Origin of the sequence: Rhodococcus sp. T9N (genome assembly GCF_024436645.1) — a bacterium.
Classification (GTDB): Bacteria; Actinomycetota; Actinomycetes; order Mycobacteriales; family Mycobacteriaceae; genus Rhodococcus_F; species Rhodococcus_F qingshengii.
On sequence record NZ_JAMSKS010000001.1, the window covers coordinates 692,060 to 807,402 of the forward strand.

Sequence of the window (115,343 nt, forward strand, 5' to 3'; positions counted from 1 at the left end):
TACCGGTAAGCCCCGGACAAGGCGTGGAAGAGCCGCTGAAGGAATTCACGTGGACGGGCGTCGAGTTCGCGCTCCGCAACACCCGGTTCCTGAAAATAGTGAATGTGCAGAAAGTGCTTGCGCGCCAAGGCGGCGTAGATGGCCGAGGGCTTGGCCGGGAATCTGTCCGGCGCATAGGGAACCGCCAAGGAGACCAGTCCCGCAACGCGATCGGGGTGACGAAGCGCTGTCGTCCACGCGACCGGAGCGCCGAAATCGTGTCCGACGAACACCGCTTTGTCGATTCCGAGAGCGTCGAGTAGGTCGATCAGCCGGTTCGCGACGGCGTCGTTGGTGTAGTCCTCGATCGCGTCGGGGCGGGTAGTGCCGCCGTAACCGGGCATGTCGAGTGCAATCGACCGAAAACCCGCTTCCGCCAACGCTGCCGACTGATGGCGATAGCTGTATCCGAGGCCGGGAAAGCCGTGGCACATGACCACAGCTGTCCCGGAACCGGAATCGTCGATCTGCCAACAGAATCCGTCGACGTCGATCGTCTTGACCGTCATGTCAGGCGGTGATCATGTCTTCCTGGTTCCAGAATGCGCGCATCGACAGGATCTTTCCGTCGTCGTCGAAGGTCATGACGTCGATGGGTGCGATGGTCAGGGTCTGCTCGCCGAGCTTGGTGATCAGCGAGAAGTGGAATGCCGCCTCGTTTCCGGCGATGCGGAGGGTCTGAAGGTGAGCTTCCTGGTCGAAATTCTCGATCACGGAGTAGAACTCGAGAATGGACTCGCGGGTGGTGCGCACGTCGGTACCAACCGGGTCTTCGACCGTTGCACCCTCTGCGTACAGGGCCACAACCTGGGCAGCAGTGCCCGTCGCAACGGTCTCGATGTAGGCGTCGACGGTCTTGCGGATTACCTCTGCGGACGGTGCCATGGTCTACCCCTCGTAGTTAGAACAGGTTCTAATTCTGAGGATAACCTACGACTCTGTTCCACGGGTCAGCTTTCGAGCACCTTGCGCAGGCGAGCCTTCTTCCGGTTCTCCCGCACGATCCAGACGACATCGGTGTCGTCCGACGCCTCCAGGGAGACGAATGCCGGCAGGGCATTCTCCGGATCCGCCGCAACCGCGACACTCCAGCAGTATCCGAGCGCCTGCCGGAGAGTCCGTGTGTCGGCCTCGCGACGAGAATCAGCTGGTTGCGAGACGATCCACTCGGTAGCGTCTCGGCACACCTGAACGGCCAGCGCAGCGTTGGTCTTGTCCTTCAGCAACCGTGGCTCGCAGATCCCCGCAGCCGCTGCGCGCAGCGTCAATGGATGAGCGGAGCGTGACCACTGCTCGATGATCGCCCGCAATAATTGCGGATCCGTGTCGCCTATCGCCTGAACGGCCATCGCGGCAGCTTCACGTGCACGCCACGACGCACTGGTGGTTGCCTCCGTCAGACTGTTCAGAACAGCCTTGTCGCGTGAACGAACAAGGATGAATCCGAGCCCGACGATCCCACAGCAGCGGATGTATTCGTCCTCGGACTCCGCCGCCAGCAGGATGTCGTCGTCATCGGCGCCGCGCGCGAACTCGAGCATGAGCCCAAGGTTCGCGCGCGGGCCGGGCAATCCTGAACGCTCCGTCAGGTAACTCCACAGTTCGTCACCGTCCAGATCCGCGAACGTCATGGGAGTCCTTTCGTCGGTACGCCCAATCCTGTCAGTCCGGATCTACACGCGCAGCATTTCCGATCAGTGAGCCGGGAGGAGGGACGTCTCCTGCTGCACACCGTCTTCTGCGCCGATCTGGACGATGTTTCGCGGCAGGAACACGGCTGCGATCGCGCCGAGAACTGCTGCAGCAGCACCGATCAGGAACGCGATACGCATGCCCTCGTCGGTGTAGAAGACAGCGCCCTCCATCGCCATCGCGATGTGCGAGTTCAAGACCGTGAAGGCGATGACGGGAAGCACTGCGGGGAAGATGCTCTGGAAGACCGCAACCATGCTCGCCGTGGTTGCCTGCAACTGCGGCGGCACTGCCTCGATGAGCAGGTTCGGGATGGAGGCGTAGCCCATACCCATACCGACACCGAAGATTCCGGCAAAGATGATGAGCAGAGGCTTGTTGTCGTGAATGGTTGCCGTCAACGTGAATCCGACTGCCATGAGGATCATTCCGATGATCATCAGCAGACGGGGCCGGATGTTGCGCCCCACGAGGAAGCCCACGATCAAACCACCGACCACCACCATGCCGCCAAGCGGCGCCTGGAAGATCGCGAATCCCTCTGCCGTGACGCCGAATCCGTATCCCAGGCCGAGAACTGCTGGGGTCATCACCATCATCGGCAGCAGAATCGTGAAGACTCCCGACGCGCCGTAGCAGAACCCGGCACCGACGGCAGTGAGCATCACCGAACGCTTGCCGAAGTAGCGCAGGTCGATCAAGGGCTCGCGGATGGCTCGGGCAGAGGCAACCCAAGCCACCAACAGTGCGACGCCGCCGATCAGGTAGGCCAGTGTCGAACCGTTCTTCCAGCCCCAGGTCGGTCCGAAGCTGACGCCGATCAGAATTCCGGCGATGCCCGATCCGAGCAGTACCGCACCGATCAGGTCCAGCGAAGAGCGAAGTCGGACAGTCGATTCCGCCGTCGAAGCGAAGATCATGCCGCCGAGGAGAACCAGCCCGACGACAAAGAACCAGAAGATGCTCCGGAACCCGTGGTTGTCGATCAACCAACCGGAGACGAACGGCGCCGGAATCGCGATCAGACCCATACCGGAAGTCGCGATACTGACTGCCAGCGCAACAGTTTTCGGCGGGAAGACATCTCGAATGAGGGAGTAGCTCAGGAAGAGGCAGGGAACGAGCAGACCCGTCAATGACCGGCCCAGAATCAGGACGGCATAGCTCGGCGCAACCGCCGAAATGAAGGATCCGACCGCTGCGCCGGCGACCGCCAAGAGCAGGACTTTTCGCTTGCCGTACATGTCGGCGAGCTTTCCGAGCAGAGGAGACGCGACCGCCCCCAGCAGCAAGAACGACGTGAGCAGCCAAGCTCCCTGCGTCGTCTGATAATGCGTCGAGATGGCCGGCAGCGCAGTGGAAATCATCATGTAGCTCACCGCGAGCATCTCGAGAAGTAGAACGATCGACGCCAGAGAGAACACCAGTCGCGGAGTCCAACGCTCCGGTATCGATGTCGGTTCGGGCGCACTAGGAGACGAACCGGAGCTGTGGACGTGAGACGCCATGGCTGGAAGATCCTTTCGGGACACCTACAAATTCGATTGACCCCCTGTCGAATACCGCCGACGGGGGCCTTGCGGGGAAGTGCAGTGGAACGACAGCTACCGCTCTCGGCAACGTGTTACGTGCATCACAGCCCTCACATCGAACACGCGCTACCAAATGTTCCGTGGAGCGGGACATTCAGGACAACGACTGATTGGCATCACAAACTCGAACCTGGCCTTGGATTATGAGCAACGGCAACGATTTTCGGTTCGGACTTGAACGTGGAGCCATTCCCATCTTCGAAATACCGACCACCCCGTACTTGACGATCCCGCCTTTGAGGTTCCCCCCTCGGTGTCAACGTCGGGAATCATCCCCCAGAAACGACTGTGCGCCGTTTCGGTAGCGGTAACTACCAAAACGGCGCACAGGGGCCGAAGGCCCTACAGAACTATGTTGACCATCTTGCCCGGCACAACGATCACCTTGCGGGGTGCGTTGCCCTCGAGCAGAGCGACGATCTTCTCGTCGGCCAGCGCAATCTCTTCGACAGCCTTGCGATCGGCATCCGCCGGGACGCTGATGCGGCTACGAACCTTGCCGTTGACCTGGATCGGGTACTCGACGGTATCCTCGACGAGCCACTTCTCCTCGACTGCCGGGAAGGGTCCGTGCGCAAGGGATTCCGTGTGACCCAGACGCGACCACAGCTCTTCCGCGAGGTGCGGCGCCAGGGGAGCGAGCATCAGCACCAGCGGCTCGACAGCAGCACGCGGCGCACCTCCCGGGAACGCCTTGGTGAGGTGGTTGTTGTACTCGATCAGCTTCGCGGCGGCCGTGTTGTCGCGCAGCGCCGTGTAATCCTCGATGACACCGGAAATCGCCTTGTTGAGCGCACGCAAAGTCTCTTCACCAGGAGCTTCGTCGGTGACACGGGGCTTGCCGGTCTCTTCGTCGATGACGACGCGCCACACTCGCTGCAGGAATCGCGCAGCACCGACGACGTCCTTGGTAGCCCACGGACGCGAGGTGTCCAGCGGACCCATCGACATCTCGTACACACGCAGAGTGTCTGCACCGAACTCGGCGCAGATCTCGTCCGGCGCAACGGCATTCTTCAGGCTCTTGCCCATCTTGCCGTACTCGCGGTTGACCTCGGCGCCTTCGTAGAAGAACTTGCCGTCACGCTCGACGACCTCCTCTGCCGGCACGTAGACGCCGCGGGCGTCGGTGTACGCGAATGCCTGGATGTAGCCCTGGTTGTACAGGCGGCGGTACGGCTCGCTCGAGGACACGTAGCCCAGGTCGAACAGAACCTTGTGCCAGAAGCGCGAGTACAGCAGGTGCAGCACTGCGTGCTCGACGCCGCCGACGTACAGGTCGACTCCACCGGGATCGTTGGGGCCGTGCAGTTCCGGACGCGGGCCCGTCCAGTACGCCTCGTTCTGCGGGTCGCAGAAGGCGTCCTGGTTGGTGGGGTCGATGTAGCGCAGCTGGTACCACGAGCTACCTGCCCACTGCGGCATGACGTTGGTGTCGCGGTGGTAGGTCTGCAGACCGTCACCGAGATCGAGCTCGACGTTGACCCAGTCGGTCGCCTTGTTCAGCGGGGGAGAGGGCTCGGAGTTGGCGTCGTCCGGATCGAAGGACACGGGTGCGTAGTCCTCGACCTCCGGAAGCACCACGGGCAGAGCCGAATCCGGCAGAGCGTGTGCGTTGCCGTCCGCGTCGTAGACGATCGGGAAAGGCTCGCCCCAGTAACGCTGACGCGCGAAAAGCCAGTCGCGCAGCTTGTACTGGATGGTGCCCTTGCCCTGGCCGCTCTCCTCGAGGCGACTGATGACGGTCGCCTTGGCCTCGGCAACGTCCAGCCCGTCGAGGTAGTCGGAGTTCACCAGCGGGCCGTCACCGGAGTACGCAGCCTCCGAAACATTGCCACCGGCAATAACTTCGAGAATATCCAGACCGAACGCGTTCGCGAACTCCCAGTCACGGTGATCGTGTCCCGGAACTGCCATGATCGCACCGGTGCCGTAACCCGTCAGAACGTAGTCGGCGATGAAGATCGGAACCTTGTGTCCGTTGACCGGATTGACGGCGTAGGAACCGAGGAAGACGCCCGTCTTCTCCTTGTTTTCCTGGCGCTCCAGGTCGGTCTTGGCGGCAATCGACTTACGGTATGCAGCAACAGCTTCCGCCGGAGTCGTGGCACCGCCAGTCCAGCGCGCGTCGACACCTTCGGGCCACTCGTCCGCGACGAGCTTGTCCACCAAGTCGTGCTCAGGAGCCAGCGTCACGTAGGTGGCGCCGAACAGCGTGTCCGGACGGGTAGTGAACACATCGACGCCGTACTCGCCTGCAGCAAAGGTAACTTCGGCACCGTACGAGCGTCCGATCCAGTTGCGCTGCATGGCCTTGACCTTGTCCGGCCAATCCAGGTACTCGAGGTCGTCGACCAGGCGATCGGAGTACGCGGTGATGCGCATCATCCACTGCTGGAGATGCTTACGGAAGACTGGGAAGTTTCCGCGGTCACTACGACCGTCGGCGGTGACTTCCTCGTTGGCCAGGACGGTACCCAAACCGGGGCACCAGTTGACCATCGAATCCGACTGGTAGACAAGGCGGTACGAGTCCAGAACCTTGGCCTTCGCGGCCACGTCCAACGAAGCCCACTCGCGTCCGTCTTCCAGAGCGCGCTCACCGGAATCGAACTCGGCTTCCAACTCGGAGATACGACGCGCCTTGCCGGCTTCCTTGTCGTACCAGGCGCCATGGATCTGCAGGAAGATCCACTGCGTCCAGTGGTAGAAGTCGACATCCGTCGTCGCGAGACTACGACGCTCGTCGTGGCCCAGACCCAGGCGTCGCAGCTGGCGCTTCATGTTGGCGATGTTGGACTCGGTGGTGGTCCGTGGGTGGGTACCCGTCTGCACGGCGTACTGCTCGGCCGGGAGACCGAAGGCGTCGTAACCGAGGGTGTGCAGGACATTGCGGCCCTGCATGCGATGGAAGCGCGCGAAGACGTCCGTAGCGATGTATCCGAGCGGGTGACCGACGTGCAGGCCCGAACCCGAGGGGTACGGGAACATGTCCTGAACAAAGAGCTTGTCGGCGGGAACACCGTCGGGCGAGGAGAGCGGACCGACCGGATTAGGCGCGTTGAACGTGCCGTCCTCACTCCAGCGGTCCTGCCAGTGCTGCTCGATCTGGCCGGCGAGCTCCGCGGTGTAGCGGTGCTGCGGAGTTGCGTCGGCTGGTGAATCGGGGGACTGCGGAGACTCGGTCACTGTGGTCGCTATCTACTTGGCTGACGGAAATACCGATAACCAGGGTAGAGCCTGTGCGACCCGGGCATACCATCAACTCCACTCGCGCCTATCCTGTATGGGTGATCGTTGTCGCTGTGGTGCTATTCGTGCTCGCTGTCGCCGTCGGTGGAGTTGCTGTCGCCGGACTGATCGGCAAACTCCCGCGCAACCGCTGGGCCGGTGTCCGCACCGAGGATTCCCTGCGGAGCGAGGAGTCGTTCGCCCTCGCCAACAAGGTGGCCGGTCCGACCATGCTCGCGGCCGCTGGAATGTTGGTCATCGGCGGAGTCGCAGCACTGACCATCGGCGGAGTCTTCGGCATTGCCGTCGCGATCATCGCCGTCGTCGTCGCCGTCCTCACTGCCGGTTTCGGTGGCGGCATCGGCGCCCGCGCTGCCGCCGCACTCCCGCAGCAGAGCGGATGCGGTAACGACTGCAACTGCGGCGGACACTCCGAGCCTGTCGCCGAGCCGGTGGCGGAGACCCCCGAGGCCAAGGCGAACGCTGCCGCTTGCGGCACCGCTTCCTGCGGTGCCTGCGCGCTCAAGGATGCTTGCCAGCCGGCTCATTGATTCACGTGAAACATCGCGTGATCGACCCGGCCGGGGTCGTATTCGGGCTAGTGGTTCCGCTGCTGTGTGCGGTCTTCGGCTTCGTCCTGACAAAAATGTGGGAGCCTCGCCTCCCGGAGCAGATCGCGACTCACTGGACCACCACCTCGCCGGACGGATTCTCCACCCCGTCGGCCAACGCCTGGACCATTGCACTTCTGACGCTGCTCTTCGGTGGCGGCCTGAGTGCGATTGCTGCTCTTGCTCCCGCGATGCTGATGATGCGCCGATTCATGTTGGTTGTCGGGCTGAGCGTGGTCGGGCTCATCACGACAGTGAACTTCGCTTTGCTCTACACCCAACTCGATGTCACCGATCCATCCACGACGTCACTCCCGCTGTGGTCTATCGGTGTCGGCTTTGTCATCGGCGGGGTGCTGGGGTGGATCGGCGCCTCGTTCCTGCGTGACTACCGCGTCCGCACTCTTGCCACGATCGAACCCTCGGCCGGGTTGCCGCGAAGCCGCTGCGCTCTCCCCATCTCCGACGACGTCGGATTCAGCACCAAGGGGTCGGTGATCCTCACTGCGATCACTCTGGCGCCCGGAGTCGTCATGGCGTTGGCGATGCGGTCACTCTGGCCGTTGTTCATCTTCGGGGCACTCGGCCTGCTTGTCGTCAGCTTGGTTCGCTTCCGGGTGATCGTCGACGAACGGGAGATCCGGGTGATCAACATGGGGATGGCTGCGATGACCTACGACATAGACGAAGTTGTCGGAGCTGACATCGCGGAGATCAAACCGTTCGCGGACTTCGGCGGCTGGGGACTCAAGACCAAGGGTCGTCGCAACTACGGCGTCGTCACCCGCACCGGACCAGCGGTGGTCATCACGTTCGCTTGTGGCGACCGACTCACGATCACGACACCCGAAGCCGAAGACATCGCCGGGTCACTCAATCGATTGGCCGACGCCCGGACTCGCTAACCGCCGAGCCTGAACCGATCGCTTCCTGAGTCTTCTCGAGATACCCACACGCCGCAGCCCTGGCTTTGGTGACATCGCGTTCGGCGATGGCTTCGGCAACTCCCTGATGATGCGAAGACGTCAGCGACGGCGGATGCACCCCTTCGGTCACCTCGTAGGTGGCTCGAACTGTTTCGAGGATTCCGGCAAACAGATCTTTCAGCACGGGATTGTGGGCGGCATCGACAACGGCAATGTGAAACGCGAGATCGACGTCGACGAAGTTCTCCGCTGGGACATCACGCTTGGCGGCCAGTTCACGAAGTATCCGAACGTCGTCGTCGCTGCGACGCTCACACGCCAACCGGACCGCTTCCATCTCGAGCGCACGACGCACTTCGAAGACGTATTTCATCTCGTCGACGGACGCGTGTTTGCCGAGCAGTCCGCCGATGTCGGTCCGAGCGCGCACGAAGGTCCCTGATCCGCGACGGATCTCGAGAACTCCCGTCGAGGTCAATGTCTTGATCGCTTCGCGCACGGTGTTCCGGCCGACGCCGAGAACACTCATCAACTCCGGCTCGGTCGGAACACGATTGCCCACTGTCCAGACGCCGTCGGAGATCTGCGTGCGCATCCAGTCGAGGGATTGCTCGTACGCGGACTCTTTGCGAACAACGGTCATCAGCTCATCCTCACAGCATTAGCGGCGATCATTCCACTCACCTACGATACGTAGGACGACCCATGTATTTTCGCACTCTGTCTTCAGGAGGGGCTTCCCACGTCCGCCACAGCTGTCGCCACCGAAGAACGCACACGCCGCACCAATCGACACTTCTACGGCGTGGGCTACGTCCTCACCGTGATCCTCTTGGGCGCGAACATGCCCACCTCCGTCTACGGGCTCTACCGGACCGAGTTCGGATTCACGCCCACCATCCAGACGCTGATCTACGGCGTCTACGTCGCCGGCCTCGTTCCGGCATTGCTGTTCTTCGGACCGCTGTCCGACGCCCTCGGCCGACGCACCGTGCTCCTTACTGCACTCGCTCTGAGCGTCGTCGGCACGCTCGTTCTGGCATTTGCCGACGCGACGGTGTGGTTGTTCGTCGGCCGGATTGCCCAGGGAATCGCGGTGGGCGCGGCCAGTGCGGCGGGCAGCGCCGCATTGGTGGAGCAGGAACCGAAGTTCGATCACCGACGAGCAGCGCTCGTATCGACGGTGACGGGCGCGTTGGGCGGTGCGCTCGGACCACTCGTGTCCGGTGCAATCGCCCAGTACCTTCCACAACCGCTGCGGTTGCCGTATCTGATCTTCCTCGTCGCGTTCATCCCGGCACTGATCGTGTTGCTGCTACTTCCGCGGATCGGGGACGTCACACGCCCGAAGCGGTTCTTCCAAATGCCACATGTTCCCGCCACTGTTCGCGAGACTTTCTGGCTCAGCTCGCTCGCCGTCGCGCTGTCGTGGGGCGCGGTCGGGCTCTTCCAGTCGGTGGTCCCGTCGTGGATGACCAGCCTGCTGAACATCGACAACCTTCTGCTCGGCGGCGGGGCAGCCGCACTGGTGATGATCTGCTCGGTGGTCGCGCAACTCGGCGGAAGCCGCATGGACCCGCGCACGTCCGTCACCGTCGGTCTGGGAATCCTCGCTCTGGGAATGATCGGCCTCCTCGTGGTCGACCTCGTCCCGAGCCTGGCACTGCTTGGCGTCATCACCGTCGTGGTCGGCGCCGGGCACGGTCTGGCGTTTGCCGGCGGCATGAAGCGCGTCAACGCCGCCGCCCGGACCCACGCCCGCGAGAGCCACGGCGGAGTTCTGGCCGCGTTCTTCACCGTCAGCTACGCGGGACTGGCGATCCCGTCGATCATCGCGGGTATCGCCATCACCCTCCAGGGAATGCAGACGGCCATCATCGAGCTGTCGATCATCGGGACGCTGCTGTGCCTGGCGGTGATGGGCTTCAACCTTCGTGGGGCTCGAGAGCCCGCTGAAGCTCGCCGTTATCCTTAGCCAGGTGAAGTTTCTCAGTAGGTTCTACATCGACGGGTTCATCCTCGGCATCATCATCGCCGGCGTGCTCGGAAGTGTGTTCCCGGTATCGGGTACCGCGGAGAGCATTCTGAACTGGGCCACCAAGATCGCCATCGGCTTCTTGTTCCTGCTCTACGGCGCACGGCTCTCGCCGCAGGAAGCCTGGAAGGGCGTCAAGCACTGGCGACTGCACACCGTCGTCCTCGCCGCGACGTTCGTGCTGTTCCCACTGATCGGCCTAGCACTGCGATTCCTGTCGCCGACGCTGATCAGCGACGAACTCTACACCGGCATCCTCTACATGTGCCTGGTTCCGTCGACGGTTCAGTCTTCGATCGCGTTCACCTCGATCGCCAAGGGGAATGTCGCGGGCGCGATCGTCAGTGCGTCGTTCTCCAACCTGATCGGCGTCTTCGTCACACCGCTGCTGGTGGTTCTGCTGATGAACACCACCGGCCAGGCAACGGTCGACTTCTCGTCGATCCTCGACATCGTCGTGCAGTTGCTGATCCCGTTCATCGTCGGTCAGCTGATCCGCCCGCTGGTGATCGGATGGCTGCAGAAGTACGCCGAACCCACCAAGTACGTCGATCGCGGATCGATCCTCCTCGTTGTCTTCGCCGCCTTCAGCGAAAGCATGAAAGAGGGGATCTGGAGCACCATCACGATCTGGCAGATCGTGATCCTCACAATCGTGTGCTGCCTGATTCTCGCGCTGGTTCTCGGCGTGACCACTCTCGCGGGGCGCAAGCTCGGGTTCGATCTTCCCGATCAGATCGTCATCATCTTCTGCGGGTCGAAGAAGTCCTTGGCAACGGGCCTACCGATGGCGGCTGTACTGTTCGCGGGCCAGCCCGTCGGCCTGATCGTGTTGCCGCTGATGATCTTCCATCAGATCCAACTGATCGTCTGTGCTGCGATGGCGCAACGCTTCGCGAATCGGGATCCGGTCAGCGTCAGCTAGCGAGCAACTCGCCTCGGGTCGCGTCGACGCAGCCGCAACCGCCCTGCAGTTCAGCACAATCGATGGACAGCGCATGGCGGACCGATGCCAGGTCGAGGCAGTTCGCGCCGGTGCATTCGAGTGACCCGTCGGCATGCCGTAGCAAAGAATCGTGGCAGTGATCGACATCCGAAACACAATCCGCGCACTGGATCTGACGCTCAGCGAGCATTACTGCCACCTCTCTCGAAAACGATGACACAGGAATATCATCGACCTCCGACAAGTCAGTTTCGTTCCACCTCGATGGGGTGGCTGGCCAGCATCGCCACGGGTAGCGGCTGGCGTCGTAGCACCCGTGCCCAGACATCGACTCGGGGCGGCGTCAGCACATCCGACGGCAGCGAGCTGATCACCATCCAGTCTTCACGCTCGAGCTCCGAATCCAGCTGGCCCAGAGTCCAACCCGAGTACCCGGCAAAAATGCGGATCCCTTCGACCAGAGGAGCAATGACCTCCGGGTCCGAGTCCAGATCCACCATGACTACCTTGCCGTCCACCCGCCGCAGGCCGGCGACGCCGTCGATCCGCGCACCGTTGCGAGCGATGCCCAGGCAAAGCGCCGAGTCACGCTTGACTGGTCCACCGATGTACAGGGCCGAAGGATGCGCGGTCAGCGGTGACCACTGCGGCAACACGTTCTGCACGGCCGTCTCACTCGGCCGATTGACGACGACGCCCAGGCTCCCGGCGTCGTTGTGCTCGATCATGTAGATGACGGTGCGGCGAAATGCGGGTTCCGTGAGATCGGTCGACGACACCAACAAACTGCCCGGACGAACCTCCGGTTCTATCCAGGCCATTCGATCCTCGGGTTCTTCTGCGTGCGCCACAAGGACATCATCTCACCGACAACTGCGCGCGGAGGAACGAGACACAAGCGTGTTCAGGTCAGACCCGCCACATCGGCAAGTAGTGCCAAATGCCGCTCGAAAATCTCGCTCGCGTCGGTGAACGTATCGCTTCCGTACTGCCCGAACACCTCGAAGTTCACCGAACCGAACAGCGATACCCAGACGAGAGTTGCGCGCACCGCGGCATCCGGCGGCAGGTCGGTACCCAGTTCAATCCGCACTCCCTCGAGGTCCGCTGCCAACGTGTCACTCAGGCCCGGACCCTCTCGCACCGTCAGTGAACCCGCGCGATGGGCGGCGTCGATGATCCCGATCAGCCGGGTCACGACGAGGGTGCCGGGGCCGGTGGTCTGCTCGCCCGGAGCGTCGTAGCCGGGGACGGGGCTGCCGAACAACAGACCGTAGCGGGCCGGCTCCCGGATCGCCCAGCTCCGAACGGCGCGCCCGAGAGCAATGAACTGTCCGCGAAAATCCTCTGCTGCAACGGCATTCACGGCGGCGTCCACTTCCGCGCCCAGTTCCGTGTACCCGTCGACCACCAGCAAGGTCAGCAGTTCGTCCCGACTGGCGACATAGCGGTATACCGCTGAGGACACGACTCCCAGGTCACGCGCGACGGCCCGCAGAGACAAAGCGGCAGCGCCGACGGCAGCAAGATGCTCGCGTCCGATACGGGTGATGTCCTGCAGCGTCTGTTCGCGCGCCCGCTCACGGGGAGTTCCAACCATGAGTCCATCTTGCCCCATTCCCGAGAGCAGCATCAACAAAAGAGAGCACTGCTCTTGACAGCGCTCAGGTGCAGGTGCATTCTTGAAAACGAGAGCAGTGCTCTCAGTTCACTCGAAACAAGAAGGAGCACACCATGTCGAACCTCGAAATCGTCACCGGAGCAGGACCCGTCGGATCCGCCGTCGCACTACAGCTCGCCGAGCAGGGAATCAACGTCCGGCTCCTGACCAGGTCCGGCAGCGGGCCCGAGCACCCGCTGATCGACCGCCGACGCGTCGACGTCTCGGATTCCGAGGCCCTTCGCTCGGTCAGCGAGGGCGCCACGGCCATCTACCACTGCATCCACGCTGCTTACAACGCAGCCGATTGGGAGCGGGAACTCCCGGCGGCCGAGAAGGTTGTGCTCGACGCGGCCGCATCCATCGGTGCCGTCGTGGTCTTCCCCGAAAGCCTCTACGCCTACAACTCCGACACCCTGATGACCGAATCCGATCCACGCAACGCCACCGGTGGCAAGCGCGGCGTGCGCACCGCGCTGCTGCGTGCTCGCGAGGCCTCTGCAACACCCACCGTCAGCGTCGTGGCCTCGGACTTCTTCGGTCCCCGCGTCCGCACTGCCCACGCGGGCGAGCGCATGGTTCCGAAAGTCATGGTAGGTAAGAAGATTCGTGTCATCGGTTCCGCAGATCAGCCGCACTCCTTCACCTACATCCCCGATCTCGCAGCAGCGATGATCGCGGCGGCACACAACCCCGAACTTTGGAACTCCGTCCTCCACGCACCCACCGGCCCCGCGCTCACTCAGCGCAAGATCGCCGAGGCCTTCGCCCGCGCCGCCGGGGCATCCCCCGCCAAGGTGGGTGTACTCCCCGCCTGGGTGCTCGACGCCGCCGGCAAGATCAACACCGACAGCCGCGAACTCGCGGAGATGAACTACCAGTTCACCAAGCCGTTCGTCATGGACTCGAGCGCCAGCGAAGTGCTGCTCGGACTCTCGCCGACGCCGCTCGATCAGGCCGCCGAAGCGACCGTCGCGTGGTGGCGCGCGGAACAGGCTCGCACCGCTGCTGCCTGAATCTGGCGGTGGGCCGGGCATCACTCAGATCTGCGTGAGATAGCGTCGACTGAGAGCGACGATGGCCACGAAACACGCTGCAACGAAGATCATCCCGATGCGTGCCCCACCAACGGAGTTCGACGCACTCAGAGCGATGCCCAGGGCCGCGACGCCGATCGCCATGCCCGTTTGACGGGAGGTATTCAGTACCCCCGAGGCAAGTCCGGCGAACGATTTGTCGATCACTGCCATGGCCGCTCCATTGCAGCTGGGGCCGAACACACCACACCCGAGACCGACGAGGGCGGTCCCCGCCATCACCACAGGCCAGGTATCGCTGTCCCCGATCGCGGTGCACAGGAGCGCGCCGATCGCAGCAGTGGAAGCACCGACAGTCAGGAGCCAGCACATACCGCGACCTGCCCACACGCGATTGAGGACCAGCGTTCCGAACGTCCACAACACTGCAAACGGCAGAAAGAACAGTCCTGTCCGCAGCGCTGAAGAGCCCCAGTAGGACTGGATGAATATCGCGAGCATGAATTGCATGCCGTAGGCCCCGAATTGGAAGGCGAATCCGTTCGCTATGGATACAGAGAACGCCGGCTTACGGAAGATCGACAGCGGCAGAACCGGATGCCGGGTCCGGCCCTCGACGACGAAGAACCCGACGAGCGCTGCCACACATCCGAGTAGCAACGCCAGCGCCAACGGATCACCCCACCCGCGGGAGCCGCCTTCGATCAAACCGGCTACCAGGAGGGCAAGTCCGGCGATGCCGAGGACCTGCCCGGGAACGTCATAGGATTCCGCATCGCGCGTCGCGGTTTCACGGACATGCCGCCAGCACAGCCAGAGGGCTAGAACGCCGATGGGAACATTGACGAAGAAGATCGAGCGCCAACCGATGAACTCGGTGAGCAAGCCTCCTCCGATCGGTCCTGCGACCAATGCGATTCCGCCCGTTGCTCCCCAAATCGTGATTGCCTTGGCACGCGCGATCGGATCCGGATAGGTGCGTGCAATGATCGCCAGTGTCGTTGGAAGAAGCCCGGCAGCAGCGACACCCTGCAGGCAACGAAATGCCGCCAGCGATAGAAGGTTTGGGCTGACGGCGCACAACAGAGAAGCCGCCGTGAAGCCGCCCAACGACCACAGGAAGACACTGCGGGAACCGACTCGGTCCGCCAGAACTCCCGCTGTGAGCAACAGGCTGGCCAGAGGAACCGTGTAGATGTTCACCAACCATTGCAAAGCGGCAATGGAGCCACCGATGTCGCGTTCGATTGCCGGTAACGCGATGTTGAGAGCGCTCCCGTCCAACAGGATCATGAAGAATCCAAGACAAACCGCAGTGAGTGCCAGTGCCTGATCTCTCGAATCACCCAACAGCGCAGTATGTTTCGTGCCGCCGGAGACTGCGTCACCGACCGAGCTGTCAGCAGAGATGTTGCTCGTGCCCATAGGAGGCCCCCGTCTCCGGAATTTCTGTACCTGCAAGTACAACAGCTTTCACAGAGACTGTACATACCCATAGGTACAATGTCTGTATGGGTAGTGCGGAACGGCTGATCGCAAGCATGCAAGAACTGTTGTGGGAGCGTGGCTACTCCGGAACGAGCCCACGTGCCGTGCAGAAAATGGCTGACGTCGGGCAAGGCAGCATGTACCACCACTTCCAGGGGAAAGCGGACCTGGCGGTGGCCGCAGAGCATCTCATGGGGCGCGAACTACAAGCGCAAATCACCGAACGACTCAACTCCGGCGAGACGACCGTCGACAAGATCGCTGCCTTCCTCACGATCGACGAACACGTCCTCCGCGGGTGTCGGCTCGGGAGATTGGTCCAAGACTCCGAGGTCGCATCCAACGACGAGTTGCGAGCACCGATCCAGACCATGTTCGTGTGGATTCAACAGAACATCGCATCCACACTCGAAGACGGGCGCAGCAACGGTGAAATCCGTCCCGATGCGAACATCGAAGCTCTCGCCACCACCATTCTCGCAGTGCGGCAAGGTGCTTACGTCCTCGCTCGTGCTGCCCAATCCGAAGAACCGTTTCGAAAGGCGGCCGACGGGCTGATCGAAATGCTCACCCACGGGGTTTGCGTGTAAAAGTTCAACGATGCTCCAGTAGCCATGTCGCCGTTCTGCTCCAGTCAGCTCTTGACGCAAGAACGGAACGGGTGTTCACTTCTTCACATGGCCTATCGCCGCACTCCGGCAGTACAGGAAAGATTGGACGCCCAACGCGCCCGACTGCTCGAGGCCGCTACGACGGCAGTGGCAACCCACGGCTATGCGGGATGTTCCATCGCCGCGGTGGCCAAGAACGCCGGCGTCGGCACCGGGACGCTGTATCGACATTTCGACGGCAAGGGCGAATTGTTCGCCGAAGTGTTCCAATCAGTCTGCAGCCGTGAGGTATCCGCAGCTCGGGACGCCGGAGACAGCGCCCGACATCTGGAAGGCAACCACCGCTCCGCTGTATCAGCGTCGGTTCGGACCTTCGCCGAACGTGCCATGCGCGCACCGGTTCTCGCCTATGCACTGCTGGTGGAACCGGTAGATCCTCTCGTCGACGAACAGCGGTTGATGTTTCGCGAATCGTTCCGCGATTGCCTGGCCACCGCAATTCGCTCAGCAGTCGAATCCGGTGAGATACCGCCACAGGACGCCACTCTGACGGCAGCGTGCATCGTCGGGGCAATCGGCGAGGCCCTGATCCTTCCACTGCGCGGCGGCACCACCGATCCCGCTGCGATCGACGCCATTCTCGCCTTCACCCTTCGATCGTTAGGGAGCTTCGATGACACCCACGCATGAAGTCACCAATCAGGTTCCGCCCCTGATCGATTACGACGCAGCCGAATACGCGCCGCTTCTCGAGGCACTGCAACGTGAAGGAGCTTCGGACGCACTCGAGGAGGTTCATCAGGTTGGAATCCGCGCCGGAAGCGCGCAGGCCCAGGAGTGGGGCGATCTGGCCGAGGAGCACCCACCTGTCCTGAGAACCCACGACCGCTACGGCAACCGTATCGACGAGGTCCGCTACGACCCCGCCTATCACCAACTCATCAGCACCGCAGTGGAATTGGGACTGCACGGCGCTCCGTGGGTTGACCCGAATCCACACGCACACCTCGTCCGCGCCGCGAAGATGGCCGTGTGGGGTCAAACCGACGCCGGTCACGGCTGTCCCATCTCCATGACGTACGCCGTGATCCCCGCGCTGCGGCACAACGCGGATCTGGCCGCGCAGTACGAACCCTTCCTGACCACGCGGCACTACGATTCGGCGCTGAAAGCTCCCCTCACCAAACCCGGATTGATCGCCGGTATGTCGATGACGGAAAAACAGGGCGGTTCGGATGTTCGTGCCGGAACCACAAGGGCAGTGCCACAATCCGACGGCAGCTACCTGCTGACGGGCCACAAGTGGTTCACCTCCGCGCCGATGTCGGACGTGTTCCTCGTCCTCGCCCAGGCACCGGGTGGTCTGTCGTGCTTCTTCCTGCCTCGGGTCCTGCCGGACGGCTCGCTCAACAACATGTTCCTGCAGCGTCTGAAGGACAAGTTGGGCAATCATTCCAACGCGAGTAGTGAGGTTGAGTACCGCGACGCTCTCGCGTGGATGGTCGGCGAGGAAGGCCGGGGCGTGCGCACCATCATCGAGATGGTCAACATGACCCGGTTGGACTGCACGATCGGCACGGCCACCGGCATGCGCGTCGGCACCATGCAGGCAGTTCACCACGCGAATCATCGAAGTGCTTTCGGCGCCAACCTGATCGACCAACCCTTGATGCGAAACGTTCTGGCAGATCTGGCGGTGGAATCGGAAGCGTCGACCACCGTCGCGATGTGGCTGGCCGCTCTGACCGACCGCGCAACCGCAGGCGATGCCCACGCCAGCGCACTACGACGCATTTCGTTGGCCGTGAGTAAGTACTTCGTCTGCAAGCGCGGACCGATCCACGCTGCCGAGGCACTCGAGTGTCTGGGCGGAAACGGATACGTGGAGGAATCCCGGATGCCGCGCCTCTATCGCGAGGCTCCGCTGCTTTCGGTGTGGGAGGGTTCCGGCAACGTCGCGGCGCTCGACACACTGCGGGCGATGGCCAAGCAACCCGAAACACTGCAGGTGTTCTTCGACGAGCTGAAACGAGCCAGTGGAGTGGACGGCCACTTCGATCAGGCCGTGCGGGATCTCCAGGTGGCATTCGGCGATTTCGACGACATCGAATACCGGGCACGAAAGATCGTCGGCGACATGGCGCTCGCTCTGCAGGCCTCGCTGTTGCTCCGCTACGGGCACCCCGCGGTGGCCGACGCGTTCTGCGCGAGTCGGCTCGGAAACAGCTGGGGGAGTGTGTTCGGAACGCTGCCGAGGGGCGTCGACGTCGCGCCGATCCTCGAGCGGGCCACCGTCAAGATCGGCGCCTGACCCACCCACTACAGTTTCCGCTTATGAACCGAGCCTCGAACCGCCGCGAGGCCTGGCAGCGCGTACTGCACACCCTGCGTGAATCACCCGGCCTCGGAAGGCTGGCGCTCGTCCGCTTTTCCAGCCAGTTCGGCGACGGAATGTTCCAGGCCGCGCTCGGCGGCGCAATCCTCTTCAACCCGGAACGCGAAACCGATCCGGTGGCGATAGCGGCCGGCTTTGCCGTACTGCTCCTTCCTTATTCGGTGATCGGCCCCTTTGCCGGCGCTCTGCTGGATCGTTGGGACCGCCGCCTGGTGCTCCTGTGGGCGAGCGTGCTCCGCGGGCTCTTCATCCTGACCACTGCGGTGCTGCTGGTCGCCGGCGGCGGTGACACTCTGTTGTTGACCTGTGCGCTTGCTGCAATCGGAGTCAGTCGCTTCGTCGGGGCAGGCGTATCCGCAGCCCTGCCGAAGGTCGTCCGACAATCGTGGCTGGTGGCAACCAATTCCGTTCTCACAACGGCTGGTTCGGTGGTAGCCGCTCTTGGTGCTTCGGCAGCGGTGGCGATCATCGGCATGATCGGCGCGGGGGATCGAGCGTCAGGCGCCGCCGTGGCCATCGCAGCACTGGGATCGGTGATCGCGGCCCTCGCCGCGGCCAGGTTCACCGCCCGCTCACTTGGTCCGGTCGCCGACGAAGTGGTCCGCGCCAGTGCCGTCCGTTCGGTGACGGCCGGACTGCGCACCGGTGCAACCGCTGTCTGGGAGGCGCCCGGCGTCACCACGGCGATGATCGGAATCGGAGCGCACCGCATCTGCTTCGGCATCAACACCCTCATCATGGTGCTGGTCCTACGCGACACCTCGAACGGCTCCCAATTACCTGGAGGGATGGCCGGATTCGGCGTCGCCGTCGGCGCCACGGCAATCGGAATGCTGATCGCGGCATTGATCACACCGTTCCTCATCCCGCGGATCGGTCGCTCACGGACGATCACCTACGCCCTGGTGTGCGCGGTTCTCGTCCAGCTCGTCTTCGTGACCACGCTGACTCAGGGGTCGCTGCTGATCGCCGCTTTCCTGCTCGGCATCGCCGGCCAGTCCGTGAAACTCAGCGGCGACGCGGCCATGCAGATCGACATCGACGACGACCGTCGTGGTCAGGTATTCGCCCTGCAGGACACCGTGTTCAACGTCGCGTTCATCGGTGCGATCGCGGCAGCGTCGACGGTGATCGCACCCGACGGCAAGAGCGTCGGCCTGGCCGTTGCCGGTGCGGGTGTCTATGCCGCCGGATTGTCAGCGGTGCTGATCAACCGCAAGAAACGAGAAACTAGCCCTGCTGGGTAGCCCACCACTTCAGCAGTTCGGCCTCGGCCTCGTCACGCTCGAGCGGGCCGCGATCCAGACGTAGTTCCTTGAGGAACGTCCATGCCTTGCCCACCTGCGGGCCGGCCGGGATGTTCAGCAGCTCCATGATGGCGTTGCCGTCGAGGTCCGGACGCACCCGAGCGAGGTCTTCCTGCTCCGCGATACGCGCGATCCGCTCTTCGATGTCGTCGTACGTGGCCTGCAGCTGCGCGGCGCGACGCTTGTTGCGTGTGGTGCAGTCGGCCCGCACGAGCTTGTGCAAGCGGGGGAGCAGCTCGCCCGCGTCGGTGACGTACCGCCGCACCGCCGAGTCGGTCCACTGTCCCTTGCCGTAGCCGTGAAAACGCAAGTGCAGGAACACGAGCTGTGAGACGTCGTCGACCATCTGCTTCGAGAACTTCAGTGCCCGCATGCGCTTGCGCACCAGCTTGGCGCCGACCACCTCGTGGTGGTGGAAGCTGACCCCACCGCCAGGCTCGTTACGCTTGGTATCCGGCTTTCCGATGTCGTGAAGCAGTGCTGCCCAACGCAATACAAGGTCCGGATCGCCTTCTTCGAGATCGATCGCCTGCTGGAGCACCGTGAGGGAGTGCTGGTAGACGTCCTTGTGCTGGTGATGCTCGTCGATCTCGAGCTTCATCTGCGGAACCTCGGGCAGCACGTATGCAGCCAGTCCGGAGTCGACCATCATGTTGATGCCGTCCACCGGGTACATGCCCAGCATCAGTTTGTTCAGCTCCACCTGCACACGCTCGGCGGTGATTCGCTCGATCTGCGACGCCATCTCCTTGATGGCCTCGAAAACACGATTGTTCAACGTGAAACCAAGCTGCGAGACGAACCGGGCAGCACGCAGCATCCGCAGCGGATCGTCGTTGAACGAGTTTTCCGGCGCCGACGGCGTATCGAGCTCTCCGGCCAACAGCGCGTCCATGCCGTTCAGCGGATCGACAAACGTGTAGGAACCGTCCGCGCCGATCTTCATCGCCATCGCGTTGACGGTGAAATCGCGGCGCACCAGATCGTCGGCCAACGTCGTGCCGTACTCGACTATCGGATTACGAGAGACGCGATCGTAAGCGTCGGCCCGGAAGGTCGTGATCTCGATCTCCTGGCCGTGCTTGATGGCGCTGATGGTCCCGAACTCGATGCCCGTGTCCCACTGCTTGTCCACCCAGCCCTTGAGCAGAGCCTGAACCTTCTCCGGCCTGGCGTCCGTCGTGAAGTCCAGATCGCCACTGAAGCGGCCGAGGATCGCGTCGCGAACACTGCCACCCACCAGGAACAGCTCGTGACCGGCCGCAGCAAAACGCTCACCGAGCGGGTTCAACACGTCGGACAACGTGCCGAGCGTTGCAGTGGCGTCGGCAAGCAGTCGTAGGCGGCGATCAGCGTCGGAGGTAGGGACAGTCACGTGAAAGGAGCTTACTTAAGGTGCGCAAATAGCAGAACGCGCATACGAACGCGATAGACCGCTTTGCGCGGGTTACCGGGCAACGCTGCAACGCCAACTAGTATCGATGAGGTGTCTGGTGCCGAACGAACAAACAGGAGTCGCCGCAACCCGCGGCGTCGACCTGCCGTCGGCAACCCCGATAAACCTTTGATGCGAACCGTCCGTGAAACTTCTGCGGGCGGCTTGGTCGTCGACGGCTGGGGAGGACCCCCGGAACGCCTCTGCGCTGCACTGATCGGCCGAACCGACCGCCGCGGACGCCTGCTCTGGTCGCTACCGAAGGGCCATATCGAACAAGGTGAGACCGCTGAGCAGACCGCGATGCGTGAGGTCGAAGAAGAAACCGGTATCCAGGGAACCGTCCTGGCACCGCTGGGCAGCATCGACTACTGGTTCGTGACCGAAGGTCGACGCGTCCACAAGACCGTGCACCACTATCTCCTCCGCTTTCTCGGCGGTGAACTCTCCGACGAGGACATCGAGGTCACCGAAGTCGCTTGGGTGCCGCTGACGGAATTGCACTCGCGCCTCGCATACGCCGACGAGCGCAAACTCGCAGAACTCGCGTCCCAGATGATCGCCGAGATGCCGCGAACGGAAATACGGCAAGAACAGCGCCCGAAGGAACCGGACGCCGGATGAGAATGGCACTGCGGCGGGCCGGTGTGGCCGCTCTGGTGATGGCCGCTGTCGGTTTCGGGCCTGCAACGACGGCCGTCGCATGGGCAGCGCCGTCCAGCCAGCCCAGTGAGCGCGCCCCGGCGCGAAACACCAACGATGCCAAATTTCTGCAGCTGACCATCGACTCCACCGCACCGACCACGGTGACGACCACCAGCGACCGCAACGTCGTGGTCAAGGGGACGGTGAAGAACGTCGGTGACCGTCCCGTCGAGGACGTCGGAGTGAGGCTGCAACGCGCTCCCGCGATCGACTCCAGTTCGGACGTGCGCGCAGCACTCGACTTCGACCAGGCCGTTTTCGACACGGTCGGCGAATTCGACACCGTTGCCACCACCCTCGACACCGGCCAGTCCAAGCAGTTCACGCTCACCTTGCCGTTGCGGAGCACTACCGGGTTGTCTCTCGACATCACCGAACCGGGCGTCTACCCGATGCTCGTCAACGTGAACGGCACCCCGGAGTACGGCGGTGCCGCCCGACTCGACGACGCACGCTTCTTGCTCCCCGTCCTCGGTGTGCCGGCCGCAGCCGAATCGAACGCCACAGCCGGAACCCCCAGTTCGTCCGCCACGGCCGTCGTTCCCCCCGACACGTCCGCCCCGATCGGCGTCACGCTCATGTGGCCGCTGGCCGACGCGCCACGACTCGTCGGCGGAATACCCGGCGCGGTCAACGAGCCCGTACGCCTGATCGACGACGAACTCGCCACCGAACTTTCCGACGGCGGGCGCCTGGACGCGTTGGTCGATGCGGTGGAGAACGCCACCAAGCCCGAGAGCGACACCGATCGCCGCGTCACGGATGCGCTCTGTCTGGCAATCGACCCCGACCTTCTGATCACCGTCGAGAACATGACTCGCGGATACCTCGTGGCCGACAACTCGTCAGATCCCACCGGACCGTCGCACGAAGGCCGCGGCAGCGACGCCGCCAACCAGTGGCTCGGCCGGGTGAAGACCCTCGCGTCCTCGATGTGCACGACGGCGGTTCCGTTCGCCCAGGCCGATCTCGCCGCGGTCACCTCGGTGGCCAATCCGGAGTTGACGGCTACCGCGCTCACACGGCCGGCGGACATCGTCGACAACATCCTCGGCGTGACCTCACTGCGAGATTTCGTCTGGCCGGATTCGGGTGTCCTCGACTCGGCCACCGCAGAGGTGCTGAGCGTGAATCCCACCACAGCGATGGTGGCTGACACTTCCGTCGACTCGGCAGCTCCGCAGCTGTCGTCGCGGATAACCGGCTCACTCGACGCGCTTGCCTTCGACACCTCGGCGGCAGCGGCGCTGGCCGCCACCGGCTCGGAGCCGCAGGTCCCGTCGTACATCCCCGACGACACCGCGCCGACCATCGACATCGAATCGCGCAGCGCCCGGCGTCAGGACGCGCTGGGGGCGATGGCCTGGGCCGCGCTGACGCCGACGTCGCTGCCGCGCAATCAGATCTTCGCGCCGCCGCAACTGTGGACCGCCGACAGCAACGACGCCACGGCGGTGCTCTCGATGCTCGCGACCCTCATCCGGTCCGGGCTCGCCTCACCTCAGGCCCTGCCGGCACTGCTCGGCAGGCAACCGGGCGCGACGGACGCCGCCACTCTCGACTACCCGGACCGGGCTACCCAGGACGGTCCGCAAACGTCCGTCGTCGAGACCGCAACCACCCAACTTCCGCGTATCGACGGGCTCGAAGCTTCGCTCGTGGACGATCCGGCGGCTTCGCTCACCCCCCGGGGATTCACGGCGCCGCTCCGCGAAGATCTACTCCGTTCGATGACCTTGGCCGATCGCCGCAACGTCGACTCCGCTTCGGTCAATCGGGCGGAGCGCGCTGCGACCATCCGCGCCGACAACGTCACCGAAGCCGTCGACGGGATGTACCGGGCCGTCAGTGTGGTGTCGCCGGGCGGCGTCTACACCCTTGCGTCGGGGCAGAGTCCGCTCCTGCTGGTGGCGCGCAACGAGCTGCCCATCGCCATCAACGTCGACCTGCGTGTGGAAGCCCCACCCGAGATGCAGATCAGTGACATCGGTCCCAAACAGCTTCCGCCGCGAGGTAGCCGACAGTTGACTGTGCCCGCGGAAATGAACGATTCTCGCAAGCTGGAAGTCAACTTCTCGCTGACCACGACAGATGGCCGCCAATTGGGTACGCCGACCAGCGTGACCGTACGGTCGAATGCGTACGGTCGTCCCCTGGCCGCCGTGACGGCGACAGCGGGAGGGTTGCTGCTGTTCCTGGCAGGGCGACGGCTGTGGCATCGATTCAAGGGTCAGCCGGACCCAGCAGATGAAGGGTACGAACGCTCATGACCGGGAATCCACCCGAGGAGGGTCGCCGCTCGGCGATCACCCGCAAGAGTGCCACGACCCGCTCGCATCCTCGGATGCCACCGTGGGAGCGCGGTTACCCGATCCAGCCGGTCAACCCGGACGCACGTTTCGACGACGCACCCACCATGACCATCCCGGTGATCCGCGACTACCCCCGGTACCGCGAAGCCGAGATGGAATTCGCCGACCGGCAGACGACCACGTCGGACGAGTTCGACACCGACGCCCATGTCCAGGTCGGGGAACGCAAGGAGACGAACTCTCGACTCCTCGCGGCAACGGGTTCCATCGCGATCGCGACGCTGACGAGCCGCATCACGGGATTCGCCAAGCAGTTGATGATCCTGATGGTCCTCGGCCCCGCCATCGCCAGCTCGTTCACCGTCGCCAGCCAGATTCCGAACATGATCGCGGAACTGGTTCTGGGCGCCGTGCTGACCGCCATCGTCGTCCCCGTGCTGGTTCGCGCCGAGCGGGAGGACGCCGATCACGGCGAAGCGTTTGTCCGACGCCTCTTCACGGCGTCGCTCGTTCTACTCGGCATGGCCGCGCTGCTCGCGACCCTGGCAGCACCCGTACTCACCAAATACGTCTTCCTGTCCGAAGACGGCAAGGTCAGCACCGACCTGACCACGGCGCTGTCGTATCTACTTCTGCCGGCGATCCTGTTCTACGGGCTGTCGGCACTGTTCACAGCGTTTCTGAACACCAGGCAGATCTTCAAGCCCGGAGCCTGGGCTCCCGTACTCAACAACGTCGTCGTCCTCGTGGTGCTCGTGATCTACCGCCTGACTCCGGGCGAGATCTCGCTTGATCCGGTCTCGATGGGCGATGCAAAGCTGCTCACCCTCGGTATCGGCATCACCATCGGCGTCATCGTGCAGGCAGCCAGCCTGATCCCCGCGCTTCGCCGCGAGAAGATCTCGCTCAAGCCGCTGTGGGGTCTCGACGACCGCCTGCGCCAGTTCGGCGGCATGGCCGTCGCCATCGTCTTGTACGTCCTGATCAGCCAGATGGGCATGATCTTCGCGACCAAGATCTCCTCCCACGCCGACGAAGCCGGCCCTGCCATCTACAGCCAGGCCTGGTTGCTCCTGCAGCTCCCGTACGGCGTGCTCGGAGTGACGGTTCTGACGGCGATCATGCCGCGCCTGAGCCGCAACGCTGCTGCCGACGACACCCCGGCCGTCGTGGACGATCTGTCGGTCGCAACGCGTCTGACCATGATCACGCTGGTTCCGATCATCATGTTCCTGACCTTCATGGGTCCGCAGGTCGGTGAAGCGCTCTACGGTTACGGCCGCTTCGGACCCGAACAGGCCGAACGACTCGGCACCGCCGTGAGCTGGTCGGCATTCACGTTGATTCCGTACGCGCTGGTCCTGATCCAACTTCGAGTGTTCTACGCCCGCGAACAGGCCTGGACGCCGACGTGGATCGTTCTCGGCATCACTGCAGTGAAAATCGCTTTCTCGGCGCTCGCTCCGGTCTTCGCATCCAACAGCGATCAGGTCGTGATCCTGCTCGGTGCGGCCAACGGTCTCGGATACATCACCGGCGCCGTCATCGGCGGGTACCTCCTGCACCGCAGCCTCGGAAACCTGCAGATGGCCAACGTGGGCAAGACAGTCTGGTCCGTCGTACTCGCCTCGCTAGCCGGGTCGTTGACCATGCTCGCGGTCGACCGGGTCCTCGGATTCGATCAACTCACCGAGCGTTTCGGCGGACCCGGCTCGATGGTTCGCGTCGCCGTCGGCGGCATCCTGATGCTCGCGATCACCTTCACGATTCTCTACTTCAAGAAGGTTCCGGAAGTCCTGTCGGTAACGGTTGCGGTCTCCCGCAAGATTCGTTCACTGACAGGTCGCGCCGAACCGGACACACGTAACAACACCGACGACGACGTCACCGAGCTGATTCCTGCAATCAGAACGGAATCAAACGAGCAAGAACGACCGGGTGCGCTCCCGTACCCTGGTCATGGGCGTACAGGATCGCAACCCGCGCGTATTCGGGGACGGGCTATCGATGGAGAAGGAGCGAGGGTGAGCGACGACAACGTTTCCGGCAACAAGAGTGCCGGGACTTCTGCCGTGAAAGCGTCCGAACAGAAGTCAACGGCATCGTCGGGCACACCTGCATCCACGAGTTCCTCCGCATCTGCCGGCCAGAAGCCACAGCAGGGTCAGAAGCCACAGCAGGGTCAGAAGTCACAGCAGGGTCAGAAGTCACAGCAGCCCGCACAGCGACCGCAGCAGGGCCAAAGCCCGCAGGGTCAGAAGCCGCAGCCGCCGGTGCAGAAGGCCGCTCCGCCGGTACCTCCGGTCAGTGTGTCCAAGACACCTTCGGCGCCCGTGTCGAAGACACCTTCAGCACCTGTCTCGAAGACACCCGCGCCGAAGACGCCTGCTCCGGACAAGAAGGCACCCGAATCTCAGAAGACGGCTGCCGCTCAGACACCGCCCACTGCACCTCGCACACCTGCCGCCGGATCCGCATCACGACCGGCCCAGCGACCGATGCCCCGTGGACCGAAGCTCATCCCGGGCGCATCTGTCGCCGGCGGACGCTACCGTCTGCTCGCGCCGCACGGCGGAACCCGCGGACTGCAGTTCTGGGAAGCTCTCGACGTCAAGCTCGACCGTGAAGTAGCCCTGACGTTCGTCGACGCCGATCAGCGCGGTGACGACGACAGCCAGTCCGGACCGCAGGCAGTTCTCTCACGCACTCTGCGCCTGGGACGAATCAACTCGCCCGGTCTGGCTCGCGTCCTCGACGTCGTCCGCGGAAGCTCGGGCGGCATCGTCGTCGCCGAATGGACTCCCGGCCGTTCGCTGCGTGAGATGGCCGAGACGACGCCGTCGCCGATCGGTGCGGCCCGCGCCATTCGCGCCCTCGCGGCGGCTGCCGAAGCTGCTCACCGCACCGGCGGTGCGCTGTCCATCGACCACCCGGACCGCGTTCGCATCAGCATCAACGGTGACGCCGTACTGGCGTTCCCGGCGACGCTTGCAGACGCCGATTCCACCAGCGACGTCCGCGGTCTCGGCGCCATGCTGTACTCGCTCATCACGGCGCGCTGGCCGCTGGCCGAACCGTCCGCCGGTCCCGTCGGTGGTTTGCTTCCCGCCGGCCGCGGCGCCGACGGGAACATCGTCGAGCCTCGGGTCGTCCGTCCGGAGGTTCCGTTCGACATCTCGGCCGTTGCGGTTCGAGCGTTGCAGTCGGAGAGTGGAATCCGCACTGCTGCCACCGTGCAGCACATCCTCGATCAGGCGTCCGTCGTCAACGACAAGACGGAAATGATTCCGGCACTTCGTCTCGGCCACCGCGAACAGGGTGCGTCGGGTCATGCACTGAACGACCCCGAAGCCATCGAGGCCGAGAAGAAGAAGTCGACGCGGATGCTCGCGGCACTGACGGCGCTCGGTGTCTTCACCGTGATCGTCCTGATTCTCCTTGTGGTGTGGGTAGCGAGCTTCCTCTCGGGTGGCAGTAACGACACCCCGCTCAGCGAGCAGAGTTTCGGACTGACCACCGAAGCCACTGCGCCCGAGAACAATTCACCGGCGCCCGCACCGGCGGCAGCAACCGTTCCGGTAGCTTCCTCGGCCGTAACGGTGTTCTCACCCCAGGGAACGCCGGATCAGCCGGCAACAGCGAAGAACGCCATCGACGGCAATCCGGCCACCGCATGGTCGTCGGATTCGTACTTCCAGCCGTTCCCGTCGCTGAAGAACGGTGTCGGCCTGATGGTGACGCTTGCCGATGCCGCCAACCTGAAGAACGTTGCGATCACGTCTGATTCGCCGGGAACCGTCGTTGAAATCCGTTCTGCCCCTTCTGCGAATACTTCGCTGGATCAGACCAAGGAAATCGGATCGGGTGTCCTGAAGAACGGCGTGACCGACATTCCAGTCACTTCGGATGGCTCGGGTCAGTATGTCCTGGTTTGGATTACGCAGCTCAGCACCGAATCCGGACAAAACCAGACATCCATCTCGGAGATTGCATTCACTGCCGCAAAGTGATCGCCCTTGGCCCTTCTGAAACCTACCGACTGGGCTAATATCCGCCCGTGCACAGTTATCGGGGGGGCACCGGGGGCGGAGCCGGAAAATTCGAATCCAGAAGTTTCGAGAACAAGAATCTCGAGGCGACGGATTTCGAATTGTTGACTGCTCATGTCGAGGGCGATCGGCATGCGTTCCGTGAACTACTGACCAGGCATCAGGATCATCTATGGCACGTTGCCCGGCGTACGAGCTACTCGGACGAGGACGCGGCAGACGCACTCCAGGAGGGTCTGCTCTCCGCGCACCGCAAGGCAGCGAAGTTCCGCGGCGACGCGGCGGTGCGTAGTTGGCTCCACACCATCGTGGTCAATGCCTGCCTCGACCGGATCCGACGCAACAAATCACGGGCGGCGTTCTCTCTGTCTTCGGAGAACGCGGAGGAACCCCGCGATCACCGCGACTATGCGGCGACAGTGGACATGAGCCTGACCGTCGAACAGGCACTGGCATCGCTGCCGCCTGAGCAGCGTGCTGCCGTCGTCGCCGTCGATGTCGAGGGGTATCCGGTAGCCGAGGCCGCCGAGAGGTTGGGAGTGCCCGTAGGGACCGTGAAGAGTCGCTGCGCCCGCGCGCGCAAGCGTCTTGCCGCCCAGTTGGAGGACTTTCGCGAAGGCGGGAACCATTCGTGAACCGGCCGCGTCCTATCTTGTAAGGGTCCGCATCGACTGCCGAGGGAGGGTTCATGACAGATCCGTCTGTTCGCGTTCCGTCGCCTCCGTTTTCAGAAGACCTACTCGCAGATCTTCACGCCGGGGTTCTCGATTCCGAAACCAGTGCGGCTCTGTGGCCGGTGGTACGCGCAGATCCTGACGCCCATGCATTTGTCACCGCCCTTGACGGCGTCACGGCATCACTCGCGACACTGAACTCGAGCAAGGCTACTCACGAACGGATTCCGAATTCGCTTGCCGAGCGAATCAATTCGGCACTGGATCGACAGTCAGAACAGCTGGAGCCGCCAGCTGAGGCAGCTGTCGTGCCGTTCCGGCGGCGCCCACAAGCGTGGGTTCTCGGTGCCGCAGCAGCCGTGTTGGCGGCCTTCGTGATCGTTGTTATCGGAACCCGAGATTCCGAACCCGCCGAAAGTGTTGTCGCTCAACCGAGCACACCGGCGACGTCTGCTGTCGACGATCCGGATTCGGCGTCTCTGCTCTCACTCGTCGGATCCAAAAACCTTGGACCACTGGATGATCCATCCAAACTTGCCGGATGCCTACGCGCCAACGGCATCGACGAGGGCTGGCCTTTGCTCGGTTCCGGCGAGATTCGCATCGACGGGGCGCCGGCGATAGTCCTACTCTTCACGGGATCGCAGCCGCGTCAGATCACTGCACTGACTCTCGGCATCAACTGCAGCGACGGGAATCCGAATACGTTGTCGGTCAAGAACATCGGCTGACGTCGACGGTCAGCGCGGCGATGCCGCCGGGAGTAAGAGCTCGAGGATTCTTTCGCGTAGCGCATCTGTATCGTCCTCGACCGCTATCAGACTCGAAAACATCGCTGCCCCGGCCGCCAATACCAGCACGGCCTTGGCATCGAGCAGTGCCGATTCAGGATCTTCGGCGTTCTGAAGGAACAGTTGCGTACTCGGTCCACTGAACCCGCGCCACAATTCGTTGCGCAGGTCGTCGTGGTCGCGCAGGGCCGCCAGCAATCCTGGCGACGCGGCGCGAACCTCGGGACGGGAGAAGAGCTGAGCACTTCCCTCCACCACCCAACGGATCCAGCCGTCGCGATCGGTGCCCTCGAACGGTGTCAGGTCCGGTGTCGCCCCCAGGATCGACCCGAGAACAAGATGTGCCTTCGACGGCCATCGCCGCGACATCGAGGCTCGGCTGACCCCTGCCCGTGCCGCGATCGCCCGGAGACTGAGTTGATCCCAACCGACCTCGAGGAGCATCGCTCGGGTGACCTCGAGGACTGTGTCGTCGATGCGTGGGTCTCGTGGGCGACCTGATCCTGTGGCATTCATCGTGTCGAATTGTCGGACAGATTGGCAGTAGGCGCTATATCGTCGTAGTTACGAGTCCACTGGCATCGTAAAGATCAGGCCGCCGCAGGAAGTTGAAAATGACCACAGCGCCCACACCGTCGATATTCGAACCCGCACGTCTCGGCCCTCTGACCTTGCGCAACCGCATCGTCAAAGCTGCAACGTTCGAGGGCGTCATGCCCCGGGGAGCGGTCTCGGACGATCTGATCAACTTCCACGCCGAGGTGGCCCGCGGCGGGGCCGCGATGACCACTGTCGCCTATTGCGCCGTCTCACCAGGTGGACGAGTCCACCGCGACACCCTTGTCATGGACGAGCGCGCGCTGCCGGGACTACGCAGACTGACCGACGCCGTCCACGCCGAAGGCGCACTTGCTGCGGCGCAGATCGGCCACGCGGGACTGGTCGCCAACACGCTCTCCAACAAGACGAAGACTCTGGCGCCGTCGACCCGGCTGAGTCCGCCCGCGATGGGCCTCGTCAAGGGCGCGACACTCGCCGAACTCGACGGTGTCGTCTCCGACTTCGAACGGACCGCTCGCGTCGCCGTGGACGCAGGATTCGACGCCATCGAGGTCCATCTCGGCCACAACTACCTCCTCAGTTCGTTCATGAGCCCCAATCTGAACAAGCGCCACGATCGATACGGTGGCAGCGTCGCCAAGCGCGCCGAGTATCCGCGTCGAGTCGTCGAAGCGGTGCGACGGGCCGCTGGATCCAGCGTGGCGGTCACCGCGAAATTCAACATGTCCGATGGGGTGCCGAAAGGTCTGTGGCTCGACCAGAGCCTGCCGATCGCCCAGATCCTCGAAGCCGACGGCCATCTGGACGCGATGCAATTGACCGGTGGCAGTTCACTTCTCAACGGAATGTACTTCTTCCGCGGTGAGGTCCCACTGGCTGAGTTTGTCGCCTCCCAACCCAAACTCGTCGGGTACGGGCTGAAGTTCTACGGTCCCAAACTCTTTCCGACGTACCCGTTCGAGGAGGGCTTCTTCCTGCCCTTCGCCCGTCAGTTCCGACAGGCGCTGAGGATGCCACTGATCCTGCTCGGCGGCATCAACCGCGTCGACACCATCGAGCACGCACTGGATGAAGGATTCGAATTCGTCGCCATGGCGCGTGCGCTCCTCAGGGACCCACAACTGGTCAACAAATTTCAGGCCGAGAGCGTCGACGAGGGTCTGTGTATCCACTGCAACAAGTGCATGCCCACCATCTACACCGGCACGCGCTGTGTGGTTCGGGACGCGCTTGTGGTTCGGGAGGCACCGCGCCCCGCCCCGTGAGTCCCGCGCTGTGAGCTGCCGGCTGTGAGCCACTTTCCAGCGGAGTGCGGGAACAACACCCCTTATCCTGGTGTTGATCGGTACGGCTCTCCAAGAAGCGGAGGGTCTGCACTCACTATTGGAAGGCTCGCATGACCACCCAGCTGGAAAACACGCCCGCGGTCCATGACGTCATCATTGTCGGTTCCGGACCGGCCGGATACACCGCTGGTGTCTACACCGCGCGCGCTGAGCTCCAGCCCCTGCTCTTCGAGGGAACCCAGTTCGGTGGCGCCCTCATGACCACCACCGAGGTCGAGAACTTCCCCGGATTCCGCGAAGGAATCATGGGCCCCGACCTGATGGAACAGATGCGTGAGCAGGCACTTCGCTTCGATACCGACATCCGCACCGAGGACGTCGAAGAGATCGATCTCAGCGGCCCGATCAAGACGGTCGTCGCGAACGGCGAAACGTACGCCGCGCACGCGATCATCCTCGCCATGGGCGCGGCAGCCCGTTACCTCGGCATTCCCGGTGAAGAACGCCTCCTCGGCCGCGGTGTCAGCGCCTGCGCCACCTGCGACGGCTTCTTCTTCCGTGACCAGGACATCGTCGTGGTCGGCGGCGGCGACTCCGCGATGGAAGAGGCAACCTTCCTGACCCGCTTCGCTCGCTCGGTCACCCTGGTGCACCGCCGCGAGGAATTCCGCGCCTCACGGATCATGCTCGAGCGCGCCAAGGCCAACGAGAAGATCCGCTTCCTGACCAACGCGGAGCCCGTCGAGGTGCTCGGTGAGAACAGCGTCACCGGGCTCGTCGTTCGTGACACCGTCACGGGTGAGACCTCCACACTCGAGATCACCGGCATGTTCGTCGCCATCGGCCATGACCCGCGCAGTGAGCTCGTCAAGGGCCAGGTCGATCTCGACGACGCCGGATACGTGCGCGTCGCTCCCGGTTCCACCGCGACCTCCGTCGACGGCGTCTTCGCTGCCGGTGACCTGGTCGATCACACGTACCGCCAGGCGATCACCGCTGCCGGCACCGGATGCTCCGCAGCAATCGACGCCGAACGCTGGCTGGCCGACCGCGGCGACATCACCGCCAACACGCTCGACGCAGCCGGCCACACGGTCGACGTCGTCGGCGCTCCCTGATTCATCAAGCTGTCGAACCCAACCCTCGAGGAGTAACAGTGTCGAATACCGTCACCATCACCGACGATTCCTTCAAGCAGGACGTCCTGGGCAGCGACAAGCCCGTTCTGGTCGATTTCTGGGCAACCTGGTGCGGCCCGTGCAAGATGGTCGCCCCGGTACTCGAGGAGATCGCCGGTGAGAACAGCGAGAAGCTGACCGTCGCAAAGCTCGACATCGACGCCAACCCGGCGGCCGCCCGCGATTTCCAGGTCATGTCGATCCCGACGATGATCCTGTTCAAGGACGGCAAGCCGATCAAGACGATCGTCGGCGCCAAGGGCAAGGCCGCACTGCTCAAGGACCTCGCAGACGTTCTCTGACGGCTGGATGAGCATCGTGGATTCTCGCAATCCACAGAATTTCTGAGATAATCGATCGATGTGCCTGATCGGGTCTACGACCAGGCACATCGATCGAATTCGTTAACCGATCCGAGAGGCTTTCACGCATGCACAGACTCCGACACGGCGATCACGGCCCGGCCGTCGCCGAGATTCGGGGCACATTGACGAAGCTGGGATACCTCCATCACGGAACTTCCGGTATTCGACGTGAAAGCGCCGACGGTGCCCACTGGGTTGCACCCGACGCCATCTTCGATCATCAACTCGACAGCGCCGTTCGCGCCTTCCAGCAGCAGCGTGGGCTCCTTGTCGACGGCATCGTGGGCCCGGCCACCTATCGGTCACTTCGCGAGGCCTCGTACCGCCTGGGCGCCCGTACGTTGATTTACCAGCTTTCTGCGCCGCTGTACGGCGACGACGTCGCAGCTCTGCAGGCCAAACTGCAGGACCTCGGCTTCTACGCAGGTCGGGTCGACGGTTTCTTCGGCCCGCAGACCCACGAATCTCTCTCGTCTTTCCAGCGTGAAATCGGGATCGCCGCCGACGGTATCTGCGGACCGCAGACACTGCGTTCGCTGGAACTGCTGGGAACTCGCGTCACCGGCGGATCGCCGCACGCGATCAGCGAAGAGGAGCTGGTGAGGCGCAAGGGCCCACAGCTGGGCGGCAAGCGCATCGTCATCGATCCAGGCCTCGGTGGTCCGTCCACCGGCACCATCGTCAACGGCATCTCCGAAGCCGACATCCTGTGGGATCTGGCTATGCGCCTCGAGGGGCGGATGGCAGCAACCGGGATGGAAACCTTCCTCTCCCGCCCGCACAACGCCGATCCGAGCGAGGCCGAGCGCGCGCTGACGTCCAACGCATTCGACGCCGATCTGATGATCTCCCTGCGCTGCGACAGCAACTCGAGCCCGTCGGCGAACGGCGTCGCGAGCTTCCACTTCGGAAATTCGCACGGTTCGGTCTCGATGATCGGGCAGGTGTTGACCGGTTTCGTTCAGCGCGAGATTGTTGCGCGAACTCCGTTGCGGGACTGCAGAACTCACGGTCGAACGTGGGAGTTGTTGCGCCTGACCAACATGCCGACGGTACAGATCGATCTCGGCTACCTGTCCAACGCGTCCGACGTTGCGGTACTGACGAATCCGCGGATGCGTGACACCATCGCCGAAGCCATCTTGATCTCGGTCAAGCGGCTGTACCTACTGGGTCAGGACGATCAGCCGACCGGCACCTTCACCTTCGCCGAGCTTCTCGCAGAAGAACTTTCGGTAGCCGACCGCATTTCGTAGGTCCTGCGGTCGGCACCTGCTCACACTCTGGCGAGTTCGCTGATCTCCACCATTTCGAGAGCTGCGGCCTTCAATAGACGGTCGAGGGCTTCTTCGACGTCGACTTTCCATTCGTGATCTCGATTGAGTTCGAGACGAAGGCGCGGATAACGATGGTGCGGTGCCACGACCTCGAAACCGTAATCCTCGAGGAACTCGGCACTGATCATGCATTCCGCGGGTGAACATTCCAGAGCAGCCGTTGCACTGGCCACGTCGGAAGCTGGCCCCAAGTCGCCGCTACGGATACCGAATGCCTCGAGCGCACGAACTCCTCGTCGGACCAGATCTGTCACGACAGCGGCCAGCAGGCTCGGCCCTAGTTCTTCCTCTATGCCCGAGGGCTCGAGGCGAAGGCTTGTGAGAAGCACTGCGTCCGAGCTGACCGGGCTGGTGGGAAACAGTTGCGCGCGCGGGATCATGCGGGGAGGGGCGTACAACGCACTGCCGAGCGGCTTTCCGTCGCGGACGGCGACCTGTCCGCACGAACCCCACTCGAGCATGACCATCGACAGCCAGGCTTCCTTCTCGAATTCCTGATCACAGAATCCTCGGGCGTCATGAAGCGCGCCCGGGTCCATCTCCCAGAACACGCATCGGCGCGCATGGGCGGAAAGCTGATCGAGGCTGTCGAGTGTGAGAGAGGTGATGACGTGAGTCGACACTGACTAACTCACTCTCCGTAGGTCCCCGAAGCGGTTTTGATGCTCGCCCGCCGCTTTTCTCTTCTCCAGGATAGGCCAGCTACGACATGTCGGCAGTGGCACGAGAGTTGATCGCCCTAATGTATTGCTGTTCAACATCTTTCGTCCCGCTTCAAGATTTCGAGAAGCTCGGACCACCTAGATTTGTCACAGTGACGAAAATAGGTGGTGTGCCCGGTCATCATGATTACGTCACCAAACGGGCATCCGAGTTCTCTACTTGGATTTCTGTGCTTCCATCATTCCGACGATGCGTTGTAGGTCGTCGACCGAGCCGAATTCGACCACAATCTTTCCCTTCCGCTTGCCCAGACTGACAGTCACCCGAGTGTCGAACGAGTCCGACAACCGCTCGGCCACATCCTGCAGGCCCGGCATCACGATGGGCTTGCGCTTCTGTGGGGGAGCGATCTCATTATCCGCCCGGTTGGCCAGAGTGACTGCTTCCTCCGTCGCGCGAACAGACATTCCTTCCGCGACGATGCGCGCCGCCATGACCTCCTGAGCGTCGGCACCCGCCTCGAGGGACAGCAGCGCGCGAGCATGGCCGGCCGAAAGTACACCGGCCGCAACGCGACGCTGAACCGCCACCGGCAGCTTCAGCAGACGAATCATGTTGGTCACGACGGGACGCGAACGTCCGATCCGATTGGCCAATTCTTCGTGGGTGACTTCGAACTCCTCGAGCAGCTGCTGATACGCCGCTGCCTCTTCGAGGGGGTTCAGTTGCACTCGATGGATGTTCTCGAGGAGCGCGTCGCGCAGCATCGAGTCGTCATCTGTTTCACGAATGATCGCCGGAATCTTCTCCAGCCCGGCTTCCTGGCTCGCGCGCCAGCGACGCTCACCCATGACAAGTTGGTACTTGTCACCGTGACGACGGACCACGATCGGCTGCATCAAGCCGAACTCGCGGATCGAGTGAACCAACTCCGCGAGTGCTTCCTCGTCGAAAACGCTGCGAGGCTGCTTCGGGTTCGTCTCGATCAGGCTCGGTTCGATCTCGAGATAGACCGCGCCGGTCGGCTCGAGTTCGGTCTCCGGCTCAGCTTCCACCGGAGCCTTCGCAGCCGACGCCTTGGTGGCTTTCGGCGTTTTCGGGGCCGCTTTGGTCGGTGGGGGAGGGGAGGGGTTGCGCTTGTCGACGCCGATTACGACGTCCGCTGCAGCCGATCCCAGACCCGGCGCCGTGGCCGGCCCAGTGGGGATGAGAGCAGCCAAGCCGCGGCCCAATCCACCTTTGCGTGCTTGACTCATCTCACTGCTCCTGGGTCGTCGTGGTGGCAGAGCGGGCGGCAAGTTCACGGCCGGCGTCGAGGTAACTCATGGCGCCACGTGAACCCGGGTCGTAGTCGAGAACTGTCATCCCGTATCCGGGAGCCTCGGACACCTTCACGCTGCGCGGAATCACAGCGCGCAGAACGGCCTCACCGAAGTGCTTGCGTACTTCTTCGGCGACCTGGTCGGCCAGCTTGGTGCGCCCGTCGTACATCGTCAGAAGGACGGTGGAGACATGCAGATCCGGGTTGAGATGAGCCTGGACGAGTTCGATGTTGCGGAGCAACTGACCGACCCCCTCGAGGGCGTAGTACTCGCACTGGATCGGGATCAGAACTTCCTTGGCAGCGACCATCGCGTTGACGGTCAGCAGTCCCAGCGAGGGCGGGCAGTCGATGAGGACGAAGTCGACGTCAAGCTCTGCGAGCACCTTGTCGTTGAGCGCGCCTTTGAGTCGATTCTCGCGGGCAACCATGGAGACCAATTCGATCTCGGCGCCCGCCAGATCGATCGTTGCCGGGATGCAGAGAAGGCGCTCACTGTGCGGGCTGGTCTGGATCGCCTCCGGGGCCTTCACTTCGCCTATGAGCAGCTCGTAGCTCGACGGGGTGCCCGAGGTATGGACGACGCCCAGAGCGGTGCTGGCGTTGCCCTGAGGGTCCAAATCGACCACAAGGACAGTGAGCCCTTGAAGAGCGAGCGCCGACGCAAGGTTCACCGTGGTCGTCGTCTTGCCGACGCCACCCTTCTGGTTCGCGATGGTGATCACGCGGCGGAACGCCGGCTTCGGCAGCGTAACCGAATGGGGATGAAGCACTTGGCTCGCTCGATGCGCGGCCGCCCCGATGGGGGTCTCCTCCGAGGAGATCGCCGCGTAGGGGGCGGTGAAATTGTCGTCGTCGTTGACGATCTGATCCGCACCCGCACTCGTGTGCTGCTTCGGTGTTTCACGTGAAACGGCGGATTCAGATCGACCCGACATTGACTGCTCCTTCGATTGGGAATCGATCACTAGGTGCTCTCATCATCTGTACATTGCTCTCGATTGCATGCGTGTAAATCATCAACGCTGGCGGCGCTTCGGGAGACGTTCGGCCTTCACCACAACAGTGGGGGTGCGGAGAATCTTGGCTCCGCATTCGAGTATTTCCAACTTACCTGCGCCCAACTTGGTGAGCGCCGTACGGTCTCGCTCGATCTCCTCGGAGGCGCTCGAACCCTTGAGTGCCAACATCCGGCCGTGCTCGTGAATGAGTGGGAGGGACCAACGTGCGAGCTTCTCGAGAGGCGCCACAGCTCGCGAGGTGACTACATCCGCGCCGCCCGCTTCCTTCACAACACCCGATTCCTCGGCTCGCCCTCGGACAACCAATACGTCCAATCCGTTGGACTCGATGAACTCCGCGAGGTACACCGAGCGTCGAAGCAACGGTTCGACCAGAGTCACCTTCAAGTCCGGGCGGGCGATTGCGAGAGGGATACCGGGTAGGCCGGCGCCGCTTCCAACGTCCACAACCGACTCGCCTTCGGCAATCAACTCACCGATGACGGCGCAATTGAGAAGGTGACGCTCCCACAGTCGAGGGACTTCACGGGGACCAATGAGCCCGCGCTCGACACCATCCGTCGCCAGGGATTGGTAATACCGTTCCGCGATCTCATATCTGTCACCGAACACTGCGCGCGCAGTCTCTTGTTCGTCCCAGTCAACCGACGCCGCACCATTCTGTTCCACGTGAAACATCCTCCCGCGTAAACCGCGAAATCAACAATCAAGACCGAAATCATTATCCGCTCTGGAGCCGACATGTGTTCGCTTCTGCACACCGACTCGCTGTGAGTCTGCCGACTCGTTCATTCTTTGGGAAGTATTCGGCCCAAAATTCAAGCGGGGGAGGGGAGGGTTCACGTTCCACGTGAAACATTGCGCTGAAAATTCTTCCAATTCTGACGCGTTTCACGTGAAACATAGCCGGGCGATCGAATGCAGATAGGAGCGCAATTCTTAGTATCATCACAGTGACGAAACTGCCATGGGTAGTTACATGGATGGAATTCTGACCCAAAATGGGCAATTTTCAACGAAAAGTGGTTGCCGAAAATCGCTGTCGTAGGACTGCCGAGCGGACTCGGTCACTCTGACCCAGTCGGTTTCTGACGCGGACGTTCTTCTTCGATTCCAGTTCTTGGACGACATCCGAAGACGAAGATGACCGCAATGACTCAATCCCCACGAAGGCACCGCCAATTATTGTGGCCAACAGAGCAAGAGCCCGCGGCGCCTACGCCGATCAAACCATCCACATAATTAGCCGCCCACAGCGCTCCGTTGACCAGAGCCCTGACAGCAGCGAGCACGATGACGGCGAGAGCAGAACCCTCGCTAGTCCCGCCCATCTGATACGAAACCTCAACCCTCGGCGGTTCCACGTTGGTACCGAGGCACCACATCGACCCGGTTTCACGTGAAACGAAGGCCGACTATTTCGAGTCGAGGGAGAGGGGCATCTCGCAATACGGCAACCTGCCGCCCTTCGGTAAATCTCATGGCAAGCTCGGAATCCATGTCTCGCGGGCAAATAGCAGCCATGGACCATACCGCCAACTCGACGGATACTGACGTAAACGATGACGGGACCGAGGGGTCGATCAGCCAAGTTGTCTGCCGTGCCGGAACTGACCAAGCCAGCGTGGTCGAACCACGGATCGCTTGTGGTCTCGCCTCGAGGCGACCGGTTGGCAGCGATCACGACCTGACCGGGGCTCTCGGGTCTAGATGAGTAACCGTCAGGCAGTGCCGAATGAAATGTCAGCACCCGGTAAGGCCATACGCAGATCCGGTTCGACAACCGAGACGAGTTCAAACTCCACTGAAGGCGGTTCTGCTCTACAGAAGGCGGAAGAGTCCGGACGGCCCTCAATTGATGCATTCATCGCGTTTCTGACTCGCTTGTTAAAAAGGTCGCCGACGCACCTGGGAAGTTCCGTACGGCACGGCGGTGTTCATATCCCAAAAAGGCATCCAACGAGGTACCTCGACTTACTCCATAGTGCGGTGGAACCAGGCGATGGAGCGCAGTGGTTCTGAGGTCGAGAAGATACTAGGCGTGGTACAAATCGGGCATGAGATACGCAATTGTTGCCGCTGCCATATTGGCCTCGCTGGCTGCACCCGCTTTGGCCAGCGCCCAGGTCCCGTACCAACCGCCAGTGGTGGCGCTCGTTGGTGATGATTCATCGATCACCGCGACGATCACGAACCCGAATGACAGTGGCATCTGCACCCTGTCAATTTCGTCCTCACCGAGACCACCGGTGAACGATCCCAATGACCACACACGCACGGTCGAGCCTTTCACCGATGACGATGCCTCCTGGCCGCAGGCCGGGCAGTCGGTGGAACTAACGCGCGACGATCTCCAGCCGGGGGTTTACGACCTCACCGCCTGGTGCGGTAAGCCCGCGCAGGGAGGAGGTTGGGTGATGGGACAACTGTCGAATGGCGTGTCCTACGAGGTGCGGGTTGGATCGATGCCGGAACCTACAGGCTCCCTGGCGTTCGGGTCATAAAGACCACGAGATTGCGCCTACGAGCGAACCGGATGGGTATTTCCGATTTCCTTCATCCGCCTTCGCTTACCCGATCAAAACGAAGAAGCAATGACCCACCCATGAGGGAATCGCCGCCTAGGGACTGAGCCCCGACCATACAGAAAGAGCATGCGTAAGGCACTCAAGATCATCAATCCGAGAGGGATTCCGGAACGCTCGTGGGACATGTCGACAACGATAGGCACCTGACCTTCACCGTGGCGCCGGATTCGGTTTCACGTGAAACACTCTCGGACACAAAAGCGGGCCCCGGAAAATCCGGGGCCCGCATTCGATCAGGGGGGAGTGTCAGTCCTTGAGGACAACCACTCGACGAGACGGCTCAGCGCCTTCGCTCTCGCTGGAAACACCGGCGACCTTGGCGACGGCGTCGTGCACGATCTTGCGTTCGAACGGCGTCATCGGAGCAAGCTCTTCGCGTTCGCCGGTCTCGAGAACACGCTGTGCAGCTTCCGCACCGAGAGCACTGAGTGCCTCGCGCCGGCCCGCACGCCACCCGGCGATGTCGAGCATCAAGCGGCTGCGCTCTCCGGTCGACTGCTGAACTGCCAGACGAGTCAGCTCCTGGAGAGCATCCAGAACCTCACCCTTGCGTCCCACGAGCTTGGTCAGGTCGTCGCCGCCGTCGATGCTGACGATCGCCCGATCGCCCTCGACGTCAAGGTCGATGTCTCCGTCGAAATCGAGAACGTCGAGCAACTGCTCAAGGTAGTCGCCGGCGATCTCGCCCTCTTCGATCAGGTCGTCATCGGAATCGTCGATGTCTACATCCACATCGGTAACCGGCGCAGTGGTCTCGGTGCTCACGTCTGCGTTCTCTCCATCCACAACGATGTCAGCTTCACTGGACATTGGTCGTTCTCTTTCCTGGATCAGCGCCGTTTATTGCGCTTGGGGGAGTTGCCGCGGTTGCTCTGTGGCCGGTTCTGTTTCGGTTTCGACGTGGAACCACCACTGGAACCCGAGGGCTTCGGCTGTGGCTTCTTGAACGAAACTTCCGGGGCGTCACCGTCGTCGTCGGCTGAATCCGCGGTCTTCAGCGCAGCCGGAGATCCCTTCTTCTTGCTGGGATCGGGACGGGCACCGGGCTTGGGCGCATTGTCGTTGCGGCGAGTGATCGCTTCCTGCTTCTTGGCTTCTTCTTCCGCGTCGATCTTGCGGAAGACGAGGTGCTGCTGACCGTAGGTCCAGATGTTGTTCGACACCCAGTACAGGAGGATCGCGATCGGAAGGAACGGTCCACCGACCAGAACACCGAGCGGGAAGACGTACAGGGCGAGCTTGTTCATGATCGCGGACTGCGGGTTCGCGGCAGCTGCTTCGCTCTGACGGGCAACAGAAGCGCGTGAGTTGAAGTGCGTCGCGATGCTGGCGATGATCATCAGCGGAGCGGCCACGAGGATGATGTTCAGCCGTGACGGAAGCTCGGGAACGTTCTCGGTGACGTAGGCCTGAAGCTGCGCAACCGGCGTCGTGATCGCGGCCGAGATGGGCGCGCCGAACAGACGAGCATCCAGGAACGACTGGACGTCAGTGGCCGAGAAGACGTAGTTCGGGGTGTTGAGGTTGTCCTCGGCGCTCATGCCCAGCTGGCCCATGCCGGTGCCGGTGCGGTTGAACGAGCGCAGGACGTGGAACAGACCGATGAACACCGGAGCCTGAGCCAAGACCGGGAGACAGCCCATGATCGGGTTGAATCCGTGCTCCTTCTGGAGCTTCTGCATCTCGACGGCCTGGCGCTGACGGTCGCCCGAATACTTCTTCTGCAATGCCTTGATCTGTGGCTGCAGTTCCTGCATCTGACGCGTCGTGCGGACCTGCTTCACGAACGGCTTGTACAGAACCGCACGCAAGGTGAACACCAGGAACACCACGGAAAGCGCCCAGGCTATTCCGTTGTCCGGGCCGAGAATGAACCCGAAGACCTTGTGCCAGACCCACAGAATCGCGGATACCGGATAGTAGATGAAATTGAGCACGGCTCTAAGTACTCCTCTGTTCGTCCGTCGGACTGTGACACGCTGCGCGTGCTTCCGGACAGCTATGGCGGCTACCCGCATCACGGTCACGACGGGCAGGGACAGGGTCCCACCCTCCAGAATGCCAGGGGGCACACTTCGCCAACCGCACCACAGTCAAGAAAAGGCCTTTGATCGCCCCGTGAGTGCGCAGCGCTTCGACTGCGTATTCACTGCAGGTGGGGGTGAACCGGCAGGTCGGCATCCTCAAGGGCGACACATACGTCCGGTACAACTCGATACAGAAGATGAGAACAGTGGCGGGAGCGCGACGCACAGCCTTCAACACCGTGATGACACGGGAGGCTCTGGGAGTCTCGATCTGCTCAGAGAGCGGAGTACTCATGGCTCTTCACTTACCGACACCAATAGGTTCATTTTGGTCAGGCCCCCGCGCAACTGCTTGGCCAGTTCGGCTGAACTGGCGGTAGCTGCACCCGGAAGTGCGCGGATAACCACGTCCGTCTCCGGCGAAACCTGCCCGACGAAATCTGCACAGATATGACGAAGCCGGCGTGCGACTCGATGTCGAATCACCGCCGGCCCGACAGCCTTGCTCACGATCAGCCCGAAACGGGGACCGTGATTTGTTACTACCAGCGCCTCTACTTGCTCGCGATCGAACGCGTGCACGACAAGGTCGCGTCTTCCCATACGACGCCCGCGTCGCACCGCCACGGAGAAATCCGCGTGGCGACGCAACCGAGACGGCTCAGGCAACACCCCGAGCTCCTGAACTCGAAATCAGATCAGGCGGTGAGGGAATCGCGGCCCTTACGGCGACGCGCCGAAACGATTGCACGACCCGCACGGGTACGCATACGAAGACGGAAGCCGTGAACACGCGCGCGGCGGCGATTATTCGGCTGGAACGTCCGCTTGCCCTTGGCCACGGTCAACACTCCTCGAAGTTCATTGACGCCTCCCGGCGTCATTCAGTGATCGACGCCTTACGGCGCCTTTGGATCCAACAGGTACAGAACAATCAACTTCACTCGTTGTGGCTTGGAAGACCGATCCGACCTGACATATGTAGCCAGCACGAAGCGATCACCACCAGCGGGTGACCGTTCGAGGTTACTTACCACCGTTGCCAAGGTCAAACCAGCCCGATTCGGAGCCCTCCCGCGGCAACCACGGCGACACGCCGATACTTACATCATTCCGCAGATTCCATTCACAGTGTGCATACGGCCGTGACCTCGAGCGAGGCGGCAAGTGTGACCTTGGCAACAGTTCCGCTACGGACTGCAGGTGACCCGAAGGCAACCCGGACAGTTCCACCGGCGCATGCTCTCGACAAGGCCTCATCAGCACATACGGGCACGAGCGCCGGACGCGACCCCGAATCCCGAGTTTCCACATTCATCCACAGGGCTGTGAGTGTTGACGCATCCCCGACACCAAGTGGCGAACGCCTCGAGTTCCGACAAAGTTGCAGGTAGATCAATTTCTCGATCACTTTGACGAATTTGGTTGACGAAAAAACCGACTCAGTGCAGGTTTGTCCACATCTGTGGATAATTGTGTGGAAACACAGCCCAGGTGGCATATTCGTAGCCTGTTACGGGGTTCTCACCCCGGGTGGTAATCCACCGAATCATTCGACGCCGCAGCCATACGCTCGGCAGCTGCAGCACACCCACTGTCGGCGAAACACGGGAAGGAACCACGTGAACGACGATCCCAACGCGCTCGCACGGGTCTGGGTCGACGTGGTTGCAGAACTCACGAGTGATGACCCCGGAAGTAATCTTCCGGCTTTGAGCAGCAAGCAGAAGGCATTTGTCCGTCTGGTGAGGCCTCTCACACTTGCTCAGGGTTTTGCACTCCTCTCGGTTCCATCGCCATTTGCTCAAGAGACGATCGAGCGCGATCTACGCGAGCCGATCCTGCAGGCACTCGGACGCCACCTCGGCGGCCAGGTCGAGGGACTCGGTGTCCGCATCGCACTCGAAGACGATGCCGACGCACCCGCCGAACCGGTCGAGGAGCGCACGGGCAGCCGTCAGTTCGAGTCGGTCAACTCATCGGGCGCATACCGTCGGCGCAGATTCACCGAAGGCGACGGCGAACCTTCGGACTCCGAGACTGCCGAGACCGAAGAAGTCGACGACGACCGCGAAGCACTCGCGAGCGTTCACGAATCGTGGCCGTCGTACTTCACGAAGCCGCCCGCTACTCCTTCTGCTTCGGGGTCCGGCGCCAACAGCCTCAACGCGAAGTACACCTTCGACACTTTTGTGATCGGATCGTCCAACCGATTCGCTCATGCCGCTGCCGTCGCGATCGCGGAGGCGCCGGCGCGTGCCTACAACCCCTTGTTCATCTGGGGAGCTTCGGGCCTGGGCAAGACGCACCTTCTTCACGCCGCCGGCCACTACGCACAGCGACTGTTCCCCGGCATGCGGGTCAAGTACGTCTCGACCGAAGAATTCACCAACGACTTCATCAACAGTCTTCGTGACGACCGCAAGGTCGCGTTCAAGCGTCGCTACCGGGAAACGGATGTCCTGCTGGTCGACGACATCCAGTTCATCGAAGGCAAGGAAGGTATTCAGGAGGAGTTCTTCCATACCTTCAACACCTTGCACAACGCGAACAAGCAGATCGTCGTTTCCTCGGACCGTCCGCCCAAACAGTTGGCAACCCTCGAGGAGCGTCTGCGGACGCGCTTCGAATGGGGCCTGATCACCGACGTTCAGCCGCCTGAGCTCGAGACGCGTATCGCGATTCTGAGCAAGAAGGCGAGGATGGATCGCCTCGAGGTCCCGCACGACGTCCTCGAGTTGATCGCCAGCCGTATCGAGCGCAACATTCGTGAACTCGAGGGCGCGTTGATCCGCGTCACCGCTTTTGCCTCGCTCAACCGCCAGCCGTTGGATCTGACGTTGGCCGAGGTGGTCCTGCGCGATCTGATGCCCGATTCGTCGAGCCTCGAGATCAACGCGGCGACGATCATGGCGGTGACGGCCGAATACTTCAACATGTCGATCGACGACCTGTGTGGGCCGGGTAAGGCCCGGCCACTCGCTCAGGCCCGCCAGATCTCGATGTATTTGTGCCGTGAGCTCACTGATTTGTCCTTGCCGAAGATCGGTCAGACGTTCGGCCGTGACCACACGACGGTCATGTACGCCGACAAGAAGATCCGTAAGGAAATGACGGAACGCCGCAAGGTGTACGACCAGGTTCAGGAGTTGACCGCAAGGATCAAGCAGCGCTCCAAGCGTTGACCTGCACTTATTTCGATCGATGCCGCTCGAGGCAGAGGTTCCCTCGAGCGGCATCGGTGTATTCGAAGGGTTCCACGTGCGGTCCCCTCGAGGGCGGTTGTCCACCTCGAGGGACGACACGCCGGAGTCAGACACGCCGATGAGAACAAACTCTTCGTTTCTTGTGAAAAGTATTCACATCTGTGGATAAGTGTGTTGATAACTCCGAAAGTCTGTGGAGTTCTCGAGGAGGAATCCGAAAACTTTCAGAGAGTGCACAGAGGGGGTCGATTGGTCCTCGAGTCTGTCCTCGAGAAGTGCACAGGCCCTTGAGGGGACCTACCAGCGTCGACAACCGTTGCTCCACAGATTGCACAGGACTTATTACTACTACTGAGAATTTCCTAGGAAAAGCTCTTTGAAAATAGTTCTGGGGACAACTCCTGTTGAGAACCTCGCCTCAGGCTGCGCTCGCCGCGGCTTCGGCTTTCCACTTGCGCCCTCGAGGGCATACGGTGGGCATCGCTTGGTCTGTGTCAGACTTCAAGTGAGCTGATGCAGATCCGCAGCAGACGAACATGCCTACCGAGAGGAATAACCCGGCGATGGAGCTTGGAAGCCTGAAGTTTCGCGTTTCCCGGGAAGAGTTCGCTGATTCAGTAGCGTGGGTTGCTCGTAGCCTGCCCTCGAGGCCGCCCGTGCCGGTTCTCGGCGGAGTTCTTCTCGACGCAACCGAAGCCGGCCTCACCGTTTCCGGGTTCGACTACGAGGTATCCGCGCAGGTCCGCGTCTCGGCAGATGTCACAACTGCAGGTCAGGCACTCGTCTCCGGTCGCCTCCTCGCAGATATCACCAAGTCGCTTCCCAACAAGCCGGTCGATGTGACCCTCGAGGGCACTCGCGTGCTCATCTCCTGCGGAAGCGCCAAGTTCTCCCTGCCTACGATGCCGGTCGAGGACTACCCCCAGCTTCCGACGCTTCCGCAGCAGTCCGGGTCCATTCCCGTCGACCTGTTCTCCGAAGCCATCAGCCAGGTAGCCGTTGCAGCCGGCAAGGACGACACCCTTCCGATGCTCACGGGTATCCGTGTCGAGATCGAACAGAATTCGATCGTCCTCGCCGCTACCGACCGCTTCCGTCTCGCCGTGCGTGAACTCGAGTGGACTCCGGCCAATCCCGACGTCCAGGCTGCTGTTCTCATCCCGGCCAAGACTCTGTCCGAGTCCGCGAAAACGCTTGCCGGCAATGCAAATTCGCCGGTCGAGTTGGCTCTCGGTTCCGGTACGACCATCGGAAACGACGGACTCCTCGGCATCGTCAACGACGGACGCCGCACCACGACGCGCCTCCTCGACGCCGAGTTCCCGAAGTTCCGTCAGTTGCTGCCCGCTCAGCACACCGCGATGGCAACGGTCGAGGTCACGCCTCTCATCGAAGCCATCAAGCGTGTAGCACTCGTCGCCGAGCGTGGCGCACAGGTTCGCATGCAGTTCTCCGCTGACGGCCTGCTCCTCTCTGCGGGTGGCGACGACGCCGGCCGCGCGGAAGAGACGCTCAACGCGTCGTTCCAGGGCGAAGCACTCACCATTGCGTTCAACCCCGGTTACCTGATCGACGGGTTGAATTCGCTTCACAGCGAAAACGTTCTGTTCGGCTTCACCACTCCCAGCCGTCCGGCTGTTCTTCGCCCCGCGGCCGAGGAAGAGCCCACGGCAGACGAGTCCGGTAACTTCGCTGCGCCCTCGAGCGAGTACACGTACCTGCTGATGCCGGTTCGCCTTCCGGGCTGAGTGGAACCCCGCACTTCAGTTCGCGCCTGACCAGGGAGAACAGTATGAAGATCGGACTCGTAGGTCTCGGCAAGATGGGCTTCAACATGCGTGAGCGCTTGCGCGCGCATGGCCTCGAGGTGATCGGATACGACCCTCGACCGGAAGTCACCGACGTCGAGTCTCTTGCCGAACTCGCTGCTTCCCTCGAGGGACCTAGAGTCGTCTGGGTGATGGTTCCGGCCGGTGACATCACCCAGAGCACCATTGCCGAACTGGCGGATGCCCTCGAGGGCGGCGATCTGGTCATCGACGGTGGAAACTCTCGCTTCACCGACGACGCTGTCCATGCCGAGTTGTTGGGTGCCCGTGGGATCGGTTTCCTCGACTGCGGTGTCTCCGGTGGCATCTGGGGCCGTGAGAACGGCTACGGCCTGATGGTGGGCGGATCCGAGCCCGACGTGGCAAAGGCAATGCCGATCTTCGACGCCCTTCGCCCCGACGGCGACGCTGCAGACGGCTTTGTCCACGCCGGCCCCGTCGGTGCTGGTCATTACGCGAAGATGGTGCACAACGGCATCGAATACGGCCTGATGCAGGCCTATGCCGAGGGGTACGAGCTCCTCGAGGCGGAAAGCCTGATCGCGGACGTTCCCGGTGTTCTCCGAGCTTGGTCGAAGGGGACCGTCGTACGTTCGTGGTTGCTCGATCTGCTTGTCGACGCCCTCGAGGAAGATCCGGAGCTTGCGCAGATCACGGGCTATACCGAGGATTCCGGCGAGGGCCGCTGGACGGTCGAGGAAGCTATCAAGCACGCTGTGCCCGCTCCCGTCATCTCCGCTGCTCTGTTCGCGAGATTTGCTTCACGACAGGATGATTCACCGGCCATGAAGGCTGTGTCCGCCTTGCGCAATCAGTTCGGCGGTCACGCGGTCAAGAGCGCTTCGCCCAAGAATTCGGCTTCTGGAAGCTAAGTGTTCGTTCGTAGATTTTCGCTGCGGGACTTCCGATCCTGGGATTCGCTGACGCTTGACCTCACACCGGGAACAACCGTTTTCCTCGGTTCGAACGGGCACGGTAAAACCAACGTCCTCGAGTCACTCGGGTATCTGTCGACGCTGTCGTCTCATCGAGTGTCCACGGACGCACCGATGATCCGCAGCGGTTCCGCCAGTGCTTTTGCCGGTGCAACGGTGGTCAACAACGGACGCGAACTGACCATCGACGTCGAACTGATCGAGGGAAAGTCCAACCGCGCCAGGATAAATCAGTCTCCGACGCGTCGCCCACGCGAAGTGTTGGGGATTTTGCAGTCGGTGATGTTCGCGCCGGAAGATCTGTCGTTGGTTCGCGGAGATCCTGGCGATCGTCGACGCTATCTCGACGAGTTGTTGACGTCCCGGATACCCCGAATGGCTGCTGTCCGTGCGGATTACGACAAAGTTCTGCGTCAGCGCTCAGCCCTACTCAAAACTGCCGGTGCGGCTTTGCGTCGCGGTTCTCGTGGTGGCGAGTCCGACAACGTCCTCTCCACCCTCGAGGTGTGGGACGGGCATCTGGCCGCTCACGGCGCACAATTGTTGGCCGGGCGCCTCGAGTTGGTCCATGATCTGGCGCCGCATCTGGCGGAGTCGTATCGTTCCATCGCACCCGAATCTCGGCCGGCGTCGATTCGATACAAGAGCAGTCTGGGGTCCTCGTTGGATCCCGAATTCACCGACCCTGCAAGGATTTCCGGTATCGACGACGTTGCGTACCTCGAGGAGAGATTCCATCTCGAGTTGGCACAGATGAGGTCGAAGGAAATCGATCGCGGAGTGTGTCTGGTCGGTCCGCATCGGGACGATCTGGAGCTGATTCTCGGTGACAGCCCGGCGAAAGGCTTTGCAAGCCATGGTGAATCGTGGTCTTTTGCGCTTTCGCTGCGGCTGGCAGGTTTTGCCCTGTTGCGCGCCGACGGCAGCGACCCGGTCCTGATGCTCGACGATGTCTTCGCGGAATTGGACCGTCGTCGGCGTCGTGCGCTCGCCACCGTTGCAGCCACCGCCGAACAGGTGCTGATCACGGCCGCCGTTCCCGAGGATGTACCGGACGAACTCGAGGCGGCCAAGTTCGGCGTCGAAGCCTCCGATACCGGAGACGGTCGGATATCCCGGATAGTGCCCGTAGGCTCGGCAGATCAGGAGGTCGAGTTCGATGACTGAAGACAGCAGCGCTGCCCCGGAGCCCGAGCTCAAGGGGATCGATCTGGCGCGCCGTGCCCTCGAGGAGGCACGCGCGACAGCCAAAGCCAACGGTAAGGCCGTCGGGCAGGGGCGCTCGTCGCCCAAATACGGAAGCGGCCGCCCGCGTCGACGCAGCGGTTGGTCCGGCCCCGGCCCGGATGCGCGGGACCCTCAGCCGTTCGGTGCTCTCACCAGCGCTATCTCCAAATCGCGTGGGTGGTCCCCCAAGGTGTCCGAGGGCACGGTCCTCGGTCGGTGGCCGCAGGTCGTCGGAGAAGACATCTCCGCGCACGCCGAGCCGATTTCTCTGAAAGAAGGTGTTCTCAGCATCTCCGCCGAGTCGACGGCGTGGGCTACCCAGTTGCGCATGATGCAGTCCCAGATTCTGGCCAAGATCGCTGCTGCCGTCGGTGACGGCGTCGTGAAGACACTGCGGATCACCGGTCCGAGTGCGCCTAGCTGGCGCAAGGGAGAAAGGCATGTGAAAGGCCGCGGACCTCGCGATACGTACGGCTGAGGAAAACTCAACCAGGCCCTGGTTCTACCTATTACTTCGTGTTACAGTTAAAACTCGCTAGTGAGTGAACTGTGTCACAAGGCTGTCGTTCCCCACCGATCGGCAGGCATGAAGGAGTAGCTAGATGTCGCAGAAGATATCGACACCCGCTTCGTCGTTCGCCGAGCCGGATCACATCCTGTTGCAGGCTCGCAATGTCGAGTTCGACTGGTCCGATCTGCCCATGCACTGGATTCCGGGCGATCCGTTCAGCACACACGTTCTCAACGTGCTTCACCTTCTCCTCCCCGCCGGTGAGGAATGGTTTGTCGAGACCTTCAAGGAAGCTCTTCCTCTGATCGAGGACGAGAAACTCCGTGAGGACGTCGTCGGATTCATCGGCCAAGAGGCGATGCACTCCAACGCGCACTCGGGTGTCCTCGTCCATCTCAAGGAAAACGGCCTCGATCCGACGCCGTACACCCAGCAGATGGAGTGGGCATTCTCGAAACTGCTCGGACCGCGCCCGATGACGGGTCTGCGCGCCGAGAATCACCTGGTGGAGCGTTTGGCGATCATCGCGGCCATCGAACACATCACTGCTTTCCTCGGCGACTGGGTGCTCAACGCCAAGGGGCTGGACAAAGCCGGCATGCACCCGACCATGCTTGATCTCCTTCGCTGGCACGGCGCCGAAGAAGTCGAACACCGAGCCGTCGCGTACGACGTCATGCGCTACTTCGACAAGCGTGAGACCCGCCGGATCCGTACCCAGATCCTCGTCACGCCCGCAATCGTGTGGCTGTGGATTCGCGGTACCCGGTTCTTGATGCGCAACGATCCCGAGCTTGCCGCTCAGGCTCCCAGCCGTCGACGCCCCCACCTGTCCGATTTCATCGCGGCCGGAAAGCGTGGCACAGTTCCCACGTCGTTCGAGCTGGTCAAGCGGATGTCGACGTACTTCAGCAAGTCCTATCACCCCAGTAACGAGGGCTCGACCGCCCAGGCGGTGCAGTACCTGGCGTCGTCACCCGCAGCTCAGGCGGCTGCACGGTGATTTCACTCTCGAGGGTCAAGGACGTCATCTCCGGGCACGACGGGTTGCCGCGTTTTCCGGCGCCACCCGATTTGTCCGGAAAGAACCGTCCCGACCGTGCCATGCGCATCACGGAGTTGTTGGCGGACAAGTACCTTCGGGTGTTGACGGCCTACGACTACAACCCCGAGATCGCTGGCCACAACCCCGACACGGCCATGAACATGGTGGTCAGTACGCGTGAGGTGGTGGCGACTGACGAGAACGTCGTTCGCCTGCGCTTCGAATCCGCGGACGGCTCACCGATTCCGCCGTGGCATCCGGGTTCGCACCTGGACTTCCATCTACCTTCGGGTCTGCGGCGTCAGTATTCGCTGTGCGGCGACCCGGCCGATCGCACGGGGTACAGCGTCGCGGTGCGCCGGATCCCCGACGGTGGTGGCGGTTCCATCGAGATGCACGCTCTCCAGCCCGGTGAGCACGTCACGGTACGCGGACCACGCAACGGCTTCCCGTTTGTCGGAGAAGGCAGCGCGTTGTTCGTCGCCGGCGGCATCGGTATCACGCCGATCATCGCAATGGTCCGTGCGGCAAGAGAATTGGGGATGGACTGGTACTTCGTGTACTCGGGCCGCTCTCGTGAATCCATGCCGTTCCTCGACGAGATCGCAACTTGGGAACCCGAGCGTGTCTTCGTGCGCCCGGACGACGAGTTCGGATTGCCCACCACCACAGACCTTCTCGGACGAGCGCCGGTCGGCGGCGCCGTGTACTGCTGTGGCCCGACGCCGATGCTCGATGCCGTCCGCCGCGGTTTCCGCGATACACCCTCCACCGCTTTGCATTTCGAGCGGTTCGGGGCTCCGCCGGTGATCGACGGCAAGGAATTCGAAGTGCAGCTTGTCAATTCGGGTCAGGTACTCACCGTGCCCGCCGACGAGTCCGCGCTCGACGTCATCAAGAAGGCATTGCCCGGTGTCGGGTACTCGTGTCAGCAGGGTTTCTGCGGAACCTGTCGTGTGAAGGTACTCGCGGGTAAACCCGATCACCGCGAAAGGCGTCTGACCGACACCGAACAGGAAACGGAGATGCTCATCTGCGTATCCCGTTCCGACGGTGGACGTCTCGTTCTCGATCTCTAGATTTCCCAATCCGAAGGATTCACAGCCGAAGGGTCAGTCAATGTCCAAGCACTCTCCTGTCCATGCCGTGACCGCGCGTCGCGTGACCAACGGTTCCGTCAGCCTGGCAGTGTTCGAGCAGGGCAAGGCAGACGGCGAGACCATCGTCCTGGTGCATGGTTGGCCCGACACCCATGAATTGTGGAACCGCATCGTGCCTTTGCTGGCAGACGACTTCCGCGTCGTCAGCTACGACAGCCGCGGGGCCGGTGAGAGCACGATCCCCTCGAGGGTGCAGGACTACCAACTGAGCGCACTGGCCGGCGATCTTTTTGCCGTCATCGACGCGGTCAGCCCGGGCAAGCCGGTGCACGTCCTCGCGCACGACTGGGGATCCGTCGAAACGTGGGAAGCGGTCTGCGAGCCGGGTGCCGAAGAGAAGATCGCGTCGTTCTCATCCATCTCGGGTCCGAATCTCGATCATCTCGGTAAGTGGATCCGGGCGAGCGCGTCCAAGCGTCGTTTCCTCGGCCCGGCGGCGCAGGGAATTGCGTCGGCCTACACCGTTCTGTTCCAGATTCCCGGGCTGTGCACCCTTCCGTTGCGTCTGTGGTTCTCCAAGCACTGGCCGGCATTTCTGGGCTTCTTCGACGGTCTGGACCCCCGTGTGGTCAACACCGCGCCCACCATCGCCGACGACATGGTGAACGGACTCAAGCTTTATCGCGCGAACATCCGGCCGTCGCTCGGCAAGCCGCGGGATCGGTACACGGACGTGCCTGTTCAGCTCATTCTGAACAAGTACGACAAAGCCGTTCGTCCGGTGGGATACGAAGACACCGAAAAATGGGTCTCCGACCTGCAGCGACGTGAAATTGCCGCGGGACACTGGTCGCCGTTTTCACATCCGGGTGAGGTTGCCGAACATGCGCGGGCATTTATCGCGAGCCTGAGAGAGCGTCGCTCGGAGAAGCAAAGTTCCTAGCGTTTCACCTTCCGGGGATCGTAAAAATTCGTCTGCGGCGCAGCCAGGGGTGTCATTGGCCGCTTCTAGTCGGTGCTTACCAGTAAGATGGTCAACGGTAACTAGCGGCAACATTCTCGAACCCGCTCCGACGACACCCGCAAGGGCTTGCTGACGGCTGCGCTCGAGTATTGACGGAGAAGGAGAGCTACCCACCCGTGGCTGCCCAGAAGTCAGATACAAGCACTTCCAGCAAGGACTACAACGCGTCGTCCATCACCGTCCTCGAAGGACTCGAGGCGGTACGTAAGCGTCCAGGCATGTACATCGGTTCCACCGGTGAACGCGGTCTGCACCACCTCATTTGGGAGGTCGTCGACAACTCGGTCGACGAGGCGATGGCCGGACACGCCACCAAGGTCGAGGTCACCCTCCTCGAAGACGGCGGAATCCGCGTCATCGACGACGGCCGTGGCATCCCGGTCGGCATGCACGCCTCCGGAGTCCCCACCGTCGAGGTCGTGCTGACCCAGCTGCACGCCGGCGGCAAGTTCGACTCCGACTCCTACGCCGTCTCCGGTGGTCTGCACGGCGTCGGCATCTCGGTGGTCAACGCGCTCTCGACCCGGCTCGACGTCGACATCAAGGTCGACGGCTACCGGTGGCAGCAGACGTACACCGATTCCAAGCCGGGAGAGCTCGTACAGGGCGACCCGACGAAGGAGACCGGCACCACCGTCAGTTTCTGGGCTGATCCCGAGATCTTCGAGACCACCCGCTACAACTTCGAGACCGTTGCGCGTCGTCTGCAGGAAATGGCCTTCCTCAACAAGGGCCTGACCATCACGCTGACCGACGAGCGCGCCGAGGTCATCGACGACGAAGCTGCCGAGGTGGCCGAGGCTCCCAAGTCTGCTGCCGAAGAAGCCGAAGAAGCTGCTCAGGCAGCGCCGCGTAAGTCCAAGACCCGTATCTACCACTACCCCGGTGGACTCGAGGACTACGTCCGGCACATCAACAAGAGCAAGACCCCGATCCACAACTCGGTCGTCGGATTCACCGCCAAGGGCACCGGCCACGAGCTCGAGGTCGCAATGCAGTGGAACTCCGGATACTCGGAGTCCGTGCACACCTTCGCCAACACCATCAACACCCACGAGGGTGGTACCCACGAAGAGGGCTTCCGCGCCGCACTGACCGCAACGGTCAACAAGTACGCGCTCGAAAAGAAGCTGCTCAAGGACAAAGATCCCAAGCTCACCGGTGACGACATCCGTGAAGGACTCGCGGCCATCATCTCGGTGAAGGTCGGTGAACCCCAGTTCGAGGGTCAGACCAAGACCAAGCTCGGCAATACCGAGGTCAAGTCCTTCGTGCAGAAGGCGTGCAACGAGCACCTCGCGCACTGGTTCGAGGCGAACCCGGCCGACGCGAAAACCATTGTGAACAAGGCTGTTTCGTCGGCGCAAGCCCGCGTCGCCGCACGTAAGGCGCGTGAGCTGGTCCGCCGTAAGAGCGCGACCGACCTCGGTGGCCTGCCAGGCAAGCTCGCCGATTGCCGCTCCAACGATCCGGAGAAGTCCGAGATCTACATCGTGGAGGGCGACTCCGCAGGCGGCTCGGCCAAGTCCGGCCGAGACTCGATGTACCAGGCGATCCTCCCGCTCCGCGGAAAGATCATCAACGTCGAGAAGGCGCGTATCGATCGCGTCCTCAAGAACACCGAAGTCCAGTCGATCATCACCGCGTTCGGCACGGGCATCCACGACGAGTTCGACATCGCCAAGCTGCGCTATCACAAGATCGTGCTCATGGCCGACGCCGACGTCGACGGTCAGCACATCGCAACGCTGCTGCTCACGCTGCTGTTCCGCTTCATGCGGCCGCTCGTCGAGCACGGCAAGGTCTACCTCGCGCAGCCGCCGCTGTACAAGCTCAAGTGGCAGAAGGGTGCGCAGCCGGAATTCGCGTACTCCGACCGCGAGCGCGACGCGATGGTCAAGGCCGGCCTCGAGTCCGGCAAGAAGATCAACAAGGACGACGGCATCCAGCGCTACAAAGGCCTCGGCGAGATGAACGCCAAGGAGCTGTGGGAAACCACGATGGACCCGACGGTGCGCGTTCTGCGTCTCGTCACGCTCGACGACGCGGCTGCTGCCGACGAGCTGTTCAGCGTGCTGATGGGCGAAGACGTCGAAGCACGACGCAGCTTCATCACCCGCAATGCCCGGGACGTTCGTTTCCTCGACGTGTAGGCCTGCGGCCCTGTGCGTGGTTGAGGAGTCCCCGGGCTCCTTTTCCGCGCACAGGGGCTTGCCCCCTCTTTTAAGAAAGTGAGCTCATGACCGACACCACGTTGCCACCGGACGGTCCGCAACACGACCGGATCGAACCGGTCGACATCCAGCAGGAAATGCAGAACAGCTACATCGACTACGCCATGAGCGTCATCGTCGGTCGCGCTCTGCCGGATGTCCGCGACGGACTCAAGCCGGTGCACCGCCGCGTGCTCTACGCGATGTACGACAACGGATATCGCCCCGACCGCGGATACGTGAAGTCTGCCCGACCGGTCGCCGAGACCATGGGTAACTACCACCCCCACGGCGACTCCTCGATCTACGACACGTTGGTCCGTATGGCCCAGCCGTGGTCGCTGCGTTACCCGCTCGTCGACGGTCAGGGAAACTTCGGCTCCCGCGGCAACGACGGCGCAGCCGCCATGCGTTACACCGAGTGCAGGCTCACGCCGCTCGCGATGGAAATGCTGCGCGAAATCGACCACGAGACAGTCGATTTCACCCCGAACTACGACGGCAAGACGCAGGAACCGACGGTTCTGCCCAGCCGAATCCCGAACCTGCTGATCAACGGTTCCAACGGCATCGCCGTCGGTATGGCCACCAACATTCCGCCGCACAACCTGCGTGAAGTTGCCGAGGCCATCTACTGGGCGCTCGACAACTTCGAAGCGGACGAGGAAGCCACCCTCGCGGCCGTCATGGAGCGCATCAAGGGACCCGACTTCCCCACGCACGGGCTCATCGTCGGTGGACAGGGCATCCAGGACGCCTACACCACCGGCCGTGGCTCCGTTCGTATGCGCGGCGTCGTCGAGATCGAAGAAGATGCCAAGGGCCGCACCACAATCGTCATCACCGAGCTGCCCTACCAGGTCAACCCGGACAACCTGATCACCTCCATCGCGGAGCAGGTTCGTGACGCCAAGATCGGTGGCATCTCCGACATCCACGACGAGTCCTCGGACCGCGTCGGCATGCGCATCGTCGTCACCGTCAAGCGTGACGCCGTTGCCAAGGTCGTGCTGAACAACCTTTACAAGCACACCCAGCTGCAGACCAGCTTCGGCTGCAACATGCTCTCCATCGTCGACGGAGTGCCGCGCACGCTGCGCCTCGACCAGATGATCCGTCTGTACACGGCGCATCAGCTCGAGGTCATCGTTCGTCGTACCAGGTACCTGCTTCGCAAGGCACAGGAGCGCGCCCACATCCTGCGCGGTCTGGTCAAGGCCCTCGACGCTCTGGACGAGGTCATCGCCTTGATCCGTGCGTCGCAGACCGTCGACATCGCTCGCGCCGGATTGATGGAACTCCTCGACGTCGACGAGATCCAGGCCGACGCCATCCTCGGCATGCAGCTGCGTCGTCTGGCCGCCCTCGAGCGTCAGAAGATCGTCGACGAGTTGGCCGAGATCGAACTCGAAATCGCGGACCTCGAAGACATTCTGGCTCGCCCGGAGCGTCAGCGCGCGATCGTTCGTGACGAGCTCAAGGAAATCGTCGACAAGTACGGCGACGACCGTCGTACCCGCATCATCGCCGCCGACGGAGACGTCAACGACGAGGATCTGATCGCCCGCGAAGACGTCGTCGTCACGATCACCGAGACCGGTTACGCCAAGCGCACCAAGACCGACCTGTACCGCTCGCAGAAGCGCGGCGGCAAGGGTGTTCAGGGTGCCGGCCTCAAGCAGGACGACATCGTCTCGCACTTCTTCGTCACCTCGACGCACGACTGGCTGCTGTTCTTCACCACGAAGGGCCGCGTCTACCGCGCCAAGGCTTACGAACTGCCCGAGGCGAGCCGTACCGCTCGCGGTCAGCACGTTGCCAACCTGCTGGCCTTCCAGCCGGACGAGCGCATTCAGTCCGTCATCCAGATCAAGACGTACGAAGACGCGCCCTACCTGGTGCTCGCCACTCGCAACGGTCTGGTCAAGAAGTCCAAGCTCACCGACTTCGACTCCAACCGCAGCGGTGGCATCGTCGCCATCAACCTGCGCGGTGAAGACGAACTGGTCGGCGCTGTCCTCTGCTCCGCCGAAGACGACCTCCTTCTCGTCTCGGCACAGGGCCAGTCGATCCGCTTCTCGGCCACCGACGAGGCACTGCGTCCGATGGGCCGCGCCACTTCCGGTGTCCAGGGCATGCGTTTCAACGGTGACGACGAGCTGCTCTCGCTCAACGTCGTTCGTGAAGGAACGTTCCTCCTGGTCGCCACCTCGGGCGGTTACTCCAAGCGAACCGGCATGGAGGATTACCCGGTGCAGGGTCGCGGCGGCAAGGGCGTGCTCACGATTCAGTACGACAAGAAACGTGGCACTCTGGTCGGTGCGCTCATCGTCGACGACGACGACGAGCTGTACGCGATCACCTCGGGCGGCGGCGTCATCAGGACGGCTGCCAAGCAGGTTCGTAAGGCGGGACGCCAGACCAAGGGCGTGCGTCTGATGAACCTCGGCGAAGGCGACACACTGCTCGCGATTGCGCGCAACGCCGACGAGCCCGAAGAGCTCGCTGCAGAGACCACCGACAACGCAGACAATGCCGATGGAGCTAAGGAGTCCTAGTGAGCACTCCCAACCAGCCGGGCAGTGACCAGAAGAGCGAAAGCACTTCAGGTTCGACGCCACCGAAGCCGGAGCAGGCAACTGCTCCGGCGGGGCCGCAGACCTCGAAACCTGCAGCTCCAGCGGACGGCGGACCCAAAGCTTCCGAGGCAGCTCCGGCGCCCAAGGCGCCGGAGCCGCCTCGCGGCCCGTCGGCTCAGAAGCCGGCGGGTGGGGCTTCCGACGCCGCGGGTGCGGCCAAGGGTCAAGCTCCTTCCGCTCCTTCAGTGGCTCCGGCTGCGCCGGTAACTCCGGCAAAGGGTGACGGTCAGGCTCCGCCGCAACCGGTTGCCAATCAGGCTCGTGGCAGCCAGGCGCCGCCGTGGCAACGCGGACCCCAGCCGTCGGGTCAGCCGCAGGGGCAGCCAGCTCAGAACCCGGCTGCTCAGAACCCGGCGTCCAAAGCCCCGGCGTCGAAGACTCAGCCACCGCAAAGTCAGGCGCCGCAAAGTCAGCCGCAGACCAACATCACGCGCCCAGCCGGCGCTGGTGCTCCTGCGGGTCGTCCGGCAGCTCCTGCCGGGGGTAAGCCGCCTGCGGGTCCGCAGCGTCCTGCAGCGGCCGGCCCGGCGCAGGGTGGTCCGGTGCAGGGTGGTCCGGCCAAAAACCCCGCGCAGGGTGGTGCGCCGAAGGGACAGCCGCAATCGGGTCGCCCCGCTGCCGGTGCACAGACGGGTCGTCCTGCCGGCAACCCGTCGGCACGTCCCGTCGTGACGGGAACGGCGGCTGCCGCAGCTACCGGTGGCGTCGCCGGCGCGGCAGCAGCCAAGGCTGTTACACCCTCGGGCACAAATCCCAAGGCTGCAAACGCCACGGTCGCCAATCCCACGGTCGCTAATCCGAAAGCAAAAGCCGCCGCGATCGACGGGCCGACTCGGCACATCGATCGCAAGGATCTACCGAAGGACATGCCTGACCTCTCCGAGGCCAAGCATCCGTTGCCTGCTGCGGTGAAGGGTGAGAAAACTCACGCCGTATCGGCTTCGGTCGTGGACGGTGCGCCACTGCGCGCAACGGTCCAGATCCGTCGTATCGACCCGTGGTCCACGCTCAAGATCACATCCGTGATCTCGGTGTCGCTGTTCTTCGTGTGGATGGTGGCCGTCGGACTGCTCTACGTCGTTCTCGACGGCATGGGCGTCTGGGATCGCCTGAACAACGCGTTCACCGACATCGTTGCCGATGGCGGCTCCGACGGTCTGGTGACGGCCGGCCAGGTGTTCGGCTACGCCGCGCTGATCGGCATCGCGAACATGGTGCTTTTCACGGCACTCGTCACGATCGGATCGTTCATCTACAACCTCTGCAGCGACCTGGTTGGCGGCGTAGAGGTAACTCTCGCCGACCGCGACTGACCTGCGAAAACATTGCTCCGCCGGGCCCGTTTTGGTGTCAGCGGCCCGGTGGGGTAATCTTTGGAATCGGTTCAGGGGCCTATAGCTCAGGTGGTTAGAGCGCTTTACTGATAATGAAGAGGTCGGAGGTTCAAGTCCTCCTAGGCCCACTCCCATGTGCCGAAGAAGGGTTGCTGGAATGAAGGTTTTCCTGCTTGTCGGGGCCGGAATTCTGGTAGCTCTCGGGGTCACCAAGCTGATCAAAAGTCAGCGCGGAGACAAGGTTTGGCACGATTTGGAAACAGGATAGAACCTAGGTACTCTGACTCCGGTCAGAAAACCGAACGGGGCCTTAGCTCAGTTGGTAGAGCGCTGCCTTTGCAAGGCAGATGTCAGGAGTTCGAATCTCCTAGGCTCCACAGTAAGAAAACACCCTCCCGGGATCCGGGAGGGTGTTTTTGTATGCCGATGTACCCGATCTCTGCTCGCCCCGGCCGGTGCCCGACTTGCCCGACTTGTGTGCCCCCTGTTTTTGAGCGAACGGCACTTTCGGCGCACTGGAGGCGATGAACATGCCGTTCGCTCGGAGTGGGGTGGCCGGAACCGCGCCCACTATGGACCGTTCGTCCCGAATTCTCCGGAAAGTCTAGTGGTCATAACCAGCCGGGCGTAGCGTGAGGAGAACCCAATTTCAGGAGGTTCGTAGTGCTTCACAACGACATTCCCAGCCACGGTGAAATTGCCGCACTCGCGGAGGTGGAGGGGCCCACCTGCATCACCATCGTTACTCCGACTGAAGATGCGCCGCAGGATTACGACAAAGCGCGCATAGCCTTCAAGGACCAGGTCCGCTCGGCACTCGCATCGGTGGAGGATCCGGCCGAGCGCAAGCAGTTCGAGGCCGAATACGCAGCGCTCGACGACGACGATGATTTCTGGCGCTTCCAGTCGCGCTCATTGGTCACGTACGCGACGCCGGAGCGTCTGGTGACCTTCCGCCTCCCCAACCGTCTGCAGGCGCTCGAAACGGTCAGCGATCGGTTTCATCTCAAGCCACTGCTCCGTTCGGTGACGTTCCCCCAGACGGCGTTTGTTCTCGCTCTGGCAGAGGGTTCGGTGCGACTGATCGAGATCGCTGCCGATCAGCCGGCCGACGAGGTCCGTGTTCAGGGAATGCCGAAGAACGCTGCGGATCACGCGGGCAAGTCGTCGATCAACAGCCGTACCGAAGCGGGTCGGTTGTCGGGGTCGGACAGCCGAAAGTTGCGCGTCAATCAGTACGCCCGCGCAGTCGATCACGAGGTCCGCGGTGTGCTCGCCGGCCGTGACGTCCCCTTGATTCTGGCCGCTGCGGAACCCATCGCGTCGGTGTATCGCTCCGTGAATTCGTACCGCCACCTGGTCGACAAAACCGTCGAGGGAAACCCGGAAGCCTTGTCGACGCAGGAAGTGGCGGACGGTTCGCGTCCGGCGCTCGACGACTTCCATGCCGAGCAGCTGGCGGCGGTGCGGGACACCTTCAATGTGCGCACGGAACAGGGACGCACTCAGACGGACGTCGCCGACGTGGCAACAGCCGCGACGTACGGACAGGTCGACACCGTTTTCATCGACATAGATTCCGTCGTACCCGGAAGTCTCGATCCCCAGACGGGCGCTCTCACGACCGGCGAGTCGACCAACGGAAGCACCTACGGGGTCGTCGACGAGATCGCTCGTCGTGCGCTCCTGACGGGTGCGCGGGTGCTCGCTGTTCGCGCGGAGGACATTCCGGGCGGCGGCGCAGTTGCCGCGATTTTGCGCTTCGCCCCGTAAACAGACTGGACGCGTGTGCGCTTCGTGACCTGATTCGGGCACGGGGCGCATACGATTCCGGCATGAAACGTGTGTGGGAACGGCTGCGCCTCTATTGCAAGACGCTGCACCCGGTCGGGCTTGCCTTTGCTCTGGTCTTCTTCACCTGGTCGATGAGTCCGTCCCTGTTGCCGCGCGCGTGGTACCTGCAGGGCGTTGCGACGGGCATCTCGCTCGCCATGGGATACGGCGTCGGCGTGACGGTTGCCTGGATGATCCGCAAGTGCGGCGTCGAACCGCAGTGGTCGGATCGCACCAAGAAGATCGGCTGGCGAATCCTGTTGGTCGCGGCCGTCATTCTGGTGCCGACGTTCTTGGTCCTCGGTTCGTGGTGGCAGCAGATCGTTCGCGATCTCGTGGAAGCTCCACGCACCAATCAAGCGAATTATCTTCTGGTGCTGATGATTTCGCTCGGAATCTGGTTCATCCTGCTCGAGGCAGGCCGTGGTCTTCGGTTCACCACCAACAAGCTCACCGCCGTCGCACTACGGTTCGTTCCCCTCGAGGCGGCGAAGGTCGGCAGCTTGATCGTCATCTTCGCCCTCGGCATCTTCATCGTGAACGGTGCGCTGTACAACGGGCTGATCGCCTTCGCGAACTGGAGTTTCTCCGGTGCGGATCACGAAACACCGGACGGCATCGAACAGCCCATGATTGCAGAGCGGAGCGGTTCGCCGATGTCCGCCGAGGCTTGGGATTCTCTCGGTCAGGAGGGGCGCACCTTCATGGGTAGCGGTCCCACTGCAGCCGAGATCTCTGCATTGACCGGACGTGAAGCGAAGCAACCGATCCGGGTGTATGCCGGACGTGAATCCTCGGACTCGATCAACGGTGTCGCACAGCGGGTCGTCGACGAGTTGGAGCGCACCGGCGGATTCGACCGCGGAACTCTCGCAGTTGTCACGACCACCGGTCGCGGTTGGGTGAACGAGGACGTCGCGTCGGCGTTCGAGTACGTCGAGGGCGGGGACACGGCGATCGCGTCGATGCAGTACTCGTTCCTTCCGAGTCCGTTGGCCTTCATCGCCGACCGTGAGACGCCGATGATCGCCGGCCGCGCGCTGTTCAACGCGGTGTACGCCAAGTGGATCGACTTGCCCGTTGAGACGCGACCCGAACTGGTTGTCTTCGGTGAGAGCCTCGGCTCCTACGGTGGCCAGGCCGCATTCGCCGGCGCCCAGGACATGATGACGCGCGTCGACGGCGCACTGTGGGTCGGAACCCCCAACTTCACTGCTCAGTGGCAGGAAATCACGGACAGTCGTGACTCGGGCTCACCGGAGATTCTGCCGGTGATCGACGGTGGCCAGGCAATTCGGTTTGCCGGTGATCCGGAAGATCTGGAGCTGAAGTCGGACTGGGACGACGATCGCATCGTGTACTGGCAGCACGCCAGCGACCCGATCACGTGGTGGTCCTTCGACCTGCTGCTCAACAAGCCGGATTGGCTCAAAGAACCGCTGGGTCGCGACGTGGATCCGGGAATGACATGGGTTCCTCTCGTGACCTTCTGGCAGGTAACCCTCGACATGGTCTTCTCGGCTGACGTCCCGTCCGGGCACGGTCACAATTACGGCGAGGATGCAGCGGACATGTGGGCCAAGATCCTGCACCCCGAGGCCTGGACCTCGGCTGATACCGACAAGCTTCGTGCGCTGCTGACCACCAATCTGGAGCCCACGAAGTAGTCGTAAACGGTTGTATTTCAGCCTGTTAAGGCGAAAACCTCACGAAAAAGTGTTACGTGAGGTATGTGTTACTCTGCGTTCGCTGTGTGCCAAGCCACAGCGCAAGCGAACGTGGGGAGATCGAAACGTGAAGAGCAGAGCATGGTGGGCGGCCGGGGTCTCCGTCGCGGCACTGGTCATGGGTGCTGTGACGGCCCCTGCCGCAACGGCGGAGCCGGCGGATTTCTACACGCCGCCGGTCGAGCTTCCGGCAGGTGCCAACGGAGATCTCATCAAGAGTGAGCCGTCACCACTGCTGCTGAGCGTGCCCGGATCGAACGGTGCGTGGCCGGCAACCGCCACCAAGATCATGTACCGAAGCGAGGACGCCAAGGGCGCCCCCGTTGCCGTGACGGGCACCTATCTCGAACCGTCGAACCCGTGGACCGGGCAGGGGGCGCGTCCACTGGTTGCCGCAGCGGTAGGAACGCATGGGCAGGGCGATCAATGCGCACCATCCAAGCTGTTCAACACCGGTATCGAGTACCAGTTCCCGACGGACGTCATGGTCGGCTACGAGTCCATCTGGGTGAACACGTTGCTGCTCAACGGCATTGCCGTCGTCGTCACCGATTACGAGGGCCTCGGAACTCCGGGCGATCACACCTACGTCAACCGTGAAGCCGAAGCACACGCGGTTCTGGACTCGGTGCGAGCCGCTCAGCAACTCCCGAACACGAGCATTCCCGCCGACGGCCCCGTCGGACTGTGGGGTTACTCGCAAGGTGGTGGAGCTGCCGCTGCCGCAACGGAATTGAAGCCGTCGTATGCTCCCGAGCTTGATCTCAAGGGCACGTACGCAGGTGCACCGCCCGCCGATCTGGCGGCGACGCTGCAGCAGGTCGACGGCACGTTCCTCACCGGAGTGATCGGCTACGCGCTCAACGGGATCCTTGCCCAGTACCCCGAGGTTCAGCCGCTGCTCGACGCCGAGATCAACGATCGTGGCCGACAGATGTTGGCCGCCACCAAGAACCAGTGCGTCGCCGAAAGTGGATTGCAGTTCGGCTTCCAGCAGTCGTCGAGCTTCACCAATTCCGGTGAATCACTCTCCGCGGTTCTGGCGCGTCTACCCATGGCGCAGGCAATCCTCGATGAGCAGAAGATCGGCAAGCTGACGCCGGAGTCGCCCGTGCTCATTCAGCATGGCCGCTCCGACGACATCGTTCCGTTCGGCCAGGGACAGCAACTGGCGCGAGACTGGTGCGGCAAGGGTGCGACGGTGCAGTTCTCCGTCAACGAACTGCCCCCGATCATTCCGGGCATGGCAATCAATCATGCAACGCCGTACTTGGTGGGTACCCCGGAATCCGTCGGGTACATGATCGATCGCTTCAACAACGTCCCAGCACCGTCCAACTGCTGAACGTGAACATCGAAAAGCCCCGGAACACAATCTGTTCCGGGGCGTTTCGTATGTCGACTAAGCGGTCTTCTCGGCCGAGTTCTCCTCGAGCCGAGGGGGTGCGGAAGCGACCGGCGGATGCTCGCGTCGGCGGCTCTTGAAGAACACCGCGCCACCGATCACCGCGACACCGGCGATGACGAACACCGTGACGCGCTTTCGGCCGCGAGGCTTCTCGGTGCGTTCCGTGGACTTCGTGGGGATAGCCTTTGCGCGCTCGACGCCTTTCTTGGCGAGGACTTTGCCCTGACGGCCCAGGAACAACCCGACCTGCCCGGCGCCGCGAGCGACCGATGTCGCGACCACCGCGGCGATACGGCGAGCGTTGTCGGCTGCCTCGGACTCCTTGATGCGAGCCGCTGTCTCTTCGAGGTAGGCGGCAGTCTCGTCGAAGGTGTCCTCGACGCGGGCGCGCGCGTGATCGAAGGTGTCGGGCAACTGCGTGCTGAGGGACTCGGTCACTCGTGTCATGACTTCACTGTGCCATAACAGTGGGGCGAGGACAGGGAGACTTTTGCGGGGCGACATCCGCGAGAACGCCGGCAATGGCACGATGGTGGTGTGACTTCAACTCATCAGACCGCAACCGCAACGCTGCACACGAACCGCGGCGACATCAAGATCGCTCTGTTCGGCAACCATGCGCCGAAGACCGTCGAGAACTTCGTCGGCCTCGCCGACGGCTCGAAGGAGTACACCACCGCAAACGCCGCCGGCACCAAGACCGGCCCGTTCTACGACGGTGCCATCTTCCACCGCGTCATCGACGGCTTCATGATCCAGGGTGGCGACCCCACCGGAACCGGCACCGGCGGCCCGGGCTACAAGTTCGGTGACGAGTTCCACCCGGAACTGCAGTTCGACCGCTCCTACCTGCTGGCCATGGCCAACGCAGGCCCGGGAACCAACGGCTCGCAGTTCTTCATCACCACCGGCCCGACGCCGCACCTGAACCGTCGCCACACCATCTTCGGTGAGGTTCTCGACGACGATTCCAAGAAGGTTGTCGACGCTATCTCCTCCACCGCCGTCGATCGTGGCGATCGTCCGGTCGAGCCCGTCGTGATCAACAGCATCACCATCTCCTGAACAGGTAAAACAAGCAGATGACGAACCCCGGTTGGGGCGGCGGTGCGAGTGAGGGCATCCCGCCCCAACCGCGGTGCGTCCGCCATCCAGATCGACCTACCGCACTTTCCTGCAATCGTTGTGGACGTCCGGCGTGCCCGGACTGCCTCCGCGAGGCGGCGGTGGGATACCAATGTGTTGACTGTGTAGCTGCCGGTCAGCGTGATGTCCGTCCCGTTCGGGGCGTCGCCGGAAACACCGTGAGCCCCACCCGTGCGGTCCCGGTCGTGACGTACACCTTGATGGGGCTCAACGTCCTGGCGTTCCTCGCCACCTTCGCACAGTCGCGAAGCATCATGAACAATCAGGTCGGCTCGTCGATCTTCGCGAACTGGGCACTCAATCCGGGGCTCGTCGCCAGCGGTGACTGGTTCCGGCTCATCGGCTCCGGGTTCCTGCACTTCGGCATCTTGCACCTCGCGGTCAACATGTACGCCCTCTACATCCTCGGACGCGACACCGAAATCGTGATGGGCCGCTCGAGGTACATCGGCATCTACCTGGTTTCGCTTCTCGGCGGTTCCGCCTCGGTGATGGCATTCCAGCCGGTGTTCTCTTCGCTCACGGCCCTGTCCTGGACTGCTGGGGCGTCGGGAGCGATCTTCGGCATCATGGGCGCACAGGCAGTCCTTCTATTGCGTTTGCGTCGAAGCCCGGTCCCGATCATCTCGGTGATCGCGATCAATGTGATCATCAGCATTTCGCTGCCCGGGATCTCGTTCTGGGGTCACGCGGGAGGTCTGGTGGCAGGTGCCGCAACGGCCGCTGCATTCCTGTACGCCCCGCAGTGGTTGGGCGCCGGTGAGAACCGCGTGAAAGCAGTGCGTATCGGCTGGATCGCTTTTGGTGCCGTCACCGTGGTGACAATCGGAGTCATCGTGCTCCGCGTCGTCCAACTGCGCGAACAGTTGGGAATCAGCTAGCAAGAATCCTAGGGCCCAGCGGTTCTATGGATCAGCCGCCGATGATGGACTCGCAGGCGAACGTGATCTCGAAGCTCGACGTCGCGCCGTCGGGTTGCCCTTGTACCGGGCGCCGATTCCCTCGCCCGTCACCACGAAGGTATTGCCGTCCTGCTTGGCACTGGCAGATCCGCCAGGCAGACCCGGCGCGAATCCGGCGGTGTACGGCAGACCGTTCGATCCACCCTCGCTTCCGGCGATTCCAGCAGTCTGAACCGTGCCGGATTCATCGACGATGGCCGAGACGGTCAACATGCCGTAGGTGGGATTTTCCGCGTCGAGCAGTGTCATAACTGTCGTGCCGCCGTCCTTTGCGCACTTCGTCTCGAATTTGGCGTCGAGCGTCTTCCCGCCGACGGTGGCCGAGGATGTAGCGGACGAGGCGCCGGCAGCGCTCTTGTCGGAGTTGGTCTTGTCGGAGTCGCTGCCGCAGGCGGAGGCGAATAGGGCGACCGCCGCGAGGGTGGCAGCGACTGCGGTGGAGGACCGGCGGGTCATCGTGGTCCGAACCAACTTCGTCATGTTCTGTCCTTCAAGTCATGCGGTGCGTCCGCACTTGCTCTGGCTGTTTCGCCGACAACACTAGCCAGTGACTTGGTGCTCGTAGCTCTAAACCCCCAGTTCAGACGGGTTTGTCGCCTTCGACTGTTCAGGGACGTTCGTCTGGCGGCCCGGGATCATCTGCCGGATCTTTGGGAGCAATCGCACATGCAGAGACGGCTTCTGTAGAGATTGTCCACATAGGTTGGGCTCGGTCGTGCTTCTACTGTGGCTTGAGTCACTTCGTAGATAGCAACGCTGACCTTTTCCGAGGAGTACCCCTGCAATGACCTCCACCGATAGCACCACCACTGACGGTGGGGTTGCGCCGAGCGAGATCGAATCTCGCGTGGTGAAGAAGGTAGCGCGCCGGCTGATTCCCTTCCTGATCCTGCTCTATTTCGTGAACTATCTGGATCGTACGAACATCGCTTTCGCCAAGCTCACCATGAGCGCCGACCTCGGTATGACCGAGACGATGTTCGGGCTCGCATCCGGTCTCTTCTTCGTCGGCTATCTGCTGTTCGAGGTGCCGAGCAACCTGGCCCTGCACCGCTTCGGCGCTCGGCTGTGGATCGCGCGGATCATGCTCACCTGGGGCATCCTTGCCGCTGCGCTGGCATTCGTGCCTAACGTGGGCAGCCTATATTTCCTCCGCATTCTGCTGGGCATCGCCGAGGCCGGCTTCTTCCCCGGAGTTCTTCTCTACCTGACCTTCTGGTTCCCGAAGAAGTACCGCGTACGCCTGATGGGCTTGTTCCTGCTGACACTTCCGCTCTCGTCGGCGCTCGGTGCCCCGCTTTCGGCGGCCATCATCCAGTACGGCGACGGACTGTTCGGCCTCGCCGGATGGCGCGTGATGTACCTGATCGAGGGTCTGCCCGCCGTGATCTTGGCGTTTGTCGTCTGGTTCTACCTCACAGATCGTCCCGCCGACGCGAAGTGGTTGACCCTCGAGGAGCGCACCTGGCTGATGAAGTCGATGGCGGACGAGGAAAAAGAACTCGGCGACGCCGGTCACCAGTCGGCCGGTAAGACCCTGCGTGATCCCCGCGTCATCGGTTTCGGTCTGGTCTACTTCGGAATCACGTACGGCCTTTACGCTTTGAGCTTCTTCCTGCCCAGCATCGTCGCGGGATTCAAGCAGACGTTCAACACCGATTTCTCGCTCGTCGAGACAGGCCTGATCGTGGCCGTCCCCTACGCGATCGGCGCTGTCGCGATGGTGCTGTGGAGCCGCCATTCCGACAAGACCGGTGAACGAATGTGGCACGTTGCAGCCCCGACGCTCCTGGGCGCGGTATCCATTCCGATTGCGCTGTATCTGGATTCACCGTTCACCGTCATGATCGCGGTCTCGCTCACCGCCGTCGGCGTGCTCTGTGCGCTGCCCGTCTTCTGGTACCTGCCCACCACGTTCCTGACGGGTGCCAGCGCGGCCGCGGGCATCGCCATGATCAACTCGATCGGCAATGCGTCGGGCTTCGGTGCTCCGTACATCACCGGCTGGCTCACCGATGTGACCGGAAATGCCAAGGCAGGACTATGGGTGGTGGGCGCCGTGATGCTCTGTGCCGCAATCCTTGTGGTGGCGCTGGCAAAGCGATCGAGCAAGCCCGCTCAGATCTGACCGAGTTTCCCGGCACTGGCACGCAGCCGGATCAGGAGCGCAAGATCGAGCGCCTGGTCCGGCTGACGCCACTGTGTACCGATCAACCTGTCGATCGACTCGAGCCGTTGGTACAGGGTGTTGGCGTGAATCGCGAGCGCGGCGGCGGTCGCGGAGTGCTTGCAGTTGTGCGACAGGTACGACGCGAGGGTGTCCAATAGCGGAACGCCGCGTCGTTGCTCCTCCTCGAGGAGAGGACCGAGGGAACGCTCTGTCAGGGCTTCCAGTTCTTCGCGGCCGGTGCGGCTGAGGAGAATTCGGTAAATGCCGAGTGAACTTGCCGGTTCCACGTGGGAGGCCCGCCCGAGAGTCTCGAGGACGTCGACGGTGTGCTGCGCCTCGACATACGCTCGCGCCAGACCTTCCGCTCCCACCGCGGGATCGGCGATTCCGACGGTCGGGTTCTCCGCCGGCTGCACCCACGCCGCCGCAACTGCTGCCGGTGACATTCCGGGAATCAGTGCGATGACTCGTGAACCATGTTCGGCAACAACGGTTCCTGACGGGAATGCAATTTCCTCGATACTGCGACGCGCACGGTCGACGGCGTCTGCCGGGCGGGCCACCACGACGGTGTACGAGCGGTCGGGGTTGAGTCCAGCCAGGCGGAACTGACCGGTGACCTCGGCTGGCGTCGGCGCTGGCCTGGTGATCAGATCGACAAGAAATGCATCGCGTGCTCGGCGGGTAGCTTCCCTGGCCGCCCGTTCGCCTACCAGCGCAAGCGCAATGGCCGGGGCTGACCTTTCGAGTGCCAATCTCAGGGCGGCGGTGGGTTCATGACGCGAGAGTAGGAACAGAACTCCGAGTTGATCACCGGCACTGCGTACTTCGGTGGCGAACAGGAACTGCTCACCGACGATAAGCGTCACTTCCTGCTCGCGTCGGTCGGCGGCAAGGATGTCGAAGACCCGATGCACGCTCTCGCTCACCCGTTGCAGTCCCGGTGGGATCTCGGATGTTCCGGTCACGAAGAACACGGGCGAGCCCGTCGACGCCGAGGTTTCCTCCACGAGTTCACGAACACCGCCGCCGCGCAGGACAACCTGAGTGAGCGAACGATCCCAAGTCAGTGTCTGTTCGAGAAGTGCTGTGCGCTCAGCAAGTTCGGTGTTCGCTGCATTCACTTCTGCAACCGTCGCGCGATAGCGTTCGAGAGAGCGGGCATTCTCGATCGCCACCGAGGCATGAGCTGCGAGGGCGGACAGCAACGCAACTTCCTCGTTGCCGAATCGACGCTCCTGACGTTTGCACGCGCACAGCGCACCCAGGATCTTGCCGTTCAAGGTCAGCGGCACGGCCAACAGGCCGCGCATGTTCTCGGCTCGCGCTGCGTCGTCGGCCGGTCCGATGTGTGCAAACGAGGGATCGTTTCGGTAGTCGGGAGACCAAGCAGGAGAGGAGTTCTCGACCACGCGACCGATGAGGCCTTCACGGAACGGAACTGTGAGGCCGAGCAGTTGCGACGTGTACGCCCCGCTCGTGACTTCGATGATCAAGATGTCGTCATGAATGAGAGCAAGGTACGAAAGGTCGACGCCGAGTAGTCGTTTGGCCTGATCCACGATCTCCTGCAGGAGGGCGTGGTGATCGTGCATCGTGGTCAGCAGTGACGCGATGTCGTTGAGTGCCCCGAGTTCGGTGGCGCGCTGTCGGCGCTGAGCCAGGAGACTTCGTAGTTGAAGTGCCGATCGGGCTTCTCGCTCGATTTCGGCGGCGGCCTCGGGGCCTGACCCAGCGGCCAACTGATCGCGGTGTTCGATCAGTTCCTCGGTGGACGCCTCGGCCAGGAGAAGCTGTAGCCAGTTCTCGTGCATCCGCGCTCCCTTGTCAGACCAACTTGTCAGACCAACTCGTCAGACCAACTCGTCAGACCAACTCGTCAGACCAATGATGAGTATGGAGAGAATGTCCATACAGTTTCCGGTTTCTCGGAGTAAATCTACATGGGGCGGTGTAGCGGCCGTCACTATCGTGGAGACATGACACTCCTCGAGGCGCTCGGCTCGCAGATCGATGCGGATCGACTGATCACCGACCCCGACATCATGGCGAGCTACATCCACGACGACGCCGAGTGGGCTCCCTACGAGATGCCGGTCGCAGTGGTCCGCCCGCGTACAGCCGAGCAGGTACAGACAGTTGTGCAGGCGTGCATCGCCCACGGTGCGCCCGTCGTCACGCGCGGCGCCGGAACCGGTCTGTCGGGCGGAGCCAACGCAGTCGCCGGCGGCGTCGTGATCGCCTTCGACGCGATGAACGCCATCAAGGAGATCAACACCCTCGAGCGTTTGGCCGTGGTCGAACCCGGAGTGGTCAACGATCACCTCCGCGACGCCTGCGCCGAGCACGGCCTCTGGTATCCACCCGATCCGGCGAGCGCACCCTGGTCGACGATCGGCGGCAACGTCGCGACCAATGCCGGCGGCCTGTGTTGCGTCAAGTACGGCGTCACCAAGGACTACGTACTGGGCATGCAGGTGGTTACCGGAACCGGTGAGCTGGTTCGGCTCGGGCGTCGAACTGCCAAGGGAGTGGCTGGGTTTGATCTCTCCGCGCTCATGGTCGGCTCCGAAGGCACTCTCGGGGTGATCACCGAGGTGACCGTCAAGCTTCGTCCTCAGCGCGATCCCGAACGCACCATCGTCGGATACTTCGACTCCATCGTTGCTGCGGGCAAGGCAGTCGAAGCCGTCGCCGCGGACGGTCTCACGCCGTCGGCCCTCGAGTTGATCGATCGGCAGTGCCTGCTTGCCGTCGATGCCTGGAAGAACATGGGCCTCTCGGCCGATGCCGAGGTGGTCCTGCTCGGCCGAATCGACACACCGGGCGAGATCGGCGACGCCGAAGCCGAGCGAATGTCGGCCTGCTTCAACCGCTCCGGGGCTACCTGGAGCGCGAGATCCACCGACCAGGAGGAAGCCGACGCCCTGTTCTCCGCCCGGCGTCTGGCATACCCCGCCCTCGAGCGGCTCGGCCCGGTGCTCACCGAGGACATCTGTGTCCCCAAGGCAGCGGTCCCGGAGATGTTGGCACGGATTGAGGCCATTTCGGCCCGGCACGACACGCACATCGCGAACATCGCGCACGCGGGTGACGGCAACCTGCACCCGCTGCTGATCACGCCACACGACGACGAAGCGGCGCGGAGGCGCGCTCAGGCCGCTTTTGCCGAGATCATCGACAACGCCCTCGAGTTGGGCGGAACCGTGACCGGTGAGCACGGCGTCGGCCTACTGAAGATGGGTGGCCTGGCACAGGAACTGTCACCGGCCGTCGTCGCGATGCATCATGCAATCAAGGGCGCACTCGACCCTCACGGAATCATGAACCCGGGCAAGGTGATCTGAAAGGCTGGCTCCGTAACCGAATCGGTTTCCGGAGTTACGCCGTCGAAATGACGAGTTCCTACGCTCGAGTTGAACCGTTTGGCCAACTCGACGTATGGAGTCATGAATGTTCTCTTCCGATTTGACGCTGGCAAGTGTTGTTCCGCGGCGCGTGGAGACGGTCGAGGCCGTCCGGGCGGCTATCGCTCTCGACGGCGCCGCGGTCTTCGGTGGCCTGCACACCGAGGAAGATGCCATTGCCTTCGCGTCGAAGTTGCTCGGTGAGAAGTGCATTCGCGTCGGCCGCCAGTTCGAGGCGAGTGCCAAGAGTCAGGATGCCGAAGCCGCTGTCGTCGACACCCAACCGGTGGACGAACGCGGGCGCAAGCGCTCGTTCGGTATCTCCGGCGAGCGGATGACCGCCCACAACGACGGCTTCGCTTTCGGCGATTACGCTCCCGATTACCTGTTTCTGTGGTGCAAGCGCCCGGCGTACCCGAGTGGCGGCGACTCGTTTCTCATCGACGCGGTCAAACTGACCCAATTGCTCGCCTTCGATCCCGCAACAGCGGAACTGGCCGAATTCTGTTGGAGCACAGACATCGACCATTCGGAACCGAACTTCCCGCAGAACACATTCGCGCCGATCGCCCGGACGGTGCCGAGTGGACGCAACCAGGTTCGGTATCACCCATATCTCGCGCCGATCGCCGGCGAATCGGAAGAAGCGCAGTGGCCGCTGGTGAAGCAGTGGAGTGAGGCCGTGATTCACGTGCGAGACAGCGGGCCGATGTTCCGTGCCGAAGCCGGCGAGATGATCTGCATCGACAACTACCGGGTGCTTCACGGCCGCGACGGGTACACCGACCCCGGCCGTGAGCTGTACTCGATCTGGGGATGGTCGAGCGACGCAGTCGCGGTGCCGCAGCAGGCTCTCGACATCGTGCAGCCGGACCTCGCGGCACTGGCCATGTAACCCGCGCTTATTTCTCGGGCGGCACCAAACCGTGAACGGCGAGCACGTCCAGGACGTCCTCCGGTGACGTGCCGAGATCCCAGCGTCCGAAGATCAACAGCTTCTCCGTGTCGGTGGGACGGTCGACGATGTCGATCTCGAGCATCGGGACGCGTCGACCCAGACGCGGGTAGCGGACGAGACGGACCCGGTCGATCTGTTCACGGGTGAACTCGTGGCGGGCGCGCAGGCGCTGCACCGCGATCGACTTGGTTCCCGCGCCTTCGATCACAGCCAGGCGGGGACGCTGACGCAGGGCGAGTCCGCCCATCACGAACAGACCGATCACCGCGAGGGCGAGCAGGAAGCGGCCGGCCGGCTCCGTGGGCGCGATTATCGAGGCGATCGCGAGGGCAATTCCGCCGCCGAACATCGCGTAGACAACACCCATCGGAGTGGCCCACGAGATCACCTCCGTGACGTTGTCACGAGGCTGTGGATGAAATTCATCCTCGAGCATGTGGATAACTTCCTAGGTTGTCCACAGGAGTTATCCACAATGGGGATGAATGACACCCATGTAATTGAATGACGGTCACGATCCGGGTCGAATCAGATACTCGCTGGTCAGCGCCATCTCATGGTCATGACAAGGCCGACAACCATGAAACCGAAGCCGACGAGGAAGTTATAGTTTCCCAAGTCGTTCATCCACGTGATCGAATCCGCGGCCAAGTAGTACACAATCAGCCATGCCAGGCCGACAAGCATGAATCCGAGCATCACCGAGACGTACAACGTGCTCGACGGACCCATCTTCACCTTCACCGGAGTGCGGTTTGCCGGGTTGACTGTGTAGTCGTTCTTCTTACGGACCTTCGACTTGGGCATGACGTCCTCGCTCTACGGTGTGACCTGCATGTGTTACCTACACGCTAACGTAGCTGTGTCCAGTTGGTCACCGGCCGACCTGCACAATCCGGGAGGAGCCACGTGTCTTCGGGTGAATCTTCACGAACCGTCTGGCACATCGGTGTACTTGCCGTCTGCCTGGTAGCCGGTCTGATGGTCGCCACGGCGCAACGATCCGCCGAGGAAAACCAGCTCCAGGTCACCGAAAGCACCAGGCTTTCCGATCTGGTTCGCAGCGCCCAGGCCAATGCCGAAAAAGTCTCGGCCGACCGGGACGAACTTGCCGCCCAGCTCGATTCGCTGCAGCAAGACGCCGCTCGGTCCGACGCCGGAGTGGCCGCCGCGCTCGGTGACATCAAGAACATCTCCGCCGACGCGGGACTGACGGAGATGACCGGCCCGGGTGTTGTCGTCACGATGACGGACGCTCCGCGCAACGCCGACGGCAAGTATCCGGTCGACGCCACCCCGGACGACCTCGTCGTGCATCAGCAGGACGTTCAGAGCGTCCTGAACGCACTGTGGGCCGGCGGGGCCGAAGCGGTGGGCATGCAGGACCAACGGATCATCAGTACGTCGGCGCCGCGGTGCATCGGAAACACTCTTCTTCTTCACGGACGTACCTACAGCCCGCCGTACGTGATGAGCGCCATCGGTGACGTTGCGCGCCTCGAGGCAGCCCTCGCTGCCGAACCGGGCATTCGGATCTACAAGCAGTACGCGACCCGCTTCGGCCTCGGGTACACGCAGGCAACGCCGTCGCAGATCACGGTCCCCGCCTATACCGGCGGATAGCACGGGCGTTTACCCTGCTCTCATGAGGATTCTCGTCGTCGACAACTACGACAGCTTTGTGTTCAACCTGGTGCAGTACCTCGGCCAGCTCGGAACCGAAGCCGTGGTCTGGCGCAACGACGATCCACAACTGACGGCCGACCTCGAAGGTGCAGTAGCGCAGTTCGACGGCATTCTCCTGAGCCCGGGCCCCGGAACTCCACAGCGCGCGGGAGCGACGATGGATCTGGTGAAGGTCTGTGCCGACACCAAGACCCCGCTGCTCGGCGTCTGCCTTGGACACCAGGCGATCGGTGCGGCTTTCGGCGGAACCGTCGACCGCGCGCCCGAACTGCTTCACGGCAAGACGAGTCTGGTTCACCACAAGGACGTCGGCGTCCTGGCCGGGCTGCCCGATCCGTTCACCGCTACCCGCTACCACTCGCTGACGGTTCTCGAGGACACCATTCCCGAGGAACTCGAGGTGACCGCACACACCGAGAGCGGCGTCGTGATGGCGATGCGTCACCGCGAACTGCCGATTCACGGCGTCCAGTTCCACCCCGAGTCCGTACTCACTCAGGGTGGGCACCGGATGCTCGCGAACTGGCTCGCAGTCTGCGGTGAGGCGCCTCCGGAAGGACTCGTCGCAGCCCTCGAGGCCGAGGTCGCGTCGGCGCTCGGTGGCGCATTACCCGCAATTCTCTGACACCTGTCCACAAAAAAGTGCCTCCCGGAAATCTCCGGGAGGCACTTTTTCACTTTGCTAGCGGCCGGGGATTCCGAGCGCTCCGACACTGACGGTGATGACCGCGTCCTTGGAGATCTCCGAGCCCGGAGGCTGGGTCTGCGAGACGATCTTGCCCACCATTTCCGGGGTGAGCGTCGTGCTCTGGTTCTGCACCAGCTGCGAAGCGGTTCCCGCCCAACCGGCTGCGCGAAGCGTGCTCAACGCCTCCGACACCGTCTTGTTGGTCAGATCAGGCATCGCGACCTGGTTGCCGTTGGACACTCGTAGCGTCACGGTCGAACCCTTGGTGGCCGACGTACCGCCGGTCGGGTCGGTCGAAACAACCTGTCCCTTCGGCAGACCCGAATCGATCTCCGTGATCTGGACGACGAACCCGGCACCTTCGATGTTGGGCCTCGCCACCTCTTCACGCTGACCGGTGACATCCGGGACACGAACCTGCTCCGGACCGGTGCCGACGGTGATCGAGACCGCGGAATCGAGAACAACCGACACTCCGACGGCAGGATCCTGATTGACGATCTTGTCGACCTCGGCGACGGTCGATGCCGCCTTGCCGATGGTCGGATCAAGTCGGAGTCCGACGGAGTTGAGCTTCTTCTCCGCGTCGTCCTGGCTCAGCCCGGTCAGGCGTGGGATCGCGACCTGCTCGGGTCCGGTGGACACGTCGATGGTGACGGTGCTGCCCTTCTCGATACGCACCCCGGCAACCGGACGCGTCGTGATGACGTTTCCGGCGGCGATCACCTTGTCCGTCTTCTGCTGACGCTCCACCTGGAATCCGGCGTTTGTCAGCGTCGCCTCGGCGACGTCGGCGGGTTGGTTGGTCAGGTCACCCGGAACGGTCACCATCTCGACCTTCGGCGAGTTCACCCGAATGAGGAAGAACGTCACCAGACCGATCACCAGAAGCGCCGCGATGCCCATCAGGGCGTAGCGTCCGCCCTTCTTCTTGGCAGGCGGCTCGGCGGCGCGAGTTGTCCTCGCAGCAACCGGCTCGACCGGATCGGGAGCAGTGCGGTAGTTCCCGGTGTCGGAGCCGACGGCGCCGAGGATGGTGGTGCGGTCCTCGTCGTTCATCACCATCGGCGCACTCGGACGCTGACCGCCCAGGACACGCACCAAGTCGCTGCGCATGTCGCCGGCGCTCTGGTAACGGTTGGCCGGGTTCTTGCTCATCGCCTTGAGAATGATCGAATCCAGCTCGCGCGGAATATCGGGATTGATCTCCGACGGCGTCTGCGGATCTTCACGAACATGCTGGTACGCCACGGCGACCGGTGAATCACCCTTGAAGGGCGGCTCGCCCGTCAGAATCTCGAACAGCACACAACCGAGCGAGTACACGTCCGAACGCGCGTCCACCTGCTCACCGCGCGCCTGCTCCGGCGAGAGGTACTGAGCGGTGCCGATCACGGCGGCCGTCTGCGTCATCGGGCTCGACGCGTCGGAAATGGCACGGGCGATACCGAAGTCCATCACCTTCACGGCGCCGGCACGGTTGATCATGATGTTGGCGGGCTTGACGTCGCGGTGCACGATGCCGTTGCGGTGGCTGAAGTCCAAAGCGGCACAGACGTCCGCGATCACTTCCATCGCCTTGCGCGGAGCCATCGGCCCGGTGCTGCGCACGATGTCACGCAACGTGTCGCCGTCGACGTACTCCATGACGATGTACGGCAGCGGCCCGGCGTCGGTCTCGGCTTCACCGGTGTCGTAGACGGCCACGATCGCCGGATGGTTCAGCGCAGCAGCGTTCTGCGCCTCACGACGGAACCGTAAGTAGAACGTGGGATCGCGCGCGAGGTCTGCACGCAGCACCTTGATCGCGACGTCGCGGCTGAGTCGGAGGTCGCGCGCCAGGTGAACCTCGGACATTCCGCCGAAGCCGAGAATCTCACCCAGCTCGTAGCGGGAGGAGAGATTGCGGGGTGTCGTCATTGGTCTTGTCCTAGCGGTTCTTCAGCGTCTCCGGGATCCGCCAACGGCTCAGTGGTCGTTGTGGTCGTCGTTGTCGTCGTGGTGGTGGTTGTGGTCGTCGGAGTTGTTGTTGTCGTGGTCGGCGTGGTCGTTGTGGTTGTCGGCTCGGTCGTGGTTGTCGTCGGCCGAGTCGTCGTTGTTGTCGGCTCGGTGGTCGTCGTCGTGGGCCGAGTCGTCGTGGTGGTGGGCTTGGTCGTCGTGGTGGTCGGCAACGTCGTGGATGTGACGACGGGCGGCGTCGGGTCGCTCGGACCGTCGGTCGCGATCCAGACTCCGCCGATGATCAACGCCAACAAGATCAATCCGCCGCCGGCCCATGCCACGGCCTTTTGCCCACTGGTCATTCCGCCGGCTGCCGCGTCGTCCGCAACAGCTGCGCCCGTCACCGGGCCCGCGTACGTCGGCGGCATGACCTGCGTGGCACCCGTTGCCGGCAACGCGCTCGCGGCACCGGTGGCGAGCAGACCGGGCGGCGGTGGACGCCTTCCTGCCCGAACGGCTGCAACGGCGTCGGCGAACTCGCCGCCACTGGCGTAGCGGCCGGCCGGATCCTTGGTCAACGTGATGTCGATGAGCTCGCGGATGTTCGGCGGCAGGTCGGCCGGCATCGGCGCCGGGGTTTCCTGCACGTGCTTCATCGCGACGGTCAGCGCGCCGTCACCGGTGAACGGGCGTCGACCCGAAAGTGCTTCGTATCCGACGATTCCCAGCGAGTACACGTCGCTCGCCGCGGTCGCGTCCTGACCGAGGGCCTGCTCGGGCGCGATGTACTGGGCGGTGCCCATCACCATTCCCGTGCGCGTGACAGGAGAGTTCTCGACGGCCTTGGCGATGCCGAAGTCCGTGATCTTCACCTGGCCAGTAGGCGTGATGAGGATATTGCCCGGCTTCACGTCGCGGTGCACGACACCGGCGTCGTGTGCGACCTGCAGGGCGCGGCCGGTCTGCTCGAGCATGTCGAGGGCATGCGGAACCGCCAGGCGGCCGACGCGTGCCAGGACGGCGTTGAGCGGTTCACCGTTGACGAGTTCCATCACCAGGTACGCCGTGGAATCACCCGAGCTGTCACGGGTCTCGCCGTAGTCGTAGATTCCGGCGATACCGGGATGGTTGAGCTGCGCGGTGGTGCGGGCCTCGAAGCGGAAGCGCTCCAAGAACTCCGGATCGGAAGAGAACTCGGACTTGAGTACCTTGACGGCGACGCGACGGTTGAGCCGGGAGTCGGTGGCTTCCCACACCTGACCCATCCCACCGGTGGCGATGAGACGGATCAATCGGTAACGATCGGCGATCAAAGCGCCGTTGTTCAACGCCACGGTTCAGCCCCCTTGGATTCCGGCTGCGATGACTGCACGACCGATCGGCGCAGCAACCGAGCCACCGGTAGCGGCGAGTCCGCGGTCACCACCGTTCTCGACGATGACGGCCACGGCGACCGTCGGATTCTGCGCCGGTGCAAAAGCGATGTACCACGCGTGCGGCGGGGTTTCCCGCGGGTTCACGCCGTGCTCGGCGGTACCGGTCTTGGAGGCGATCTGAACGCCGGGGATCTTGCCGTCGCCGCCGGTGAAGTTCTCCGAGCCGATCATCAGATCGGTCAGCGTGGCCGCAACTGCCGGCGAGATCGCCTGACCCATCGACACCGGTGACGGCGTACTGAGATCGGTCAGATCCGGTGCCTGCAACTGGGAGATCAGGTTGGGCTGCATCCGCACACCACCGTTGGCGACGGTAGCGGCGATCACTGCATTCTCGAGCGGGGTCACCGCGACGTCGCGCTGGCCGATACTGGTCTGGCCGAGAGCCGCGTCGTCGGAGATGTCGCCGACGGTGCTGTCCGCAACCGGCAGCGGGATCGCGGGAGTGTTGGGTCCGATGCCGAAGGCGCTGGCCTCGTCCTTGATGGCGTCCGCGCCGTCCTTGATGCCCAGTTCGACGAAAGCCGTGTTGCACGAGCGCGCAAACGCGTCACGCAACGACGCCGTCGGGTTGGGGCCGCAGGTGCTGCCGTTGTAGTTCTCGAGGGTCGTGCTGGTGCCGGGCAGCGTGATCTGCGGAGCCGCGGTCAGCTGGTCGTCCGGCGTCGCACCGTTGCCAAGAGCTGCAGCCGTGGTGAGCACCTTGAACGTCGAGCCGGGAGGGTAGGTCTGCGAGATCGCTCGGTTGACCAACGGATCGTTGGGATCGGCATTGAGCTCGTCCCACGCCTTCGTGGTTTCGGCGCCGTCGTGGCTGGCAAGCAGATTCGGGTCGTAGCTCGGAGTGCTGACCATCGTCAGGATGCGTCCGGTGCTCGGCTCGATGGCGACGACGGAGCCGGTGTAGCCCTTGCTGGTCAGCTGGTCGTAGGCCACCTGCTGCATGGCCGGATTGAGCGTCGTGACGACGTTGCCGCCGCGCGGATCGCGTCCGGACACCAGGTCGAAGAAGCGCTGACTGAACAGCCGGTTGTCCGAGCCGTTGAGAATCGGATCCTCGGTGCGCTCGAGACCGGCGCTGCCGTACTGCATCGAGTAGAAGCCCGTGACCGGGGCGTACGGGTACGGATTCGGATACTCGCGCAGGTACTTGTACCGGTCGTCGGTGGCGCGGGAGGCGGCAAGCACCTGACCGGAAGCCGAGATCTGACCTCGCTGGCGTGAGTACTCGTCGAGCAGCACCCGCGAGTTGCGCGGGTCGGCTCGCAGGTCGTCAGCTTTGATGACCTGTACGTACGTGGCGTTGGCGAGGAGCGCGACAACCATCACCATGACGGCCATCGCGACGCGGCGCAGTGGAGTGTTCATACGCGCGGCATCATCTCGGTATTGGCGTCAGCGATTGGGGGCGGACCTTTCTTCTTCGTCACTACCGGCGCACGAGCCGCGTCCGAGATCCGGACGAGGATGGCCAGCAGTAGGTAGTTCGCGAGCAGCGACGAGCCGCCGTACGACATGAACGGTGTTGTCAGACCCGTCAGCGGGATCAGCTTGGTGACGCCGCCGACGACGACAAAGATCTGGATCGCGATCGTGAACGACAGACCGGCGGCGAGCAGTTTGCCGAAGCTGTCGCGCACGGCCAACGCCGTACGCAGGCCGCGCACGATGAGGAGCAGGAACAGCATCAGCACAGCGGCCAGGCCGATCAGGCCGAGCTCTTCGCCGATGGTCGCGATGATGAAGTCCGTCTTCGCGAACGGCACCTGGTTGGGGCGGCCGCTGCCCAGACCTGTTCCGGCGATACCACCGGTGGCCAGGCCGAACAGCGATTGCGAGATCTGATAACCGGTGTTGGCGTAGTCGCCGAGCGGGTCCAGCCAGGTGTCGACGCGCACGCGCACGTGTCCGAACATCTTGTAGGCGAAGAAGAATCCGATGGCGAGCAGTCCGCCGCCGATCACCAGCCAGCCCACACGTTCGGTCGCGATGTAGAGCATCACCAGCACGGTGCTGAAGAGCAGCAACGACGTACCGAGGTCGGTTTCGAAGACGAGCACGCCCACCGAGACGATCCAGGCGAGCAGGATCGGACCGAGGTCGCGGGCACGCGGAAAATCCATGCCCAGGAAGTGTTTACCGGCCGAGGTGAACAGGTCGCGCTTGGCGACGAGCACGGACGCGAAGAAGATGATGAGCAGGATCTTCGCGAACTCACCTGGCTGAATGCTGAATCCGGGCAGGCGAATCCAGATCTTCGCGCCGTTCACGCTCGAGAACTTCGCCGGCAGGATCGCGGGAATCGCCAGGAACACCAGGCCTGCGAGGCCGAGCGTGTAGCTGAACCGCGCCATCAGGCGGTAGTCCTTCAAGAACACCAGCAACAGCACGAATCCGGTGATCGCCAGTGCAGTCCACATGACCTGCTGGTTCGCATCCGGAGACGGTGCCTCGACGCCGTTGTAGAGCGCTGTCTGTTCGTCGGCGAGGTCGAGCCGGTGGATGAGCACCAACCCCAGGCCGTTGAGCAGGGCGACGATCGGGAGCAGCAGCGGATCGGCGTACGGCGCATACCGCCGAATTGCCAAGTGCGCGATCAGGAACAAGCCCGTGTACGCAAGCGCGTACTTGGCCAGATCGAGAGTGATCTTCTGTTCCTGGCTCGCCTCGACGAGCAGAAGCGAGACCGTCGTGATGATGACGGCGAAGCCCAGGAGCAGCAGCTCCATGTTTCGACGGGTCGACTGGACCGGCGCCGGGGCAAAACCTCCGGGCGGACTCGGAAAAGCCGTCCCCGCAGCTGCGTTGGACGACATCAGTTGACCGTCCTGCAAGTCTGACCGGGAACTTCGGTCGGCGTAGGCGTAGTCGTGGGTGCCGCCGTCGTCGGCGCAGCAGGCTCCCCGGGCGGTGCGGGGGGCGGCGTGGTCTCCGGTGCCGGCGGGGGAGTGGGCGTGGCCGTCGTCGTCGGAACCGGCTCACAACGAGGCAGCAGATCGCCGCCGATGAGACGGATCATCTGGCTCTGCGCATCCTCACGCTTGCCTGACGGCAGCCCGGCGCGCACCTGCTCCTGCGCAGACGGCTGCAGATCGGTGACCTCGAGGATGTTGCAGTTGCTGGGAATCGCGTCGGGGGAGACGAGGGTCAGGACGTCGTCGTCGCCGACGCAGCCCACCAGATCCGCGTCTTGCAGCGAGTAGCCGAGCACCGAACCGGGAATTCCGCGCAGCACCGTCACGCGGCCGTTGTCTTCGCCGACGTAGTAGTTGTTGCGGATGACGGCGCGGCCGATCACTGCTCCGACACCGACCAGCGCGATCAGCACCACGGCGAGGACCACCCACCACAACCGGTTCCGCTTCTTCTTCGGTTCCGGTTCGGGTTGGGAGACAACTCGCTTGGGCGTCGCGCGCGGCGGACGCATGGCAGCGGCGCGGCCGGCCGCGGTGTTGGGGGGAGGGGCGTCCTCTTCCTCTTCCGTCGACGCGGCGCCCGCGACGATGGGATGAGACTGGCCGTAATCGAGGTCGATGACATCGGCGACGACGACGGTGACGTTGTCGGGACCGCCGCTGCGCAGCGCCAATTCGATGAGACGGTCGGCGCACTGCTCCTGCGAGCCCTCGCGCATCGTGTTCTCGATGGTCTCGTCGCTGACCACGTCGGAGAGGCCGTCGGAGCAGAGCAGGTAACGATCGCCGGCGCGGGCTTCGCGCACGGTGAGCGTCGGCTCGATCTCGTTACCGGTCAGCGCCCGCATGATCAGGGATCGCTGCGGGTGCGTGTGTGCCTGTTCGGCGGTGATCCGGCCCTCGTCGACCAGCGACTGAACGAACGTGTCGTCACGGGTGATCTGTGTCAGGTGGTCGTCGCGCAGCAGGTAGGCGCGCGAGTCGCCGATGTGCACGAGGCCGAGCTTGCTGCCCGAGAAGAGGATCGCGGTGAGCGTGGTGCCCATGCCGTCGAGTTCGGGTTCTTCTTCGACGTGATCGGCGATGGAATCGTTGCCCTCGCGGGTGGCTGCCTCGAGCTTGCCGAGCAGATCCTCGCCGGGCTCGTCGTCGTCGAGATGCGCCAGGGCGGCAATCATCAACTGCGACGCGACCTCCCCGGCCGCGTGTCCGCCCATACCGTCGGCCAAAGCCAGCAGGCGTGCACCGGCGTACACGGAATCTTCGTTGTTGGAGCGCACGAGACCGCGGTCGCTGCGCGCCGCGTAGCGGAGAACAAGGGTCACGGGCGTAGCTCGATTACCGTCTTGCCGACGCGAACCGGAGTGCCCAGCGGGACGCGCACCGCAGTGGTGACCTTGGCGCGGTCCAGATAGGTGCCGTTGGTCGAACCGAGATCCTCGACGTACCAGTCGGCGCCGCGCTGCGAGAGCCGCGCATGGCGCGTCGACGCGTAATCGTCGGTGAGAACGAGCGTCGAATCATCGGCGCGGCCGATCATGACGGGCTGAGAACCCAGGGTGATGCGGGTACCGGCGAGGGCGCCCTGCGTGACCACCAGGTACCGAGGCACCTTCGCCTTGCCCAGCGAGGGCAGGACCTTTCCGGCGCGGGTGTACCGCGGCGGAACCCTGACCCCGGAGCCGGCATAGATGTCGGAGCGGAGAGTGCGGAGGACTGCCCAGACGAACAGCCACAGTAGGAGCAGGAAGCCCGCCCGTGTGAGTTGCAGAATCAGGCCCTGCACGGCTGTCCACCTCCTTCTATGGCTCGAGCCCCGCCGCAGCGGGGTTCGAGCATTGTCGACTGGCAGCATCATAGGGGGCTCTGGGCCCCGAAGATCACGATACTGACAGCCGCGTGACGGCGGCGCGCCGACGGACCGCCGAATGTTCGATTGTTATCGGAAAAATCCTGGCGTCCGTTTCTCAGCTCAGAGAATGCGAACCAGAATCTCCGAGTGACCTGCGCGAATGATGTCGCCGTCGGCCAGCTGCCAGTCCTGGACCGGTGCTCCGTTGACGGTGGTGCCGTTCGTAGATCCCAAATCGGACAGCATCGCGGTGCGGCCGTCCCAACGGATGTCGATGTGGCGACGTGAGACGCCGGTGTCCGGGAGGCGGAACTGAGCTTCCTGGCCGCGGCCGATGACATTGCTGCCGTCGCGAAGCTGGAAGTGGCGTCCGCTGCCGTCCTCGAGCTGCAGGGTTGCCGTCAGGCTCTGGGCCGTCGGTGCGTAACCGCCCTGCGGCTGGGCATAGCCCTGCTGCGGGTAGGCCTGCGTCTGCTCGAAGTTGCCGCCCTGCTCGTAGCCGGCCTGCTCGTACGGCTGCTGTGTGTACGCCTGCTGGTCGTAGCCGCCCTGCTGGTAGCTCTGCTGGTCGTAGCCCGGCTGATCGTAGGACTGGCCGTTGTACGGCTGCTGGTAACCCTGCTGGTCGTAGCCGCCCTGCTGGTAGCCCTGCTGGTCGTACCCACCCTGGTACGCCTGCTGGCCGTAGCCCTGCTGGTCGTACGGCTGCTGCTGGTAACCCTGCTGGTCGTAGCCGCCGCCCTGCTGGTCATAACCCTGCTGGTCGTAACCGGCCTGCTCGTACGGCTGCTGCTGGTTCGGGTACGCCTGCTGGTCGTAGCCACCCTGCTGCTGGTTGTAGCCCTGCTGGTCGTCGCCCGTGCGGTAACCGTCGCCGCGGTCGTAACCGTTCTGGTACGGCGCTTCCTGGCCCTGCGGAGCGGCGTAACCGCCGTCGTCGTGGGAGTACCCGTTCCGTGCCGGCTGCTGCGGTTCGGGCTGGCGACCCGCCGGTTCGCGGCTTGGTTCGTAGCCTGAGTTCTGCGTCATGGGGCCGGCTCCTGGTTGTGACGGGACTGGATTGGAAACAGGGGGAACAATCGGTGCGGGTCGCTGAGGCGGCCGTTGTGGAGGCCGCGACGAAACCTGCGGAACATGCGACGGCGGTGATGCCTGCTCGGCGTCACCATCCGGGTCGACGGTTCCGCGGGTGCGGAACTGACCGGTGTGGAGCGTAGGCGAAGGCTCGAAAGTGACCGAGATGTCGCCGTACGTCTGCCAACCCTGATCGCGGATGAAATCCTGCAGGTGTCGGCTGAAAGCTTTTGTCGTCAGTTCGCGATCGGCGGCCAACTCTTCGTGATCGGAGTTGTTGATGGTGATCACGTAGTTGTTGGGGGCGAGAAGGATTCCGCCGCCGAGGTGCTCGACGCGGTCACGTGCCTCCTGCTGGAGCGCCGCCTCTACTTCCTGCGGCACAACACCACCACCGAAGACCCGCGCGAATGCGTCGCCGACAGCTCCTTGGAGCTTTCGTTCGAAACGCTGCACGATGCCCATCGGGCCCTCCTCTCGCCTCGCATCTACGACGGCAAAATGCTCGGCAAGTAGCGCCGGCACTGCCTTGTCGCGTGTCGTCCAAACTGCTGTACAGGTTCCACGGTACTGTCAAATGTCGCTTCGGCAGTACCTGGCCGCTGTTTCAGCATGGTATCGGTTCTGGGCTTTTGGGTGCTCGGTGTTCATCGATTCGTGCCCTGATCTGCACGAATAGAACTTTTAAAGTTTGTCGTGATAATGTTTCGGCGTTGCTCGGGCGAGTGGCGGAATGGCAGACGCGCTGGCTTCAGGTGCCAGTGTCCTTCGGGACGTGGGGGTTCAAGTCCCCCTTCGCCCACCACAAGACGAGGCCACGAACTCACAAGAGTTGGTGGCCTCGTTTTTTGTTGTCGGCTATCTGGCCGCAGCCTGAATGAAGCTCAGAACGAAGTCCAATGCGGTGCCCGCAAACGGGTTGCCGACTGGTTGAGGGGGCGCGGCGGGCGCAGTGATCTGAGGGTTCATCATCCCTGGCGGCAGTGTGCCGGGTGGGAGATTGATGATGGCGTTGATGTCGTAGATGGTGTTGTCGGGGCCGTTGGTCACCGCGAAAGAGATACTGCCGAAGTCGACGACCGGAGTGTCGGCTGATGCAGTACCCACTGCACTGCCGAAGGTGATCGCGGCAGCGAGCGCGCCGACACCGAGGGCCGCGGTGGTCCGGGACAAACGAGTAGGCGTTTCGAGTCCATTCACAGATGTGCTCCCTTTCGTGGTGACAGCATCCGTGCGCGGGATGCCAAGCAGCCAGGAGATTGCAACCACTACCGAGGAAGATAACGGACATTCCCGCCATGGCGGGGTGGTTCGGCACCGATTGCTTGGCCAACGGATCTGAGTCGATTCGCAAGTCGATCGAGGACTGCGCGCGGGTTTTCGCGTGAACGAAGGCCCTTTAATAGGTAGCCTAGATTTTTCGTGAATGAACCATCAGTTTTAGACACGGGGCCAGAAATATCTTCGTTCTGGTGGCCAGAATCTTCTCCCGTGTTTCAAATATGGTCGTTTATGAACCATCCGATAGAGAGTTCGGAAATGATTGCTGCGTCAAAATCGAGCTACAGGGAGTCAACGATGTCCTTGACTTTTTCTCCATCACTCGATGAGAGTCCTTCGTTGATCTGCACGAAGATCAACGCATATTCCGAACCGTAGCGGACTATGCAGAAATCTCGGTCATATCTGACCCGCCATCGACCCTCTCGGCGTCGGCCGGGCGACTCCAGAATCTAGTCCGTTGGCAGCGCTCAAGGCACCTCTACTTGGCCGATATAGGCCCATTCCAGATTGACTTTGTTCCGCCGACGTATGTCCGCCCTGAGCAACCACGTCGGGTAGGTACTTGGTTCAAGGGCACATTCCTGGACTACGTCGCTCCACGGAGTGGTATCACCGCACACGACAAGGCGCATGTCACTCATCGATGCCACGTGTACCCGCTTTTCCCGCGCTAGCTGAGCGAACTGGCGCTCACTCGCGTCGATTGCCGCAGGAACTGTACCGGGTGCGCAGAGGACCGCAGTGGTTGCGCCTATCCAACCCGCCGGACGCCGCCGCTCCATCTCGTCCACAAATCGCCGAACGCGGGGCGGGGTCTTCCTTCTCGGGATAGGATATTTTGGCCCCGTGTCATCTAAGCCTGCGTAGTATCTGTCGAAATCTGGCTGCTTGTTCGAAAACATAGCCAGCGTTCCCTCTGGCGACTGACCGATCTTGGCTTCAATATCGACTGCATACTGAAACTGCGAAAGCAATTCAATCTCATCCAATTTTAATATTCGAGGATCTTCGAGCCATTTCGTCCGCCATGTCATGTATGCGAAGAGCTCAGCTGGTCCTCGAAGCGCATCCGTGACGACATTGAGGTCTGGGACAGAGACAATCCAGGGAGATGATTCCTCTTCTACGATATCCCACTTTCGTAAGATTTCGATTTGGGTGCCAATCCCCGCATAATCATCAAAACAAGGAAGCACCTGATAGCTGCGGCGGATACGACTCGTGTCGATGACCTCGATCGGGGCGCCCTTGCTGTTAAGCAGCGTTATTTTGGGAGATTTAAGCAAATCTTCGTCGCGCCGAAGCTGGTGTGCGCCATGCCCGATCAGTTTCTTGAGGTCACCGCGATATCTCGCTACATCGCCACGCCGGCTTGGCAATTTAAGCGGCGCGCCTTTTCCTTCCACAAAAATCACAGCGTCGTCAAATAGGATCACGCCGTCGACTTCGAATCGGTTTGCTCCAGTACCGTCGGGGTCAATATCCACACCAGAGAAGGAACGACATCCCGGAAGTAGTCGGCTTATAAGTTCAATAGCCTTATTGTCGACTGCACGAGCACGCGAGTTCGGCCAATTCTGGGAAAAAGACCCTCCGATCAGTGCGTCAACAGTTTGAGGGAGGTCGCTCACAAGTGCGATGGGATTTACCAAAAGAATTCGTGCAAAATCATCCAGCACGGGTTCACCGTTACTGGAACTATCGGCAGGAAATAGAAGGAAGGGTTTGGTCCGTGTAGGCGGATCAGATAAAACAGATTCAAATGGCTGCTCGACGGAACCTGCAATAATTCCGAGCGATTTGACAACTGCAATTAGACGTTCTGCAGAATCTGCAGACATCCGCGATCGCAATTCACCAATTGTCGGCGAGATTTTATGAACGACAAAGTATTTGAAAGCGGTGAGAATTGCCATCTGGCGTATGACGGCAGAGACTGTCGGCGTGTCGGCCAACGATTTCTGAACCAGCTCACTTGCACGGTCGATGGACTGAGAAACCTCCGACTTCCAGTAAGATTGGATTGCGTCGCTAACAGCTATAACGTCAGCGACAGTATGCCCTACACGGTTCAACAGGGAATTTTCATAGTCACTGGCCAGTTCTTCCGCCAAAGCTAACGCGTGACTGCGATAGGCCTCGCCTCGTCGCGCAATACGGCGGTTGAGCAGCATGTTACGGATGAAGTTTTCCATGGCGGATACCTCATCTTTGGCAGTAAGGAAGACATCGATCGTATTGACAGCGATGGCGACATTACGGACTTCGCGAGCTTGGCGCAGGACCAACATGCTGCTCATCCCAAAACCTTGAGAATCACTGTGTGGGCTCTGCGATTTATTAGGAGGGCGGGTATCGGCGGCAACAAGTCCAGCCACGATCTCAACACACAGAGCGTAGGGATCGAAAAATGGCTCGAAGTAGCTACCCCACTGCTCGAAGTGATGAACGAAGACCATGAGGCTCAGGAGGTCGAGTCCTTCTATGCCATTCAAGAGGGTACGAAGTTTTTGCAGTTCTGTTGCTTGGCGTTCCACGAACCGCTCGTGAGCGGCGGGCGCGAGCTCGCGGAGTAGCTTACTTTCTGTAACGCCCCACGAGCCCCTCTCCTGACGAGCCGCTGGCCTCTCCCATTGTGAGGCGTACTCACGCGCGAAGCCATCGTCCTGGTTCCCGAACCAGTCGACCCACACATCGAAAGGGAGTGTCGCCTCCAGAAATTCTTCAGCAGATAATCCTGAGCTGCGAACCTTCTCGCTTCTCCAGTTCTCAGTTCGATTCGAGGCCATGGCGTGAAGATACGGCATGGTCGCGGCTAGTCAGGGATCGACGTTCAGTTCGCATGTCAGCGCGCAGAGGCGGTGTGGCAGAGATGGACAGAAGCGATTGGTGAGCGGTCATCCTCCACCTGAATATTTGAGTGGCCATGGCGACGGAGGGGCGGCTCCAACTTTGTGATCCGATCCATCTGCACCGCCGTGAAGCCATTACTCGGCGGCAATACGGCAGGGTTGAACCGAGCTGAGAACCTGGGAAGCGCATCGGGGATCAGGAGTTCGCTCCGTACAAACCTTGATGTCGATGGCATCGCGAGTTTCCAATTCGTCGATGTGGGCCAATGCCAGTAGTTTCTCGCCAGCGGTCGCTACGCCGGTCTCGATCTGAAGCGGCGCAGCCAGCGCGCTATCAGCGTCAGTTAAACCTCTTGTTCAGAGGCGCGGTCGGAACGCAAGCGTGCTCGAATTACGGCCCGAATTGTGTATCGGGCGTATCCGACGGAAGTTCTTCGTTTTTCCTTGGACCATGACGATAGGTTCACCTGTGTCCGAAATGTCGTCCCCATCGGGGACGCCTCAACCCAGCGCCACCCGCGCGGCATTGAACCCACCCATCCCGTGGACCCCGCCGCCCGGGGGAGTCGCGGACGAGCAGAGGTAGACGCCCGGGGCCCCGGTGGCATAGGGGTCCAGTCCGAACCTGGGGCGCGCGATGATCTGCCGCGCAGTGTTCGCCCCCGCGGAGATGTCGCCACCTACGTAGTTGGGGTTGTACGCCTGCATTTGCGGCACATTGCGCACGTGGACGCCCACGATCCGGTCCCGGAACCCCGGCGCAAAGCGTTCGATCTGACGCGTGACCACATCGGTTGCGTCACCCGGATAGCCGTGCGGCACATGCGCATACGCCCACACTGGGTGGATGTCTCCGACGGAACGGGAGGGGTCGGCCAAGAACTGCTGGCCCAACAGAATGAAGGGCTTGTCCGGCATCTGACCCCGAACGGTCTGGCGTTCCACGGCAGCAGTTTCCGAAATCGTCCCGGACAGGTGCAGGGTGCCGGCCTTGCGGGCGTGCGGATTCGTCCACGGCACGACGCTTCCGTCGGAATCACCACGCACGGCGTAGTCGACCTTGTATGCGGCGGTGCCGTAGCGGAATTTGCGGTAGGCCCGGGCAATGCGGTCGGGCTGCCGGCCGTCGAGCAGGCGGCCGGCCGCGTCGGGGGCGATGTCGAGCATGACGATGTCGTAGTCGGCGATCTGGGAGTAGTTGGTGACCCAGTTCCCGGTTTCGATGGTGCCACCGAGGCTGCGCAGGATCGACGCGAGGGCGGCTGCAATTGAGCCCGAACCACCTTGTGCCACAGGCCAACCGTGAGCATGAGCGGCCGCAGTGAGCATCGAGCCGACAGCGCTGGACAGGGGAAGGGTGAGCGTCCCGAACATGTGCGCCGCGACGCCACCGAAGAGCGCCCGCGCTCGTGGGGTCTTGAACATCCGAGCGAAACCCGTCGCGGGAAGCAGAGCGCCCGTCCCGAAACGCGCGAGCATCAGCGGGTGCTTCGGAACGTGCACGATCGGCTTGAAGACGTCCTGCACCAACTCGTCGAAGTTCTCGGAGAGGTATCCGAAGACGTCGAGCCACCTCTTACCGTCGACACCCAGTCCCTCAGCGGTCCGGTTGATGTCGCGCCACAGAACCCCGGCGGTGCCGTCGTCGAGTGGATGGACCAGTTGGATCTCGGGCCACAGCCACGTCAGGCCGTGCTTGGCGAGCCCGAATTCGCGGTCGAGTTCCTTGAAGTAGGGAGACGCCAAAGCCGTGGGATGGAAGGCGGAGCAATCGTCGTGGACGAGTCCGTCGACTATGTATTCGCTACTGCGGGTGCCACCGCCGATCTTGTCCGCACCCTCGATGACATGGACGTCGATTCCTGCGCGGGCGAGTTCGATCGCCGCCGCGAGACCGTTGGGGCCACTGCCCACCACTACTGCTGTTGTCATTTGCGCTTCGCCACCCGTCTTCTCAGGTGTGAGCCTACGGAAATTACAGCGATGGCATTCTGCGAGCAAACAATTCAGGCCTAGACCTTGGTTGATCGATCAACTTTTGTTACAGTTCGAGGCGCACTGGCCGCAGCTGATTCTTATCGCTGCGGCCAGTTGTTGCATTCATCGCCCATCGCGCCTGTTTCCTGCGGATTCGGTATCCTGTGAATCGGAACTTCTCTGCACAGACGCAGCTCCGAAATCTGTCGAGGGGCCTTCTGGCTCCCTGCATCGCCGCAGTTCAGAGCAATTATAGGGCTACCTTAGTTGCGCCCGTGCCGGGGTTCTGAATTATCGTTTTCGTTACACGGTTGACTCACAAAAGTTTCAACCGACCGAAGACTCACGTCGCCGGGTGCCAGAACGCACACCATCGCGTCTGCGCAGGGCGGCTACTTCGGTGGTACCGCACACATCGTCGTGTCGGTGCTTTGAAGGACTTGCATTGCAAGTTGATGGCCATCAGCGCTGCTGGTCGTCGGTGCATCTTTATGGCATACGAAGGCTGGGTATGAAGCAACTTCCAGGCCCCCAGGGCCTCTATCACCCGTCCAATGAGCACGACTCCTGTGGAGTCGCATTTGTTGTCGACATGCATGGTCGCCGCAGCAGGGACATCGTCGAAAAGGCGATCACCGCTCTGGTCAACCTCGAGCATCGCGGCGCTGCCGGATCAGAACCCAACACGGGTGACGGTGCGGGCATTCTGCTGCAGGTTCCCGACAAGTTCTTCCGAGCTGTCGTGGACTTCGCGCTGCCCGCCGAAGGCGCGTACGCAACCGGTATCGCATTCCTCCCGCAGGGCGATGCCGATGCACACGAGGCTGCTGCTGCAGTCGAGAAGATCGTCGTCGAAGAGGGCCTGAAGGTTCTCGGCTGGCGCGAGGTCGGAACCGACGACTCCTCGCTGGGCGCACTGGCGCGCGACGCGATGCCGACGTTCCGTCAGATCTTCATCGGCTCCGAGGGTGACAAGTACACCGGCATGGATCTCGAGCGTCGTGCATACGTGGTGCGTAAGCGCACCGAGCACGAACTCGGCTCCGAAGGCGCCGGCAAGGGTGGCCCGGGTAGCGAGACCGTGTACTTCCCCAGCCTGTCCGGCCAGACGTTCGTCTACAAGGGCATGCTCACCACCCCGCAGCTCAAGGGTTTCTACCTCGACCTGCAGGACGATCGTGTCGAGAGCGCACTGGGCCTGGTCCACTCGCGCTTCTCCACCAACACGTTCCCGTCGTGGCCGCTGGCGCACCCGTTCCGCCGGGTCGCTCACAACGGTGAGATCAACACCGTCACCGGCAACGAGAACTGGATGCGCGCTCGCGAGTCCCTCATCGACAGCGACGTCTTCGGTGGCCGCGAGAACCTGGACAAGATCTTCCCGATCTGCACCCAGGGCGCCAGTGACACCGCTCGTTTCGACGAGGTGCTCGAGATGCTGCACCTCGCCGGCCGCAGCCTGCCGCACGCAGTTCTCATGATGATCCCGGAAGCCTGGGAGAAGCACGAGAGCATGGACCCCGCTCGTCGGGCGTTCTACGAATACCACTCGGCTCTCATGGAGCCCTGGGACGGACCGGCGTCGGTGTGCTTCACCGACGGCACCGTCATCGGCGCCGTGCTGGACCGCAACGGTCTGCGTCCGTCGCGTCTGTGGATCACCGAAGACGGCCTCGTCGTCATGGCGTCGGAGGTCGGCGTCCTGCCGATCGATCCGTCCACGGTTGTCCGCAAGGTCCGCCTCCAGCCCGGCCGCATGTTCCTCGTGGACACCGCGCAGGGCCGGGTCATCAGCGACGAGGAACTGAAGAACGAACTCGCTGCCGAGCACCCGTACCAGCAGTGGATCGACGAAGGTCTGATCCACATGGACGACCTGCCGGACCGTCCGTACACGTACATGTCGCACGAGCGCGTCGTCCTGCGTCAGCAGCTCTTCGGTTTCACCAACGAAGAGGTCAACCTGCTGGTCAAGCCGATGGCACTCTCCGGTGCCGAGGCTCTGGGTTCGATGGGTACCGACACTCCGATCGCCGTGCTCTCGTCACGTCCCCGGATGCTGTTCGACTACTTCTCGCAGCTCTTCGCTCAGGTCACCAACCCGCCTCTCGACGCGATCCGTGAAGAGGTTGTCACCAGCCTCGGCGCGACCATCGGCCCCGAGGGCGACCTGCTGCACCCGAATGCTGACTCCTGCAAGCAGATTGCGCTCCCGCAGCCGATCCTGCACAACGACGATCTGTCGAAGCTCGTTCACGTCAACGACGACGGCGAATTCCCGGGCTTCCGCAGTGTCGTGATCCGTGGCCTGTACCCCGTCAAGGAAGGCGGCGACGGTATCCGTCGTGCGCTCGAGGGCATCAAGTACCAGGTCTCGCAGGCAATCGAGGGCGGCGCACGCATCGTCGTGCTCTCGGACCGTGAGTCCACCGAGGACTACGCACCGATCCCGTCGCTGCTCCTCACCTCGGCCGTGCACCACCATCTGGTTCGTGAGAAGTCGCGCACCAAGGTCGGCCTCATCGTCGAGGCCGGCGACGCCCGCGAGGTGCACCACATGGCGCTCCTCATCGGCTTCGGTGCCGCAGCGGTCAACCCGTACATGGCTTTCGAGACCATCGACGAGTTCCTGCAGAACGGCGAGCTCGAGGGTCTGACCCTCGAGAAAGGCATCGCGAACTACATCAAGGCAGCCGGCAAGGGTGTCCTGAAGGTGATGTCCAAGATGGGCATCTCGACGCTCGCGTCGTACACCGGTGCTCAGTTGTTCCAGGTCATCGGCCTCTCGCAGGAGCTGACGGACGAGTACTTCACCGGTCTGCAGTCGCAGCTCGGTGGCATCGGCCTCGACCAGATCGCAGCCGACGTCCAGGCACGTCACGCCGTCGCATACCTCGATCGCCCCGAAGAGCGCGCTCACCGCGAGCTCGAGGTCGGCGGCGAGTACCAGTGGCGTCGTGAAGGCGAGTACCACCTGTTCAACCCGGACACGGTCTTCAAGCTCCAGCACGCAACTCGCACAGGTCAGTACGAGGTGTTCAAGGAGTACACGACCATGGTCAACGACCAGTCGGAGCGCCTTGCCGCTCTGCGTGGTCTGTTCGACTTCAACATCGGCAAGCGGCCGTCGATCTCGATCGACGAGGTCGAGCCGGCCAGCGAGATCGTCAAGCGTTTCTCGACGGGTGCGATGAGCTACGGCTCCATCTCCGCCGAGGCTCACGAGACTCTCGCCATCGCGATGAACCGTCTGGGCGCCCGCTCCAATTCCGGTGAGGGCGGCGAACATCCGTCGCGCTTCACGCCGGACGAGAACGGCGATCTGCGTCGCAGTGCCATCAAGCAGGTCGCGTCGGGACGCTTCGGCGTCACCTCGCACTACCTGAGCAACTGCACCGACATCCAGATCAAGATGGCGCAGGGAGCCAAGCCCGGTGAGGGCGGCCAGCTTCCGGCTCACAAGGTGTACCCGTGGGTGGCCGAGGTTCGGCACTCCACGCCTGGCGTCGGCCTGATTTCGCCGCCGCCGCACCACGACATCTACTCGATCGAGGATCTCGCTCAGCTGATCCACGACCTGAAGAACGCCAACCCGCAGGCCCGCATCCACGTGAAGCTGGTCTCCGAGGTCGGCGTCGGAACGGTCGCGGCCGGTGTCTCCAAGGCACATGCCGACGTCGTTCTGATCTCCGGTCACGACGGCGGCACCGGTGCCACCCCGCTGACCTCCGTCAAGCACGCGGGCGCACCGTGGGAGCTCGGCCTCGCCGAGACCCAGCAGACATTGCTGCTCAACGGTCTCCGTGACCGCATCGTCGTGCAGGTCGACGGCCAGCTCAAGACGGGTCGCGACGTCGTCGTCGCTGCCCTGCTCGGCGGCGAGGAGTTCGGTTTCGCCACCGCACCACTGGTGGTCTCGGGCTGCATCATGATGCGCGTCTGCCATCTCGACACCTGCCCCGTCGGTGTCGCGACGCAGAACCCGTTGCTGCGTCAGCGTTTCAGTGGCAAGCCGGAATTCGTCGAGAACTTCTTCATGTTCATCGCCGAAGAGGTTCGCGAGCTTCTCGCGGAACTCGGCTTCCGTACGCTGCTCGAAGCCGTCGGCCAGGTCGACATGCTGGACACCACGCGCGCTCTCGATCACTGGAAGGGAAGCAAGGCAGGCAATCTCGATCTGTCGCCGATCCTCACCCAGGTCGAGTCCGCGTTCATGGACCAGGACGTCCACTGCACCGGCACGCAGGATCACGGTCTCGACAAGGCACTCGATCAGCAGTTGATCGTCTCGGCCCGCAACGCACTCGACAAGGGTGAGGCGGTCTCCTTCGAGTCCGCGATCACCAACGTCAACCGCACGGTCGGCACCATGCTCGGCCACGAGGTCACCAAGGCGTTCGGTGGAGAGGGCTTGCCCGAGGGCACCATCGACATCACGTTCACCGGTTCCGCCGGTAACAGCTTCGGTGCTTTCGTGCCCAGCGGTATGACCCTGCGCCTGCACGGCGACGCCAACGACTTCGTCGGCAAGGGCCTCTCGGGTGGACGCATCGTCGTACGCCCGCCGCTCGATGCAGCGGAAGGCTTTGTCGCCGAGGACAACATCATCGGTGGCAACGTCATCCTGTTCGGCGCCACCAGCGGCGAGGCTCTGCTTCGCGGTGTCGTCGGCGAACGCTTCGCAGTCCGTAACTCCGGCGCCACTGCCGTCGTCGAGGGTGTGGGCGATCATGGTTGCGAGTACATGACGGGTGGAAAGGTGGTCATCCTCGGAGCCACCGGACGTAACTTCGGCGCCGGCATGTCCGGTGGCGTCGCGTACATCTACAACCCAGACAAGGCATTCGAGAAGAACCTCAACACCGAACTGGTGGACCTCGAGGATCTTTCGGGCGACGACTTCACCTGGTTGAAGGGCGCCATCGAACGTCATCGCGACGAAACCGGCTCCGAGGTTGCAACGCGCATCCTCGCTGACTGGTCGCAGCAGGTGGGTCACTTCGCAAAGGTGATGCCCCGCGACTACAAGAAGGTTCTTTTGGCCATCGCGGCCGCAGAGAAGGATGGCAAGAACGTGGACGAGGCAGTTATGGAGGCAGCTCGTGGGTGATCCAAGCGGCTTCCTGAAGCACACGTCGCGCGAACTTCCGGTTCGCCGGCCGGTGCCGTTGCGCCTGCTCGACTGGAAAGAGGTCTACGAGGAGTTCCCGAAGGACACCCTCAAGACCCAGGCCAGCCGTTGCATGGACTGCGGAATTCCTTTCTGCCACAACGGTTGCCCTCTCGGAAACTTGATTCCCGAGTGGAACGACCTGGTCTACAAGGACCACTGGCACGACGCCATCGAGCGTCTGCACGCGACCAACAACTTCCCGGAGTTCACCGGTCGTCTGTGCCCCGCACCCTGTGAGGCGTCCTGTGTCCTGGGCATCAACCAGGATCCGGTCACCATCAAGCAGGTCGAGGTCGAGATCATCGACAAGGCCTTCGACGAAGGGTGGGTCAAGCCGGTTCGCGCCGCGCACGCCACCAACAAGAAGGTTGCGGTTGTCGGCAGTGGTCCGGCCGGTCTGGCTGCAGCGCAGCAGCTGACCCGCGCCGGTCACGCAGTGACGGTCTTCGAGCGGGCAGACCGCATCGGCGGCCTGCTGCGCTACGGCATCCCCGAGTTCAAGATGGAGAAGCGGCACATCGACCGCCGTCTCGAGCAGATGGAAGCCGAAGGCACCGTCTTCAAGACCAACGTCAATGTCGGCGTGGACATCACCGCGGACGAGCTGCGTGAGCAGTTCGACGCAGTGGTTCTGGCCGGCGGCGCCACGGCAGCTCGCGATCTTCCGATCCCGGGCCGCGAACTGGACGGCATCCACCAGGCGATGGAGTTCCTGCCGATCGCCAACCGCGTGCAGTTGGGTGACCTCGACGCTCCCACCATCACCGCTGAGGGCAAGAAGGTTGTCATCATCGGCGGCGGCGACACCGGAGCGGACTGCCTCGGCACCTCGCACCGTCAGGGTGCGGCCAGCGTCCACCAGTTCGAGATCATGCCGCGTCCGCCGGAGACTCGCGCCGAGCAGACTCCGTGGCCGACGTACCCGCTCATGTTCCGCGTGGCTTCGGCTCACGAGGAGGGCGGCGAGCGTCTGTTCTCCGTCAACACCGAGAACTTCGTCGGTGAAAACGGCAAGGTCACCGGACTCAAGGCTCACGAGGTCGAGATGAAGTCGGGTCGCTTCGAGAAGGTCGAGGGCTCGGACTTCGAGCTCGAAGCCGATCTCGTGCTCCTGGCAATGGGCTTCGTCGGTCCCGAGAAGCCGGGTCTGCTCACCGATCTCGGTGTCGACTTGAACGAGCGTGGCAACGTCGCCCGCACGTCGAAGTGGAACACCAACGTCGACGGCGTGTTCGTGGCCGGCGACATGGGCCGCGGTCAGTCCCTGATCGTCTGGGCCATCGCCGAGGGACGTTCCGCAGCAGCCGCTGTGGACACCTACCTCGAGGGTGTCACGGCCCTTCCGTCACCGATCCACCCGACAGCGGCTCCGCAGCGCTAGAGGCTCTCACAAAGCCGCACCCCACCGCATTCGGTGGGGTGCGGCTTTGTTTCTGCAAGCAATTCGCACGATCTGTAACAAACCTTCATCAATTGTGCATCGGACAGACACAACGCCCAGACAGTATGATTCCGGAGCACCGATAGTGGTGTATGGGTTGCTGAAGGTAAAACAGGGGAGTTTCATGCGTGCGAGGCGTCTCGTTGCGGTGTTGTCGGCACTTGCTGCGGCAGTAGTGGTACCGGTTGTCAGTGCTCCCGTGGCGTCGGCTGATCCCTGCCCCAGCCTGTACGTCGTGGCCATCCCGGGAACGTGGGAGCCCTCGGGCACCAGGCCCGGCGCCGGCATGCTCGCTCCGGTGACCAACGGGCTTCCGGGCTCCGTTCGCACCGATTACGTCACCTACTCGGCGACGGCCTTCCCGTGGGAGTCCAACGTCTACGCCAAGTCGAAGCAGCAGGCTGTCGACAATGCCCGCGGCATGATCGGCGCTATGGCCGCCTCGTGCGGTGACACTCGCTTCGCCATCGTCGGGTACAGCCAGGGCGCCGACGCGGCAGGCGATCTCGCAGCAGAGATCGGAACCGGCATCGGCGTGGTCCCCCCGACTCGCGTCGAGGGCGTCGGCTTGCTGTCAGATCCCCGTCGTTCCGAGTCCGACGTCCTGATCGGCCCCGCTGTCGGTGGTAACGGTGCCAGCGGCCCTCGCATCGGTGGATTCGGTTGGCTGTCAGGCAAAACGGTGACGCTCTGCGCGGTCGGTGACCTGTACTGCTCGACGCCGAAGGACGATTTCGTGATGCGTCTGGCCGGATTCATGGCTCAGGCGTCCGATCCCACTCCGGCCAGTGCGCTCGCGCTGCGCGACGAGGCCGCCGTGATCGTCAATGATCTGATCACCGCAGGCGGTCTCCCCGCTTTGATGGCCCAGCTCGATCCGGGCGCGAACTCGCGGCGCATCGATCAGTTGGTCGACTTCTACGGCTCGCAGGTGCACACCGACTACACGCGTTACGTCGTTGACGGCGCGGGCAATTCGGCGACGTCCTGGCTGCACGGCTGGTTGGCCGGCAAGGCCTGATCAGCAGTACGTCTGCTCCGCCGTGTCGACGTAGATCTCGGCGATACGCTGCGAGGACATCGGCGTGATCTGTGAGTACACCTCGCCGACGGAGTTGAACTCTGCCAGCACTTCGGACCGAGGCATACCGTCAGCGAGCGCCTTGCAGGTGCCGTCGGCGTAGAGGATCTCTGCGGAATCCATTCCGGCGGGCGGGATCCCGGCCAGACGCAGAGCGGCGATGTACCGCTGCCCCTTCTCGCCGGCGTTCGCGACGATCTCTTCCGGTGAGCGGGCGTCGATCGGTGAGTTTGCCGGTGGCGCTACCTGTGGCGCTACTGGTAGCGACACCGGCGGGGGCGTCGATTCGACGACGCTCGGCGCGGCTTCCGGAGTTGTTGCGGCGAGCGGGCTGGTCGGCAGCTCGGAAAGCGTACTGGGGGCAGTCGAACTCGACGTCGCCGCAACCGACGTGCTGGTGGCCGCAGAAGTGGATTCCGATGCGTCGCTGTCGGATTGGCTGCTGCAGCCGCTGAGGAGTAGGCCCGCTGCCGCGACGCAGAGGACCAGTCTGTTCGTGTTCATCACCCGTGAGTGTTACATACCGTACCGCTTATTTTGTCCGTTTTAAGGAAACTCCCTTTTGCCCTGTTTTTAAGTCGAAGTCCTGTGATATACATCTGTTCAGTTGTTACTTGTGAGTAGGAGCACACCGCAAAGACCTTGTCGGCGGCGGTCGAAACACAAGCAATGACTGCGAGTTTCGTCCCCCATCACATAAACGGCAGGGAGAAATCAGTGCAGAAATCTCACAAGAACGGCAACAGACGTCTCGGCACGCGCGTGGCCGTCATTGCAGGTACCGCAGGTGCGGTCCTCGCGTTCGCGGCGCCGATGGCCTCGGCTCAGGATCCGGTCGACAATTCGATACCCGGTGCCGCAGTGTGTCCGGCTACTGCCGAATCCTGTGTGTCGGTTGTGGTTCAGAGCGGAACCTTCGACAACAACGGCTTCAACCTCCCGATCGGAAAAGGCGACATGATCATCGCCGCCGAGGCCGGCTCCGGTGAAGGTGAGTCCACCGTTCTTCTCCCGCGCGACGACGGACACCACGGTGTCTACTCCAAGCCGTTGACCGTTCCGGGTGGAGTCCTCGGAATCGACCTGCCGTTCGGCAATCTGTTCGGCCTCGCCGCAGTCACCGCCGAGGTGGAGGCGACCGCTGCCCCGACCCTCAACGGCATCATCACCGACATGGATCTGAGCATCCCGGTGCGGATGAAGATCAACAACGCGTTCCTCGGTGACAACTGCTACCTGGGCTCCGCGGCTGCGCCGGTGAATCTTCGTCTCGCGCCTGACCCGTCGGTGGTACCGACCTACACGGTGCTCCCGGACAATGCACTGAAGGTGAGCCCGGTCGGGAACCAGGCCACCGGCTTCGCGCTGCCCGCCGCCAGTGGTTGCGGACCGTTCGGAGTGCTGAACCCGATCGTCAACTGGCGAGCAAAGGTACCGGCCACGTCGGGAACCTCGCTCAGCACGATCTCCGACGCCTACCTGTACCCGGGCGGCCTCACCGGTAGCGATCCTCTCGACGATCTCGGTGGCGGAACAGGATCCAGCGGTTCCAGTGGCTCGAGCGGTTCGTCCGGAAGCTCCGGTTCCTGAAAACTCGGATGCCTTGAAGCAGCGGTGGTGGCGGAATGTCACCACCGCTGCGGCGTCCGACCTGTAATAACCTGTGCCTCAGGGTGGGCGAAGGCGGACTCCATCAGGAGGACCTGCGCGGCCACGAAATCACAGGGGAGTCCTCAAACATGTTTCGAGACAGCGTTCTTGCGAGTCCGGTCCTGCGCCGGGGTGTGACAGCACTGGCAGTTGCGGCTGCAGCCACCATGTTTGTCGGTACTGCAGCAACGGCGGAGCCGGCGGCAGTAGTTGGTGAGGTGTCGGCGGACTCCATTGCGGCAGCCCGTGCGCAGGCCATCGGAACGACGGTCACCGTCGTGGGAACCGCGACTACGCCGTCGGGAGTATTCGAATCCAGCTTCTACGACAAGGGCTTTGGTCTCCAGAGCGGCAATTCGGGCATCTACATCAGCGATCCGAACAACTCCGGGATTGCTCTCGGCGATCAGGTTCAGGTCACCGGAGTCCTCGCGGATCAAGAAGGCCTGCTCGTCGTCCGCCCGACTGGCGTCGAGGTAATCGGCACGACTACGCAGATCAGCCCGGCGCGACTGCCCCTCAATGCAATCGGTGAGGGCAGCGAAGGTCGTCTCGTGACGGTGTCCGGAATCGTGAGCGGACCCGTTGTCGACGATCTGCCGTACGGCCACAAGATCCTGGTCTCGGGTGCCGAGGGAAACACCGTCATCTTCGTCAACACCCAGACCGGAATCGACGTCGACGCCATTGCAGTGGGACGCCCGATCACCGTCACCGGTTTCAGTGGCCAGTACGCCAGCACCTACGAGGTTCTTCCCCGCTCGGAAGCCGATGTGCAGCAGGGTTTCACGGGCAGCCTGAGTTTCGGAAGCTGACCTAGATCTCGAACCGAGCTCCGACGCGCATCGACCCGGGAGACAACCGGCTGATGGTGCGTCCGAGCTTGGCTTCGACGGTCACGGGTACGACGGCCTTGTTCGTGCGAACTGCTTTCACGATGGCACTGGCCACTCGATCAGGAGTGAAGTTCCGCTTGCGGTAGAAGTTGTCGACCTTGGTCTGGTTCTCGAGCTGCTCCTCGGCGGTGGTCCCGGCGAACTCGGTGGTCTTGAGGATGTTCGTGTGAACGAGGCCGGGGCAGATGGTGCTGACGCCGATGCCGTGTGGAAGCAGCTCTGCCCGTAGGCAATCCGAGAGCATGAATACCGCTGCTTTGCTTGTCGAATACGCGGTGAGGGCCTTCTGTGGTGTGTACGCGGCGGCCGAGGACAGATTGACGACGTGCCCTCCTGTTCCCCGGTCGATCATCATCGGGGTAAATGCCCGGCAGCCGTAGACAACTCCCCAGAAGTTGATGTCCATGACGCGCTCGAACTGGCGCTGCTCGGTGTCGGCGAATGTCCCGGAGAACCCGATTCCAGCGTTGTTGACGACGATGTCCGGTACGCCGTGATGTGCCGCGACGGTCTCCGCGAACCGAATCACGGCCTGTTCGTCGGACACGTCCACCTGATAGGCGTGGGCACCGCCACCGAACACTGCTTCGGCGCCGCCCGCTTGCGAAGGGATGTTTACAAGTGCCGCAGTGTCCTGCGCGCTTTCAAGATTGATGTCGGAGACCACGACGATAGCTCCCTGGGCGGCGAAGGCGAGGGCCGTTTCACGCCCGATGCCGCTGCCCGCACCGGTGATCACCACCAGCGTGCCGGTGAGATCGCGCAGTCGACGCTGCAACTTCGTTCCGCGTCGCCAGCCGGTGACGTCCTTCAGTAGCCCCATTGGTTGCCCTTTTCGTGTGTACGTTTGTGGCGTGTGTCTCTAGCTGACTTCCCCTCTGCGAAAGGTATCCGATGAGCGAGCTTCGTGTAGTTGCAACCATCCCGGCCAAGTCCGGTTCCGAGGACGACGTCCGATCGGCTCTGACAACTCTCGCGGAGGCGAGTCGGTCCGAGGACGGCTGTGTGTCGTACGAGTTGTTCGAGTCAGCGGCTGCGCCCGGCACGTTCGTCACGATCGAAACTTGGCGCGGGCAGGAGGAGTTGGACGCTCATATGCAGTCCCCGCATCTGCAGGCCGCGCTGGCCGCCGCCGGACCACTTCTCGACGGCGCTCCGGCGATTCATCCGTTGAAAGGCGCCTGAATCAGAATGAATTCCTGACCTTCGCTAAGGGTCTGACCTGCGAATGTCGCTCGAAAACTGACCAATCTTCGCGCTCCATTCCACTGAGCGGGACCTGCGACTAATACCTGTGCCTTAAGTCACAAACTGTCTCGACAATGCTTCACATCACAGATTCTGACCTGGAGGTTTTGAATGAGTCGCAGTTCTCGGCGCGGTCAACGCAAGGTTGCCGCCGTCGCGCTGGCAGTCTCCGCCGGCCTGTTCGTCTCGTCGTGCGCTGACAGCGGGAACGGGGGTGGGAGCGGCGACGCACCGGACTCCGGTTCGGGATTGTCCATCGGCCCGGTCAACGAGCAGTCCGGCGAGGGCGATCCGGTCAAGGGCGGCACCCTCACGTTCAGCGGGTACTCCGCCGTCACCAATCTCGATCCGGCGAAGACTCAGATCGCGGGTTCGGTCGCCGGTTCGGAGTTGGGCGCCATCTACGACACCCTGCTGCGCTACGACCCGGCGTCGAAGGAATTTGTTCCGAAACTCGCGGAGTCGATGGAACCGAGTTCCGACTTCAAGACGTGGACTCTCGAACTGCGCGACGGTGTGAAGTTCAGCGACGGGACGCCGGTGGATTCGGCGGCCGTTTCGGCGAGCCTCAATCGCTACGTCACCAACAAGGGGCCGCAGTCGAGTCTGTACGCGTCGAAGGTCGCGTCGGTAGACACTCCGGATCTGTCGACGGTCGTCTTCAATCTCGTCGACCCGTGGACCGGTATCGAGTCACTGCTCTCCACCGGCCCCGGCATGATCGTCGCGCCGAGCGCCCAGCAAGGTGATCAGTTCACCCCGATCGGCGCGGGTGCCTTCACCCTCGAGAAGTTCGCTCCCAACGAGGAATTGATCCTCGACGCTCGGGAGGACTACTTCGACGGTGCCCCGAACGTGGACAAGCTGCGGTTGATCAGCATTGTCGGTTCGCAGTCCACCACCGAATCGCTCAAGAGCGGCGGCACGGACGTCGCATACATGCGTTCGCTACCCAACGTCCTGGATCTGATCGACTCCGGCTACCCGGGCTTCGTCGACATCCCGTCGCTGTCGTACCTCTCGCTCGTCAACACGGCACCCGGTCGTCCCGGTGCCGACGTGCGCATCCGTCAGGCATTGGCGCTCGCAACCGATCCCGTCGCACTCGACAACCGACTCAACGAGGGCAAGGGTCTGCCCGGGCAGGTCATCTTCCAGGACACCTCTCGCTGGCACAACGACGTCGCTCCGATCGGCGTAGACACCGCCAAGGCGAAGCAGCTTCTCGACGAGGCCAAGGCCGACGGTTACGACGGCAAGATCACATACCTGACGCTGCAGGAGAATTCGGCGCAGGCGATGGCTCTCGCACTGCAGTCGATGGCCAACGCCGTCGGATTCGATTTCCAGATCGAGTACGTCAACTCGGTTGCCGACGTCGTCAAGCGTTTGTACGCCGACCGCGACTTCGACATGGCAACAGGTTCCGCCAACCTCGCGGAAGCCGATCCGTTCGAGCGTCTGTACTCGAACCTCAAGACCGGTGGGCGAAACAACGCCGCGAGTTTCTCCGACCCCGAGATGGATACGCTTCTCGACCAGTTGGGTGTCGCGACGTCGACCGACGCGAAGATCGAGGTGCTCGCCAAGATTCAGGAGCGCGCCAACGAGGTTGTGCCGTGGCAGGTTTACGGCAACACCCCGTGGCTCGGTGTGTGGGGACAGAACGTCCACGGCATTCAGCAGAGCCTGGACGGAATCATGTTCTTCGACAAGGCCTGGAAGAACTAGACACCTGAATGACTGACTGGACCCGAGAAGCGTCCCTGCGGGGACGCTTCTCGGCATCAGAGAGTGTGATCGATCAAGAAGTGAGATCGAGGGCAGCGCGGACGATGCTGTCGGAGTCGAGGCCGTGGTACCGGTAGACGTCCTCGAGCGAACCGACCTGACCGAACCGGCTCACTCCGAGCGCAGCACCCGGAACGTTGTTGATTCCCGTCAGGAACGCGAGGGTGTGCGGGTGCCCGTCGAGAACGGTCACCATCGGCGCGGACCGGCTGCTCGGAAAGACCTGATCCAGGATCCACGACGGACCGTCCGCGAGACCGCGCCGAGACTTGAGTGCTTCGAAGAGCAAACCGGGGCTGGTCACGCAGACGACGTCGGCGGAAATGCCCTGCTCGCTTAGTCTTTCGGCTGCGACCAGTGTTTCGGTGACGGTGGCACCCATGCCGACCAGGGTGACGGCCGGATCAGGGTTGTGCCGCAGTGTGTATGCCCCGGCCACCACCTGACGTCGACGGCGTTCTCGCGCAGCCGGATCGGTCGGTACCGCGGCCAGGGCCTGATCGACCGGACGGGTCGACAGGCGCAGATACGACGAGCTGCCGTCCGGGCGACCGAGGCGTCCGATGCTGTCGAGGAGCGTCCACTCCACGTCGACGGCGAATGCCGGTTCGAAACTGGTGCAACCCGGCTGTTCCAGTCCGATGGACGGGGTCTTGATCGACTGGTGCGCACCACCTTCGGCGGCCAAGGTGACGCCCGACGGAGTGCCGACCATGATCGACTGCCCTCCGGCGTAGATGCCGTACGACCACGGTTCGAGAGCCCGTTCGATGAAGGGGTCGTACATCACCCCGATGGGGAAGAGTGGCTGGCCCCAACGACTCCAGGTCGCACCGAGTTCGCCCATCAGTCCGACCAGGTTGGTCTCGGCGATACCGAGTTCCATGTGCTGACCGGTGGGCTTCTCACGCCAGTGCATGATCGTTTCGGCGTCGTCGGCAAACCAGTTGTGCCGCTCGTCGGGGGACCACACGCCGACCTTGTTCAGCCAGCCTGCGAGGTTGGTGGTGGAACTGACGTCCGGGCTCAGTGTGACAACACGTTTCGCGGCGTCCGGCGCTTCGCGGCTCAGGTCGAGTAGTACCCGGCCCAGAGCTGCCTGAGTGGTGGACGTGCCGGAGGGCGTACGGCCGATGTCTTTCGGAACTGCCGGGGGCACCAGATGCTCCACCTTCGGGCGAGCCAGGCGCCCAGCGGTTTCGGCGCAGATGCGGCCGGACGGGCTGTCGGTCTCGAACCGTTCCCAGGGATTCGACGGATCCATGCCGAGTTCCGACGCCAGGTGCTCGAACTGCTCGGTGGTGAGCAGCGACGAGTGGTTCTGCGGATGACCCTGCGTCGGCAGACCCCGACCCTTGATCGTGTACGCGATGATCACGGTGGGACGGGTGTCGTCGATCTGTGCGTACGCCTCTCGCAGAGCGTCGAGGTCGTGGCCACCGAGATTGCGGATGGCTTCGAGCACCGTGGCGTCGTCGAGGTCGTCGATCAGCGCCGTGATCGCGTCGGCGTCCGCCGCGTCGCCGGGCAGTCTCAGACGTACCTCGTCGGCCGTGCATCGCAGCAGGCGCTGGTACTCCGGATTCGGCATGTCCAGGATTCGTTCGCGCAACGCGGTGCCGCCCGGCCGGGTGAACAGTGATTCGAGCAGCGCACCGAACTTCACGGTGATGACCTGCCAGCCGGCACCCGAGAACATGCGCTCCAGGCGGGTTGCCGCGATGTTCGGCACCACCCGGTCGAGTGATTGGCGGTTGAGGTCGACTATCCACACGATCTCACCCAGTTCGGCAACCGAATGATCGAGAACTGCTTCCCACACAGCGCCCTCGTCGAGTTCGGCGTCACCGACCAGGGAGTACTGACGCCCGGTTCCGGCGCCGCCGAGGGAGGCGTCGACGTATCGGCGAGCGATGGCGCCCCAGATGGGAGCCGTCGCGCCGATGCCCACCGAACCGGTCGAATAATCCACCGGATCAGGATCTTTCGATCGACTCGGGTAGCTCTGCAGGCCCCCGAATTCGCGCAGAGTCGTCAGGTAGGACTCGTCGAGTTCACCGAGCAGATAATTGATGCCGTGGAGCACCGGCGCCGCATGCGGCTTGACGGAAACCCGGTCGCCGGAACGAAGTTGGCCGAACCACAGCGACGTCATGATCGAGACCATCGACGCGCACGAGGCCTGATGGCCGCCGACCTTGAGCCCGCTGGGATTCGGACGGACACGGTTGGCGTGATGGATCATCGCGGTCGACAACCACAGAACGCGCTTCTCGATCTCCGCCAGTGACTCGGGAGCGTTCTGGTCGATGTTGGGGCTGTTCACGGCCGGTCCTGCCTTCAGTAGTGGACATCGATCACCGCACCGCCTGTACCCCAGATCGTGGGGCCGACGATGTGGTTGTGATGTTTGGCAGGACTTCCTGAGGCCGAACCGTTCGGTGCGGCAAAGTCCAGCCGCACCTGTCGATCTGTTGTGCAGATTCTGCGTCAAAGTCCATCATCGGCATACAGATTGGGCAATAGCTACCCGGTGGATTGAGCAATGTGCGCAACACCGAGGGCTGTGCGCCGTGACAGGTGGGCACTATGCGCAGTGCACCGCCAGTCGCGCGCGGTCAGTCCATCAGGTCGTGGACGTAGCACCAGCGCCAGGATTCGCCGGGCTCGTGTGAGCGCATGACCGGGTGCCCGGTTTCGCGGTAGTGGTTGGTGGCGTGCTGATGAGGGCTGGAATCGCAGCATCCGACGTGGCCGCAGGACAGGCACATGCGCAGGTGAGACCAGTTATCCTCACCCAACTCGGCGCACTCCTGGCAGACGCCGGGCGTCAGCGCCGCCGGGTCTGTTTCGGGCGCATTGGTTAGTTCCTCGCAACCGGTGGGAGCGGGTGCGGGCTGCTGTGTGCGAGCTGCTGCTCGCTTCAGGATTTTCTTCATCGCCTTCCATACTGCATGCTGCCAGGGTGAACGGCATATTACTGGGGGTTGTAGTAGCGGCGTTGCTGGTGGCGGCGGTCGCGCGAAGGTTCGGGCTGTCTTCGCCGCTGATCCTCGTCCTGGTCGGTTTGATCGCCTGTCAGATACCGGGTGTTCCGGAATTGGAACTCGATCCCGACCTCGTCCTGTTCGTCGTGTTGCCTCCACTTCTGTACTCGGCAGCACTGGACAGTTCATACCTGGCTTTGCGCTCGAATCTGCGTCCGATCGGATTTCTCGCGGTGGGGCTTCCGCTGGCGACGACGGCTGCGGTGGGCTTTGTCGCCTACCTGATCGTGCCGGAGTTCTCGATAGCGGCTGCTCTGGTTCTCGGCGCCATCGTGGCGCCGCCGGACGCGGTGTCCGCGAGCGCAATCGGACGCAAGCTCGGCCTGCCGCGCCGGATCATGACCCTGCTGGGCGGGGAGAGCCTGCTCAACGACGCCACCGCTCTGACGGCGTACAAGGTCGCTCTCGCGGCTGCCGTCGGTACGGGTGCGACGCTGATCGGCGGCTTCGAGACCTTCCTCGTCGCGGCGGTCGGTGGAACGGTGATCGGCCTCGCGGTGGGGTTCGTCATCTCGAAGGTTCGCGGCAAGCTCCAGGATCCGGTGATGGAGAGCGGAATCGGATTGGTGGTGCCGTTCTTCACCTACCTGGCTGCGGAAGAGGTCCACGCGTCGGGCGTCATCGCGGTCGTCGTAGCCGGATTGTTCCTCGGCCAGCGCTCCACCCGCGCGAGTTATGCGACGCGTTTGCAGGACACGGCAGTGTGGAGGGCCGTCGACCTGATCCTGGAGTCGTTCGTCTTCCTGTTGATCGGTCTCCAATTGCCCAGTGTCGTCAACGGATTGCAGGGGTACAGCACTTCGATCGTCGTCTGGGCGTCGGTTGCCGTTCTCGTGACCGTCGTGGTGGTCCGAATCGCCTGGGTGTTCCCGTTCACGTACGTACCGCGCTGGCTGTCGCCGCGTATTCGAGCGAGGGAGCCGGAGATTTCGGCGCGGGCGGTGTTCGTCGTGTCGTGGGCCGGTATGCGAGGGGTCGTGTCGCTGGCAGCTGCCTTCGCCATTCCGCTGACGGTCAACAGTGGGGAGGACTTCCCGGGCCGTTCGCTGATCCTCTTCCTGACGTTTGTCGTCGTGGTCGGCACACTGTTGCTGCACGGCCTGACGTTGCCGTGGGTGATCCGTGTCCTCGGCGTGCAGGGGGACGAAGAGCAGTCCGACGCCCGCGCCGAGGCGGCAGCCCAGGACAAGGCTGCACGGGCCGCTGCGGCGCGGCTGGACGAATTGGTCGGAGCCGACGCCGACGACGTCCCTCAGGTCCGCAATCGTGCCGCGGACATCTTGCGAAGCTGGAACACCCACCGCGCGAACTCGGCGTGGGAGCGACTGGGACGCAGCGACGAGGATCTGGGGGAGAGCCCGTCGAACGCCTTCCGCTCGCTGCGCCTCGAGATGATCGATGCGGAGCGAGGCGTCTTCATCGCCGAACGCGATGCCGGCCGGATCGACGACGAGGTCCTCCGGAAGGTGCTTCGCGAGCTCGATCTCGAGGAAGCGACGCTCGACCGGGACTAGACCGGCTGGTCTGCTGTCCACGAAGGTAACCGCTGGCCAGGGTCGGTTTACCTGACTGTTGAGGCCTGCAACTTAACCGATTCCACTGAGCGAGACTCGATCCAATTTTCTGTGCCTCCCATCACAGACTGTTTCGTGTTCAACATCACGTCACGGTCTTACCCCGCCTTGGAGGCATTCGAATGAGTCGTAGTTCCCGCCGCGGAAGTCGCAGATTGGCTGCGGCTGCGCTGGCGATCACCGCAAGTATGTTCCTGGCGTCGTGCGCCGACAACGGCTCGAGCAATGGCGGCGGCGAATCCGCTGATTCCGGTTCCTCGCTGAAGATCGGCATGGTCAACGAGCAGGCCGATCCCGGCACTCCCACCAAGGGCGGCACGCTGACGTTCAGCGGTTACTCGGCGGTCACGACTCTCGATCCCGCGAAGGCTCAGGTTGCCGGCGCCACCGGTGGCAGCGAGCTCAGCGCCATCTACGACGTGCTCATGCGTTACGACCCGATCGGGCAGAAGTTCGAGCCCAAGCTCGCTCAGTCGCTCGAAGCGAGTTCGGACAGCAAGACCTGGACGCTGAAGCTCCGCGACGGTGTGAAGTTCAGCGATGGCACAGCTCTCGACTCGAAGGCCGTCGCCGACAGCATCAACCGCTACGTCACCAACAAGGGACCTCAGTCGAGCCTGTGGGCTTCCAAGGTTGCCTCGATCGACACCCCCGACGCGACGACCGTAGTCTTCAACCTCGTTGATCCGTGGACAGGCATCCAGTCGATGCTCGCCACCGGACCCGGCATGATCGTCGCCCCGAGCGCCCAGCAGGGTGACCAGTTCACCCCGATCGGCGCCGGCGCCTTCACCCTCGAGAAGTTCGCTCCCAACGAGGAACTGCTGTTGGCTGCTCGCCCCGACTACTACGACGGCGCACCGAACATCGACAAGCTCAAGCTGATCAGCATCGTCGGCGCTCAGCCCACCGCCGAAGCACTCAAGACGGGCGGCATCGACGCCGCGTACATGCGTACGCTCACCCCGATCCTGGATCTGATCGAGTCGGGTTACCCCGGCTTCGTCGACATCCCGTCGCTCGGTTACATCGCCAACGTGAACATGGCCCCGGGCCGCCCGGGCTCGGATGTCCGTGTCCGCCAGGCGATGGCGCTGGCCGTCGATCCGGAGACGCTCAACACCCGCGTCAACAACGGCAAGGGACTGCCCGGCCAGGAGATCTTCCAGGACACCTCGCGCTGGCACAACGACGTCGCACCGATCGGCGTCGATCCCGCCAAGGCGAAGGAACTGCTCGATCAGGCCAAGGCCGACGGCTACGACGGAAAGATCACCTTCCTCTCCATCCAGGAACCGTCCGCACAGGCGACGGCTCTGGCCATCCAGGCGATGCTCAACGCAGTCGGCTTCGACGCTCAGATCGAATACGTCACCGGTGCAGGTGATCTGGTCAAGCGGATGTACGCCGATCACGACTACGACATGAGCACCGCAGCACTGAGCCTCGCCGAGGCCGATCCCTACGAGCGTCTGTACACGGGCATCAAGTCCGGTGGCCGTAACAACGCGACCGGCTACTCCGACGCCGAAATGGATGCTCTCCTGGACAAGTTGGGCGTCGCAACCACCGACGAGGACAAGAAGGCAGTCCTGGCCCAGATCCAGGAACGCGCCAACGAAACCGTCCCGTGGCAGGTGTGGGGCAACGTCGCCGCACTCGACGTGTGGAACCAGAACGTTCACGGACTCGAGCAGAGCCTCGACGGAATCGTGCTCTTCGACGGAGCTTGGAAGTCCTAGAGAGCCTGAAGTTCACAGCCGGCCCCGCGCCCGTATTGCAGCGGATCGGGGCCGGCTGCGAACGAAGAAATGAAATCAGAGGAACTGCTGTGTATTGCGAGCTCGCTGTCCGAAGGAGACGAAATCGATGAACATCGGCGCAATAGGTAAGAAATTGGGCCAGCTCGTCATTGTGATCCTGATCGTCAGCTTCGGAACCTTCGTGCTGGCATCACTGATCCCCGGCGATCCCGCTGTCTCCGTTCTCGGTGAAGGCCGAACGCCTGCCGAGTACGAGGAAGTTCGGCAGCAGCTCGGACTCAACGATCCACTCCTGGTTCGCTATTGGGACTGGCTGACCAGCGCTCTCCAGGGCGACCTCGGCAACTCGCTCGTTCCCCCGCAGCAGGACGTCCTCACCGCGATCAGTTCCGCTCTCCCCGTCAGCGTTCAGTTGGCAGTGATGGGTCTGGTCATCGCACTCGTCGTCGCAGTTCCGCTCGCACTCTGGTCGGCGCACCACGAAGGCGGCGTCATCGACCGCGTCATCAGCGCCGCGACGTTCGGTGTTCTTTCCGTCCCGAGCTTCCTCGCCGGTCTGTTGCTGATCATGGTCACCGTCAACTGGCTCGGCTGGTTCCCGCGATCACAGTGGGTGCGCATCGGCGACAGCCTCTCCGGAAACCTCTCACACGCAATACTTCCCGCGATCACCATCAGCCTCCTCGAGATGGCGATGTTCACTCGCGTTCTCCGATCCGACCTGGTGACGACGCTCCGTGAGGATTACATCCTCGCGTCGAAGGCCAAGGGAATGCCCACGCTGCGAGTGCTTTTCAGTGACGCGCTCCGCCCGTCGTCGTTCTCGCTCATCACGATGATGGGTCTGGCTCTCGGCGGCATGATCGGCAGCACCGTGATCGTCGAGACGCTGTTCTCGCTGCCCGGAATGGGCACGCTCATCGTCCGCGCAGCGCAGCAGGGTGATTCGCCGATGCTGCTCGGCGCGGTGGTCGTGATCGCGGTCATCTACGTCCTCGTCAACAGTGCGATCGATGTTCTGTACACCTATCTTGACCCGAGGAGTCGTCGTGTCCATGTCTGAAGTGACGCCAGACGGAGCGGCCCCGTCGCCGGCCCCGTCCGAGGTGATGACATACCGGCAGCAGACAGTCCTGCTGGCTCCCGGTCCCGTCGAGACGCTGGAACAGCCCAAGAATCTGGTCCTGATCGGATCGATTCTCACAGTGGTCGGCGTTGCGCTGCTCGGCACCGCACTCTTCGGTTCAGCGATCATGATGACCGTCCGCATCGTGCTCGCGCTCGTTGCCCTGGTTTTCCTCTTCAAGGGGCTCGGCAAACTCGGTACGTCCAAGTGGGGCAGTCAGTTCGATCTCTCGTACTGGTTGGCGTGCATCTGGCTGGTCGCGCTGATCCTGGCCGCGATCTTCGCGCCGCTGCTGCCGCTCGGTGAGTACAAGGACACGGTCAAGACCTTGGCCGAGCCGGGCTTCGCATCGCCGAGCCTGCTCTCCGATCATCCGTTGGGTACCAACAACTTCGGTCTCGACCTGCTCGCCCGCGCCCTGTTCGGTGCGCGCGCTTCCTTGACTGTCGCCATCTGCGCCGTGCTGATCGGCATGATCATCGGTGGCACCATCGGCGTCATGGCCGGCTATTTCCGTGGCAAGGTCGACGCCGTGGTCGGAATCCTGACCAACTCGCTGCTGGCCATTCCTTCTCTGGTGCTGCTCATCGCACTGGCCGCGGTGCTCACGTCGAACCTGCGCAACATCACCCTCGCACTGTCGATTCTCTGCATTCCCAGCATGGTTCGAATCGCCAGGGCAAACACCATCGTCGTCGCCCAACGGGAGTTCGTGCTTGCCGCGAGAGCCATGGGCGCCACCAAATGGCGCGTCATCTGGCGCGAGTTGGTTCCCAACGTCCTCGTTCCCGTCGCCGCGCTCGGCCTGGTGGCCGTCTCCGGCCTGATCGTCGCGGAAGCATCACTGAGCTTCCTCGGACTCGGTATCGCACAACCTGATCCGACCTGGGGCAACATGATTGCGGAAGGTCAGGGCGGGATCGTGGAGAAGCATCCGTTCATCGTCCTGGTACCAGGCGTCTTCCTCTTCCTGACGGTGTTCTCCTTCAACCTCATCGGCGAGAAGTATCGGAGTAAGCTGTGACCACTTCAGCTCAGAACGGCGTTCCGCTGCTGCAGGCGGACAACATCAGAACCGTATTCGCCACTCCCCGTGGCCAGTTGCGAGCAGTCGACGGTGTCTCGATCCACGTCTCCGCCGGCGAGACTCTCGGCATCGTGGGTGAATCCGGTTCCGGCAAGTCGGTTCTCGGGCGCACCATCATGGGACTGCTCCAGAAGGGTCCGGCTCTCGACATCAGCGGGACGGTGACGTTTGCCGGCCGCGACATGTCGACGATGAAGAAGTCGGAGATGAAGCACTTCTGGGGACCCGAGATCGCCATGGTCTTCCAGGATCCGATGACCTCGCTCAATCCGTTCAAGCGCATCGGTACCCACATCACCGAATCCTTGAAGTTCCACCTGGGTCTGAAGAAGGACGCGGCCCGCGATCGCGCAGCGGAACTCCTGTCGATGGTGGGTATCCCCGAGCCCAAGCGTCGGCTCGACCAGTACCCCCACGAACTTTCGGGCGGTATGCGACAGCGCGTGGTCATCGCGATGGCCCTGGCCTGCGAGCCGAAACTGCTGATCGCGGACGAGCCGACCACCGCTCTCGACGTGACGGTGCAGAAGCAGATTCTCGATCTGCTCGCCTCACTCAACGACAAGCTCAATATGGCCGTCATCCTGATCAGCCACGACCTCGGTGTGGTCTCGGGTCGATCGGACCGTGTTGCGGTCATGTACGCCGGTTCCGTTGTGGAAACGTCGGCAACCGAAGAGTTGTTCACTCGTCCGCGTCATCCGTACACCGAAGCGCTGATGGCCGCGATTCCGCGACTCGAATCGCCGACGCACACAGTGCTGCAGACAATTCCGGGTGGACTCCCGGACATGACGAAGCCGATCACCGGTTGCCGCTTCGCGGCTCGCTGCCGTTACGCCCAGGACGACTGCCTGACCGGCGACCCGGCCCTGGCTCCCGGCGGACCGGGGGACAACACAACCGAAAGCCACACGTTCGCGTGCCACTACCCGGTCGACACCCCTGAAGGCACAACGGCATTGGTCGCCAACGAGAAGGCCGGCACTACCGCAGCGGGCCTGACGCTCGCGGTGAAGGAGATGGTCTGATGACTGCAGCAACCGATACCAGGCAGTCCGAGACGGTGGACGCGGCCTTGACGGTCGAGGACTTGGTTGTCGAATTCAACGTCGGCAAGGGGCAGACGGTTCACGCCGTGTCCGGAATCAGCTTCACCGTCGCGCCGGGCGAAACCTTGGGCGTGGTCGGTGAATCCGGCTGTGGCAAGTCCACGGCGGGCCGGGCGATCATGCAGTTGCCCTCACCGACGTCGGGCTCGATCCGCCTCGGAGAGACGGAAATGACGGCACTGGGCGCGGAAGAATTGCGTCGCAGCCGTACTCAGCTGCAGATGATCTTTCAGGATCCCATCTCCTCCCTGAATCCCCGTCGCAAGGTCAAGGCTCTCATCACCGAGGGTCCGTCGATCTGGGGTGGAAAAGACAAGGCCGCCATCGACGCTCGGGCACGCGAGGTTCTTGCCGAGGTCGGGTTGGACCCGGACATGGTGTGGGATCGAACCCCACGCGAACTCTCGGGTGGTCAGTGCCAGCGCGTGTGCATCGCCCGCGCATTGATGCTCGACCCCAAGGTCCTGATCTGTGACGAGCCGGTCTCGAGCCTCGACGTCTCCGTGCAGGCGCAGATTCTGAACCTGCTCGAGGACGCGAAGAAGCGTCACGGGCTGTCGCTGCTGTTCATTGCGCACAACATGGCCGTCGTGAAGAACATCAGTGACCGCGTGATGATCATGTACTTGGGCCGCGTCTGCGAAATCGTTCCCGCAGAAGACATGCAGAACCGCGCGCTGCACCCGTACACGCAGCTACTGCTGGCGTCGATTCCCGATCCCGACGCCACCGTCACTGCGGCGCAGAACGTCGAGCAGAAGGTCATCGAACTGCCCTCGCCGCTCAATCCGCCCAGTGGCTGCCGCTTCCGCACGCGGTGCCCGCTGGCTACTGATCTCTGCGCCGAGGTAGTTCCCGAGCTGCGTCTCGTCGAGGGCGGCCATCAGGTGGCGTGCCACAACGTGTGACTACACGCGAAGCATGTTGCGTACGTGACCGGTTTCGTTGATCGACCCGACCCTGCGGCTTCCGTTTCGCGACACGAGAATGCGCGTGACGGACACGTACTCGATCGGGAAGGTCAACGGGCGCTCCAGTCCGAGCAGTTCCTGCAGAACGATGTTGACGACGCCGCCGTGGCAGAAGATCGCCACGGTGGCGTCGTTGTCCGTTGCCGCGACTATCTCGTCGATCGCACCGAGGACTCGCGCACGAAAGGCGTCGCCGTCCACCGACTCGGGGAGCCAGCCGGCTTTGATTCGCGCATAGGTTTCCGGCGCCCGCTCCAGGACCTCGTGCATCGGGATGTAGTGCGGCTGCTCGTAGTCGTATTCCGCCAGACCCTCGCGCTGGGTGACCGGAAGGCCCAATATCTGCGCTACCGGGGCTGCGGTCTCGAGTGCGCGCTTCTGCGGGCTGCTGAAGAGTCCGGTGATCCGGTACGGCGCCAGTGCTGCGGGCAGCCGTAGTGCCTGGGCACGACCTTCGTCGGTCAGCGAGGGATCTGCGCGGCCTTCGGTGACCTCGGCCAGTTCGGGGAGCGCGTGTCGGATCAGGAGTAGTTGCACCTACGTCACCTTGCCATGTAGAGATCGAACGCCACCACGAGGTTTCGGCCGTCGCGTTTTGCCTGGTACATCGCGTTGTCGGCGATATCGAGCAGAGTCTCCATGCCCGGCATCGCGCGATCGGCCCAGGCGACGCCGATACTGACCGTTCCCGCGAAACCGCGAATGGATCGCGCGTGGGCCTCTTGCGCCTCTCTGATGCGCTCCGCGAGGTGGATGGCTTCCTCGAAGGTGCAGTCGGCGGCGGCGACGGCAAATTCTTCACCACCCAGTCGGCCGGAGAGTCCCAGCCCTTCGGTAGCGGCGAGGAGGGTGTTTCCGAACTGTTCGAGGACCGAATCGCCGGTGAGGTGACCGAGGTTGTCGTTGATCGATTTGAAGTGGTCGAGATCGAGCATCATGACGGCGATCGGTCGTTGTGCCGCGTGCTGGGCGTCGAGGAGTTCCTGCGATTGGGTCCAGAACGCGTGGCGACTCAGCGTTCCGGTGAGGGCGTCGCATTCGGCGATGCGTTGGAGTTCTCGCTCAGCGCGCCGCTGTGCGCCAGTGGCGACGGCTACGGCGATGGGGGAGAGTGCCATCA

Annotated in this window: 94 protein-coding genes and 3 tRNA genes (2 of these 97 running past the window's edge); 55 read left to right on the plus strand and 42 right to left on the minus strand. The window is 62.9% G+C overall.

Annotated elements, in window-relative coordinates:
• The 5 genes from M1L53_RS03240 to leuS all read right to left on the minus strand — a co-directional run.
• Positions 1–548, minus strand: partial view of an alpha/beta fold hydrolase gene (locus M1L53_RS03240; protein WP_054186855.1) — the 5' portion only. 409 nt of this gene lie to the left of the window's left edge; 548 of the gene's 957 nt are visible here — the first part of the coding sequence; its start codon is at positions 546–548; its stop codon lies beyond the left edge, outside the window.
• 1 nt (position 549) lies between these two features.
• Complete coding sequence (locus M1L53_RS03245; RefSeq protein ID WP_003942502.1) at positions 550–924, minus strand: nuclear transport factor 2 family protein; 375 nt, start codon at positions 922–924, stop codon at positions 550–552.
• 65 nt (positions 925–989) lie between these two features.
• Complete coding sequence (locus tag M1L53_RS03250; RefSeq protein ID WP_054186854.1) at positions 990–1,670, minus strand: hypothetical protein; 681 nt, start codon at positions 1,668–1,670, stop codon at positions 990–992.
• 63 nt (positions 1,671–1,733) lie between these two features.
• Positions 1,734–3,239, minus strand: a complete 1,506-nt coding sequence (locus tag M1L53_RS03255; RefSeq protein ID WP_042451764.1) for an MFS transporter — start codon at positions 3,237–3,239, stop codon at positions 1,734–1,736.
• Between the two features lie 426 nt (positions 3,240–3,665).
• Entirely contained in the window at positions 3,666–6,512 is a 2,847-nt protein-coding gene (leuS, locus tag M1L53_RS03260; RefSeq protein WP_054186853.1) for a leucine--tRNA ligase, read from the minus strand.
• 101 nt (positions 6,513–6,613) lie between these two features.
• On the opposite strand from leuS, the gene M1L53_RS03265 reads away from it, so the two are divergent.
• Together M1L53_RS03265 and M1L53_RS03270 are read left to right on the plus strand one after the other, a co-directional pair.
• Positions 6,614–7,105, plus strand: a complete 492-nt coding sequence (locus M1L53_RS03265) for an SdpI family protein (protein ID WP_054186866.1) — start codon at positions 6,614–6,616, stop codon at positions 7,103–7,105.
• Positions 7,106–7,110: 5 nt separating this feature from the next.
• Positions 7,111–8,070 (plus strand): DUF1648 domain-containing protein, encoded by a 960-nt coding sequence (locus tag M1L53_RS03270; RefSeq protein WP_232318968.1) that lies wholly within the window; start codon positions 7,111–7,113, stop codon positions 8,068–8,070.
• Here M1L53_RS03270 and M1L53_RS03275 read toward each other — a convergent pair.
• Positions 8,039–8,734 carry a FadR/GntR family transcriptional regulator gene (locus M1L53_RS03275; protein ID WP_007729102.1) on the minus strand — a complete coding sequence of 232 codons (696 nt, stop codon included), beginning with the start codon at positions 8,732–8,734 and terminating at the stop codon, positions 8,039–8,041. The two genes, M1L53_RS03270 and M1L53_RS03275, sit on opposite strands and share 32 nt — an antisense overlap.
• A gap of 162 nt (positions 8,735–8,896) precedes the next feature.
• On the opposite strand from M1L53_RS03275, the gene M1L53_RS03280 reads away from it, so the two are divergent.
• Together M1L53_RS03280 and M1L53_RS03285 are read left to right on the plus strand one after the other, a co-directional pair.
• Positions 8,897–10,066: an MFS transporter gene (locus M1L53_RS03280; RefSeq protein WP_042924296.1), complete on the plus strand. Its 1,170-nt coding sequence runs from the start codon at positions 8,897–8,899 to the stop codon at positions 10,064–10,066.
• A gap of 4 nt (positions 10,067–10,070) precedes the next feature.
• Positions 10,071–11,051 carry a bile acid:sodium symporter family protein gene (locus tag M1L53_RS03285; RefSeq protein WP_003942582.1) on the plus strand — a complete coding sequence of 327 codons (981 nt, stop codon included), beginning with the start codon at positions 10,071–10,073 and terminating at the stop codon, positions 11,049–11,051.
• 266 nt (positions 11,052–11,317) lie between these two features.
• On the opposite strand, the gene M1L53_RS03290 is transcribed toward M1L53_RS03285, so the two are convergent.
• Both M1L53_RS03290 and M1L53_RS03295 read right to left on the minus strand, forming a co-directional pair.
• Positions 11,318–11,923 carry a YqgE/AlgH family protein gene (locus M1L53_RS03290; RefSeq protein WP_003942572.1) on the minus strand — a complete coding sequence of 202 codons (606 nt, stop codon included), beginning with the start codon at positions 11,921–11,923 and terminating at the stop codon, positions 11,318–11,320.
• A gap of 53 nt (positions 11,924–11,976) precedes the next feature.
• Entirely contained in the window at positions 11,977–12,672 is a 696-nt protein-coding gene (locus tag M1L53_RS03295; protein WP_039973071.1) for a TetR/AcrR family transcriptional regulator, read from the minus strand.
• A gap of 134 nt (positions 12,673–12,806) precedes the next feature.
• On the opposite strand from M1L53_RS03295, the gene M1L53_RS03300 reads away from it, so the two are divergent.
• Positions 12,807–13,748: an NAD-dependent epimerase/dehydratase family protein gene (locus tag M1L53_RS03300; RefSeq protein ID WP_007729110.1), complete on the plus strand. Its 942-nt coding sequence runs from the start codon at positions 12,807–12,809 to the stop codon at positions 13,746–13,748.
• Between the two features lie 24 nt (positions 13,749–13,772).
• Here M1L53_RS03300 and M1L53_RS03305 read toward each other — a convergent pair whose 3' ends face one another.
• The gene (locus M1L53_RS03305) at positions 13,773–15,194 is read right to left on the minus strand and encodes an MFS transporter (protein WP_007729112.1); all 1,422 of its coding nucleotides are present in this window, start codon (positions 15,192–15,194) and stop codon (positions 13,773–13,775) included.
• Positions 15,195–15,280: 86 nt separating this feature from the next.
• Between M1L53_RS03305 and M1L53_RS03310 the strand changes: the two genes are divergently transcribed.
• From M1L53_RS03310 to M1L53_RS03325, 4 genes are all read left to right on the plus strand, one after another.
• Positions 15,281–15,847 carry a TetR/AcrR family transcriptional regulator gene (locus M1L53_RS03310; protein WP_007729114.1) on the plus strand — a complete coding sequence of 189 codons (567 nt, stop codon included), beginning with the start codon at positions 15,281–15,283 and terminating at the stop codon, positions 15,845–15,847.
• Positions 15,848–15,934: 87 nt separating this feature from the next.
• Positions 15,935–16,558, plus strand: a complete 624-nt coding sequence (locus tag M1L53_RS03315; protein WP_042924289.1) for a TetR/AcrR family transcriptional regulator — start codon at positions 15,935–15,937, stop codon at positions 16,556–16,558.
• Positions 16,542–18,179, plus strand: a complete 1,638-nt coding sequence (locus tag M1L53_RS03320; RefSeq protein WP_054186851.1) for an acyl-CoA dehydrogenase family protein — start codon at positions 16,542–16,544, stop codon at positions 18,177–18,179. Before M1L53_RS03315 ends, M1L53_RS03320 begins: the two co-directional genes overlap by 17 nt.
• A 23-nt stretch (positions 18,180–18,202) precedes the next feature.
• Positions 18,203–19,510: an MFS transporter gene (locus M1L53_RS03325; RefSeq protein ID WP_007729119.1), complete on the plus strand. Its 1,308-nt coding sequence runs from the start codon at positions 18,203–18,205 to the stop codon at positions 19,508–19,510.
• Here the strand turns inward: M1L53_RS03325 and M1L53_RS03330 are convergent.
• Entirely contained in the window at positions 19,494–20,945 is a 1,452-nt protein-coding gene (locus tag M1L53_RS03330) for a CCA tRNA nucleotidyltransferase (protein ID WP_003942535.1), read from the minus strand. The genes M1L53_RS03325 and M1L53_RS03330 overlap by 17 nt on opposite strands.
• Before the next feature lie 111 nt (positions 20,946–21,056).
• Here M1L53_RS03330 and M1L53_RS03335 point away from each other — a divergent pair, with 111 nt between their 5' ends.
• Genes M1L53_RS03335 through M1L53_RS03355 form a run of 5 tightly spaced genes read left to right on the plus strand, consistent with a single transcriptional unit; the run spans position 21,057 to position 29,476 of the window.
• Positions 21,057–21,629 (plus strand): NUDIX hydrolase, encoded by a 573-nt coding sequence (locus tag M1L53_RS03335; protein ID WP_030537486.1) that lies wholly within the window; start codon positions 21,057–21,059, stop codon positions 21,627–21,629.
• Positions 21,626–23,980: a DUF6049 family protein gene (locus tag M1L53_RS03340; RefSeq protein WP_007729124.1), complete on the plus strand. Its 2,355-nt coding sequence runs from the start codon at positions 21,626–21,628 to the stop codon at positions 23,978–23,980. The genes M1L53_RS03335 and M1L53_RS03340 overlap by 4 nt, the downstream gene beginning before the upstream one ends.
• Complete coding sequence (locus M1L53_RS03345; protein WP_054186850.1) at positions 23,977–28,032, plus strand: murein biosynthesis integral membrane protein MurJ; 4,056 nt, start codon at positions 23,977–23,979, stop codon at positions 28,030–28,032. The genes M1L53_RS03340 and M1L53_RS03345 overlap by 4 nt, the downstream gene beginning before the upstream one ends.
• 47 nt (positions 28,033–28,079) lie before the next feature.
• Complete coding sequence (sigM, locus tag M1L53_RS03350; protein WP_007729129.1) at positions 28,080–28,706, plus strand: RNA polymerase sigma factor SigM; 627 nt, start codon at positions 28,080–28,082, stop codon at positions 28,704–28,706.
• Positions 28,707–28,759: 53 nt separating this feature from the next.
• The gene (locus M1L53_RS03355; RefSeq protein WP_054186849.1) at positions 28,760–29,476 is read left to right on the plus strand and encodes a hypothetical protein; all 717 of its coding nucleotides are present in this window, start codon (positions 28,760–28,762) and stop codon (positions 29,474–29,476) included.
• Positions 29,477–29,485: 9 nt separating this feature from the next.
• Here M1L53_RS03355 and M1L53_RS03360 read toward each other — a convergent pair whose 3' ends face one another.
• Positions 29,486–30,052 (minus strand): helix-turn-helix domain-containing protein, encoded by a 567-nt coding sequence (locus M1L53_RS03360; RefSeq protein ID WP_003942539.1) that lies wholly within the window; start codon positions 30,050–30,052, stop codon positions 29,486–29,488.
• A 98-nt stretch (positions 30,053–30,150) separates the two neighbouring features.
• On the opposite strand from M1L53_RS03360, the gene nox reads away from it, so the two are divergent.
• From nox to M1L53_RS03380, 4 genes are all read left to right on the plus strand, one after another.
• Positions 30,151–31,362, plus strand: a complete 1,212-nt coding sequence (gene nox, locus M1L53_RS03365; RefSeq protein WP_007729131.1) for a 4,4'-dithiodibutanoate disulfide reductase — start codon at positions 30,151–30,153, stop codon at positions 31,360–31,362.
• A 131-nt stretch (positions 31,363–31,493) separates the two neighbouring features.
• On the plus strand, positions 31,494–32,501 hold the full coding sequence (gene trxB, locus M1L53_RS03370; RefSeq protein ID WP_003942521.1) for a thioredoxin-disulfide reductase: 1,008 nt from the start codon (positions 31,494–31,496) through the stop codon (positions 32,499–32,501).
• 38 nt (positions 32,502–32,539) lie between these two features.
• Complete coding sequence (gene trxA / locus M1L53_RS03375) at positions 32,540–32,863, plus strand: thioredoxin (RefSeq protein ID WP_003942530.1); 324 nt, start codon at positions 32,540–32,542, stop codon at positions 32,861–32,863.
• A 128-nt stretch (positions 32,864–32,991) separates the two neighbouring features.
• Positions 32,992–34,182, plus strand: coding sequence for an N-acetylmuramoyl-L-alanine amidase (locus M1L53_RS03380; protein WP_003942558.1), 1,191 nt, complete (start codon positions 32,992–32,994; stop codon positions 34,180–34,182).
• A gap of 20 nt (positions 34,183–34,202) precedes the next feature.
• On the opposite strand, the gene M1L53_RS03385 is transcribed toward M1L53_RS03380, so the two are convergent.
• The 10 genes from M1L53_RS03385 to rpmH form a co-directional block, all read right to left on the minus strand.
• The gene (locus M1L53_RS03385; protein WP_003942495.1) at positions 34,203–34,886 is read right to left on the minus strand and encodes a hypothetical protein; all 684 of its coding nucleotides are present in this window, start codon (positions 34,884–34,886) and stop codon (positions 34,203–34,205) included.
• Between the two features lie 255 nt (positions 34,887–35,141).
• The gene (locus M1L53_RS03390) at positions 35,142–36,182 is read right to left on the minus strand and encodes a ParB/RepB/Spo0J family partition protein (protein ID WP_054188731.1); all 1,041 of its coding nucleotides are present in this window, start codon (positions 36,180–36,182) and stop codon (positions 35,142–35,144) included.
• Position 36,183: 1 nt separating this feature from the next.
• Complete coding sequence (locus tag M1L53_RS03395; protein WP_003942510.1) at positions 36,184–37,185, minus strand: ParA family protein; 1,002 nt, start codon at positions 37,183–37,185, stop codon at positions 36,184–36,186.
• Positions 37,186–37,266: 81 nt separating this feature from the next.
• Positions 37,267–37,947 carry a 16S rRNA (guanine(527)-N(7))-methyltransferase RsmG gene (rsmG, locus tag M1L53_RS03400; protein WP_039973059.1) on the minus strand — a complete coding sequence of 227 codons (681 nt, stop codon included), beginning with the start codon at positions 37,945–37,947 and terminating at the stop codon, positions 37,267–37,269.
• Positions 37,948–39,304: 1,357 nt separating this feature from the next.
• Positions 39,305–39,562, minus strand: a complete 258-nt coding sequence (locus M1L53_RS03405) for a hypothetical protein (RefSeq protein WP_030536721.1) — start codon at positions 39,560–39,562, stop codon at positions 39,305–39,307.
• A gap of 541 nt (positions 39,563–40,103) precedes the next feature.
• Positions 40,104–40,667: a protein jag gene (locus M1L53_RS03410; RefSeq protein ID WP_003942504.1), complete on the minus strand. Its 564-nt coding sequence runs from the start codon at positions 40,665–40,667 to the stop codon at positions 40,104–40,106.
• Positions 40,668–40,687: 20 nt separating this feature from the next.
• A complete protein-coding gene (gene yidC / locus M1L53_RS03415; RefSeq protein ID WP_054188730.1) occupies positions 40,688–41,794 on the minus strand; it encodes a membrane protein insertase YidC in 1,107 nt (368 codons plus the stop codon).
• Between the two features lie 4 nt (positions 41,795–41,798).
• Positions 41,799–42,179 (minus strand): membrane protein insertion efficiency factor YidD, encoded by a 381-nt coding sequence (gene yidD, locus M1L53_RS03420; protein ID WP_007729147.1) that lies wholly within the window; start codon positions 42,177–42,179, stop codon positions 41,799–41,801.
• The gene (gene rnpA / locus M1L53_RS03425) at positions 42,176–42,556 is read right to left on the minus strand and encodes a ribonuclease P protein component (RefSeq protein WP_019746209.1); all 381 of its coding nucleotides are present in this window, start codon (positions 42,554–42,556) and stop codon (positions 42,176–42,178) included. The genes yidD and rnpA overlap by 4 nt, the downstream gene beginning before the upstream one ends.
• Positions 42,557–42,582: 26 nt before the next feature.
• A complete protein-coding gene (gene rpmH / locus M1L53_RS03430) occupies positions 42,583–42,726 on the minus strand; it encodes a 50S ribosomal protein L34 (protein ID WP_003942540.1) in 144 nt (47 codons plus the stop codon).
• 780 nt (positions 42,727–43,506) lie between these two features.
• On the opposite strand from rpmH, the gene dnaA reads away from it, so the two are divergent.
• From dnaA to M1L53_RS03510, 16 genes are all read left to right on the plus strand, one after another.
• Positions 43,507–45,069: a chromosomal replication initiator protein DnaA gene (gene dnaA, locus M1L53_RS03435; RefSeq protein WP_003942491.1), complete on the plus strand. Its 1,563-nt coding sequence runs from the start codon at positions 43,507–43,509 to the stop codon at positions 45,067–45,069.
• A 584-nt stretch (positions 45,070–45,653) separates the two neighbouring features.
• Positions 45,654–46,838, plus strand: coding sequence for a DNA polymerase III subunit beta (dnaN, locus tag M1L53_RS03440; RefSeq protein WP_007729165.1), 1,185 nt, complete (start codon positions 45,654–45,656; stop codon positions 46,836–46,838).
• A 44-nt stretch (positions 46,839–46,882) separates the two neighbouring features.
• Positions 46,883–47,791 carry a phosphogluconate dehydrogenase (NAD(+)-dependent, decarboxylating) gene (gene gnd, locus M1L53_RS03445; protein ID WP_054188729.1) on the plus strand — a complete coding sequence of 303 codons (909 nt, stop codon included), beginning with the start codon at positions 46,883–46,885 and terminating at the stop codon, positions 47,789–47,791.
• Positions 47,792–49,021, plus strand: a complete 1,230-nt coding sequence (recF, locus tag M1L53_RS03450; protein WP_007729171.1) for a DNA replication/repair protein RecF — start codon at positions 47,792–47,794, stop codon at positions 49,019–49,021.
• A complete protein-coding gene (locus M1L53_RS03455) occupies positions 49,014–49,559 on the plus strand; it encodes a DUF721 family protein (RefSeq protein WP_003942471.1) in 546 nt (181 codons plus the stop codon). Before recF ends, M1L53_RS03455 begins: the two co-directional genes overlap by 8 nt.
• Before the next feature lie 124 nt (positions 49,560–49,683).
• Positions 49,684–50,595: a metal-dependent hydrolase gene (locus M1L53_RS03460; RefSeq protein ID WP_007729174.1), complete on the plus strand. Its 912-nt coding sequence runs from the start codon at positions 49,684–49,686 to the stop codon at positions 50,593–50,595.
• The gene (locus M1L53_RS03465) at positions 50,595–51,716 is read left to right on the plus strand and encodes a PDR/VanB family oxidoreductase (protein ID WP_054188747.1); all 1,122 of its coding nucleotides are present in this window, start codon (positions 50,595–50,597) and stop codon (positions 51,714–51,716) included. The genes M1L53_RS03460 and M1L53_RS03465 overlap by 1 nt, the downstream gene beginning before the upstream one ends.
• Before the next feature lie 40 nt (positions 51,717–51,756).
• Entirely contained in the window at positions 51,757–52,680 is a 924-nt protein-coding gene (locus tag M1L53_RS03470) for an alpha/beta fold hydrolase (protein ID WP_007729179.1), read from the plus strand.
• Between the two features lie 197 nt (positions 52,681–52,877).
• Complete coding sequence (gene gyrB / locus M1L53_RS03475) at positions 52,878–54,914, plus strand: DNA topoisomerase (ATP-hydrolyzing) subunit B (protein ID WP_003942515.1); 2,037 nt, start codon at positions 52,878–52,880, stop codon at positions 54,912–54,914.
• An 86-nt stretch (positions 54,915–55,000) separates the two neighbouring features.
• Positions 55,001–57,532, plus strand: a complete 2,532-nt coding sequence (gene gyrA, locus M1L53_RS03480; RefSeq protein ID WP_047272672.1) for a DNA gyrase subunit A — start codon at positions 55,001–55,003, stop codon at positions 57,530–57,532.
• Positions 57,532–58,926 carry a DUF3566 domain-containing protein gene (locus tag M1L53_RS03485; RefSeq protein WP_050656765.1) on the plus strand — a complete coding sequence of 465 codons (1,395 nt, stop codon included), beginning with the start codon at positions 57,532–57,534 and terminating at the stop codon, positions 58,924–58,926. Before gyrA ends, M1L53_RS03485 begins: the two co-directional genes overlap by 1 nt.
• 75 nt (positions 58,927–59,001) lie before the next feature.
• A tRNA-Ile gene (locus M1L53_RS03490) sits at positions 59,002–59,075 on the plus strand.
• Positions 59,076–59,251: 176 nt separating this feature from the next.
• Positions 59,252–59,324 (plus strand) — tRNA-Ala (locus M1L53_RS03495).
• Between the two features lie 286 nt (positions 59,325–59,610).
• Positions 59,611–60,720 (plus strand): hypothetical protein, encoded by a 1,110-nt coding sequence (locus M1L53_RS03500; RefSeq protein WP_050656764.1) that lies wholly within the window; start codon positions 59,611–59,613, stop codon positions 60,718–60,720.
• Positions 60,721–60,782: 62 nt separating this feature from the next.
• Positions 60,783–62,447 carry an alpha/beta-hydrolase family protein gene (locus M1L53_RS03505; protein ID WP_007729186.1) on the plus strand — a complete coding sequence of 555 codons (1,665 nt, stop codon included), beginning with the start codon at positions 60,783–60,785 and terminating at the stop codon, positions 62,445–62,447.
• Positions 62,448–62,574: 127 nt separating this feature from the next.
• Positions 62,575–63,852 (plus strand): lipase family protein, encoded by a 1,278-nt coding sequence (locus M1L53_RS03510; RefSeq protein ID WP_054188728.1) that lies wholly within the window; start codon positions 62,575–62,577, stop codon positions 63,850–63,852.
• 57 nt (positions 63,853–63,909) lie between these two features.
• Here the strand turns inward: M1L53_RS03510 and M1L53_RS03515 are convergent, their stop codons facing one another.
• On the minus strand, positions 63,910–64,362 hold the full coding sequence (locus M1L53_RS03515) for a hypothetical protein (protein WP_039973062.1): 453 nt from the start codon (positions 64,360–64,362) through the stop codon (positions 63,910–63,912).
• A gap of 90 nt (positions 64,363–64,452) precedes the next feature.
• Between M1L53_RS03515 and M1L53_RS03520 the strand changes: the two genes are divergently transcribed.
• A complete protein-coding gene (locus M1L53_RS03520) occupies positions 64,453–64,980 on the plus strand; it encodes a peptidylprolyl isomerase (RefSeq protein ID WP_007729190.1) in 528 nt (175 codons plus the stop codon).
• Positions 64,981–64,997: 17 nt separating this feature from the next.
• Entirely contained in the window at positions 64,998–65,942 is a 945-nt protein-coding gene (locus M1L53_RS03525; RefSeq protein ID WP_042453365.1) for a rhomboid family intramembrane serine protease, read from the plus strand.
• A gap of 24 nt (positions 65,943–65,966) precedes the next feature.
• Here the strand turns inward: M1L53_RS03525 and M1L53_RS03530 are convergent, their stop codons facing one another.
• Positions 65,967–66,503 carry a lipoprotein LpqH gene (locus tag M1L53_RS03530; protein WP_232319106.1) on the minus strand — a complete coding sequence of 179 codons (537 nt, stop codon included), beginning with the start codon at positions 66,501–66,503 and terminating at the stop codon, positions 65,967–65,969.
• 304 nt (positions 66,504–66,807) lie between these two features.
• On the opposite strand from M1L53_RS03530, the gene M1L53_RS03535 reads away from it, so the two are divergent.
• Positions 66,808–68,151 (plus strand): MFS transporter, encoded by a 1,344-nt coding sequence (locus M1L53_RS03535; protein ID WP_003942551.1) that lies wholly within the window; start codon positions 66,808–66,810, stop codon positions 68,149–68,151.
• Here M1L53_RS03535 and M1L53_RS03540 read toward each other — a convergent pair.
• A complete protein-coding gene (locus M1L53_RS03540; protein ID WP_054188727.1) occupies positions 68,142–70,007 on the minus strand; it encodes a GAF domain-containing protein in 1,866 nt (621 codons plus the stop codon). The genes M1L53_RS03535 and M1L53_RS03540 overlap by 10 nt on opposite strands.
• Positions 70,008–70,172: 165 nt before the next feature.
• On the opposite strand from M1L53_RS03540, the gene M1L53_RS03545 reads away from it, so the two are divergent.
• Both M1L53_RS03545 and M1L53_RS03550 read left to right on the plus strand, forming a co-directional pair.
• Positions 70,173–71,540: an FAD-binding oxidoreductase gene (locus tag M1L53_RS03545; protein ID WP_232319105.1), complete on the plus strand. Its 1,368-nt coding sequence runs from the start codon at positions 70,173–70,175 to the stop codon at positions 71,538–71,540.
• A gap of 106 nt (positions 71,541–71,646) precedes the next feature.
• Positions 71,647–72,495 (plus strand): TauD/TfdA family dioxygenase, encoded by an 849-nt coding sequence (locus M1L53_RS03550; RefSeq protein ID WP_007729209.1) that lies wholly within the window; start codon positions 71,647–71,649, stop codon positions 72,493–72,495.
• A 7-nt stretch (positions 72,496–72,502) separates the two neighbouring features.
• On the opposite strand, the gene M1L53_RS03555 is transcribed toward M1L53_RS03550, so the two are convergent.
• Together M1L53_RS03555 and crgA are read right to left on the minus strand one after the other, a co-directional pair.
• Complete coding sequence (locus M1L53_RS03555; protein ID WP_054188725.1) at positions 72,503–72,994, minus strand: PH domain-containing protein; 492 nt, start codon at positions 72,992–72,994, stop codon at positions 72,503–72,505.
• Between the two features lie 107 nt (positions 72,995–73,101).
• Entirely contained in the window at positions 73,102–73,365 is a 264-nt protein-coding gene (crgA, locus tag M1L53_RS03560; RefSeq protein WP_003942576.1) for a cell division protein CrgA, read from the minus strand.
• Between the two features lie 102 nt (positions 73,366–73,467).
• Between crgA and M1L53_RS03565 the strand changes: the two genes are divergently transcribed.
• Complete coding sequence (locus M1L53_RS03565) at positions 73,468–74,181, plus strand: DUF881 domain-containing protein (RefSeq protein ID WP_003942461.1); 714 nt, start codon at positions 73,468–73,470, stop codon at positions 74,179–74,181.
• A 22-nt stretch (positions 74,182–74,203) separates the two neighbouring features.
• Positions 74,204–74,869, plus strand: coding sequence for an aminodeoxychorismate/anthranilate synthase component II (locus M1L53_RS03570; RefSeq protein ID WP_003942537.1), 666 nt, complete (start codon positions 74,204–74,206; stop codon positions 74,867–74,869).
• 57 nt (positions 74,870–74,926) lie between these two features.
• On the opposite strand, the gene pknB is transcribed toward M1L53_RS03570, so the two are convergent.
• The 7 genes from pknB to M1L53_RS03605 form a co-directional block, all read right to left on the minus strand.
• Positions 74,927–76,852 (minus strand): Stk1 family PASTA domain-containing Ser/Thr kinase, encoded by a 1,926-nt coding sequence (gene pknB / locus M1L53_RS03575; protein ID WP_007729221.1) that lies wholly within the window; start codon positions 76,850–76,852, stop codon positions 74,927–74,929.
• Positions 76,849–78,207, minus strand: coding sequence for a protein kinase domain-containing protein (locus M1L53_RS03580; RefSeq protein ID WP_019746232.1), 1,359 nt, complete (start codon positions 78,205–78,207; stop codon positions 76,849–76,851). The genes pknB and M1L53_RS03580 overlap by 4 nt, the downstream gene beginning before the upstream one ends.
• A 3-nt stretch (positions 78,208–78,210) precedes the next feature.
• Positions 78,211–79,677: a penicillin-binding protein 2 gene (locus M1L53_RS03585; protein WP_007735774.1), complete on the minus strand. Its 1,467-nt coding sequence runs from the start codon at positions 79,675–79,677 to the stop codon at positions 78,211–78,213.
• Positions 79,674–81,125 carry an FtsW/RodA/SpoVE family cell cycle protein gene (locus M1L53_RS03590; protein WP_007735775.1) on the minus strand — a complete coding sequence of 484 codons (1,452 nt, stop codon included), beginning with the start codon at positions 81,123–81,125 and terminating at the stop codon, positions 79,674–79,676. Before M1L53_RS03590 ends, M1L53_RS03585 begins: the two co-directional genes overlap by 4 nt.
• Positions 81,125–82,549 (minus strand): PP2C family serine/threonine-protein phosphatase, encoded by a 1,425-nt coding sequence (locus M1L53_RS03595; RefSeq protein ID WP_054188724.1) that lies wholly within the window; start codon positions 82,547–82,549, stop codon positions 81,125–81,127. The genes M1L53_RS03590 and M1L53_RS03595 overlap by 1 nt, the downstream gene beginning before the upstream one ends.
• Positions 82,546–83,010 carry an FHA domain-containing protein gene (locus tag M1L53_RS03600; RefSeq protein WP_003943418.1) on the minus strand — a complete coding sequence of 155 codons (465 nt, stop codon included), beginning with the start codon at positions 83,008–83,010 and terminating at the stop codon, positions 82,546–82,548. Before M1L53_RS03600 ends, M1L53_RS03595 begins: the two co-directional genes overlap by 4 nt.
• Before the next feature lie 186 nt (positions 83,011–83,196).
• Entirely contained in the window at positions 83,197–84,615 is a 1,419-nt protein-coding gene (locus tag M1L53_RS03605) for a DUF3662 and FHA domain-containing protein (RefSeq protein WP_020905627.1), read from the minus strand.
• A 254-nt stretch (positions 84,616–84,869) separates the two neighbouring features.
• On the opposite strand from M1L53_RS03605, the gene M1L53_RS03610 reads away from it, so the two are divergent.
• Positions 84,870–84,955 (plus strand) — tRNA-Leu (locus tag M1L53_RS03610).
• Positions 84,956–85,008: 53 nt separating this feature from the next.
• On the opposite strand, the gene M1L53_RS03615 is transcribed toward M1L53_RS03610, so the two are convergent.
• From M1L53_RS03615 to M1L53_RS03625, 3 genes are all read right to left on the minus strand, one after another.
• The gene (locus tag M1L53_RS03615; protein WP_054188746.1) at positions 85,009–85,350 is read right to left on the minus strand and encodes a hypothetical protein; all 342 of its coding nucleotides are present in this window, start codon (positions 85,348–85,350) and stop codon (positions 85,009–85,011) included.
• A gap of 551 nt (positions 85,351–85,901) precedes the next feature.
• A complete protein-coding gene (locus M1L53_RS03620; protein WP_142006279.1) occupies positions 85,902–88,223 on the minus strand; it encodes a hypothetical protein in 2,322 nt (773 codons plus the stop codon).
• Between the two features lie 564 nt (positions 88,224–88,787).
• Positions 88,788–90,218 (minus strand): NAD(P)/FAD-dependent oxidoreductase, encoded by a 1,431-nt coding sequence (locus tag M1L53_RS03625; RefSeq protein WP_054188721.1) that lies wholly within the window; start codon positions 90,216–90,218, stop codon positions 88,788–88,790.
• A 556-nt stretch (positions 90,219–90,774) separates the two neighbouring features.
• Between M1L53_RS03625 and gltB the strand changes: the two genes are divergently transcribed.
• The 3 genes from gltB to M1L53_RS03640 all read left to right on the plus strand — a co-directional run bounded on the left by gltB (position 90,775) and on the right by M1L53_RS03640 (position 97,898).
• The gene (gene gltB, locus M1L53_RS03630) at positions 90,775–95,373 is read left to right on the plus strand and encodes a glutamate synthase large subunit (protein WP_042453347.1); all 4,599 of its coding nucleotides are present in this window, start codon (positions 90,775–90,777) and stop codon (positions 95,371–95,373) included.
• Positions 95,366–96,817: a glutamate synthase subunit beta gene (locus M1L53_RS03635; RefSeq protein WP_054188720.1), complete on the plus strand. Its 1,452-nt coding sequence runs from the start codon at positions 95,366–95,368 to the stop codon at positions 96,815–96,817. The genes gltB and M1L53_RS03635 overlap by 8 nt, the downstream gene beginning before the upstream one ends.
• Before the next feature lie 184 nt (positions 96,818–97,001).
• On the plus strand, positions 97,002–97,898 hold the full coding sequence (locus tag M1L53_RS03640) for a cutinase family protein (RefSeq protein ID WP_007735797.1): 897 nt from the start codon (positions 97,002–97,004) through the stop codon (positions 97,896–97,898).
• On the opposite strand, the gene M1L53_RS03645 is transcribed toward M1L53_RS03640, so the two are convergent.
• A complete protein-coding gene (locus M1L53_RS03645) occupies positions 97,899–98,462 on the minus strand; it encodes a DUF732 domain-containing protein (protein WP_030536678.1) in 564 nt (187 codons plus the stop codon). It lies immediately after the preceding gene.
• 213 nt (positions 98,463–98,675) lie between these two features.
• Between M1L53_RS03645 and M1L53_RS03650 the strand changes: the two genes are divergently transcribed.
• Both M1L53_RS03650 and M1L53_RS03655 read left to right on the plus strand, forming a co-directional pair.
• The gene (locus tag M1L53_RS03650) at positions 98,676–99,548 is read left to right on the plus strand and encodes a hypothetical protein (protein ID WP_003943530.1); all 873 of its coding nucleotides are present in this window, start codon (positions 98,676–98,678) and stop codon (positions 99,546–99,548) included.
• 149 nt (positions 99,549–99,697) lie between these two features.
• On the plus strand, positions 99,698–100,423 hold the full coding sequence (locus M1L53_RS03655; RefSeq protein ID WP_054188745.1) for a hypothetical protein: 726 nt from the start codon (positions 99,698–99,700) through the stop codon (positions 100,421–100,423).
• A 1-nt stretch (position 100,424) separates the two neighbouring features.
• Here M1L53_RS03655 and M1L53_RS03660 read toward each other — a convergent pair whose 3' ends face one another.
• Complete coding sequence (locus tag M1L53_RS03660) at positions 100,425–101,327, minus strand: SDR family NAD(P)-dependent oxidoreductase (protein ID WP_003943614.1); 903 nt, start codon at positions 101,325–101,327, stop codon at positions 100,425–100,427.
• Between the two features lie 71 nt (positions 101,328–101,398).
• Between M1L53_RS03660 and M1L53_RS03665 the strand changes: the two genes are divergently transcribed.
• Positions 101,399–101,689, plus strand: a complete 291-nt coding sequence (locus tag M1L53_RS03665; protein WP_003943546.1) for a putative quinol monooxygenase — start codon at positions 101,399–101,401, stop codon at positions 101,687–101,689.
• Positions 101,690–101,863: 174 nt separating this feature from the next.
• Entirely contained in the window at positions 101,864–103,483 is a 1,620-nt protein-coding gene (locus tag M1L53_RS03670) for an ABC transporter substrate-binding protein (RefSeq protein ID WP_054188719.1), read from the plus strand.
• Positions 103,484–103,556: 73 nt separating this feature from the next.
• Here M1L53_RS03670 and M1L53_RS03675 read toward each other — a convergent pair whose 3' ends face one another.
• Both M1L53_RS03675 and M1L53_RS03680 read right to left on the minus strand, forming a co-directional pair.
• Positions 103,557–105,869, minus strand: a complete 2,313-nt coding sequence (locus tag M1L53_RS03675) for a transketolase-like TK C-terminal-containing protein (protein WP_054188718.1) — start codon at positions 105,867–105,869, stop codon at positions 103,557–103,559.
• Between the two features lie 292 nt (positions 105,870–106,161).
• Entirely contained in the window at positions 106,162–106,482 is a 321-nt protein-coding gene (locus M1L53_RS03680; protein ID WP_003943615.1) for a UBP-type zinc finger domain-containing protein, read from the minus strand.
• Between the two features lie 26 nt (positions 106,483–106,508).
• On the opposite strand from M1L53_RS03680, the gene M1L53_RS03685 reads away from it, so the two are divergent.
• From M1L53_RS03685 to M1L53_RS03710, 6 genes are all read left to right on the plus strand, one after another.
• Positions 106,509–108,104, plus strand: coding sequence for a Na+/H+ antiporter (locus M1L53_RS03685; RefSeq protein WP_030536674.1), 1,596 nt, complete (start codon positions 106,509–106,511; stop codon positions 108,102–108,104).
• Positions 108,105–108,286: 182 nt separating this feature from the next.
• The gene (locus M1L53_RS03690; protein WP_003943605.1) at positions 108,287–109,906 is read left to right on the plus strand and encodes an ABC transporter substrate-binding protein; all 1,620 of its coding nucleotides are present in this window, start codon (positions 108,287–108,289) and stop codon (positions 109,904–109,906) included.
• A 127-nt stretch (positions 109,907–110,033) separates the two neighbouring features.
• The gene (locus M1L53_RS03695; RefSeq protein ID WP_003943571.1) at positions 110,034–110,990 is read left to right on the plus strand and encodes an ABC transporter permease; all 957 of its coding nucleotides are present in this window, start codon (positions 110,034–110,036) and stop codon (positions 110,988–110,990) included.
• Positions 110,983–112,077, plus strand: coding sequence for an ABC transporter permease (locus tag M1L53_RS03700; protein ID WP_007735813.1), 1,095 nt, complete (start codon positions 110,983–110,985; stop codon positions 112,075–112,077). Before M1L53_RS03695 ends, M1L53_RS03700 begins: the two co-directional genes overlap by 8 nt.
• Positions 112,074–113,171, plus strand: a complete 1,098-nt coding sequence (locus M1L53_RS03705; RefSeq protein WP_003943600.1) for an ABC transporter ATP-binding protein — start codon at positions 112,074–112,076, stop codon at positions 113,169–113,171. The genes M1L53_RS03700 and M1L53_RS03705 overlap by 4 nt, the downstream gene beginning before the upstream one ends.
• Positions 113,171–114,160: an ABC transporter ATP-binding protein gene (locus M1L53_RS03710; protein ID WP_054188717.1), complete on the plus strand. Its 990-nt coding sequence runs from the start codon at positions 113,171–113,173 to the stop codon at positions 114,158–114,160. Before M1L53_RS03705 ends, M1L53_RS03710 begins: the two co-directional genes overlap by 1 nt.
• Here the strand turns inward: M1L53_RS03710 and M1L53_RS03715 are convergent, their stop codons facing one another.
• Together M1L53_RS03715 and M1L53_RS03720 are read right to left on the minus strand one after the other, a co-directional pair.
• A complete protein-coding gene (locus tag M1L53_RS03715; RefSeq protein ID WP_003943544.1) occupies positions 114,161–114,760 on the minus strand; it encodes a histidine phosphatase family protein in 600 nt (199 codons plus the stop codon).
• Between the two features lie 5 nt (positions 114,761–114,765).
• Positions 114,766–115,343 carry the 3' end of a diguanylate cyclase gene (locus tag M1L53_RS03720; protein WP_054188716.1) on the minus strand. It continues 832 nt past the right edge of the window, so the window shows 578 of its 1,410 coding nt (coding positions 833–1,410); the start codon falls outside the window, past its right edge; the stop codon is at positions 114,766–114,768.

Excerpts from the sequence above, each read along its gene's own strand:
- M1L53_RS03245 (WP_003942502.1), bottom strand. The coding sequence starts at position 924 with ATGGCACCGTCCGCAGAGGTAATCCGCAAGACCGTCGACGCCTACATC.
- M1L53_RS03250 (WP_054186854.1), bottom strand. The coding sequence starts at position 1,670 with ATGACGTTCGCGGATCTGGACGGTGACGAACTGTGGAGTTACCTGACG.
- M1L53_RS03255 (WP_042451764.1), bottom strand. The coding sequence starts at position 3,239 with ATGGCGTCTCACGTCCACAGCTCCGGTTCGTCTCCTAGTGCGCCCGAA.
- M1L53_RS03275 (WP_007729102.1), bottom strand. The coding sequence starts at position 8,734 with ATGACCGTTGTTCGCAAAGAGTCCGCGTACGAGCAATCCCTCGACTGG.
- M1L53_RS03295 (WP_039973071.1), bottom strand. The coding sequence starts at position 12,672 with ATGGTTGGAACTCCCCGTGAGCGGGCGCGCGAACAGACGCTGCAGGAC.
- M1L53_RS03300 (WP_007729110.1), top strand. The coding sequence starts at position 12,807 with ATGTCGAACCTCGAAATCGTCACCGGAGCAGGACCCGTCGGATCCGCC.
- M1L53_RS03305 (WP_007729112.1), bottom strand. The coding sequence starts at position 15,194 with ATGGGCACGAGCAACATCTCTGCTGACAGCTCGGTCGGTGACGCAGTC.
- M1L53_RS03310 (WP_007729114.1), top strand. The coding sequence starts at position 15,281 with ATGGGTAGTGCGGAACGGCTGATCGCAAGCATGCAAGAACTGTTGTGG.
- M1L53_RS03315 (WP_042924289.1), top strand. The coding sequence starts at position 15,935 with ATGGCCTATCGCCGCACTCCGGCAGTACAGGAAAGATTGGACGCCCAA.
- M1L53_RS03320 (WP_054186851.1), top strand. The coding sequence starts at position 16,542 with ATGACACCCACGCATGAAGTCACCAATCAGGTTCCGCCCCTGATCGAT.
- M1L53_RS03325 (WP_007729119.1), top strand. The coding sequence starts at position 18,203 with ATGAACCGAGCCTCGAACCGCCGCGAGGCCTGGCAGCGCGTACTGCAC.
- M1L53_RS03340 (WP_007729124.1), top strand. The coding sequence starts at position 21,626 with ATGAGAATGGCACTGCGGCGGGCCGGTGTGGCCGCTCTGGTGATGGCC.
- M1L53_RS03345 (WP_054186850.1), top strand. The coding sequence starts at position 23,977 with ATGACCGGGAATCCACCCGAGGAGGGTCGCCGCTCGGCGATCACCCGC.
- M1L53_RS03355 (WP_054186849.1), top strand. The coding sequence starts at position 28,760 with ATGACAGATCCGTCTGTTCGCGTTCCGTCGCCTCCGTTTTCAGAAGAC.
- M1L53_RS03360 (WP_003942539.1), bottom strand. The coding sequence starts at position 30,052 with ATGAATGCCACAGGATCAGGTCGCCCACGAGACCCACGCATCGACGAC.
- nox (WP_007729131.1), top strand. The coding sequence starts at position 30,151 with ATGACCACAGCGCCCACACCGTCGATATTCGAACCCGCACGTCTCGGC.
- trxB (WP_003942521.1), top strand. The coding sequence starts at position 31,494 with ATGACCACCCAGCTGGAAAACACGCCCGCGGTCCATGACGTCATCATT.
- M1L53_RS03380 (WP_003942558.1), top strand. The coding sequence starts at position 32,992 with ATGCACAGACTCCGACACGGCGATCACGGCCCGGCCGTCGCCGAGATT.
- M1L53_RS03390 (WP_054188731.1), bottom strand. The coding sequence starts at position 36,182 with ATGAGTCAAGCACGCAAAGGTGGATTGGGCCGCGGCTTGGCTGCTCTC.
- M1L53_RS03395 (WP_003942510.1), bottom strand. The coding sequence starts at position 37,185 with ATGTCGGGTCGATCTGAATCCGCCGTTTCACGTGAAACACCGAAGCAG.
- rsmG (WP_039973059.1), bottom strand. The coding sequence starts at position 37,947 with ATGTTTCACGTGGAACAGAATGGTGCGGCGTCGGTTGACTGGGACGAA.
- M1L53_RS03410 (WP_003942504.1), bottom strand. The coding sequence starts at position 40,667 with ATGTCCAGTGAAGCTGACATCGTTGTGGATGGAGAGAACGCAGACGTG.
- yidD (WP_007729147.1), bottom strand. The coding sequence starts at position 42,179 with ATGAGTACTCCGCTCTCTGAGCAGATCGAGACTCCCAGAGCCTCCCGT.
- dnaN (WP_007729165.1), top strand. The coding sequence starts at position 45,654 with ATGGAGCTTGGAAGCCTGAAGTTTCGCGTTTCCCGGGAAGAGTTCGCT.
- gnd (WP_054188729.1), top strand. The coding sequence starts at position 46,883 with ATGAAGATCGGACTCGTAGGTCTCGGCAAGATGGGCTTCAACATGCGT.
- M1L53_RS03455 (WP_003942471.1), top strand. The coding sequence starts at position 49,014 with ATGACTGAAGACAGCAGCGCTGCCCCGGAGCCCGAGCTCAAGGGGATC.
- M1L53_RS03460 (WP_007729174.1), top strand. The coding sequence starts at position 49,684 with ATGTCGCAGAAGATATCGACACCCGCTTCGTCGTTCGCCGAGCCGGAT.
- M1L53_RS03470 (WP_007729179.1), top strand. The coding sequence starts at position 51,757 with ATGTCCAAGCACTCTCCTGTCCATGCCGTGACCGCGCGTCGCGTGACC.
- gyrA (WP_047272672.1), top strand. The coding sequence starts at position 55,001 with ATGACCGACACCACGTTGCCACCGGACGGTCCGCAACACGACCGGATC.
- M1L53_RS03505 (WP_007729186.1), top strand. The coding sequence starts at position 60,783 with ATGAAACGTGTGTGGGAACGGCTGCGCCTCTATTGCAAGACGCTGCAC.
- M1L53_RS03515 (WP_039973062.1), bottom strand. The coding sequence starts at position 64,362 with ATGACACGAGTGACCGAGTCCCTCAGCACGCAGTTGCCCGACACCTTC.
- M1L53_RS03525 (WP_042453365.1), top strand. The coding sequence starts at position 64,998 with ATGACGAACCCCGGTTGGGGCGGCGGTGCGAGTGAGGGCATCCCGCCC.
- M1L53_RS03530 (WP_232319106.1), bottom strand. The coding sequence starts at position 66,503 with ATGACGAAGTTGGTTCGGACCACGATGACCCGCCGGTCCTCCACCGCA.
- M1L53_RS03535 (WP_003942551.1), top strand. The coding sequence starts at position 66,808 with ATGACCTCCACCGATAGCACCACCACTGACGGTGGGGTTGCGCCGAGC.
- M1L53_RS03540 (WP_054188727.1), bottom strand. The coding sequence starts at position 70,007 with ATGCACGAGAACTGGCTACAGCTTCTCCTGGCCGAGGCGTCCACCGAG.
- M1L53_RS03545 (WP_232319105.1), top strand. The coding sequence starts at position 70,173 with ATGACACTCCTCGAGGCGCTCGGCTCGCAGATCGATGCGGATCGACTG.
- M1L53_RS03550 (WP_007729209.1), top strand. The coding sequence starts at position 71,647 with ATGTTCTCTTCCGATTTGACGCTGGCAAGTGTTGTTCCGCGGCGCGTG.
- M1L53_RS03555 (WP_054188725.1), bottom strand. The coding sequence starts at position 72,994 with ATGCTCGAGGATGAATTTCATCCACAGCCTCGTGACAACGTCACGGAG.
- crgA (WP_003942576.1), bottom strand. The coding sequence starts at position 73,365 with ATGCCCAAGTCGAAGGTCCGTAAGAAGAACGACTACACAGTCAACCCG.
- M1L53_RS03570 (WP_003942537.1), top strand. The coding sequence starts at position 74,204 with ATGAGGATTCTCGTCGTCGACAACTACGACAGCTTTGTGTTCAACCTG.
- pknB (WP_007729221.1), bottom strand. The coding sequence starts at position 76,852 with ATGACGACACCCCGCAATCTCTCCTCCCGCTACGAGCTGGGTGAGATT.
- M1L53_RS03585 (WP_007735774.1), bottom strand. The coding sequence starts at position 79,677 with ATGAACACTCCACTGCGCCGCGTCGCGATGGCCGTCATGGTGATGGTT.
- M1L53_RS03590 (WP_007735775.1), bottom strand. The coding sequence starts at position 81,125 with ATGTCGTCCAACGCAGCTGCGGGGACGGCTTTTCCGAGTCCGCCCGGA.
- M1L53_RS03605 (WP_020905627.1), bottom strand. The coding sequence starts at position 84,615 with ATGGGCATCGTGCAGCGTTTCGAACGAAAGCTCCAAGGAGCTGTCGGC.
- M1L53_RS03620 (WP_142006279.1), bottom strand. The coding sequence starts at position 88,223 with ATGGCCTCGAATCGAACTGAGAACTGGAGAAGCGAGAAGGTTCGCAGC.
- M1L53_RS03625 (WP_054188721.1), bottom strand. The coding sequence starts at position 90,218 with ATGACAACAGCAGTAGTGGTGGGCAGTGGCCCCAACGGTCTCGCGGCG.
- gltB (WP_042453347.1), top strand. The coding sequence starts at position 90,775 with ATGAAGCAACTTCCAGGCCCCCAGGGCCTCTATCACCCGTCCAATGAG.
- M1L53_RS03640 (WP_007735797.1), top strand. The coding sequence starts at position 97,002 with ATGCGTGCGAGGCGTCTCGTTGCGGTGTTGTCGGCACTTGCTGCGGCA.
- M1L53_RS03645 (WP_030536678.1), bottom strand. The coding sequence starts at position 98,462 with ATGAACACGAACAGACTGGTCCTCTGCGTCGCGGCAGCGGGCCTACTC.
- M1L53_RS03655 (WP_054188745.1), top strand. The coding sequence starts at position 99,698 with ATGTTTCGAGACAGCGTTCTTGCGAGTCCGGTCCTGCGCCGGGGTGTG.
- M1L53_RS03660 (WP_003943614.1), bottom strand. The coding sequence starts at position 101,327 with ATGGGGCTACTGAAGGACGTCACCGGCTGGCGACGCGGAACGAAGTTG.
- M1L53_RS03665 (WP_003943546.1), top strand. The coding sequence starts at position 101,399 with ATGAGCGAGCTTCGTGTAGTTGCAACCATCCCGGCCAAGTCCGGTTCC.
- M1L53_RS03670 (WP_054188719.1), top strand. The coding sequence starts at position 101,864 with ATGAGTCGCAGTTCTCGGCGCGGTCAACGCAAGGTTGCCGCCGTCGCG.
- M1L53_RS03680 (WP_003943615.1), bottom strand. The coding sequence starts at position 106,482 with ATGAAGAAAATCCTGAAGCGAGCAGCAGCTCGCACACAGCAGCCCGCA.
- M1L53_RS03690 (WP_003943605.1), top strand. The coding sequence starts at position 108,287 with ATGAGTCGTAGTTCCCGCCGCGGAAGTCGCAGATTGGCTGCGGCTGCG.
- M1L53_RS03695 (WP_003943571.1), top strand. The coding sequence starts at position 110,034 with ATGAACATCGGCGCAATAGGTAAGAAATTGGGCCAGCTCGTCATTGTG.
- M1L53_RS03700 (WP_007735813.1), top strand. The coding sequence starts at position 110,983 with ATGTCTGAAGTGACGCCAGACGGAGCGGCCCCGTCGCCGGCCCCGTCC.
- M1L53_RS03710 (WP_054188717.1), top strand. The coding sequence starts at position 113,171 with ATGACTGCAGCAACCGATACCAGGCAGTCCGAGACGGTGGACGCGGCC.